General features: G+C 41.7%; 131 protein-coding genes, 1 riboswitch and 1 other annotated feature (2 of these 133 cut by a window edge). Of the genes, 20 read left to right on the forward strand and 111 right to left on the reverse strand.

Features of this window, described 5'->3' with window-relative positions:
* The 11 genes from NST59_RS10495 to NST59_RS10545 form a co-directional block, all read right to left on the reverse strand.
* On the reverse strand, positions 1–4 hold the 5' portion of the coding sequence (locus tag NST59_RS10495; RefSeq protein ID WP_003215596.1) for a response regulator transcription factor. 719 nt of this gene lie to the left of the window's left edge; 4 of the gene's 723 nt are visible here — the first part of the coding sequence; the start codon lies at positions 2–4; its stop codon lies off the left edge, out of view.
* Positions 5–90: 86 nt separating this feature from the next.
* Positions 91–1269 carry a c-type cytochrome biogenesis protein CcsB gene (gene ccsB, locus NST59_RS10500; protein WP_047204112.1) on the reverse strand — a complete coding sequence of 393 codons (1179 nt, stop codon included), beginning with the start codon at positions 1267–1269 and terminating at the stop codon, positions 91–93.
* The gene (gene resB / locus NST59_RS10505; protein WP_126681635.1) at positions 1253–2932 is read right to left on the reverse strand and encodes a cytochrome c biogenesis protein ResB; all 1680 of its coding nucleotides are present in this window, start codon (positions 2930–2932) and stop codon (positions 1253–1255) included. Before resB ends, ccsB begins: the two co-directional genes overlap by 17 nt.
* Before the next feature lies 1 nt (position 2933).
* Positions 2934–3464 (reverse strand): thiol-disulfide oxidoreductase ResA, encoded by a 531-nt coding sequence (gene resA / locus NST59_RS10510; protein ID WP_047204114.1) that lies wholly within the window; start codon positions 3462–3464, stop codon positions 2934–2936.
* 90 nt (positions 3465–3554) lie between these two features.
* Positions 3555–4289: a 23S rRNA pseudouridine(2605) synthase RluB gene (rluB, locus tag NST59_RS10515; RefSeq protein WP_024422842.1), complete on the reverse strand. Its 735-nt coding sequence runs from the start codon at positions 4287–4289 to the stop codon at positions 3555–3557.
* A gap of 135 nt (positions 4290–4424) precedes the next feature.
* On the reverse strand, positions 4425–4961 hold the full coding sequence (locus NST59_RS10520; protein WP_024422843.1) for a spore maturation protein: 537 nt from the start codon (positions 4959–4961) through the stop codon (positions 4425–4427).
* Positions 4962–4965: 4 nt separating this feature from the next.
* Positions 4966–5553 (reverse strand): nucleoside recognition domain-containing protein, encoded by a 588-nt coding sequence (locus NST59_RS10525; RefSeq protein ID WP_126681634.1) that lies wholly within the window; start codon positions 5551–5553, stop codon positions 4966–4968.
* A complete protein-coding gene (locus tag NST59_RS10530) occupies positions 5541–6692 on the reverse strand; it encodes a D-alanyl-D-alanine carboxypeptidase family protein (RefSeq protein WP_126681633.1) in 1152 nt (383 codons plus the stop codon). The genes NST59_RS10525 and NST59_RS10530 overlap by 13 nt, the downstream gene beginning before the upstream one ends.
* Positions 6693–6805: 113 nt before the next feature.
* Positions 6806–7285, reverse strand: a complete 480-nt coding sequence (locus NST59_RS10535; protein WP_039179631.1) for a YpuI family protein — start codon at positions 7283–7285, stop codon at positions 6806–6808.
* Between the two features lie 113 nt (positions 7286–7398).
* Positions 7399–7992, reverse strand: coding sequence for an SMC-Scp complex subunit ScpB (gene scpB / locus NST59_RS10540; RefSeq protein ID WP_024422847.1), 594 nt, complete (start codon positions 7990–7992; stop codon positions 7399–7401).
* Complete coding sequence (locus NST59_RS10545) at positions 7982–8740, reverse strand: segregation/condensation protein A (RefSeq protein WP_024422848.1); 759 nt, start codon at positions 8738–8740, stop codon at positions 7982–7984. Before NST59_RS10545 ends, scpB begins: the two co-directional genes overlap by 11 nt.
* A gap of 209 nt (positions 8741–8949) precedes the next feature.
* Here NST59_RS10545 and NST59_RS10550 point away from each other — a divergent pair, with 209 nt between their 5' ends.
* Positions 8950–9042, forward strand: a complete 93-nt coding sequence (locus NST59_RS10550; protein ID WP_012010430.1) for a YjcZ family sporulation protein — start codon at positions 8950–8952, stop codon at positions 9040–9042.
* A gap of 90 nt (positions 9043–9132) precedes the next feature.
* Positions 9133–9657, forward strand: a complete 525-nt coding sequence (locus tag NST59_RS10555) for a DUF309 domain-containing protein (RefSeq protein ID WP_058837976.1) — start codon at positions 9133–9135, stop codon at positions 9655–9657.
* Positions 9658–9681: 24 nt separating this feature from the next.
* Here NST59_RS10555 and NST59_RS10560 read toward each other — a convergent pair whose 3' ends face one another.
* From NST59_RS10560 to NST59_RS10590, 7 genes are all read right to left on the reverse strand, one after another.
* Positions 9682–10035: a GNAT family N-acetyltransferase gene (locus tag NST59_RS10560; protein ID WP_039179637.1), complete on the reverse strand. Its 354-nt coding sequence runs from the start codon at positions 10033–10035 to the stop codon at positions 9682–9684.
* A gap of 113 nt (positions 10036–10148) precedes the next feature.
* Positions 10149–10613: a 6,7-dimethyl-8-ribityllumazine synthase gene (gene ribH, locus NST59_RS10565; protein WP_029706184.1), complete on the reverse strand. Its 465-nt coding sequence runs from the start codon at positions 10611–10613 to the stop codon at positions 10149–10151.
* A gap of 26 nt (positions 10614–10639) precedes the next feature.
* Positions 10640–11266: a 3,4-dihydroxy-2-butanone-4-phosphate synthase gene (gene ribB / locus NST59_RS10570; protein ID WP_144490290.1), complete on the reverse strand. Its 627-nt coding sequence runs from the start codon at positions 11264–11266 to the stop codon at positions 10640–10642.
* A gap of 11 nt (positions 11267–11277) precedes the next feature.
* A complete protein-coding gene (ribE, locus tag NST59_RS10575) occupies positions 11278–11928 on the reverse strand; it encodes a riboflavin synthase (protein WP_144490291.1) in 651 nt (216 codons plus the stop codon).
* 251 nt (positions 11929–12179) lie between these two features.
* Positions 12180–12321, reverse strand: a riboswitch (FMN riboswitch).
* A 106-nt stretch (positions 12322–12427) separates the two neighbouring features.
* On the reverse strand, positions 12428–12772 hold the full coding sequence (locus NST59_RS10580) for a hypothetical protein (protein ID WP_034623431.1): 345 nt from the start codon (positions 12770–12772) through the stop codon (positions 12428–12430).
* Positions 12773–13002: 230 nt separating this feature from the next.
* Complete coding sequence (locus NST59_RS10585) at positions 13003–13239, reverse strand: DUF2164 domain-containing protein (protein ID WP_039179646.1); 237 nt, start codon at positions 13237–13239, stop codon at positions 13003–13005.
* A 209-nt stretch (positions 13240–13448) separates the two neighbouring features.
* A complete protein-coding gene (locus NST59_RS10590) occupies positions 13449–14030 on the reverse strand; it encodes a TetR/AcrR family transcriptional regulator (RefSeq protein ID WP_106025038.1) in 582 nt (193 codons plus the stop codon).
* Positions 14031–14297: 267 nt separating this feature from the next.
* On the opposite strand from NST59_RS10590, the gene NST59_RS10595 reads away from it, so the two are divergent.
* Positions 14298–15497, forward strand: coding sequence for an MFS transporter (locus tag NST59_RS10595; RefSeq protein ID WP_059377128.1), 1200 nt, complete (start codon positions 14298–14300; stop codon positions 15495–15497).
* 30 nt (positions 15498–15527) lie between these two features.
* Here NST59_RS10595 and NST59_RS10600 read toward each other — a convergent pair whose 3' ends face one another.
* Positions 15528–15965, reverse strand: a complete 438-nt coding sequence (locus tag NST59_RS10600) for a peptidylprolyl isomerase (RefSeq protein ID WP_008359679.1) — start codon at positions 15963–15965, stop codon at positions 15528–15530.
* Between the two features lie 321 nt (positions 15966–16286).
* Between NST59_RS10600 and NST59_RS10605 the strand changes: the two genes are divergently transcribed.
* Positions 16287–17171 carry a DUF1002 domain-containing protein gene (locus tag NST59_RS10605; protein ID WP_024422856.1) on the forward strand — a complete coding sequence of 295 codons (885 nt, stop codon included), beginning with the start codon at positions 16287–16289 and terminating at the stop codon, positions 17169–17171.
* A gap of 38 nt (positions 17172–17209) precedes the next feature.
* Here the strand turns inward: NST59_RS10605 and lysA are convergent, their stop codons facing one another.
* From lysA to NST59_RS10720, 23 genes are all read right to left on the reverse strand, one after another.
* Positions 17210–18535, reverse strand: coding sequence for a diaminopimelate decarboxylase (gene lysA / locus NST59_RS10610; RefSeq protein ID WP_058837980.1), 1326 nt, complete (start codon positions 18533–18535; stop codon positions 17210–17212).
* Positions 18536–18650: 115 nt separating this feature from the next.
* Positions 18651–20123: a spore germination protein gene (locus tag NST59_RS10615; protein ID WP_047204120.1), complete on the reverse strand. Its 1473-nt coding sequence runs from the start codon at positions 20121–20123 to the stop codon at positions 18651–18653.
* Positions 20077–20685 (reverse strand): stage V sporulation protein AE, encoded by a 609-nt coding sequence (locus NST59_RS10620; protein ID WP_048239298.1) that lies wholly within the window; start codon positions 20683–20685, stop codon positions 20077–20079. The genes NST59_RS10615 and NST59_RS10620 overlap by 47 nt, the downstream gene beginning before the upstream one ends.
* A gap of 6 nt (positions 20686–20691) precedes the next feature.
* Positions 20692–21042: a stage V sporulation protein AE gene (spoVAE, locus tag NST59_RS10625; RefSeq protein ID WP_007501045.1), complete on the reverse strand. Its 351-nt coding sequence runs from the start codon at positions 21040–21042 to the stop codon at positions 20692–20694.
* On the reverse strand, positions 21042–22058 hold the full coding sequence (spoVAD, locus tag NST59_RS10630; RefSeq protein ID WP_039179664.1) for a stage V sporulation protein AD: 1017 nt from the start codon (positions 22056–22058) through the stop codon (positions 21042–21044). Before spoVAD ends, spoVAE begins: the two co-directional genes overlap by 1 nt.
* Before the next feature lie 12 nt (positions 22059–22070).
* On the reverse strand, positions 22071–22523 hold the full coding sequence (gene spoVAC, locus NST59_RS10635; protein ID WP_039179667.1) for a stage V sporulation protein AC: 453 nt from the start codon (positions 22521–22523) through the stop codon (positions 22071–22073).
* A gap of 20 nt (positions 22524–22543) precedes the next feature.
* Complete coding sequence (locus tag NST59_RS10640) at positions 22544–22960, reverse strand: stage V sporulation protein AB (protein WP_034280358.1); 417 nt, start codon at positions 22958–22960, stop codon at positions 22544–22546.
* Positions 22950–23570: a stage V sporulation protein AA gene (locus tag NST59_RS10645; protein WP_059377134.1), complete on the reverse strand. Its 621-nt coding sequence runs from the start codon at positions 23568–23570 to the stop codon at positions 22950–22952. Before NST59_RS10645 ends, NST59_RS10640 begins: the two co-directional genes overlap by 11 nt.
* A 114-nt stretch (positions 23571–23684) precedes the next feature.
* Complete coding sequence (sigF, locus tag NST59_RS10650) at positions 23685–24452, reverse strand: RNA polymerase sporulation sigma factor SigF (RefSeq protein WP_024422864.1); 768 nt, start codon at positions 24450–24452, stop codon at positions 23685–23687.
* 13 nt (positions 24453–24465) lie between these two features.
* Positions 24466–24906, reverse strand: a complete 441-nt coding sequence (gene spoIIAB, locus NST59_RS10655) for an anti-sigma F factor (protein WP_024422865.1) — start codon at positions 24904–24906, stop codon at positions 24466–24468.
* Positions 24903–25256 (reverse strand): anti-sigma F factor antagonist, encoded by a 354-nt coding sequence (gene spoIIAA, locus NST59_RS10660; protein ID WP_024422866.1) that lies wholly within the window; start codon positions 25254–25256, stop codon positions 24903–24905. The genes spoIIAB and spoIIAA overlap by 4 nt, the downstream gene beginning before the upstream one ends.
* Positions 25257–25417: 161 nt before the next feature.
* Positions 25418–26572 (reverse strand): D-alanyl-D-alanine carboxypeptidase family protein, encoded by a 1155-nt coding sequence (locus tag NST59_RS10665; protein ID WP_369880173.1) that lies wholly within the window; start codon positions 26570–26572, stop codon positions 25418–25420.
* Positions 26573–26731: 159 nt separating this feature from the next.
* Positions 26732–27544 carry a purine-nucleoside phosphorylase gene (locus tag NST59_RS10670; protein WP_047204125.1) on the reverse strand — a complete coding sequence of 271 codons (813 nt, stop codon included), beginning with the start codon at positions 27542–27544 and terminating at the stop codon, positions 26732–26734.
* 11 nt (positions 27545–27555) lie between these two features.
* Positions 27556–28740, reverse strand: coding sequence for a phosphopentomutase (gene deoB / locus NST59_RS10675; protein ID WP_144490292.1), 1185 nt, complete (start codon positions 28738–28740; stop codon positions 27556–27558).
* A 153-nt stretch (positions 28741–28893) separates the two neighbouring features.
* Positions 28894–29784: a site-specific tyrosine recombinase XerD gene (gene xerD / locus NST59_RS10680; RefSeq protein WP_039179686.1), complete on the reverse strand. Its 891-nt coding sequence runs from the start codon at positions 29782–29784 to the stop codon at positions 28894–28896.
* A gap of 6 nt (positions 29785–29790) precedes the next feature.
* On the reverse strand, positions 29791–30018 hold the full coding sequence (locus NST59_RS10685) for a YqzK family protein (protein WP_064497643.1): 228 nt from the start codon (positions 30016–30018) through the stop codon (positions 29791–29793).
* A 117-nt stretch (positions 30019–30135) separates the two neighbouring features.
* Entirely contained in the window at positions 30136–30588 is a 453-nt protein-coding gene (gene fur / locus NST59_RS10690) for a ferric iron uptake transcriptional regulator (protein ID WP_003215577.1), read from the reverse strand.
* Positions 30589–30698: 110 nt separating this feature from the next.
* Complete coding sequence (gene spoIIM, locus NST59_RS10695; protein WP_039179689.1) at positions 30699–31343, reverse strand: stage II sporulation protein M; 645 nt, start codon at positions 31341–31343, stop codon at positions 30699–30701.
* 116 nt (positions 31344–31459) lie between these two features.
* A complete protein-coding gene (locus NST59_RS10700; RefSeq protein ID WP_341040593.1) occupies positions 31460–32590 on the reverse strand; it encodes a S8 family peptidase in 1131 nt (376 codons plus the stop codon).
* A gap of 111 nt (positions 32591–32701) precedes the next feature.
* Positions 32702–32923, reverse strand: coding sequence for a hypothetical protein (locus tag NST59_RS10705; protein WP_039179694.1), 222 nt, complete (start codon positions 32921–32923; stop codon positions 32702–32704).
* 68 nt (positions 32924–32991) lie between these two features.
* Complete coding sequence (locus NST59_RS10710; protein WP_039179697.1) at positions 32992–33444, reverse strand: GNAT family N-acetyltransferase; 453 nt, start codon at positions 33442–33444, stop codon at positions 32992–32994.
* Positions 33431–34612 carry a TIGR00375 family protein gene (locus tag NST59_RS10715; protein WP_047202232.1) on the reverse strand — a complete coding sequence of 394 codons (1182 nt, stop codon included), beginning with the start codon at positions 34610–34612 and terminating at the stop codon, positions 33431–33433. The genes NST59_RS10710 and NST59_RS10715 overlap by 14 nt, the downstream gene beginning before the upstream one ends.
* The gene (locus tag NST59_RS10720; RefSeq protein WP_247544538.1) at positions 34609–35166 is read right to left on the reverse strand and encodes an NUDIX hydrolase; all 558 of its coding nucleotides are present in this window, start codon (positions 35164–35166) and stop codon (positions 34609–34611) included. The genes NST59_RS10715 and NST59_RS10720 overlap by 4 nt, the downstream gene beginning before the upstream one ends.
* 168 nt (positions 35167–35334) lie before the next feature.
* Between NST59_RS10720 and NST59_RS10725 the strand changes: the two genes are divergently transcribed.
* Positions 35335–36255, forward strand: coding sequence for an aldo/keto reductase (locus tag NST59_RS10725; protein ID WP_126681630.1), 921 nt, complete (start codon positions 35335–35337; stop codon positions 36253–36255).
* Positions 36256–36367: 112 nt separating this feature from the next.
* Here NST59_RS10725 and NST59_RS10730 read toward each other — a convergent pair whose 3' ends face one another.
* Positions 36368–36772, reverse strand: coding sequence for an antimicrobial peptide LCI (locus tag NST59_RS10730; protein WP_247544537.1), 405 nt, complete (start codon positions 36770–36772; stop codon positions 36368–36370).
* Positions 36773–36944: 172 nt separating this feature from the next.
* Entirely contained in the window at positions 36945–37169 is a 225-nt protein-coding gene (locus NST59_RS10735) for a YqkE family protein (protein WP_047202235.1), read from the reverse strand.
* 123 nt (positions 37170–37292) lie between these two features.
* On the opposite strand from NST59_RS10735, the gene NST59_RS10740 reads away from it, so the two are divergent.
* Complete coding sequence (locus NST59_RS10740) at positions 37293–38219, forward strand: alpha/beta hydrolase (protein WP_126681629.1); 927 nt, start codon at positions 37293–37295, stop codon at positions 38217–38219.
* 26 nt (positions 38220–38245) lie between these two features.
* Here the strand turns inward: NST59_RS10740 and NST59_RS10745 are convergent, their stop codons facing one another.
* From NST59_RS10745 to NST59_RS10765, 5 genes are all read right to left on the reverse strand, one after another.
* Positions 38246–39508, reverse strand: coding sequence for a response regulator aspartate phosphatase (locus NST59_RS10745; RefSeq protein ID WP_024428051.1), 1263 nt, complete (start codon positions 39506–39508; stop codon positions 38246–38248).
* A gap of 301 nt (positions 39509–39809) precedes the next feature.
* Entirely contained in the window at positions 39810–40049 is a 240-nt protein-coding gene (locus NST59_RS10750; protein ID WP_024422884.1) for a YqkC family protein, read from the reverse strand.
* 12 nt (positions 40050–40061) lie between these two features.
* Positions 40062–40388, reverse strand: a complete 327-nt coding sequence (locus tag NST59_RS10755; protein ID WP_039179713.1) for an iron-sulfur cluster biosynthesis family protein — start codon at positions 40386–40388, stop codon at positions 40062–40064.
* A 79-nt stretch (positions 40389–40467) separates the two neighbouring features.
* Complete coding sequence (locus NST59_RS10760; protein ID WP_126681628.1) at positions 40468–41442, reverse strand: GNAT family N-acetyltransferase; 975 nt, start codon at positions 41440–41442, stop codon at positions 40468–40470.
* A complete protein-coding gene (locus tag NST59_RS10765) occupies positions 41439–41918 on the reverse strand; it encodes a GNAT family N-acetyltransferase (RefSeq protein WP_024428048.1) in 480 nt (159 codons plus the stop codon). Before NST59_RS10765 ends, NST59_RS10760 begins: the two co-directional genes overlap by 4 nt.
* 272 nt (positions 41919–42190) lie before the next feature.
* Here NST59_RS10765 and NST59_RS10770 point away from each other — a divergent pair, with 272 nt between their 5' ends.
* The 4 genes from NST59_RS10770 (at position 42191) to NST59_RS10785 (ending at position 45815) form a co-directional block, all read left to right on the forward strand.
* Positions 42191–42640 carry a YfmQ family protein gene (locus NST59_RS10770; protein ID WP_024422888.1) on the forward strand — a complete coding sequence of 150 codons (450 nt, stop codon included), beginning with the start codon at positions 42191–42193 and terminating at the stop codon, positions 42638–42640.
* Between the two features lie 152 nt (positions 42641–42792).
* A complete protein-coding gene (locus NST59_RS10775; protein ID WP_039179722.1) occupies positions 42793–44025 on the forward strand; it encodes a DNA polymerase IV in 1233 nt (410 codons plus the stop codon).
* Positions 44026–44040: 15 nt separating this feature from the next.
* Positions 44041–44385, forward strand: a complete 345-nt coding sequence (locus NST59_RS10780; RefSeq protein ID WP_099663352.1) for a YolD-like family protein — start codon at positions 44041–44043, stop codon at positions 44383–44385.
* Positions 44386–44579: 194 nt separating this feature from the next.
* Positions 44580–45815 carry an MDR family MFS transporter gene (locus NST59_RS10785; protein WP_039179728.1) on the forward strand — a complete coding sequence of 412 codons (1236 nt, stop codon included), beginning with the start codon at positions 44580–44582 and terminating at the stop codon, positions 45813–45815.
* A 33-nt stretch (positions 45816–45848) separates the two neighbouring features.
* On the opposite strand, the gene coaA is transcribed toward NST59_RS10785, so the two are convergent.
* On the reverse strand, positions 45849–46808 hold the full coding sequence (coaA, locus tag NST59_RS10790; protein WP_039179731.1) for a type I pantothenate kinase: 960 nt from the start codon (positions 46806–46808) through the stop codon (positions 45849–45851).
* 188 nt (positions 46809–46996) lie between these two features.
* On the opposite strand from coaA, the gene NST59_RS10795 reads away from it, so the two are divergent.
* The gene (locus NST59_RS10795) at positions 46997–48325 is read left to right on the forward strand and encodes a CoA-disulfide reductase (protein ID WP_144490295.1); all 1329 of its coding nucleotides are present in this window, start codon (positions 46997–46999) and stop codon (positions 48323–48325) included.
* Positions 48326–48386: 61 nt separating this feature from the next.
* On the opposite strand, the gene NST59_RS10800 is transcribed toward NST59_RS10795, so the two are convergent.
* Together NST59_RS10800 and NST59_RS10805 are read right to left on the reverse strand one after the other, a co-directional pair.
* A complete protein-coding gene (locus NST59_RS10800; protein ID WP_039179737.1) occupies positions 48387–49163 on the reverse strand; it encodes an SDR family NAD(P)-dependent oxidoreductase in 777 nt (258 codons plus the stop codon).
* Between the two features lie 12 nt (positions 49164–49175).
* A complete protein-coding gene (locus tag NST59_RS10805) occupies positions 49176–50126 on the reverse strand; it encodes an MBL fold metallo-hydrolase (RefSeq protein ID WP_106025032.1) in 951 nt (316 codons plus the stop codon).
* Positions 50127–50292: 166 nt separating this feature from the next.
* Positions 50293–50504 (forward strand) — a binding site (T-box leader).
* A gap of 41 nt (positions 50505–50545) precedes the next feature.
* On the opposite strand from NST59_RS10805, the gene proC reads away from it, so the two are divergent.
* Complete coding sequence (gene proC / locus NST59_RS10810) at positions 50546–51373, forward strand: pyrroline-5-carboxylate reductase (protein ID WP_106025031.1); 828 nt, start codon at positions 50546–50548, stop codon at positions 51371–51373.
* Positions 51374–51422: 49 nt separating this feature from the next.
* Here proC and NST59_RS10815 read toward each other — a convergent pair whose 3' ends face one another.
* The 5 genes from NST59_RS10815 to NST59_RS10835 form a co-directional block, all read right to left on the reverse strand.
* On the reverse strand, positions 51423–51566 hold the full coding sequence (locus tag NST59_RS10815; protein ID WP_185847114.1) for a hypothetical protein: 144 nt from the start codon (positions 51564–51566) through the stop codon (positions 51423–51425).
* Positions 51567–51579: 13 nt separating this feature from the next.
* Positions 51580–52068, reverse strand: coding sequence for a DinB family protein (locus tag NST59_RS10820; RefSeq protein ID WP_126681624.1), 489 nt, complete (start codon positions 52066–52068; stop codon positions 51580–51582).
* Positions 52069–52087: 19 nt separating this feature from the next.
* The gene (locus NST59_RS10825; RefSeq protein WP_126681623.1) at positions 52088–53344 is read right to left on the reverse strand and encodes an MFS transporter; all 1257 of its coding nucleotides are present in this window, start codon (positions 53342–53344) and stop codon (positions 52088–52090) included.
* On the reverse strand, positions 53344–54693 hold the full coding sequence (locus NST59_RS10830) for a coproporphyrinogen-III oxidase family protein (RefSeq protein ID WP_126681710.1): 1350 nt from the start codon (positions 54691–54693) through the stop codon (positions 53344–53346). The genes NST59_RS10825 and NST59_RS10830 overlap by 1 nt, the downstream gene beginning before the upstream one ends.
* Before the next feature lie 367 nt (positions 54694–55060).
* Positions 55061–56674 (reverse strand): M20/M25/M40 family metallo-hydrolase, encoded by a 1614-nt coding sequence (locus NST59_RS10835; protein WP_144490296.1) that lies wholly within the window; start codon positions 56672–56674, stop codon positions 55061–55063.
* Positions 56675–56814: 140 nt separating this feature from the next.
* On the opposite strand from NST59_RS10835, the gene namA reads away from it, so the two are divergent.
* Positions 56815–57831: an NADPH dehydrogenase NamA gene (namA, locus tag NST59_RS10840; protein WP_082672219.1), complete on the forward strand. Its 1017-nt coding sequence runs from the start codon at positions 56815–56817 to the stop codon at positions 57829–57831.
* Positions 57832–57951: 120 nt separating this feature from the next.
* Positions 57952–58716 (forward strand): alpha/beta fold hydrolase, encoded by a 765-nt coding sequence (locus tag NST59_RS10845; RefSeq protein ID WP_058838002.1) that lies wholly within the window; start codon positions 57952–57954, stop codon positions 58714–58716.
* A gap of 46 nt (positions 58717–58762) precedes the next feature.
* On the opposite strand, the gene NST59_RS10850 is transcribed toward NST59_RS10845, so the two are convergent.
* Positions 58763–60070 carry an aminotransferase class I/II-fold pyridoxal phosphate-dependent enzyme gene (locus NST59_RS10850; protein WP_058838003.1) on the reverse strand — a complete coding sequence of 436 codons (1308 nt, stop codon included), beginning with the start codon at positions 60068–60070 and terminating at the stop codon, positions 58763–58765.
* Between the two features lie 139 nt (positions 60071–60209).
* Positions 60210–61139 carry a ribonuclease Z gene (gene rnz / locus NST59_RS10855; RefSeq protein ID WP_059377176.1) on the reverse strand — a complete coding sequence of 310 codons (930 nt, stop codon included), beginning with the start codon at positions 61137–61139 and terminating at the stop codon, positions 60210–60212.
* 221 nt (positions 61140–61360) lie between these two features.
* Here rnz and zwf point away from each other — a divergent pair, with 221 nt between their 5' ends.
* Positions 61361–62836 carry a glucose-6-phosphate dehydrogenase gene (gene zwf, locus NST59_RS10860; protein WP_144490298.1) on the forward strand — a complete coding sequence of 492 codons (1476 nt, stop codon included), beginning with the start codon at positions 61361–61363 and terminating at the stop codon, positions 62834–62836.
* 47 nt (positions 62837–62883) lie between these two features.
* Here the strand turns inward: zwf and NST59_RS10865 are convergent, their stop codons facing one another.
* The 10 genes from NST59_RS10865 to NST59_RS10910 all read right to left on the reverse strand — a co-directional run bounded on the left by NST59_RS10865 (position 62884) and on the right by NST59_RS10910 (position 72962).
* Positions 62884–63606 (reverse strand): GntR family transcriptional regulator, encoded by a 723-nt coding sequence (locus tag NST59_RS10865; RefSeq protein ID WP_024428032.1) that lies wholly within the window; start codon positions 63604–63606, stop codon positions 62884–62886.
* Positions 63607–63795: 189 nt separating this feature from the next.
* A complete protein-coding gene (locus NST59_RS10870) occupies positions 63796–65202 on the reverse strand; it encodes a glycoside hydrolase family 1 protein (protein ID WP_039179761.1) in 1407 nt (468 codons plus the stop codon).
* A complete protein-coding gene (gene celB / locus NST59_RS10875) occupies positions 65186–66532 on the reverse strand; it encodes a PTS cellobiose transporter subunit IIC (RefSeq protein WP_039179764.1) in 1347 nt (448 codons plus the stop codon). The genes NST59_RS10870 and celB overlap by 17 nt, the downstream gene beginning before the upstream one ends.
* A 25-nt stretch (positions 66533–66557) precedes the next feature.
* Complete coding sequence (locus NST59_RS10880) at positions 66558–66890, reverse strand: PTS lactose/cellobiose transporter subunit IIA (protein ID WP_039179767.1); 333 nt, start codon at positions 66888–66890, stop codon at positions 66558–66560.
* 3 nt (positions 66891–66893) lie between these two features.
* Positions 66894–67205 carry a PTS sugar transporter subunit IIB gene (locus NST59_RS10885; protein WP_039179770.1) on the reverse strand — a complete coding sequence of 104 codons (312 nt, stop codon included), beginning with the start codon at positions 67203–67205 and terminating at the stop codon, positions 66894–66896.
* A gap of 136 nt (positions 67206–67341) precedes the next feature.
* Positions 67342–68127, reverse strand: coding sequence for an SDR family oxidoreductase (locus tag NST59_RS10890; RefSeq protein WP_039179773.1), 786 nt, complete (start codon positions 68125–68127; stop codon positions 67342–67344).
* A 12-nt stretch (positions 68128–68139) separates the two neighbouring features.
* Positions 68140–68988 (reverse strand): GRP family sugar transporter, encoded by an 849-nt coding sequence (locus NST59_RS10895; protein ID WP_186319801.1) that lies wholly within the window; start codon positions 68986–68988, stop codon positions 68140–68142.
* A 114-nt stretch (positions 68989–69102) separates the two neighbouring features.
* Positions 69103–70512 (reverse strand): NADP-dependent phosphogluconate dehydrogenase, encoded by a 1410-nt coding sequence (gene gndA, locus NST59_RS10900; protein WP_041086071.1) that lies wholly within the window; start codon positions 70510–70512, stop codon positions 69103–69105.
* A 98-nt stretch (positions 70513–70610) separates the two neighbouring features.
* Positions 70611–71855 (reverse strand): DNA polymerase IV, encoded by a 1245-nt coding sequence (locus NST59_RS10905; RefSeq protein ID WP_039179779.1) that lies wholly within the window; start codon positions 71853–71855, stop codon positions 70611–70613.
* Between the two features lie 114 nt (positions 71856–71969).
* Positions 71970–72962 (reverse strand): carbon-nitrogen hydrolase family protein, encoded by a 993-nt coding sequence (locus NST59_RS10910; RefSeq protein ID WP_126681615.1) that lies wholly within the window; start codon positions 72960–72962, stop codon positions 71970–71972.
* Between the two features lie 180 nt (positions 72963–73142).
* Between NST59_RS10910 and NST59_RS10915 the strand changes: the two genes are divergently transcribed.
* The gene (locus tag NST59_RS10915; RefSeq protein ID WP_058838009.1) at positions 73143–73424 is read left to right on the forward strand and encodes a hypothetical protein; all 282 of its coding nucleotides are present in this window, start codon (positions 73143–73145) and stop codon (positions 73422–73424) included.
* A 28-nt stretch (positions 73425–73452) separates the two neighbouring features.
* Complete coding sequence (locus tag NST59_RS10920) at positions 73453–74271, forward strand: membrane protein insertase YidC (protein WP_039179784.1); 819 nt, start codon at positions 73453–73455, stop codon at positions 74269–74271.
* Positions 74272–74307: 36 nt separating this feature from the next.
* Here the strand turns inward: NST59_RS10920 and NST59_RS10925 are convergent, their stop codons facing one another.
* Genes NST59_RS10925 through mce form a run of 4 tightly spaced genes read right to left on the reverse strand, consistent with a single transcriptional unit; the run spans position 74308 to position 77803 of the window.
* Positions 74308–74772: a chemotaxis protein CheW gene (locus NST59_RS10925; protein WP_039179788.1), complete on the reverse strand. Its 465-nt coding sequence runs from the start codon at positions 74770–74772 to the stop codon at positions 74308–74310.
* Between the two features lie 14 nt (positions 74773–74786).
* A complete protein-coding gene (locus tag NST59_RS10930) occupies positions 74787–75908 on the reverse strand; it encodes a tripeptidase T (protein ID WP_073979640.1) in 1122 nt (373 codons plus the stop codon).
* Positions 75909–75924: 16 nt separating this feature from the next.
* Positions 75925–77388, reverse strand: a complete 1464-nt coding sequence (locus NST59_RS10935) for an acyl-CoA carboxylase subunit beta (RefSeq protein WP_341040594.1) — start codon at positions 77386–77388, stop codon at positions 75925–75927.
* Positions 77381–77803: a methylmalonyl-CoA epimerase gene (gene mce / locus NST59_RS10940; RefSeq protein ID WP_144494405.1), complete on the reverse strand. Its 423-nt coding sequence runs from the start codon at positions 77801–77803 to the stop codon at positions 77381–77383. The genes NST59_RS10935 and mce overlap by 8 nt, the downstream gene beginning before the upstream one ends.
* Before the next feature lie 101 nt (positions 77804–77904).
* Here mce and prli42 point away from each other — a divergent pair, with 101 nt between their 5' ends.
* Positions 77905–77997, forward strand: coding sequence for a stressosome-associated protein Prli42 (gene prli42, locus NST59_RS10945; protein WP_149126490.1), 93 nt, complete (start codon positions 77905–77907; stop codon positions 77995–77997).
* Between the two features lie 38 nt (positions 77998–78035).
* On the opposite strand, the gene NST59_RS10950 is transcribed toward prli42, so the two are convergent.
* The 6 genes from NST59_RS10950 to NST59_RS10975 all read right to left on the reverse strand — a co-directional run bounded on the left by NST59_RS10950 (position 78036) and on the right by NST59_RS10975 (position 82555).
* The gene (locus NST59_RS10950) at positions 78036–78545 is read right to left on the reverse strand and encodes a L,D-transpeptidase (RefSeq protein ID WP_041106809.1); all 510 of its coding nucleotides are present in this window, start codon (positions 78543–78545) and stop codon (positions 78036–78038) included.
* Between the two features lie 52 nt (positions 78546–78597).
* Positions 78598–79551, reverse strand: coding sequence for an aromatic acid exporter family protein (locus NST59_RS10955; RefSeq protein WP_024422917.1), 954 nt, complete (start codon positions 79549–79551; stop codon positions 78598–78600).
* Between the two features lie 120 nt (positions 79552–79671).
* Positions 79672–80394, reverse strand: a complete 723-nt coding sequence (locus NST59_RS10960; RefSeq protein WP_144491427.1) for an amino acid ABC transporter ATP-binding protein — start codon at positions 80392–80394, stop codon at positions 79672–79674.
* Positions 80387–81043: an amino acid ABC transporter permease gene (locus tag NST59_RS10965; RefSeq protein WP_039179807.1), complete on the reverse strand. Its 657-nt coding sequence runs from the start codon at positions 81041–81043 to the stop codon at positions 80387–80389. Before NST59_RS10965 ends, NST59_RS10960 begins: the two co-directional genes overlap by 8 nt.
* A gap of 114 nt (positions 81044–81157) precedes the next feature.
* On the reverse strand, positions 81158–81922 hold the full coding sequence (locus NST59_RS10970; RefSeq protein ID WP_024422920.1) for a transporter substrate-binding domain-containing protein: 765 nt from the start codon (positions 81920–81922) through the stop codon (positions 81158–81160).
* A 195-nt stretch (positions 81923–82117) separates the two neighbouring features.
* Entirely contained in the window at positions 82118–82555 is a 438-nt protein-coding gene (locus tag NST59_RS10975; protein ID WP_024428021.1) for a BrxA/BrxB family bacilliredoxin, read from the reverse strand.
* Between the two features lie 169 nt (positions 82556–82724).
* On the opposite strand from NST59_RS10975, the gene NST59_RS10980 reads away from it, so the two are divergent.
* Positions 82725–83618 (forward strand): YegS/Rv2252/BmrU family lipid kinase, encoded by an 894-nt coding sequence (locus tag NST59_RS10980; protein ID WP_058838015.1) that lies wholly within the window; start codon positions 82725–82727, stop codon positions 83616–83618.
* 13 nt (positions 83619–83631) lie between these two features.
* Here the strand turns inward: NST59_RS10980 and NST59_RS10985 are convergent, their stop codons facing one another.
* From NST59_RS10985 to NST59_RS11025, 9 genes are all read right to left on the reverse strand, one after another.
* Positions 83632–83925, reverse strand: a complete 294-nt coding sequence (locus tag NST59_RS10985; RefSeq protein WP_039179818.1) for a YesK family protein — start codon at positions 83923–83925, stop codon at positions 83632–83634.
* 66 nt (positions 83926–83991) lie between these two features.
* Complete coding sequence (locus NST59_RS10990; protein ID WP_144491426.1) at positions 83992–85245, reverse strand: dihydrolipoamide acetyltransferase family protein; 1254 nt, start codon at positions 85243–85245, stop codon at positions 83992–83994.
* A gap of 19 nt (positions 85246–85264) precedes the next feature.
* Positions 85265–86248: an alpha-ketoacid dehydrogenase subunit beta gene (locus tag NST59_RS10995; protein WP_024422925.1), complete on the reverse strand. Its 984-nt coding sequence runs from the start codon at positions 86246–86248 to the stop codon at positions 85265–85267.
* A 12-nt stretch (positions 86249–86260) separates the two neighbouring features.
* Positions 86261–87253, reverse strand: a complete 993-nt coding sequence (locus tag NST59_RS11000; RefSeq protein ID WP_039179824.1) for a thiamine pyrophosphate-dependent dehydrogenase E1 component subunit alpha — start codon at positions 87251–87253, stop codon at positions 86261–86263.
* A gap of 17 nt (positions 87254–87270) precedes the next feature.
* Positions 87271–88695, reverse strand: a complete 1425-nt coding sequence (lpdA, locus tag NST59_RS11005; RefSeq protein WP_144491425.1) for a dihydrolipoyl dehydrogenase — start codon at positions 88693–88695, stop codon at positions 87271–87273.
* Complete coding sequence (gene buk / locus NST59_RS11010; RefSeq protein WP_395941848.1) at positions 88685–89806, reverse strand: butyrate kinase; 1122 nt, start codon at positions 89804–89806, stop codon at positions 88685–88687. Before buk ends, lpdA begins: the two co-directional genes overlap by 11 nt.
* Before the next feature lie 33 nt (positions 89807–89839).
* Positions 89840–90934: a branched-chain amino acid dehydrogenase gene (gene bcd, locus NST59_RS11015; protein ID WP_144516067.1), complete on the reverse strand. Its 1095-nt coding sequence runs from the start codon at positions 90932–90934 to the stop codon at positions 89840–89842.
* A 26-nt stretch (positions 90935–90960) separates the two neighbouring features.
* Positions 90961–91854, reverse strand: coding sequence for a phosphate butyryltransferase (gene yqiS / locus NST59_RS11020; protein WP_047202267.1), 894 nt, complete (start codon positions 91852–91854; stop codon positions 90961–90963).
* A 123-nt stretch (positions 91855–91977) separates the two neighbouring features.
* The gene (locus tag NST59_RS11025) at positions 91978–94050 is read right to left on the reverse strand and encodes a sigma-54 interaction domain-containing protein (protein ID WP_039179835.1); all 2073 of its coding nucleotides are present in this window, start codon (positions 94048–94050) and stop codon (positions 91978–91980) included.
* A gap of 149 nt (positions 94051–94199) precedes the next feature.
* On the opposite strand from NST59_RS11025, the gene NST59_RS11030 reads away from it, so the two are divergent.
* Complete coding sequence (locus NST59_RS11030) at positions 94200–94436, forward strand: DUF2627 domain-containing protein (protein WP_144516069.1); 237 nt, start codon at positions 94200–94202, stop codon at positions 94434–94436.
* 33 nt (positions 94437–94469) lie between these two features.
* Here the strand turns inward: NST59_RS11030 and NST59_RS11035 are convergent, their stop codons facing one another.
* The 23 genes from NST59_RS11035 to spoIIIAB form a co-directional block, all read right to left on the reverse strand.
* Positions 94470–95207, reverse strand: a complete 738-nt coding sequence (locus NST59_RS11035; protein ID WP_048239245.1) for a glycerophosphodiester phosphodiesterase — start codon at positions 95205–95207, stop codon at positions 94470–94472.
* A gap of 228 nt (positions 95208–95435) precedes the next feature.
* Positions 95436–96536 carry a Rap family tetratricopeptide repeat protein gene (locus NST59_RS11040; RefSeq protein WP_039179845.1) on the reverse strand — a complete coding sequence of 367 codons (1101 nt, stop codon included), beginning with the start codon at positions 96534–96536 and terminating at the stop codon, positions 95436–95438.
* Between the two features lie 456 nt (positions 96537–96992).
* Positions 96993–97796, reverse strand: coding sequence for a sporulation transcription factor Spo0A (gene spo0A / locus NST59_RS11045; RefSeq protein WP_024422935.1), 804 nt, complete (start codon positions 97794–97796; stop codon positions 96993–96995).
* Positions 97797–98081: 285 nt separating this feature from the next.
* The gene (spoIVB, locus tag NST59_RS11050; protein ID WP_144491422.1) at positions 98082–99359 is read right to left on the reverse strand and encodes a SpoIVB peptidase; all 1278 of its coding nucleotides are present in this window, start codon (positions 99357–99359) and stop codon (positions 98082–98084) included.
* 199 nt (positions 99360–99558) lie between these two features.
* Entirely contained in the window at positions 99559–101292 is a 1734-nt protein-coding gene (gene recN / locus NST59_RS11055) for a DNA repair protein RecN (protein ID WP_126681610.1), read from the reverse strand.
* Between the two features lie 33 nt (positions 101293–101325).
* Positions 101326–101775 carry a transcriptional regulator AhrC/ArgR gene (gene ahrC / locus NST59_RS11060; RefSeq protein ID WP_024422938.1) on the reverse strand — a complete coding sequence of 150 codons (450 nt, stop codon included), beginning with the start codon at positions 101773–101775 and terminating at the stop codon, positions 101326–101328.
* 163 nt (positions 101776–101938) lie between these two features.
* On the reverse strand, positions 101939–102793 hold the full coding sequence (locus tag NST59_RS11065) for a TlyA family RNA methyltransferase (protein ID WP_341040596.1): 855 nt from the start codon (positions 102791–102793) through the stop codon (positions 101939–101941).
* The gene (dxs, locus tag NST59_RS11070) at positions 102790–104691 is read right to left on the reverse strand and encodes a 1-deoxy-D-xylulose-5-phosphate synthase (protein ID WP_144491421.1); all 1902 of its coding nucleotides are present in this window, start codon (positions 104689–104691) and stop codon (positions 102790–102792) included. The genes NST59_RS11065 and dxs overlap by 4 nt, the downstream gene beginning before the upstream one ends.
* A 150-nt stretch (positions 104692–104841) precedes the next feature.
* Positions 104842–105738, reverse strand: coding sequence for a polyprenyl synthetase family protein (locus tag NST59_RS11075; RefSeq protein ID WP_249116555.1), 897 nt, complete (start codon positions 105736–105738; stop codon positions 104842–104844).
* Positions 105722–105982, reverse strand: coding sequence for an exodeoxyribonuclease VII small subunit (locus tag NST59_RS11080; RefSeq protein ID WP_003215880.1), 261 nt, complete (start codon positions 105980–105982; stop codon positions 105722–105724). Before NST59_RS11080 ends, NST59_RS11075 begins: the two co-directional genes overlap by 17 nt.
* The gene (gene xseA / locus NST59_RS11085; protein WP_341040597.1) at positions 105979–107325 is read right to left on the reverse strand and encodes an exodeoxyribonuclease VII large subunit; all 1347 of its coding nucleotides are present in this window, start codon (positions 107323–107325) and stop codon (positions 105979–105981) included. Before xseA ends, NST59_RS11080 begins: the two co-directional genes overlap by 4 nt.
* 70 nt (positions 107326–107395) lie before the next feature.
* Positions 107396–108247 carry a bifunctional methylenetetrahydrofolate dehydrogenase/methenyltetrahydrofolate cyclohydrolase FolD gene (gene folD, locus NST59_RS11090; protein ID WP_039179869.1) on the reverse strand — a complete coding sequence of 284 codons (852 nt, stop codon included), beginning with the start codon at positions 108245–108247 and terminating at the stop codon, positions 107396–107398.
* Between the two features lie 11 nt (positions 108248–108258).
* Positions 108259–108654 (reverse strand): transcription antitermination factor NusB, encoded by a 396-nt coding sequence (nusB, locus tag NST59_RS11095; protein ID WP_012010530.1) that lies wholly within the window; start codon positions 108652–108654, stop codon positions 108259–108261.
* Between the two features lie 210 nt (positions 108655–108864).
* Complete coding sequence (locus NST59_RS11100) at positions 108865–109272, reverse strand: Asp23/Gls24 family envelope stress response protein (protein WP_034280262.1); 408 nt, start codon at positions 109270–109272, stop codon at positions 108865–108867.
* A 25-nt stretch (positions 109273–109297) separates the two neighbouring features.
* A complete protein-coding gene (gene accC, locus NST59_RS11105) occupies positions 109298–110647 on the reverse strand; it encodes an acetyl-CoA carboxylase biotin carboxylase subunit (RefSeq protein WP_039179872.1) in 1350 nt (449 codons plus the stop codon).
* Positions 110648–110658: 11 nt separating this feature from the next.
* Complete coding sequence (accB, locus tag NST59_RS11110) at positions 110659–111141, reverse strand: acetyl-CoA carboxylase biotin carboxyl carrier protein (RefSeq protein WP_039179875.1); 483 nt, start codon at positions 111139–111141, stop codon at positions 110659–110661.
* A gap of 195 nt (positions 111142–111336) precedes the next feature.
* On the reverse strand, positions 111337–111969 hold the full coding sequence (locus NST59_RS11115; RefSeq protein ID WP_185847121.1) for a SpoIIIAH-like family protein: 633 nt from the start codon (positions 111967–111969) through the stop codon (positions 111337–111339).
* Positions 111969–112640 (reverse strand): stage III sporulation protein AG, encoded by a 672-nt coding sequence (spoIIIAG, locus tag NST59_RS11120; protein ID WP_039179881.1) that lies wholly within the window; start codon positions 112638–112640, stop codon positions 111969–111971. Before spoIIIAG ends, NST59_RS11115 begins: the two co-directional genes overlap by 1 nt.
* Positions 112633–113265: a stage III sporulation protein AF gene (gene spoIIIAF / locus NST59_RS11125; RefSeq protein ID WP_041086144.1), complete on the reverse strand. Its 633-nt coding sequence runs from the start codon at positions 113263–113265 to the stop codon at positions 112633–112635. Before spoIIIAF ends, spoIIIAG begins: the two co-directional genes overlap by 8 nt.
* 14 nt (positions 113266–113279) lie before the next feature.
* Positions 113280–114473, reverse strand: a complete 1194-nt coding sequence (spoIIIAE, locus tag NST59_RS11130) for a stage III sporulation protein AE (protein WP_039179887.1) — start codon at positions 114471–114473, stop codon at positions 113280–113282.
* 19 nt (positions 114474–114492) lie between these two features.
* Complete coding sequence (gene spoIIIAD / locus NST59_RS11135; protein WP_087978339.1) at positions 114493–114906, reverse strand: stage III sporulation protein AD; 414 nt, start codon at positions 114904–114906, stop codon at positions 114493–114495.
* Positions 114903–115109, reverse strand: coding sequence for a stage III sporulation protein AC (gene spoIIIAC / locus NST59_RS11140; RefSeq protein ID WP_003153142.1), 207 nt, complete (start codon positions 115107–115109; stop codon positions 114903–114905). Before spoIIIAC ends, spoIIIAD begins: the two co-directional genes overlap by 4 nt.
* A gap of 19 nt (positions 115110–115128) precedes the next feature.
* Positions 115129–115343, reverse strand: partial view of a stage III sporulation protein SpoIIIAB gene (gene spoIIIAB, locus NST59_RS11145; protein ID WP_064497591.1) — the 3' portion only. 301 nt of this gene lie beyond the right edge of the window; only the last 215 of its 516 coding nucleotides appear in the window; its start codon lies beyond the right edge, outside the window — the gene reads right to left on this strand; it ends in the stop codon at positions 115129–115131.

The raw sequence follows: 115343 nt of genomic DNA on the forward strand, positions 1-115343 counted from the left end.
CCATTAGACAGTCCTCCTGCTTTCTCCGTTGTTACATTCATTTTAACAAAAAGCCGAATTGAATCATAAAAGTTGGCCTTTTCCTTGTAATTATGCGTAGGAATGAAGCCCCGCAATGACAAGATTGACAAAGATGAGATTAAACATAATAATGGCGAAGCCGATCACAGCAAGCCAAGCGGACTTTTCACCATGCCAGCCTCGCGACAAGCGAAGATGAAGATAGGCTGCATAAAAGAGAAACGTAATCAATGCCCATACTTCCTTCGGATCCCAGCCCCAAAACCTAGTCCATGCTATTTGCGCCCAGATCATGGCAAAGATCAGCCCGCCTAATGCAAATACAGGGAAACCAATCGAAACAGCCCTATACCCAATTTCATCGACTAAATCTAGGTTCACCTGTTTCACTAGCGGTTGAAGCAGTGCGCTCAGTCGTTTGCGAATGATCAATCGAATGAGTCCGTATATAATCAGCCCTACGCTAAATGACCATAATACTGTATTGACCTTTCTGCCTGAAAAAACAGGCGGCAGCTCAACAAACGGCTCCAAACGATCTTCCGACACAAGCTCCCCTTTATGAGGTCCGACAAGAGCTGGCAGCTCATAGACCATCACACTTTTTTCTTTATTTTTATCGATCCAATTAAATGTCGCTTCATATCCTGTCATTCTAAAGATAGACGTGACAGCGATAAATGCAAGTGTCACCACAATCATAAACATGACAAGCTCTAAACCAAACGTCTTCTTTCCTGGCTTTGTTTGATCCACATGCTTTAATAGAAAGATGACGCCTGCCACAAAGCTGATGGCTAAAATGGCTTGACCAAGTGCTGCTGTTGTCACGTGAATATAAAGCCAATTACTTTGAAGTGAAGGGATCAGTGGTGAAATATCTGATGGGAACATACTTGCATAGGCAATAATCAATAAAGCGATTGGAAGTGTGAATAAACCAAGTACAGACACTTGATACACAAAATATAAAATGATGAATGCAAGCACCAGCATCATGCCAAAAGCCGTAGTGAACTCAAACAAATTACTGACTGGTGCATGACCAGATGCAATCCATCTTGAAATAAAATAGCCCAACTGGCTCAAAAAACCGATGATAGTAAGCGTAATGCCAATGAGTGCCGCCTTATTCCTGCGCGGTCCATCTTCTTTCTTTTTTCCTTTAATGGCACCACCAAAAAAAGGAACTGCCGCTAAATAAAATAGAAAAGCTGCAAATAACAGATTTTCACTGACTGCCGCCATCTAATCCTTCCCCCTTGCTTTTGCTGATACTTGTTGTATCAGGCAGCTCTTTTTGATCAACTGGCTGTTTGATGCCACTGCCGCTCAGTAACACGTTAAGATCGGACTTTAAGCCGAACCAGTTTTTGTTTGTATGTCCTGCCACCAATACTTTTCCATCCTTTGCCGACAGCCAGATTCTTCTATGCTGCCAATACATCCCCTGCACGACACCAATCATGAAAATGATTCCGCCTACAATAAGCACCCCTAGTGTTAAATCTTTTCTAACAGTTAACCCTGTGACGTTTTTCGTTTCAACCCGATCAAACTTCATTTTATATAGATTGTTATCAGAACCCTCTACTGTTTCTTGAATGGCGACAAAGCTTTTTTCACCTTTAGGTTTTTCAGGAGAAATCATTTCAAACACGAAAGCAGGATTATTCGGATTCCTTGTTTTCGTACTTGGCGTTCCATCATCATCAAAATAAAAATCAGGCAGATAGCTCATCACTTTGACTTTGTAACCGCTACCAAGATCATATTCTGACTTAGGCTCCAGCAGATTAATCTTCACTGTACCGTAAGATTTTTCTGTATCTTTACGAATCAGCTGAAAGACCATTTGATCGAGTTCATTTTGTTTAAAATCCACTTGATATAATGAGAAATTGTCAAACTTAAGCGGTTCATTCACTTTAATATCGTGTTCTGTGACCTGCTTCAGCTTGGGCTTTTCACCAAATACAACTTCTCCTTCACGTTTGTATAAGATGGCATCCGTTTTATAGCTTTTCACCACTTGACCGTCGCCAGCTTTTTCAATGGCATTCTCAAACACTTCTTTTTCATTTCCAGTTTCATAACGATCAATTGAAAACGCATTATTTTTCAAGAAATATTGACCATCCGTACCTGGAATCGGTGCAGTTTCACCTTCTCTGACCCACAGCGTTTCATCCACGTACATGCCCGGGACGAACCGGAGCATCGATCCAATGAGAAAGATGATTAATCCAATGTGATTGACGTAAGGTCCCCAGCGTGAAAAACGTCCTTTTTCGGCTAAAATATACCCATTTTCTTCTCGCACGCGGTAACGCTTTTGTTTCATTGCTCTGATGATGCCTTCATATGTATGCTGATCTAATGTTTTGTCTGTCTCACTGAACAGACGCTGTCTTCTCATAAAGCCTTCTTTTTTGATAACCCCTTGGTTTTTGAGTGCTCGATAAAGAGGCATAACGCGGTCGAGACTACAAATGACAAGAGAGATTCCGATTGATGCGATAAGAGCTAAAAACCACCAAGAATTATAAAGGTCATGGAATCCAAGTGTATAATACAGCTTGCCAAACGATCCATATTGCTCTTCATAATACGTGGAAGCAGATGCTCCTGGCGGAATAAATCGCTCCTGCGGAAAAATCGTCCCAAGCGAAGAAGCAAGCAGTGTAATGACAATCAGCCACACACCTACTTTAACGGAAGAAAAAAAGTTCCATACTTTATCAACAATCGTTTTGTTATATGTTTGCGAGCGTCTTGCACTGCCGTCATATCTCATATCAAGCAGCTTTGAAGAGTTCTTCTCTTTAGCCGCAATGGGATTCCCGCATGATTCACATAGAACAGTACCGATTGGATTAATATGTCCACACTCGCACTTTACCTCTTTCATTCTATGACCCCTTTGGTTTAATCAAATTCATATACTCATAGATTTGACGTTCTGTCATTGTTCCCTTTATGACTTTGATTACCTTGCCTTCAGGATTAAGTAAAAGCGTAGTTGGCAGCTGCCCAATATCATACGCCTCTGTTACTTGACGATCTTTGTCCATGGCAACAGGAAAATTCACGCCATAGGATTCCATAAAATTTTTCACGGCAATCTTGGACTCCGCAACATTGACTGCGACAATTTCCACACCGCGATCCTTGAACACTTCATATTGATTCGCCATATAAGGAAATTCTTGTTTACACGGACCACACCATGTACCCCAAAAATTAAGAAAGACACCTTTGCCTTTTAAGTCCTTTAACTCAATCCGATCCCCATCCACAGATTGAAGGACAAAGTTTGGCGCAATAGATCCTTCTTTGACTCGATCCTGTTTGGCAAATACTGAGTTATACATTGTATAACAAAGTGCAGCAAGCATCACGAGGAGAATGCCCGTCCGTATGAAAAACCGTCTTTTTTTCATCTGAAGTACCCCTTCCCCATAGACATTCAGGTAAATTATAGCATTCTCCTTCTTTTGATGCTTCTTCATTTTTTGAAGTTTATGTGAAAATTAAAAAGCGCTTTTCCCATGATCGGCAATTGCTCTCAGGCGCTTTACTTCATGTGGAGACAATTCTCTGCGGTCTCCTGGTCTCATACCTTCAATATGAAGGAACGAATATTGCTCCCTTTTTAGCTTTAACACATCATGGCCAATCGCTTCAAACATGCGGCGCACTTGTCTGTTTCTGCCTTCATGAATGGTTAATTGGACAATACAAGTTTGCTTTCGTTTATCAATAGAAAGCATTTTCGCACGAGCAGGTGCTGTTTTTTTATGATCTAACATGATCCCTTTTTCTAGCTTTCTAAGCAGTTCCTTTGATGGAATGCCTTTTAGCTTCGCTGCATACGTTTTATCAATTTCGTATTTCGGGTGCATGAGCTTATGGGCAAATTCCCCATCATTTGTAATCAAAATCAAACCGCTCGTATCATAATCTAACCGGCCGATTGGATAAAGGCGCTGCGGGACATCATCAAAGAAGTCTGTGACGACCTTACGTCCTTTATCATCCTCGGCAGCAGAAATGACGCCGCGCGGTTTATAAAGCATAAAGTAAACCGGTTCTTCTCTTTCAAGCTTTAAGCCATTGACTTCAATTTTATCTGAAGAGCCCACCTTCACTCCGAGCTCTGTCACTGTTTGACCATTAACGGTAACTCGTCCTTCTTTAATTAATTCTTCAGCCTTTCGTCTTGAAGCGACGCCGGCATGTGCAATTACTTTCTGTAAACGTTCCATTTGTCTTTCACCTCATGTACTATCTTACTTGCTTGACCTAAAACAAACAAGCATTCGTGGAAAAATAAGCGTTTCGTCTGTCTAATTTCAGCTAAAAAGCGATTTTCCATCCATGAAATACAAAAAAGCGCCTGATTAGGCGCCGCTAAATAACAAACTGACGATAATCACAGATGCAATGACACCAATGAGATCTGCTAACAAACCTACTTTTAGCGCATCTCCCATTTTTTTAATACCGACTGCTCCAAAATAAACCGTCAAAATGTAAAGGGTGGTGTCTGTTGACCCTTGCATGACTGCCGCGAGCTGGCCAATAAAAGAATCTGGACCATACGTCGCTATCAAGTCTGATGTCATCCCAAGTGCAGCCGTTCCTGATATCGGACGAATAAACGCAAGTGGAACGACTTCGGGAGGGAAACCAATCGCTGTAAAGACTGGTTTTAAAAGTCCCATAACAAAATCAAGCGCACCTGACGCACGGAATATCGTAATAGCTACAAGCATGCCGACTAAATAGGGAATGATGGAAAAGGCAATTTGAATGCCCTCTTTCCCTCCCTCCACAAATGTTTCATAGGTTGGTACCTTTTTAATGGTTCCAGCAATCAAAATCCCTGCGATGATCAGTGGAATCAAAGCAAGAGACAGCCAGTTAATAAATGCCACAAGATCACCCCCGCCTGCTTCTGCGATAGTGGAAATAACGATCGATGAGAATTGCTCCGATTCCTGAAATGAGTGTTGCTAAAATGGTTGGTCCTACAATGTCTGTTGGCTGATCTGCCCCATAGGTCATTCTTATAGCAATGACGGTTGTTGGCACAAGTGTGATAGAGGACGTGTTGACCGCTAGAAATGTAATCATAGAACGGCTTGCCTCATTTTTTCCGCCGTTTAATGCTTTCATCTGCTCCATCGCCTTAATCCCAAGCGGTGTAGCGGCATTCCCAAGACCAAAGAAATTCGCCATGAGATTGGACAAAATATACCCCATTGCAGGATGATTAGGCGGAATATCCGGGAATAGCTTTGAAATAAAGGGCCGGCACAATTTACTAAAGAAATTTAACAGCCCTGCCTCTTCGGCAATCTTCATGAGCCCGAGCCAAAAAACGAGGACACTAATCAGACCAATTGAAATAGTAACCGCTTCTTTTGAGCCCTTAAATACAGCCTCATTCACTTCCTGCATCGTTCCATTAAACATCGCATAGACAAGACCGATGACAGTGAGAAACACCCAAATTAGATTGACCATGAAGATCCGCCTATAGATGTCTGAAAGACAGACTTAAACATTTCTTGAAAGCTTTTCTGAGGCATGCGGTTTCGTTTATTTTCATAAAAAATCGGTAATTGCTCGATCACCTGTCCATCTAATAAAATTGTCATTTTCCCTACAACATCCGGGATGGCTTCGGCGTTTTTTTTCCATTTCTTTTTAGGGGTGAGCATTTCTGTTTCAATTTTGACAAGTTTTTTCTCATCTTCATTTAAAAAATAGTCCACATCACGCTTGATAAACGCTTTTTTTTCGTAAAAGCTCCCTTTTAACGAAGCAAGTCTTCCTTTTTCAGCAAGCACATACGTTTTGTAGTGATCAAATGCATATTCAAACATAGAGATATGATCCTTCCAGTCGTCCGGCGCATTAATGGTCACAGCGATCAGCTCAGCATCCCCTTTTGCAGCGGTGGAGACGAGTGTACGTTTTGCAAGTTTTGTATATCCTGTTTTCCCTCCAGTTGAATATTCGTATAAACCGGTGAGCAGCTTGTTTTTATTTTTCCAATAGCCTTCCATTGTTTTTGCTTTATAGAAAGTCGTACCAGCAATTTTTTGATATTGTTTATGTTTCATCGCGTATTTTGTTAGGATCGCCATGTCATAGGCTGATGAATAATGATTTTTATGATCATCGAGTCCGTGCGGATTTTGAAAGTTCGTATTCTCCATTCCTAGTTCAGCCGCCTTTTGATTCATCATAAAAATAAAGCCTTCTAAGCTGCCGCCAACATGCTCTGCAATGGCAACAGCTGCATCATTTCCAGAACGCAGCATGAGCCCGTATATCAAATCTTCTAAGCTCACCTTCTGCCCTTCCTTTAAATAAATGGATGAGCCCTCCGCTTGAATCGCACGTTTTGATACTTTGACGGTATCTTTCATTTTTCCTGATTCAATAGCTAATACAGCCGTCATGATTTTTGTAATACTGGCGATTCTTCTTTTTTCGTGCTCGTCCTTTCCAAATAGGACTCTGCCTGACTGTCCATCTATTAAAATGGCACTTCTTGCACTCACTGATAACGAAATGTCTGCTTTGGCATGTGAGGAAAAAGGCAGTAAGAGTGTAAATAGAAGAAGGACTGCTGTTCCAATTTTTAAATAGGGCATGTTCATTCACGTCCTTGTCCGTTTTGTACAAGTGTATGCTCAGCTGAAAAAGTTATGATGCCTCGTCCATAAAAAAAAGCGCCTCTACATGTAGAGACGCTTCTTCGACTTACTTATACCATTTTCACTTGTTGATGAGAAGTCGTATATTCCAGCTCTTCTCTCATCGCTAAAAAGTCTTTTTCTAATGAAGAAAATAATTGTTTCATATCAGCGGATACTTCATGATGAAAAACAATGCTGCTTTTTCCTGTATAGGCCGAACGGCTGTCTTCATACCATGTATCCTTTTTCGGCGTGAAAAATTCTTCAATACATTGATGATAAATACGGTGAAGCATCTGCTGTGCGGCTTGCTGCGGAAATGTCTGCTGCTGCCCCATTTTCCTGCAAACTGCTGCTGCATCCTCGCTGTACACTGCAAGCTTCCGTAATGTACTCAATATGTCACAATAATAGGCTTCCGCTTCGGGGTTTAATTGTTTCAAGCTTGATAAGGTGGCTTCGTTCAGAAAACCATTCATTTCAATTGCAACCTTTGATAAAAAGACGCCTGCTTGATCAACTTGAGCCTTTACATTCATATGTGCCATTTGTTTCTTGTTTACCTTCCCCTCATGGCTTTGTCACCATTTTATCTGTCATCAAAAGATTTTAGACCTAAAATCTTTTTTATATTTTATCATACATTTTTCCTTCGTTTGAACTATTTTATATCTTCAAATGTTTGATTGAAGTTTTCAAAAAATAGATCAGCTTCTTCTTGCACACCATCTGCTTCCACATTCTCTGGAAGCGGTGGTAATTCATCTAACGCTTTTAAGCCAAATTGCTCTAAAAAGGTCGGGGTTGTCCCATAAAGAATTGCTCGTCCCGGGCCATCGGCACGTCCTACTTCACAGAGCAATGCTTTGGCTACTAAGCTATGAAGCACACGCTCTGATTTGACGCCTCTAATCTCCTCTACCTCACTGCGTGTAATCGGCTGTTTATAAGAAACAATGGCAAGCACCTCCAGCGCTGCCTGCGATAAACCTTTGGATGGTGTCTCAACTAATTTTTTTAAATACATGCTGTATTCTTTTTTCGTCAGCAGCATATATGAATCTGCATATTCAATGAGCTCAATCCCTCGTTCTTGTTTTTGATATTCTTCCTTTACGGAAGACATAATGTCGAGTAATACCGACTCATCTACTTCAAGAACAGACATGAGCTGTTTTCTTGTTAAGCCTTCGTCACCTGCTGCATACAGCAGCGCTTCTAAGATGGCTTTCCAATTCACGATATCAAGCGTCATGAATCGTTTCACTCCCTATGATATAAATGTCTTCAAAGTTCCCTTCCTGCTCTAGCATGATTTGATGACTTTTCATCAATTCGAGAACAGCAAGAAACGTCACGACAAGGTGTTCCTTTTGATCATGTTGAAATAGAGTCATGAAATTGGTCCGCTTTTTTGTTTTTCTTAAATGGTTCATAATCTCATTCATTTTGTCTTCAATCGGGATTTCTTGTCTTGTAATCTTTGATGGTGCTGGTTTCGTTATTTTCTTTCTGTTTAATACCTTTTGGAACGCACCTAACATATCATACACCGTTACGTGTAAATTTGTGTCCTTCGCTTCTGATTCTTTTGCAAATTCGCTTAAATCACTCGGTGGTTTTGTAAAGGCATTTTGCCTTTCTTCTTCGCGTTCCTTTAGTTCTTGCGCTGCATTTTTATACTTGCGGTATTCAATCAATTTGCCAATCAGCTCTTCTCGAGGATCCTCTTCCTCTTCGAGCAGGTCTTCATCAAACAGCTCTTCCTCTTGTTTCGGAAGAAGCATTCTGCTTTTAATACTCAGGAGGGTTGCAGCCATGACCAAATATTCACTCGCAACATCGAGCTCAAGCTCCCTCATCGTGTGGACATATAATAAATACTGCTCCGTAATTTTAGCGACGGGAATATCATAAATATCAATTTCCAACCGGTTAATTAAATGTAAAAGCAAGTCCAAAGGACCCTCGAACGAATCTATTTTCACCTGATATTCCAGCATCTTTTTCTCACCATTTCTACTGTCTTCTAAGTACCGTTTCACCGGCTAACCTTTAGTATAAGACAGGATAAAGCTCTCGTCCAATATAATTTCGGCCATGATGCCTTGGGCAAATCAAGAAAAACAGTGGATCCGCCCAAACCAATAAGGGCATTTATACATAGAATACCATTGTAATCAGAACTGATGAAAAAGGAGGCCGTATCATTATGGGAGATGGCTATAACTTCGGCGGAGGATTCGCGCTTATTGTCGTGCTTTTCATCTTGCTGATCATCGTTGGCGCGGCTTGGGTTTATTAAAGAAACAGAGCGTCCTTTTCACAAAAGGGACGCTCTTTCTTCTTTTCTTTTCAATATGTTAGACTGAAAGTGGAAAAGGAGATGACCGCTGTGTATCCTGAAGCGTACGTGGCTTTTTTACACGAATTTCATACAACAAGAGATTATTTTGAGTGTCATGAAATTCTAGAGGAATATTGGAAGGAAGATCCCCCTGAGCAGCGCAAAGAATATTGGGTCGGGCTCATTCAGCTCGCTGTTGCCTTGTATCATCAAAGACGGGGAAATGGAAAAGGAGCAAAAAGGCTCATTTCTAACAGTCTTCATTTGTTAGAAGCAAACCGTTCAGTATTATCGAATCTCGGTCTGGATGATGAGGCATTTCTGTTGCTTTTGCGAACGCTGAAAAAGAAGATGGATGAAGACATGCCCTATGAGAGTGTGATGCTGCCGATCAAAGATGAAGCACTTCTTTCTTTATGCCAAGAAATGGCCCAAAAAGAAGGACTGCTTTTTGGACAGGAAAGCAACTTATCCCATACATTTTTAATCGAAAAACATAGACTCCGTGACCGGACAGATGTATTGCTGGAGCGAAAAAAGCAGATTGAACGTAAAAAAAGCAGAGGACTGTAGCCTCTGCTTTTACATGTGTGATATTTAATTTGATTCGCTGTGACACTTATGAAAGAAGCCTTGCGTTAATTCATTTGGAATGAGTGTTTTGGTTTTAAATATGTCTTCCACGGCTAAAACCATTTCCTTGCCGATTCCTTGATCACGATGGGATGGATTCACACTAATATGTTCGATTTGTACTTGGTCGTCTGTTTTCAACACACCAATAGCACCTACAATATCCTCGCCATCTTTCCATAGGAACAGCTGCCGATCTTCATCCATTTCATATGACTTCATCGTCTGCTGAAGCTGTTTGACGTCTTTCTCACCCGGCATAAAGGACAGGAGTCCCATGGCAATTTTTTCAAAAGACCTCTTGTAACGAATTAACATATATACCCCTCAATATTCAAATTATCCTAATTTCCAGCAAATGTCTTATGATTCATTTGCTCATCACACATTATAAACATTTTTATACCGTTTTTAAACTCTTTTTCACTAAATTAAGAGAACGTTCGATTGAGATTCGCCATTTCAATAGCAGCTGCAGCCGATTCGCTGCCTTTATTTCCAGCTTTTGTACCAGCTCTTTCAATGGCTTGTTCAATCGATTCTGTTGTCAGTACACCAAAGATAATCGGTACCCCTGTTGACATTGCACTTTGAGCAATTCCTTTAGCAGCTTCATTACAAACGTAATCATAGTGAGTCGTTGCGCCTCTGATCACGGTTCCAAGTGTGATGACTGCATCATATTTTTTGGTTTCAGCTAATTTTTTTGCCATGTACGGGATTTCAAAAGCGCCTGGTACCCACACAACATCGATATCATCACCATTTGCTCCGTGTCTGAGCAATGTGTCTTCTGCTCCATCTAACAGTTTACTTGTAATAAAATCATTGAATCTCGCTACAACGATTGCAAATTTTAGTCCTTCTGCTACTACATGACCTTGTATTGTATTCATATGTTAATCATCCTTTTTTGTGATTTTTATTTTGTTTTGATAGTCGCTGTTTGATTATTGTTTAAATATATCTGTAATGCTTCTATTGTCAGCATCTTTAAATCATGCTGTTTTTGGATCTCCTTTAGTTCAGAGACGCGAGCCATTGATCCATCTGCATTCATAATTTCACATATGACACCCGCTGGCTCTGAGCCTGCCAGTTTAGCAAGATCAACCGCCGCCTCTGTATGACCTGGTCTTTCTAGTACGCCGCCTTCTTTTGCAATAAGCGGAAAAACATGGCCTGGACGGGCAAATTCGTCTGGTTTTGCGTCTTTATTTAACATGGCCAGCATGGTCGTGGAGCGCTCAAAAGCACTGATACCAGTCGTCGTTGTCACATGGTCGATGCTTACTGTAAATGCTGTATGGTGTGCATCTGTATTATGTTCAACCATTGGATGCAGATTCAGGTGTTTGGCGATCGACGCATCGACTGGCGTACAAATGAGGCCTCTTCCATGTAAAGCCATGAAGTTAATCACTTCAGGTGTGGCATGCTCAGCAAGTGCCACAAAGTCTCCTTCATTTTCTCTGTCTTCATCATCCACTACGATAATGATTTCTCCTTGTTTAAGGGCATTTACTGCCTCATCAACAGAATGATACATACAATCGCCTCCTAGAATCCGTGCTCTTTTAGAAATGATGGGGTCAATCGAGATGGCTGTTTATCGCCTTGCTCTTTTGTTAAAAAACGATAAATGTATTTACCGATCATGTCACACTCTATATTCACAATATCCCCCATAGATTTAGTCGGGAAAATAGTTCCTTCAAGCGTATGAGGAATAATAGAGACTGTGACTTGTGAATCTCGCAAATCGAAAATGGTCAAGCTGACACCATCTATTGCGATCGAACCCTTTTGGGTGAGCATATCTGTGAGGGTCTTGTCCATCTTTAAATCATAGTAAATGGCATTACTCTTCTTTTCTATTCGGGTAATGACTGCCGTTCCATCAACATGGCCTGAGACAAAATGGCCGCCAAATCGTCCATTTGAGGACATGGCTCGCTCTAAATTCACTGGACTGTCTTTTGTCAGCTGATCCAGTGATGTCGATTTGACCGTCTCTGGCATCACATCTGCGGCGAACTGTCCTTTTGTGAAGCTTGTGACTGTCAGACATACTCCATTAATGGCGATACTGTCTCCGAGGTGAACATCTTCTAGCACACGGCTGCATGTAATGACAATTTCCATGGCATCTGCTGACTTTTTACTTAATGACTGAACGGTGCCAACTTCTTCAATAATCCCCGTAAACATGTGATCCTCCCTTTCTTTTCATTTGTATTTCTCACTTTTTAAAAAAGCGATGTTAGGGACATGTGATCGATTGAGCACCTTCGTCGCTTTTTATGGTCCATACAAGGTAGATGAGGGATCACCTAATAAACACTGCATGCATCTATTAACAACAAAAACATACAGAAAGCCCCGGAAAAAATTCCGGGGCTGTGGTTTTTTGCATCAGAAATAAGACTATGATCAACAAATATTTTTCGTTCATAGCTTTCTTTATCCTTCTCCCATCCAGACTTTCACTGTCGGCTTCAGCTTTTCACTGAATCAACCGTTAATAAATTAACGGGTCACGGGCTGTAAAGCATTTGCTTTATTACCGTCGGTCGGGATTTTCACCCTGCCCCGAAGGATACAATCGATATTTAGCTGTCCTTAGGGGCTATTATAGCGATCCTTGTTGTCAAATGCAACAATCAAGATTTCTTCAAAAAAAAAGCCTCCTTATAGGAAAGGAGACATGTTAATTTACGACTTTTACTACTTTTATCAGTCCATCTATTCTTTTTTCATTACTAAAGTAGGCTTTAATACGATCGCCTTTTTTCAGATCGGCCACATCATCTTCAAATTTCTTACCATTAAAAATGATTTTGGTGCCATTCTTTGCTTGACCGTAATATTCATCTCCATCAATTTTCGTAATGGTATATTCATAGATGGTGTAATCTTTATCATTATTTGTTAGGCTCTCGCCAATGGCTGTTGGCACATCTTCAATTTTCATGCCATTCATGTATAAATAACCTGCGCCTAAACAAAGCAGTAAAACAAATAAGATTGCCATTTTTAATTTAATTTTCCCCATATTTAGAACCTCCATCATCTGCACTTCGCCTATTTGTATGTTTTATTCCTTCTTTTATTGAAATAAAACCAAAAAAGCTGATTTTCATTAATGGTTACTTATATAACGATTCAGATGGCCCTTTGGTTCCACCTCTTAATCATTACATATGATACGAATATGCGTTCTTTATTAAGGGGGTCTTTTTCCTATTTATCAGTTCGTCCCACACGATACTACAGGCTTTTCGATTATATTCTTTTTTCGAGTGCGAATAAGTCTTCCTCTAACAATTGTGACCGCTGAACAGCGATGCTGCGGCTGTCGCGAACCCCTTGATTATAATAGTAGCTTCCAAGGTTTTTTGTGATAAATTCTAGTATATTAATGGCTGCTAATTCACCAATCTCTTCTTCTCGTTCTTCGGCAAAGTAACGCTGAATGGCCATCATCATTTGATTTTTTTCTTCTTTAGTGAGTGGTTTCAAAGTCTCCCCTTCTTTCTATTTTCTTCATTTGCAGCTGGATGTGCTTGCATTTCACAAATACGAATGTTTGTTCTCTTATCATATCATAAAAAAAGATTTTGTGCATGACTGCCCTAAAAGAAAAAGCGTATTTTGATGTAATGGATCAAAATACGCTTCACTATTTTGTATGATTTTTTCACAGAAGCTTTCATAGCGTGTTATCCATTTTATTTTAAAATGGATAGGATCGTCGCTACAGAATGATCTACAAATGAACGCTCTGGACGTGACTTCATGAGGACGGTAAGCCCGATGAAAGAAACGACCAGTGTCTGCGCTAAGGCTTTAGCATTCAAGCCGCTTTCGAGCTCACCTGAGCGAATACCTTGCACGATCTTTTCTTCAAAAATAACCGAAAGATACATCTGATGCTCTCTTGTCAGAATTTCAAATTTCTCTTCGTGTGGAGCAAGCTCCACTATTGTATTAATGCAAAAACAGCCTTTACTTGGGCCATCTCCATATTCCTCTTCCACTACATCTGTCAATAATAGATGAAATGCTTCCTTTACAGATCGATTGTTTTGAAGTTTTGTTCGAATACGGGCTGCATGCTGCTTTGTATATGTGCGTAATGCAGCCTCAAATAATTCCTCTTTATCTCCAAAGGCTGCGTATAAACTTGGCCGCTGTATTCCCATTTTTGCAGTCAAATCGCTTAACGTTGTAGCTCTATACCCCTTTTCCCAAAAAAGCATCATTGCATCATTCAACGCTTTTTCCTCATCAAACTCACGCTGTCGAACCATCATCAATTCCTCTTTTCAACAATAAATTCCTTTCACGATAACAACCATCTATTTCTTTGTTTGTAAGTTTTCATTACCAATCGGTATATAATGATTGTATTTTATTCATGTAACATTGTCAATTTGTCTTTCTGATCTCCAAATCAACATAGAATAACCAAAATAAAATCTTGACTTTAAAACGTTTTGTTGGTTATTCTTAATCATAATCATTTTGTACCGATCAGTATATTATATTAAAAAGCTCAAAAAGAGGGGATGCAATGAATGGTTAAAGATAAAATGACTCACTATATGGCACTACTTTTTGCAGCAGCCTGCGGGATGGCTGTTGCAAACATATACTTCGCACAACCGTTACTAGATTCACTGGCAGCCGAGTTCGATATCACGTATTCATCCATCGGTATTGTCATTACGATTACTCAGCTTTGTTATGCGGCGGGGCTGCTACTGATCGTACCACTTGGTGATCTGTTGAATCGACGCCGGCTCATCATTGGTCAGATGCTTTTATCTGTGCTTGCCCTCATTCTAGTCGGCATCGCTCCTATCGTCACCGTCCTATTTATAGGATTAGCATTGGTCGGACTGCTCGCTGTAGTCACTCAGGTACTCGTTGCGTTTGCAGCAAGTTGGGCTGCTCCAGAAGAGCGCGGCCGTATCGTCGGCTTGGTGCAAAGTGGAATCGTCATCGGTATTCTTCTCGCCCGAACCTTTGCTGGTGTATTAACCGATTTTGCTGGCTGGAGGTCTGTATATCTTGTTTCTGCCGTCATCATGCTGATCCTAACTGGCGTATTGTTCCGAGTGCTCCCGCGTGATGACAGCAAAAGAGAGTCATTATCTTATGCTCATCTGCTTCGTTCAATGTTTGTATTGTTCATACAAGAACGAATCCTGCGCATCCGCGGGATTCTAGCTCTTCTGATTTTTATCGTCTTTGGTACGTTATGGACTTCACTCGTGCTGCCTCTCAGTACTGCGCCACACTCTCTTTCACATACTGCTATTGGCGCATTTGGTCTTGCTGGAGCAGCCGGAGCATTAGGGGCTGCTCGGGCTGGCAGCCTTGCTGATCGAGGTTTTGGACAGTTCACAAGCGGTATAGCCCTTGTCCTATTATTCATTTCATGGTTTTTCATCAGTTTGACTGAACATTCACTTATTGCCTTAGTCATTGGCATTATCATTCTTGACCTATCTGTGCAGGCAGTACACGTAACGAATCAGACTATGATTTTCACAGTGCGGCCTGAGGCGAGAAGCCGGCTTACGGCTGCTTACATGATTTTTTACTCCATCGGCAGTGCGACCGGTTCAATTGTTTCAACCAGCATATACGCAGCCTATGGCTGGAGCGGAGTATGTCTTTTTGGTGCCTCTATCAGCGCTTTAGCCATTTTGTATTGGATCATCACCTATCGCCTAACGAAACAAATCACATTTGACTCAGAAACAAAATAAAAAAACACCGCGATTAAGCGGTGTTTTGGATTACGCATCCACAACTTCAACTTTTTCCATGCCTTGGCCTTGCTCCATATCAAGTACAGCCTCGATACCAGATGTTACCTTGCCAAAAACAGTGTGAACACCGTTTAAGTGCGGCTGCGGGTCATGTACGATAAAGAATTGGCTGCCGCCTGTGTCTTTACCAGCATGTGCCATTGATAATGAACCTCTTTCGTGCTGATGTGGATTTCCTTCTGTTTCACATTTAATTGTGTAACCAGGACCACCCGTTCCATTGCCGTTTGGGTCCCCGCCTTGGCTGACGAAGCCTGGAATCACGCGGTGGAACTTCAATCCATCGTAGAAGCCTTCATTCGCTAATTTTTCAAAGTTTGCTACTGTACCTGGAGCAGCCTCTGGGTAAAGTTCAAACTCAATTTTCTTTCCATTCGTTAATTGTATGTATCCTTTTTTCGCCATTTTTCACATTCTCCTTTCAGGTTAAACAACGCTCATTATAGCACATTTTCGGTGATGTTAAACATCCCCTGCTCTTCGATTGTCATTTACCTCTTAACTGATGATTGATAAAATAGGATTGCTTGATTCTTTTTTCCTCATAAAATGATATGTGACGAAATGACATGTCTTCATTTATTGGAAAAGGAACACATCTTAAAAAGAAAATTGAAACGTCGAGTCAATTTGTTACGTCTATATGATGGAGTGCATTTCTGTACGTGTACTCAAAAGCTGAGTTTCTCTTGAAAGAGGAACGCTTTCGACTTGAAGGAGGTCAACATGTTTAAAAAAATGATGCTTGGTATGATGGCAGCGCTCCTTTTCCTAATTGGTGCGCCAAAAGTCAGCTTAGCGGATGCAGCTGTCGGCGATGTCATCGTCACACTCGGGCAAGACTTAACACCAGCTGATCGACAAAAGGTGCTTGACGAGTTGAATCCACCTGAAAATGCGACAAAAATTGAAGTAACCAATAAAGAAGAGCACGAATATTTAGGAAAGTATATCCCTCGTTCTTCTATCGGGACGAGAGCATTATCATCTTCATCTATCACCATTGAGAAATCAGGTACTGGTCTGACTGTGGATACACACAACATCAAGACCATTACAGATGAGATGTATTTAAATGCTTTAATGACAGCAGGTGTCAAGGATGCCAAGGTTGTCGTCACTGCTCCATTTGAAGTATCTGGTACAGCCGCACTGACGGGCTTACTTAAAGCGTATGAAGTGTCAAGCGACAAAGCCATTCCAGAAGATGTGAAGCAGGTGGCGAACGAAGAGCTTGTGACAACTTCTAAATTGGGTGACTCCATCGGGAAAGACAACGCTTCTGCCCTTATTGCAAAAATCAAAGATGACATTGCAAAAAACGGTGTCCCTAAAACCACAAAAGAAGTAGAAGAAAAAGTCGATCAGGCGGCTTCTGATTTGAACTTAAATCTGACGCAGGATCAAAAAGATCAGCTTGTCTCGTTATTTGATAAAATGAAAAACATCAATATTGATTGGAATCAAGTAGGGTCTCAAATTGATAAAGCAAAAGACAAGATTACAAAATTCATAGAATCAGATGAAGGGAAAAACCTTCTTCAAAAGATTTGGGATTTCTTTGTCTCCATCTGGAACGCGATCGTCTCTGTATTCACTGGAGGAAAATAATCCATGAAAAAAAGCTGCCTGTACCCCAGGCAGCTTTTTTAATTAGATGATTTCACTTTTGATTGATACGGTAAATCAAGTTTGACAATGTCCTCATAGGTTTCACGCTCAACCACAAGCTGCGCTTCCCCGTCCTCTACAAACACAACCGCTGGGCGCGGAATGCGGTTATAGTTGTTTGACATACTATAGCCGTAAGCTCCGGTACAAAAGACAGCCAATAAATCCCCTTGTGATAACTCTGGCAGATCGATATCCCAAATGAGCATATCTCCGCTTTCACAGCATTTACCGGCAATTGAAACGGTTTGATCATGCGTTTGACTCATTTTATTGGCACTTGCCGCTTCATATTTCGCTTGATATAAAGCCGGACGAATGTTGTCACTCATTCCGCCATCTACCGCAACATAATCGCGGATGCCAGGTACGTGTTTTGATGATCCGATCGTATAAAGAGTCGTCCCTGCATCTCCAACGAGAGAACGGCCTGGTTCTATCCAAATCTCCGGCATATCAAACTCATAGCGGGCCACGTTCTTTTTCACAGCTTGGATTATTTTCTCGACATATTCTGTCGCAGGAAGTGGTTCATCCTCTTCTGTATAACGAATCCCAAAGCCGCCGCCTAAGTTTAACACTGTAGAAATAAAACCAAATGATTCTCTCCATTCATCCAGCTTCAAAAAGATTTTATCTGCCGCAAGGACAAAACCAGCCGTATCAAAAATTTGTGAACCGATATGACAATGAACACCTAAAAGCTCAATCACTTCTGAACGAAGCACTTGTTTCACCGCTTCATCTGCTTGTCCATTGTGAAGATCAAAGCCAAATTTTGAATCCTCTTGACCTGTCGTAATGTAATCATGCGTATGCGCTTCGACACCAGGCGTGATGCGGAGCAATACTTTCACTTTTTTTGACAGCTCTTGACCAAGCTGTTCAATGAGCTTCATTTCATAGAAATTATCCACAACTATACAGCCGATCCCATGCTCTAAAGCCATTTTTAATTCTTCTCTGCTTTTATTATTGCCATGGAAATGAATTTTTTCTACTGGGAATCCAGCGCAAATGGCTGTGTGAAGCTCACCGCCTGAGACAACATCAAGAGATAATCCTTCTTCTTTAGCAAGCTGAAACATGGCGATGGAAGAAAATGCTTTACTCGCGTATGCTACCTGCGCTGTTAATTCTTCCTCTATAAATGCTTTTTGAAAGCTTTTTGCGCGCTCCCGTATTAAAGCCACATCATATACATAAAGTGGTGTCCCATACGTTTCAGCTAAAGAAACGGCATCAACACCACCGATTTCTAAATGACCGAGTTCATTTTGTCTGCAAGTGCCGTGTAAATACAATGTCATTCCCTCTTTCTCCGCTTCGGCTGAAAAAAGGCAGCTGCGTGAGCTGCCTTTTGCCTTGTCTCAAAGTTAAAAATACAATATCACAATCTTCAGCCACTTTCAATGAGCCTTAAGAATTTGGCGGAATTTTTGATCTGTTTTGAGGGTGAACGATGCTCGGTCTTACTTTTGAGCCAGGAACAGACGTCCGAATCAGCACTTGCCACAAAGCCTTCCCATTAAATGGGAGGAACGGCCACATATAAGGCGTCTGCAATGAACGAATGGAAGTTAAATAAATGAGTAACAACGTAAAACCAATGATGAGTCCATTCAGCTTGAAGATCGCCACTAGTGCTAGGATGATGAGCCTGACAATCTTATTGGCGACACTCAGCTCATAGCTTGGCGTTGTAAAGGTACCGATCGCCGCCAGTGAAACGTATAAGATGACCTCTGGTGTAAACAAACCGACATCAATAGCGATTTGTCCAATTAAAACAGCCGCGATCAGTCCCATGGCGGTCGACAATGCGGTTGGCGTATGAATTGCTGCCATCCTTAAAAATTCCACCCCGAAATCAGCAAGGAACACTTGGAGAATCACAGGGATATGAGAAGGTTTGTTAAACCCAATATAGCTTAAATTGTCAGGCAAAAGATTCGGTTCAAGGATAAAAAGAAACCAAATCGGCAAAAGAAAGGTAGAACATAAAATGCCTAAAAAGCGTACCCATCTTAGGAATGTACCAACGGCAGGTGCCTGGCGATATTCTTCTGCATGCTGAACGTGGTGAAAAATAGTGGTTGGTGTAATGATGACACTAGGGGATGTATCCGTAATGATGATGACATGCCCTTCTAATATGTGGTTAGCGGCGACATCTGGACGCTCGGTATAACGCACTAGCGGAAAGGGATTATATCCTTGCTTAATAATAAATTCTTCAATCGTTTTATCAGACATCGTCAGCCCATCGACCTTAATTCCTGATACTTCTTTTTCTATAATATCTACAAGATCTGGGTCTGCAATATCTTCAATATAGCAAACACAAACATCGGCTTTGGAACGTTCGCCTACTTTGAGCATTTTGTATCGCAGCTTTTCATCCCGCACTCTTCTTCGAATAAGCGCTGTATTTACAATAATGTTTTCAACAAAACCGTCTCTTGCTCCCCTGACAACCTTTTCTGTATCCGGCTCCTCAGGCATTCTGCCAGGATAACTTCTAACATCAATGATAAAGGCGTAGTTTTCACCTTCTACAACAACTGCTACAAGCCCGGACAGCACTTGATCCACCGCTTCATCCAGCGTTTCTACCTTGGAGACCTGCTGATTGACAAGGCGGTTCTCGACTACATGTGCAAGATCATCTGATTCTGGTTCGTTGTCATTGATTTCGATTAGTTCTTTTAATAAGTAGATGACATACTGTGTATCACACAATCCGTTTACATAGTAAAGCTGGATTTCCTGATCGTGTATATAAATTTTCCGAACACCAAGGTCAAAGCTGAGACCCATTCCGACATTTTCTTTGAAGTAATCTTCATTTTTCTTCGGATCTCGGTACACGTTTACCTTGTCTTTCTTCATGGAAGCCACTCCTTTCTAATATTAATTCCACTGCTTTCATCGTGATTGGAGATCCCTTGCTCAGATCATCTTTCCGTCCCATCTTGCCAATATCTCCAATCCCGACAACGAACGGGAGATTGAGGGAGTCAAGACAATACACTGTATCCCCGCTCATTTTATGGGGCTCCATTTCGGGAAGACCGTGTTTGTCGACACCGTATTCTGTCAGTTCACCTTCCCGGTCAATGGAGACATGGACCTTTGTCCATTCGGCTTGGTGCGTCTTAGATGCAACTGCAATCGCGCCAATGACTTCGATTTCAGGGTGGCGTGCTACATGTTTCATCGCCGTCTCGCCTGTTCCTTCACCGGTCAGTCCAGAATCATCAAACATCACAAAGACTGGATCATACGGTGTTTTTAAAATCATCTGAACAAGTTCAGGTCCTGTCCGTTTGCTTGGATTTCCTTTTGAGCTGGAAATACATCGTCCGCCGACGTTTTTAGCGGCGAGCTCAATGGTTTTGGCAGCATATATATCTCCGTCTGTCACTAAAATGACTTTCCGTCTTTGCCCCATATTCGGTTATCCTTTCGGTTTAAAGATCAGTGCGATAATAAATGAGAATAAAATCGCAGCTGATATTCCAGCAGAGGTTAATTCAAAAATACCGATACCGATGCCGATGAATCCATGTACATCTGCCTGGTGCATTGCCCCATGAAGCAAGCTATGACCAAAGCTGACGATTGGTACGGTTGCGCCCGCACCTGCAAATTCAATAAATTTATCATAAATACCGAATCCGTCTAAAATGGTACCTGCCACAACAAAAGTAGTCATGACATGTGCCGGCGTGAGTTTGAGTACATCTAGCAAAAGCTGGCCAATGACACAAATAAGTCCGCCTGCCACAAAAGCGATAAGATAATCCATTAGCTCTCTCCTCCTGCACGCTCAAATACGACACCGTGCGCAATGGTCGGAATGGTCTCTTTTTGCTGAACCATCATTGGGCTGAGTAGCGCCCCGGTTGCGACAACGAGTACTCTTTGCAGATTCCCTGCTTTCATTTCTTGAAAAATATGACTAAATGTCACAACAGCTGAACAAGCACAGCCGCTGCCTCCAGCGAATACGTTTTGATCGGGTGTATAGATGATTAAACCGCAATCATCGTGTTTTCGCCCAAGCTGGATGCCTTCTTCTTTCAGGAGATCCTTTAAAATCGGTGAACCAATGCCTGATAAATCTCCAGTTAAAATCAAATCGTAATCATCTACTGTTCTTCCTAAGTCTTCTAAATGCTGCTTGATGGTGTCTGCCGCGGCCGGTGCCATGGCCGATCCCATATCAAATGGATCTGTAATGCCGAGATCCATGACCCTGCCTACCGTTGCACTTGTAATTTGAATTTGTGAGGGCTCTTGGCTGATAATAACGGCTCCGCTCCCTGTTACGGTACTTGTTGCTGTATCTGGCTTTTGTCCGCCGTATTCGGTCGGGTTTCGAAATTGGCGTTCTGCGGTCGCATTGTGACTGCTTGTTGCTGCGATGGCTCTATTTGCAAAGCCACCATCAATGAGTGCTGACGCAATGGCGACCGATTCCATTGAGGTCGAGCATGCTCCAAATAAGCAGAGAAACGGGATCTTCAGCTCTCTTGCCACATAGTTTGCTGTGACGTTCTGGTTGAGTAAATCTCCAGCTAGCAACAGATCAATATCGCTTTTTTGCAAATTTGCTTTCGATAAAGCGGTTGATATCGCATCATCCATGAGCTTCCTTTCAGCCATTTCCCAGTTCTTTTGATCACAGTGCATTTCATCGTATGTTTTATCAATTAAATGTCCAATTGGACCTTCTTTTTCCTTAGGTCCTGCAGCAGTTCCTTCTGCATTGACATAAAGCTTGTGCTCAAATACCCAAGATTGTTTACCTGTTAGTTTCACCTTTCATTCCTCCTACGAAAACATCTTTTCGAAGATGTATCGAATGATCCCTACGATATATGCCGAGACGACACCGAACACAATGACGTTCCCAGCGAGCTTAAACATATTTGTGGCAACACCTAAAACAAGCCCTTCACTTTTATGCTCAAGGGCAGCACTTGTCATACTGTTAGCAAAGCCTGTTACCGGTACGGCCGATCCCGCTCCAGCAAACTGGCCGATTCTATCGTAAATACCGATACCCGTTAATAGAGAAGAAATTAAAATGAGGGTTGCCACTGTCGGGTTCCCTGCTGTCTTTTCATTAAAATCAAAAAAGTGGATATAGAAATTTTGCAGCCCCTCACCTATTAGACAGATTAAGCCGCCAACTAAAAACGCCTTGATGCAGTTGAGGACATAAGGAGGTTTGGGCTGATATGTTTTCACCTTAGATGGATAGTTTTCTTTTAAACTCGACACGTGTTGTTCCCTCCAATTTCTTAAATATAAATAAGCCAATGAAATAGTGAACCAAATACCTTTCCTAAGACGATGGCCATGAGCAGCAAAACTATTTTCCCGTCCATTCCAATTCTTTTCGTTAATATAGGAAGTACATTTAATACTTCAGTGAGTGCAGCTGCAAGCATACCGACGAAGATGCCTGATAAAAGACCGACCGGCAGCGCCAGCCATTTGGTTAAATGCAGATGTATTTGACTTAAGGTGGCCCAGCCGCCAACAACCGCCCCGCTAATGACTGCCGCCTCGTACCCTTGTATGAAGCGCTGCGTTTTGGTTAATTGCATTAAGCGGGGAATGATACCAAGCACTGTAAGAAATGCCACAAATCCTGCTCCGACTGTTAAACCGCCGCCAAGTCCAACGAGTACGACAAAAAGCCATTTACCGATCATGGATATCCTTCAATGTTTCTTTATTTTCATTGAGTGCGACATAATGATCGAGATCGAGCTGATATTTAAACATTTCCACTTCGAGCGGACTTGGTTCTTCATTTAAACGCTTTTTAAATACATGATTGAAAAACAAAATCATCCCAAGGCCGAGTCCAAAGCTATATGGAATTTGTAATAAATACGGATGCTCAACCGTTTTCCCTGTGATCATTTCATATAGGCGGATATGAACGAGCCGCATACTGACATCCTCGTGGAAATTCATAATGGCAAGCGCCGCTCCGACAAATAATAGAAGCCATACAAACACAAATAAAACGGGAGAAAGCTGGCGTTTGCCTGTATCAATTTCAACAATGGCCTCAGAGCCGCCAACGGTTTGAATGTCGATATCCGGCCACGTTTTTTTGATCGTTTTGACGACATGCATGATATCAAGAACGGCGATGTGACGATCCTTTTTGCTGACATGATACACCGGCATTTTGCTAAGCTTTTGCACAGCAAACTCATCACCAGTGATTTGGGCGACATCCTCTAAATAAATGAGCTGATCTATTCCGGTCTTGATTCGATGGCGCAGCCGAATAAAGATTTGTCCGTCCATCCAAGTCACTTCCTATACGAGGGGTTAAAAATAGTATGTGGTGAAAAATGGTTCTCATACTGATAGAACTTGATTTACCGGTAATTACCACACAAAAAAAGCCAGCCGAATTGGCTAGCTGTCTTTTTGATCCATTTGCATTTGGATTTGCTTTAAAATTTTCTTTTCAAGCCGTGAGACTTGCACCTGTGAAATGCCAAGTCTTTCTGCAACCTCAGATTGTGTCTGGTCTTTATAATACCTTAAATACACAATGAGTTTTTCCCTTTCTTCTAATTCCTTGATCGCTTCTTTCAGAGCAATTTTGTCAAACCATCTTTCTTCAGAATGATCGGCAATTTGATCAAGCAATGTTATCGGATCCCCATCATTTTCATACACTGTTTCATGAATGGATGATGGTGAGCGGACCGCTTCTTGGGCGAGGACGACATCCTCTGGTGTGATATCAAGGTATTCGGCAATTTCTTGAACGGTCGGCATTCTTCCATGAGACTTAGACAACTCATCCCTTGCCCGCCGGATTTTATTTCCGAGTTCCTTTAATGACCGGCTCACTTTGACCGTCCCATCATCCCGAATGAATCGCTGAATTTCCCCGATGATCATTGGGACGGCGTAAGTTGAAAACTTTACATCATATGACAAATCAAATTTATCCACAGATTTCAGCAGTCCAATACAGCCAATCTGAAACAGATCATCTGGTTCATATCCCCTATTTAAAAAGCGCTGAACAACGGACCAAACAAGACGCATGTTTTTTTCTACGAGGAGGTCTCTTGCTTGCTGATCACCGTCTTGGCTTTTTTTGATGAGCTCTTTGACTTCATCATTTGACAGCTGGGCTTTTTTAGCTTGCTTTTTTACCTCCACATCCATATGAGCAGCTCCTTTAATTACAAAGCGCTTTGCTTTTTGATAGATGCTTTGTTAAACGGATGGTCGTGCCCATTTCTGGAGATGAATCCACCATGACATCATCCATAAAATTCTCCATGATGGTAAAGCCCATTCCAGAGCGCTCTAAGTCTGGTTTTGTTGTAAAAAGCGGCTGTCTTGCTTCCTCAAGATCGGTAATACCCATGCCTTCGTCACGGATGGTGAGGTAGACGACATGGTCATCTAATGTGACATGGATATGCACCTTGCCATCTGGATTCCCATCATAGCCATGGATGATGGAGTTTGTCACTGCCTCTGATACGACGGTCTTGATTTCTGTTAATTCATCTAAAGTCGGATCAAGCTGAGCGATAAACGCCGCGACTGTCACCCTCGCAAACGATTCATTTTGGCTTAATGCCGAAAAAGTCAGATTCATTTCATTTCTCATGACGCCACCCCCAATGTTTGCAAAGCCGTTTGCTCTGAAGGCTCCATACGAATGATTTTAAACAAACCAGACATATCAAATAACCGATTCACTGCTGGCGAGATGGCACAGACGACCATTTCTCCGCCAAGCTGCTTAATCTCTTTATATCTTCCTAAAATCACTCCGAGTCCAGAGCTGTCCATAAATGATAAATCAGCCAGATTCAGCACAATGTGGCGAATGTCCTCTGTTTCCAAATAATTCGTCACCTTTTGTCTCAATGTTTCTGCGGAGTGATGATCGAGCTCTCCTGTTAACCGAATGCAAAGTACGCTCTCTTTTACTTGAAAATCAATACCAAGGCTCATCTTTTTATTCCTCCTTGCTCTATTTCGGATAAAGAGTGTTTCTCTTTTATATGAAGTAAATCCTTCACCATGACAAAACTAGTGACCATTCGTCACATTTAGATGTTCTTTTCTTTTTCCTCATAGCAAAAAGACTGCCCATTTCAGCAGCCTTTCGCCTTTTATTTCCATTTCACAAAATCAGCCATTGCTCGTTTGAAGAAAGTCCAAATGCCTGCCTTTTCCATTCCTTCTTTTGCTTCTACAGGACTTTCATGCAGCACTTTTCCGTCTTTTTTCAAGACGATCGTACCAAGTTCCGTTCCTTTTGAAAATGGAGCCTTGACATCATGAGACAATTTGATTTCTTTTTTGATCTGATCCACATTTTCGCCTTTTTTCGTTAGAAGGGAGATCGGTTCAGAAGTAACGAGCTGAATATTTTTCTTTTTCCCTTTGCTTACTTTGACCTCCGCCACATCTTGCCCTCGTTTGTAAAGCGGATGAGTCGTATATTGACTAAATGCGTAGTCCAGCATTTTGACTACCTGAGCGTTTCTGTCTTTCGGGGTACTTGCGCCGAAGACAACCGCAATGACGCGCATGTTGCCTTTTTTAGCAGATGCAGTTAAACAGTATTTCGCTTCACCTGTAAAACCGGTTTTCACCCCATCGACACCTGGATAAAATTTAATCAGACGGTTTGTGTTTACAAGCCAGAATTTTTTATCTGTGTTTTGCCGTAGATAGTCTTCGTAGACACCTGTGAATTTTGTGATTTGTTCATATTTCAACAGCTCTTTTGCCATTATTGCCATATCGTGAGCTGTGCTGTAGTGGTCTTTTTCAGGGAGCCCTGTTGGGTTTTGAAAGACTGTTGAGGTGAGGCCAAGCTCTTTCGCCCTTTTGTTCATCTGCTCTACGAACTGTTCTTCAGATCCTGCAATATGCTCTGCCATGGCAACTGAAGCATCATTTCCTGACGCAATCGCAATGCCTTTCAGCATTTCTTTCACGGTCATTTCTTCTCCTGGTTCAAGGAAGATTTGCGACCCTCCCATGGACGCTGCATAGTCGCTCGTTCTGACCTTGTCTGTCATTTTCAGTTTACCGTGATCTATAGCTTCCATGATGAGAAGCATCGTCATGATTTTGGTCATACTTGCGGGTGCAAGCTTTTCATCGCTGTTTTTGTTGTAAAGCACCTTTCCCGTGTCACGTTCTATTAAGATCGCTGATTTGGCTTCGTGTGCCAATTCTGATGTTTGTTTTTCTCCTGGTTTTTCAATCTTTTCTTTTGCTGTCGCAGATGGTGAAACCATTGAGATAAGGATCATTAAAATAAACAATGCACATATATGACGTTTCAAGTGGCAGACCTCCATTATCGTAATCCTTTCTATTTTTTCCTCATACAGGCTGTTTTATTCAGAGATCGTATGATTGCAAATAAAAAAAGCCTTCTGCTTGGGTAGCAGAAGGCTTCTGGACACATGCTATGAAAGTTGTTTGACAATGTCTTTTACTAAATCAAGAAAACTTGCTTTCACTTTTTCCGTTACTTCGATCACTTCATCATGTGACAGCGGCTGATCCAAAATACCAGATGCCGCATTGGAAATGCATGAAATGCCAAGTACTTTGATTCCTGCATGACGCGCAACAATGACTTCTGGAACAGTCGACATTCCTACCGCATCTGCTCCAAGCGTTCTAAGGAAACGAACTTCAGCAGGTGTTTCATATGAAGGGCCTGTCATCCCTGCATAAACCCCTTGCTGTACAGATATACCTAAACGCTGGGCTGTTTCTGCTGCAAGTGCCAGCAATTCTTTATCGTACGGTGCAGACATATCAGGGAAACGAACGCCTTGACTGTCATTTGGGCCAATTAATGGATTGGTTCCCATCATATTGATATGATCTGTGATCAGCATGAGGTCTCCTGGACGGAATGAAGTATTCACTCCGCCGGCTGCATTTGTGACAATGCATGTTTCAATACCAATTTCTTTCATCACACGGACAGGAAACGTCACTTGCTTCATATCATACCCTTCATAGAAATGAAAACGTCCTTGCATCGCGCAAACGACAGTGCCTTTCAGCGTTCCGATCACGAGCTGCCCTGCATGTCCCTCTACTGTTGAAACAGGGAATCCGGGAATATCTTCATATTTTATTTTGATTGGATTTTCAATCTCATCTGCTAAAATGCCAAGCCCTGATCCTAAAATCAATCCAACTGTTGGTACATATGTCGATGCTTGTTTAATATATGCCGCCGCTTCTGAAAACTGTGCTCCCACGAGATTTCCCCCTATTTGAGTTTAGATAAAAAGCTTGTTCCGTATTTTGGCATCGCTATCTTGAAATTATCGGCAACGGTTGCCCCAAGATCAGCAAATGTTTTTGCTGTTGGCAGTTTATTTGCTTCCTGATGCTTTTTGCTGTAAGCAATGAGCGGAACGTATTCTCTTGTATGATCTGTTCCGTGATGAACCGGGTCATTTCCATGATCTGCTGTGATCACAAGAAGATCATCCTCTTTCAACAGGTCAAACACTTCAGGAAGACGTGCGTCAAATTCCTCTAATGCTTTTCCATAACCCTCTGGATCTCTTCTATGTCCGTAAAGAGCGTCAAAATCAACAAGGTTCAAAAAGCTGAGTCCTGTAAAGTCTGTTTTAAGTGTATCGACCAGCTTGTCCATTCCATCCATGTTCGATTTTGTTCTAAGAGATGATGTGATTCCTTCGCCGTCATAAATATCAGAGATTTTTCCGATCGCAATGACATCGAGCCCATCATCTTTGAGTTCATTCATGACTGTACGGTCAAATGGTTTTAACGCATAATCATGACGGTTTGGTGTTCTAACAAAAGCATCAGGCTCTCCGACAAACGGACGAGCGATAATCCGTCCAACCATATATTTTTCATCTAATGTGAGTTCACGGGCAATTTCACAAATACGGTAAAGCTCATCTAATGGCACAACTTCTTCGTGCGCAGCAATTTGCAGCACAGAGTCCGCAGATGTATAAACGATTAAATCGCCTGTTTTCATGTGCTCTTCGCCAAGCTCATCTAAAATTTCCGTACCAGACGCAGGTTTATTTCCAATAATACCTCGGCCAGTTTTTTCTTTTAATTCATTTAATAGTTCATCTGGGAATCCGTCTGGAAAGACTTTGAACGGTGTGTCTATGTAAAGACCCATGATTTCCCAATGCCCTGTCATTGTGTCTTTACCATTTGATGCTTCTTGCATTTTTCCATAATACGCAAGCGGTTTTTCATCCGCTGGAATTCCTTTGATTTCTTTAATATGACTCAGCCCAAGCTTCGCCATATTCGGCATATGAAGCCCGTTCATTTTTTCAGCAATATGTCCAAGTGTATCTGCACCTACATCATTAAAATCAGCAGCATCTGGTGCTTCCCCAATCCCTACTGAATCCATTACGACGAGGAAAATGCGTTTATACTGATAATCAGGCATTAAAAAGCGCCTCCTTCAATATTCTTGTCTTTTGACCTTACAAACAGTAAGAGGTCAGACATCTCAAGTATAAACCGTTTACAAGCCAGTTGACAACCATAAACGGTGTAAAGATGAAAAAGCATGACACCCGTTCATCGTGTCATGCTTTACTTATGCCCTTGGATGGAATTTGTGATACACATCTTTCAGTCTTGTTTTCGTCACATGTGTATAAATTTGTGTTGTTGAGATATCGGCATGTCCCAGCATCTCCTGTACAGCTCTTAAGTCCGCACCGTTTTCAAGCAGGTGTGTAGCAAATGAATGTCTGAGCGTATGAGGCGTCAGTTCCTTTTGAATTCCTGCTTCAATGGCTCGTTTTTTTAAGTTCTTCCAAAAGCCCTGGCGCGACATTTTTTTCCCGTGATGATTGAGAAACAAGGCATCGGACGGCTGTTTTTTTAACAGCTTGCTTCTTCCCTTTTCGATATATTCTTCAATTGCGCTTGCAGCAGCTTCACCGATTGGCACAATTCGCTCTTTTCTTCCTTTTCCAAAACAGCGAATAAAGCCCATTGTGAGGTGAACATCGGCAAGGGTCAGATCCAGCATTTCACTGACGCGAATGCCGGTTGCATATAAGAGTTCAAGCATTGCTTTGTCTCGGTAGTCAAAGGGAGTGTGCTGATTTGGTGTATCAAGCAGCTTTTCGACCTCCCCTAATGATAGAACTTTCGGTAATGTCCGTTCTGTTTTTTGCGTTTCAATGTTCCATGACGGGTCATCCGTTGTCACTTTTTCCCGAAGCAGAAATTGATGAAAGGAACGGATCGATGATAGATGCCGTACAGACGTTTTACTCGATTTCCCTTCCTCTTTTAGCTGCTTTAAATAATGAATGATATGCAGGCGCGTGACATCGCTAATATCCGTCAGCTGTTCATGTGTCATTAAAAAAGACAAGTAGTTCTGCAAATCTCTTTTATAAGAAACAATGGTATTTTCAGAGAGTCCTCTCTCTACGGTCATAAAATGAATAAAGTCGGATAATTGATCGTTCAATGATTTCTACTCCCCGTTTTGATAAAAATAAATCAATCGGTCTTGCCATTTGTCTTGATTCGGCTGATCCATTTCCATCACTTTAATTGCTGCACCCTCTGGTTTATCATAACGATGGTAGCTTTCATATTCTGAATTTATCCATATCATAGCATAATAGAACAGGACGGTAAAACCTGTGAACAAGATAAATACTTTGATCACTTCACCTGTTGTTTTGAGCCATTTTCGCATGATCTTCAAGTCCTTTCTCACCTTCTCATTACTTCAGCATATGCCAGGTAGGACAAGGAATATACAGCGAAAATGCAAAAAACCTCTTCATCTTAAATGAAAAGGTTCCAATTCGGATTATTTGCCGGATTCATCATCATGACACCGGTGGCAAATACCATGGAATGTCAATCTATGATCCTTAATTTTAAATTTCCAGTCACGTTCAATAATCTCTTCGACATCTTCTAATAAATCATCTTCTATCTCATCGACTGTTCCGCATTCCATGCAGACAAGATGGTGATGGAAGTGAGCGGCTCCTTCTTTGCGAAGATCATATCGCGAAACGCCGTCTCCAAAGTTAATTTTATCAACAACTTTCAGTTCAGTGAGCAATTCTAACGTCCGATAAACAGTAGCAAGACCAATTTCAGGAGACTTCTCTTTTACGAGGAGGTATACATCTTCTGCACTTAAATGGTCTTCTTCATTCTCAAGCAGTACTCTTACTGTGGCTTCACGCTGTGGCGTGAGCTTGTAGCTGGAAGAATGAAGCTGTTTCTTAATTCGATCAATCCTATTTTCCATTGACTTTCCCTCCTACGCCACATTACTTGATCATTATATCAAATGATGTGCTGAGAGCCAACTATAATCATTTTAAATTGATAAATAAATTGATTATTAATTAATAACAATTATAAAAGAATACCTGCCAGCTTTTTCATCAGCATGAATGATATGTACGATTCAAAAAAAGATGAAAGTGCAGCAAGCGCTAAAATCATCAGCAGAACCGATGCATACCGGCCAAACCACTGGACGGGTGCTTGACTGATGGTTTTTTTCATGAAGAGCTGTCCAATGAGACGGATGGAAAACGCAATCGCACAGGTGCCAATCACTAAATAGGCTGGAATAAGCAGAATGTTTTGCGGAAGCACCGATACAAACGAGAGAAAAAATCCACTCAGCCCCATTTGATTCACGAGAAAACCAACAGTAAATCCAACAACAATTCCTTTTAAAAAGATCATGAGAAAGATGAGCGGCAGACCAATAATGGATATTCCCAGGATCCACATAAGGCCTAAATATTTCATATGATGCAGGAAGCTTTGTAAAAACATTTCTTTTGATTCTGCTGCCTTCTCATTCGTCAGCTGACCAAAAAATTGATTTAAATAATAGAATAAATCCTCTTTCTGGCTGAATGTCATGCTATTGACAATGATGGCACCGAAGATCACACCCATTAAAAAGAGTACAGAGACAAATAAATAAATCGAGAGATGATCTTTTACGTGCTGAAGAAGATGCTCCTTCCAAGACTTTTTCCGCATGTGTCTTCCTCCCAAATCGTAAGGTTACTAGATTCTATGAGAGAGATTACGAAACATGACAGTTTTATTGAAAGAAAAAAGAGAAATCAGCCTGCTCACTGCTTTCTCTTTTTCATTTATCGTGCGGCTTTTTGTACGTTCACAAGCCCGGCACCGTAATAAAAAGGTTCTCCAAGTTTTGTCGCCGTTTTTGACAGTCTCTCACGCACTTCATCGTTAGTCAGATTCGGATGTTTTGATAGAATGACAGCCGCAGCGCCCGTTACATGCGGTGATGCCATTGACGTTCCGCTCATGTAGCCATATTCGTTATGAGGAATGGTGCTCAGCGTTGAAACGCCTGGTGCTGAGACTTCCAGTTCTTCGCCAACAGATGAATCAAAAGCTCTTTGCTTTTTTTGGTCAACAGAGGCAACAGCCATCACGGAGCTGTATTTAGCCGGATAGTCAATCGTATTGAGAGAGCCATAACTTCCTTCATTCCCTGCAGAAGCCACAATGAGAATCCCTTTATCATACGCTCGATCTACCGCTTCTTTCAGCGCCTCAGATTCACTTGCTCCCCCCATACTAATATTGATGACATCCATGTCATTCTCAATGGCCCATTCAATCCCTTTTATGATCCAGCTATAGTAACCGTCACCATTTTCATCTGCCACCTTGACAGCATAGATAGAGGCTTTTGGCGCAACACCAACGACACCTACCTTATTATCTAAAGCGGCAATTGTCCCTGCCACATGCGTCCCATGTTTATGCGGATCTACAAGCGGATCGGACTCTGTCGGTACAAAGCTCACCCCGCCGGTGATCTGTAAATCCTCATGTTTGCCGTCGATACCGCTGTCAAGAACTGCTACTTTGACATTCTGTCCAGCGTATCCTTGTTTATGTACCTTTTGTGCTTTGATGCTTTTGATGCCATATGGAACAGTTTGACTGCTTGTTTTTGCTTTTTGGTCTTCCTCAATGAAGGTCACTTCTTTTGCTTCATTCAGTTTCTTTTTTGATGTCTCATTCAACGACACTTTCATCATATCTATTTGCTCTATGGATTCTTTCACATGCCCGCCAGCTTCTTCTACAAGCTGTTTTTGTATTTTGTCTTGAACGGAAGAAGAAAAGCCGATCATGTACTCTTTTTTTGCTTGTTCCTTTGCAGAAATATCTGACGCGCCAAACATGACCGATGCCACAAGCACACTTGCCATACAAAGCCCTGCTCCAAATGACTTGACGTTCACAATACTCACTCTCCCTTTCGTTTCTTTTTGTCATTTAACTACATTTTTAGACAAAAAGAAACGACCGTTTGTCCTATTTTTAAAAATTTTTCCATTTATTTGATCTAGTTGTCACAAAAAAGCAAAATAAAAATGCTTATGATCCTCTTGATAGTGATCATAAGCATTTCGTCCTTTATGTTTTTTCATCATGTGCTGCAAGACTTCTTGTTTTGTTTTTGTCTTCCTTTCGTGTGTGCTAAAATGCGGCATGTTTCCTCTCGACAGTTCTGGATTACGGCTGTGCTGTCTTTGGATATGCTCTCGTTTTTTCTTTGCTTTGCTTTTTCCCATTTGGCAAAACCCCTTTCGTTGACGTTATGATACACGATGTTACATAAAAAAGATAGACGTAAATACGTCTATCTTTCTGTTTTTATCATATCAAAATGCGGAATCCCATCTTCATCATAAACATCTGAGACGACCTTGAAACCAAATGATTCGTAAAATGACTTCAGGTAGGCTTGCGCCTGTATTTTGACACTTGTTTCACCTAGTTCATTAAGCTTTTCCAAAGCCTTGATGAGCAGCATCTTTCCATACCCTTTTTTCCGGCCGGCCTGCGTCACAAGAACACGGCCGATGGACGCCTCTTTGTACACGATCCCGTTTTGAAAAATTCGGCAATAAGCCACAATGGTACCATTCTCTTTTGCGATGAGATGAATTGCTTCTTGATCCCTGTGATCAATTTCAGGGTAAGGACATGTTTGTTCTACAACAAACACGTTAACTCTTTCCATAAGAATCAAGTAAAGATCCTCTTTTGACAATTGTTCAAACGTTTGACATGTCCATTTAATGTGACTCATGATTGATATCCACCTTACCGTACACTCCGCCTCCACCAGCGATTAGTCCGACTTCGCCCTTTCTTGCTTTGATGATGTAGCCCGCTGTCTTTTCTGGCAAAACGGCTTTTAGTTCTTGTTCTGTTGCTTGATGCAGAATATTCATCTCTGTGTGAAACACGGCTTTTAGCTTCTCCAGCGTTTTAGGTCCAACACCCGGAATAAACTGGAGCGGGAGCTGATGAACATAAGGAGGTCTCATTCTTTTTTCACTTTCTTGGTCAGCAAGCTCTTTTAAACGCTCACTTACTCCTTTTGTCATCCGGGTATGTCCGCATTCGTGGCACTCTTCCTGATCTGATGCGTGAGGTCTTACCCCGCATTTCTCGCAGGTCGTATGATAATACTTCCCAAGCCGCGGAGCAAGTCCATAATTTCCTGTGACAGCTCTACCATCTTTTTCTTCAAGGGCTAGCTTGAATTCGGCAAAAGAGGCATGATCCATTTTGATTTTTGTATATTCTCGCGCGATTTTCCCTAAAGAATGAGCATCTGAATTCGTTAAAAAGGGATACCGGTTCAGCTCACTCAGCCGGGAAGCCATTGACGTATCACAGCTAAGACCAAGCTCAACAGCATCAATAAGATCAGGGTCAAATACTTCCGTTAAAGAAGTGTTCACCCCTTTGCCGTATAGACTTTTATGCGGCGTAAAAATATGAGCAGGAATAAACAATCCTCCTAGCTCCTTTACTTTGCGCTGAAGTGTTTTCCCATCAACATAGAGGCGCTGTGAACTCAAATGCACATTTTTCATATGAAGCGAAAGCCATGCGGAGAACTCAGACATTTTGTGTAGTGTGGGCATAAATGCCAGCACATGAATCGGACCTTTTGAATGGTCATCATTGATCTCTAATTCACTGCCTAAAAGCAGCACTGTCGGTCCAAATGATAGACCGCCGTCATTTAGTTCCGTGTACCGGCCTTCCTCTACACCCTCTATTAACTCTTCTAAGACTTCTGGAGATTGTGCATCTATCACACCAATCATCCCCATCCCTTTACTTTCTGCTGCTTCAATGAGAATTTGGTCAATTGTCAATGACCTTGCACCTGTAATTTTGACAGCTCTGCCTGTTCTTGTTCTGCCAATATGAATATGGATGTCTGCAAAAAATTCCTTCATTTTGTTGACTCAAGTACCTCTTGCAGTTGTAAGTATTGAATGGCATAGGCTGTTTTTGCATCGTAAATATGCTGCTGTTCAATGAGGTGCAAGGCTTCTTCTAATGAAACTTCCATTACTTCGACAAATTCATCTTCATCCAGCTCTCTTTTTTCTTCAAGCGGAACTAGCTGATCTGCTAGATAAATGTGAACAATTTCATCTGCAAAACCAGGTGATGTATAAAAGGCCGTCAGCTTTTGAAGCTGCTGAGTTGTATATCCTGTTTCTTCTTCTAATTCTCTTAATGCTGTATGTGCCGGCTCTTCCCCTTTTTCTAGTTTTCCAGCCGGAATTTCAACGATGGCTCTCTCTAGTGCTTTACGGTATTGTTTGACCAAGATGATTTTATTTTCGTCTGTACGTGCAACGACAGCTACTGCACCAGGATGTTTAATGATTTCGCGTTTGCCTTGTTTTCCGTTAGGCAATTCTACATCTTCAAGTACCAAATCAATGATTTTTCCGTTGTATAATTCTTTCGACGATAATGTTTTTTCTTCAAAGTCCTTCAATTTTGTCAGCTCCTCGTTCTACTTTCACTTTTTACTTCATTTATTTTAACATAGATGATTTAAGAGAAGCGAAAAGCGAAACGCTTGCTTCAATGCGCCATTTGAAATCACCTAGCTTGAATTCCTGATTTTTTTCACTTAATGTGAAAGGATAGGAGTGTGATGGAATTGAAAAAAAGACGAATTGGCACCTCAGATCTTTTAGTGAGCGAGGCGGCACTAGGATGCATGTCTCTTGGGACTGATAAAGAAAAAGCGCTCTCTTTATTAGATGAGGCCATTGATCTCGGAATTAACTATTTGGATACAGCCGATTTATATGATTTTGGGACAAATGAGGAAATTGTTGGGGAAGCCATCAAAAATAGACGGCAAGATTTGATTTTGGCGACAAAAGGCGGCAACCGTTTTGAAAAAGGCAAACCAGGCTGGGACTGGGACCCTTCAAAGGTGTACATAAAGGAAGCAGTAAAACAAAGCCTCAAGCGGCTTCAAACAGATTATATTGATTTATATCAATTGCACGGAGGCACGATTGATGACCCCATTGATGAAACCATTGAGGCTTTTGAAGAATTAGTAGAGGAAGGCGTTATTCGCTATTATGGCATTTCATCTATCCGCCCAAATGTCATTAAAGAATATGCCAAAAAGTCCAATATCGTAAGCGTGATGATGCAATATAGCTTACTCGACCGCCGCCCGGAAGAATGGTTCTCTCTTCTTGAAGAACAAAGCATTAGCGTCGTCGCAAGAGGTCCTTTAGCGAAAGGATTATTAACTGAAAAACCACTTTCTCAAGCAAGTGCAGCGATTCAAAAAAACGGCTATCTTCAATATTCATTTGAAGAGCTTCAGCAGATCATTCCTTCTTTAAAGAAAGTCGCTTATGACCTATCACTCACTGAACTGTCCATTCAGTATATACTGAAACATTCTGCGGTCAGTTCCGTTGTATTTGGCGCGAGCTCGGTGGATCAGTTAAAAGAAAACATAGCAGCAGCAAATGCACGTTCTTTAAGTGACCAAGAAGTCAAAGCAGTAACTTACTATACAAAACCATTTGTGTATGAAGCGCACCGATCCTAATAAGAAAAAATCACATCATTTATCTCGTCAGAATGTAGAAAAACTCATGTTTTTCTACATTTTTTTATGTTTTCTCTATATAAAATAAGGAGGGGCTAAAAGCCCCGTTGTCTTATCTTGCACTTTCGTAATATGCATAATTTCCAGATTTGCCTTTAAGATAAAATGTGGTACCAAAACGACTGAAACTATTTGCAAAAGAACCATTATCTGAATGCATACATAATCGATTACTTGCACCTTTAAAAGGAGTTACAGAACAATCTACAATTGAAGTAGCCTTTGTACTCACATCTGCATTCGTTAACTCATTTGTTGCAAGAGCTTGTCCAGAAACAGGTAAAAGCAATCCTAAAGATAAAGCGACTCCAGCCATTGTTTTTCTCAATTTCATGTGAATCATCTCCATTCCCAAATTTTGTAACACATCTTCATTATAAGAAGAACGACCTTCTACCAAAAGGGTCTTAATGACCATATTTTCAATAAAAAGGAATTTAAATAAATCAATACTCACCTTTTCACTTCTGTTTCAAACATAAGTTATGGGATTTCGTTTAAAAAATCATACTGTCGCGATTCTGAAATGAAGTGATGTGAAGGAGGCAAAAATGCTTTTCTCTTTATGGACTCTGTGGATCTATCTCAAGGATGATGACATAAAAAAAGGAAGCATCATTGCTCCCTTTTTAGCTTTTATACTTTCTCCAGTCTAAATGGCTTTCATCTAGCAGCTCTGAAAAGCTTTTGTTTTTTTCTTTTTCTTTCTGCTGCCGAAGGAGGTCTTGTCGTTTTTGTTCTTCTCTTTTTTCTGTTTCGACGGCGAGGTTCTGTTTCATTTGAAGAAGCTGCTGTTTGACATCGTCCTTTATGCCGTCCTTTAATTTCGCTTGATCCTGATTGGTCTTTTTCATTGTGCCTCTCTCCTTTTGACTTAGTGTATCATCCGTTTTATTTTCTGAGCAAGAGGCACGCCAATCTACCAAGATGTGGTATGATCGTCATAGAAAAAACTCCGGAAAGGAAGAATTGGCTAGATGAAGAAATGGATTGCTATATTTGCCTTCATATTATGTCCACTCGCTGTAATCGGCATTTTTTTCACCAATAAAATGATGTATATTCGAAAATTAACGGATGAAGAGCTCATCAAACGAGAATCAGATGGAGGCCATTATCATCACGAGGAATTTCAGCAGCTTAAGAAAGAGAAAGTGTGTATTCCTTCAGCATTTGGTTATAATCTACATGGCTATTTTGTGCCGCATCCTCATACAACACGCACAATCGTACTTTGCCACGGTGTGACAGTCAGTTTGATTAATTCCGTTAAGTATATGAAATTATTCCAAAAGCTCGGATGGAATGTGCTGCTTTATGATCATAGAAGACACGGGATGAGCGGCGGGAAAACCACGAGTTATGGATATTATGAAAAAGAAGATCTAGCAAAGATCGTAAAGTGGCTCAGACAAAGACTCGGAGAAAGTGCCATCATTGGGATACACGGAGAATCAATGGGTGCAGTCACGACCTTGTTATATGCTGCGAAGCCGGAAGCAACCGCCAATTTTTACATAGCAGACTGCCCTTTTGCTTCTTTTGAGGACCAGCTTCTGTATCGGTTAAAAACAGATTTTCGCCTTTCAGGGCAATGGATTCTTCCACTAAGTGATCAAGTGTTAAAATGGCGGGACGGATACCGCATCCGGCAAGTTTCCCCTCTTGATGTGATCGATCATGTGAAAGTACCTGTACTTTTTATTCATAGCCGCCATGACGACTATATCCCCTGTGAGCAAAGTCAGCAGTTATATGCACGTAAAAAGGGTGACAAACAGTTGTTTATTGCGCCACACGGTGCGCATGCAATGTCTTTTAGCGAAAATAAGGAAGCTTATGAGCAAGAAATTCAAGCATTTCTTCAAAGATTTGAATTGAATGAAAATAAAAGAGGAGAATGAACAGCAGTTCGTCCCCTCTTTTTGAGCTAACTTATGCGATAGTCACCACTGTTGTATGGTGTCTGCCCGCAAGCTCCATATGGCTCTCTTCCGATTGCTGCTGACTCATGACCGATAATCCTGCAGTTGCTGCCAATAAAAGAACTATCAAACTCGTTTTCATATAAATGACCCCCATTTTGAATTTTTGATATGGCTTGAATTTTCCTTTCGTAAAACCGGGTAGATACTTCAAACAGTCCAAGCTCATTGTAATAATGAGCCGCATCAAGTGCCAATTCCTCAATATCTGGGTATAAGCGCTTGTCCTCGAGCAGGTCTAATGTATCGTCTATGATTGTTATGTCTGCATCAACGTACAATGCTTTTAAGAACTGAAATTTGCAGATGTAAATTTCATCTTCTAATTCACAGGCCTTCATAATACCTTGTTGATAGAGGGTTAACGACTCTTCTATTTGTTTTTGTTTAAACAGGATTTGTGTCAGCATAAATAGTGGGTCTAGAGAGCGATTAAGATGGGTTAAATTCTCCTTTTCAAACACTTCAATAGAGTCTTTCAGATAACGGCTTGCTTCCGCAAGATCGTTCATTTGATAATAACAGTTACCTAAGTTGAAAAGGGCCGAACCTATGACTCGAGGGTTTCCAATTGAGCGTGCTCGCTTTAGAGCATTTTTAAAGTAGGGCAATGCATGTTCATAGCATTTCAAATCATCATAGTTTGCACCAATGACAAATTCACAGTGGATGATTCTCAGCGTGTACGTTCTGTAGGCAGAATACGTATCTAACGCTTGCAAGGCATAGTGCATCGAAAAGTGGGTTTGTTTCATGTGGTAGTAAATTTCTGCTAATTTAAAGTAAAATTCTGCTCTTTCTATATCATCTGATATGAGATTGAGCTTTTTTTCTGCTGAGCGGTAATAAGCAATGGCACTTAAGTAGTTTCTCTGTTCAAATTCAAACATTCCTGTGAAAAAATGAACATAGTATTCAAGCATATCCGTTAATTTCGTTTGTGAATGTTCGATCGTTTCTAGCAAATTCTTAATCTCTTCATCATTCGAGGCTTTCTTTGCCGGTTCAAAATATTCAAGCATTACCTTGTGGCGAAAATCCATCAGCTGGTAAAACAATAACAAGTTTTGATCCTGCTCCATTTCGAGGATTTCCTGCTCGATCTCCGCCTTCAGCTTCTCTGCTTTCATCACATGAAATCCGCAAATCTGCCTATACCATTCGTTTATTTTGATTCCAACCTGAGGCGATGACAGCTTGAGCTTCAATTCACTTTAGCACCTCCCTTCTCATATACGATACATGTTGTATTCTATCACATTTCCTCGAATGGAAGAAATATGAAATGTCATTTTTCGCAAAGTTTTCGGTATCCCGCAATAAACGCTGCGAATGCCTATTTTTCGGCATTTACAGCCATTATTTTTTTATTTCCAGCTTGCTCATTTTGTCGAATTGTTTGTTGAAAAACTGCTTTTTTTGCTTCAAAAGATCATTTTTCAGATTAGACAACCGTGCCGTTTGATGAGATGATGAACGCACGAAAAAAACCCTTTCGAAAAAGGGCTTTTATAATACATCTGTTACTTGGTCCATATTCTCTTTGATCCAATTGACAGCTAATTCGAGCGTTGGAAATTCTTCCGTTTCAAATGTGACTTCATCTTGAAGAAGCCAAACGTCCTTTTTCACCGAATCCATTCCACCTATTGACCAGTGCAAAAGGCTATAGGGATGATTGTTATTTAAAAACGACACCCATGTTTTATTTTGTGCCGTATTTTGTATCACTTTTAGCTTTTGATCCACTACATTTCCACCTTACTTTACAAGTATACCCATTCTCGGGCTGAGTATTTGTTGAGGACTTTTCAACATGAGTGTGTTGGCTTTTTCATTAAAATCAATCGTCATTTCCTCGTCAAAAAAGACCTTTTGTGCTGTGTGTATGTACAGCTTAAAGAGCTGATTATGCTTGAGCTCTTCCCATTCGCCTGTTCTTTCACCTGTGAGCCAAATCATTGGGACACCGCTTACCGCACAGCCGCACCCATCTGAATCATATCGAAGGAGCAGTTCTTTTGTTTCATGCCCTGCTTGTTGTTTTGTAAGGTACGCTGCTGCTGGTTCTGTTATATGAATATACATGCCGAACATCCTTTTTCCGTTGATTGTTACATTGTAACATATCAGTCATCAATTAAACATGTTCACGTCCTGCCAGCTCTTATGTCTGATCGTTTTTCTTTAACTGGTCTGACCAATTGTACGCTTCTTGTTCAATTTCTTTAATGAGCCCATCTTTTCCTTTCATATAACTTGCCATATCTTCAGGATATGCTTTTGCCAATTGACGCTTTTTATCGGCATAGGCTTTGGCACGATCAGGTGCAGCTTTTAAATAATCTCGGAACACCAAATGCCTTTTTACATCATCATGTCCAGCTTCATAGGCGTGAACGTGATGTGTTCGATTCAAGCCGCCTTTTCTAAAAAAACGTCTTCCCTTGAGTCCATTTTCTCCGAGCGGTTCATATCCAAGCTGACGAAACAGGTGGTTACATTCATCTAAGCGACTGATATGCTTCACCTCTAGCAATATATCAATAATTGGCTTAGCCGCCATTCCTATGACTGACGTACTGCCAATATGATGGCCATATACCCAGTTGTCGCCAACTATCTTTTTCAGCTTATCATGCTCATCTTGAAATTGTTTTGGCCAGCTCGCTTGGTATTCAATCACTTCCACTTTTCGAAGCATCAAACGTTCCATCTTTATTAACATCAGATTGTTTTCCACCTGCAAACGATCCTTCTGTTTAAACCCTAGTTTTTCATAAAGCTTGATTGCTGGTATATTTGCTTCCGCTGTTGTGAGCTCAATTGTTTTTTGATGCTGGATGATGGATTGCAGGAGCGCTGTCCCGATGCCTTGTTTGACATGATGAGGGTGCACAGCTAACCGGCTGAGGATGATCCGGTCGTCATGCAGTTCATATGAAGCGATCCCTAACAAATGCCCCTCTTTTTCAAATCCTATGAAAATCTCATTTGTTTCTATTATGTCTTTAACCGTTTCTTTTAAGGGCGGTAAATCTTGATAGCCTATTTGTTCTGCCTCCCGCTGATATGCGGCCAATTGGATATGTAACAGCTCTTTTGCTTGTTCTTTATTTTTTTGATCCAGTCTAATGATCATGCTTTCGCCTCCAGCTTTTTCACAAATAGCACCCTGTCTTCATGAATGCCGTCGTAATCTGAAAAAACTGAAATGCCATCGACCGTTTTATCTCCCTTTTCTATCTGAAAACCGAGCTTTGTATGGTAAGCAATTGAGACTTTATTGACAGGAGCTGTGATGGCCTTAATCGTTGTTCTTCCTTCCTTTTCAGCCGCTTCATAAAACGCTTGATAGAGAATTTTGCCAATCTTCAATTTTCGGTGGTCTGGATGTACCCCCACAAAGTGAATATACGCTTCATCTGAATGCGATTGCGATAAAAAACCGACTAAAAAGCCGATCAGTTCACCTTTTTCAACAACGACAAAACTTGTTTGCTGAAAATGTTCGAAAAATAGCTTTGGCAATTTTGCGCGCAAATCTCTGCCTCCCCACCAGCTTTGAATGACGGATGTGACCGCATAAAAATCTGACGGCTTCACTTGACGTATCATGATGGCCTCGCCCCTTTTCATTTTTAGCTGTACCGTTTCACAAAAAATCAACTGTTTCAATAGTCTACCTGTCTGATCAATTGTTTGTAAAGGTGATGTATCAGCCTTTTTTCCTTCAGCTTTGTTGGTTCTTCGTCTTTTCGCCGTCATCTCCTTTTAAATCTTCACACTTATTTCAAAAAGTTCACTTTTTGTGCGAAAGATCCATTCTTTTGTTATGTTAAAATTGTTCATATAAGAAATGGAACAAAAGTTTATTGGAGATGATGATATTGGTTTGGATTGTTACTTCACTTGTTGTGTTTAGTCTTTTAAAGTTGCTTGTCACTTCGCTGCCTTCTGGTGTTGTTGAACGCCTTTTTAGTCGTTATGCGGTGCATGCAAAAGTAACAAGTGATCAAACAACGATGACGTTTCAAGGACGTCCACTTGATGATCAGCAAACATCTGAAATTATTCAACATTTTAATGATGCGATCTTTATTGAACGTTATTATATTTATCCTGGTGACGAAGAGCGTTTTCTTCATCCGCAGGAAGGACCAGCGCCGCTTACCATGCAAACAAAGCTTGGCAAGCATGATGTGACCCTTTATCTGTATCATTACGATGACCACGTGGATGTGGTGCGGCAGTTTACCCATAAGCCTAAGAAAAAACTAACGGCCTATCGTTTGCGTTCTGAGCCGCTCCAAACATCCAATAACTTGGCACATGCTTAAAATGACTCATTTTACAAAGATGAGACGAAGTGGAGACACTTCGTCTTTTTTGTATGGATTTACACTCTTCTCTTTGAATGATTTACCAGTATCAATTTCACCTTCTGGCGGTTAAAATATATACAGAACATACGTTCTAAGAGGTGAAAATGATGAATGAACGAGCCATTCTGCTTGTGGATATGCAGTCATTTTATGCGTCGGTCGAAAAAGTGGAGGCTCCTCATTTGAAGGATGTGCCGCTCATCGTCTCAGGAGATCCTGAGCGGCGGAGCGGGGTCGTACTTGCCGCCTGCCCGCTCGCTAAAAAACGGGGCGTACAAAATGCATCAAGATTATGGGAAGCACAGGAGAAATGCCCTGAAGCCGTCGTCGTACGTCCACGTATGCAGCGCTACCTTGATGTTTCTGTCATGATGACAGAACTGCTTGAACAATACACAGATCTTGTCGAACCCTATTCAATTGATGAACAGTTTCTCGATATTACGGGGAGTGTGACACTACTCGGTTCACCCCGCGAGATCGCCCAAAATATACAAACGACTATTATGAACCAGACGGGCATTTACGCACGCGTTGGCATTGGTCCTAATAAAGTGCTCGCTAAAATGGCCTGTGACCATTTTGCTAAAAAAAACACATCTGGCATCTATGAGCTTCGTGCAGACCGGGTGGCGGCTGATTTATGGCCGCTTCCGGTTGGAAAACTATTTGGCGTCGGCAAACGAATGGAGCACCATTTAAAACGAATGGGCATCAGTACCATTGGGACGCTTGCTACTTATCCGTTAGACCGGCTAAAAAAGCGCTGGGGAATCAACGGGGAGCTTCTGCAGCGAACTGCTTTAGGACACGACCCTTCCCCGGTCACTCTTCACACACATGATCAGCAAAAGGCGGTTGGGCATCATATGACCCTTCCCCATGATTATGCGTCCTTTGAGGACATCAAAGTCGCCCTTCTTGAATTGAGTGAAGAAGTGGCAAGACGTGCGCGCTTTAAGCATTATGTTGGGCAAACGGTGTCTGTTGGCGTAAGAGGCGCTGATTTTTCTCATCCGACTGGATTTCATAGACAAATCAAGCTCCATTCACCCACACAATACGGGACAGATATTGCAGACGCAGCCATTCAGCTATGTCAGCAGCACTGGGACGGCCAGCCCATTCGCAGTGTAGGTATTACTCTCTCGCAGCTGCAGCCTGACAGCCAATATCAGCTGAGTTTATTTGATCACCATTTAAAAAAAGACAGACTCAGCAAAGTATTTGATGCCATCCATATGAAGTATGGACCTGCTGCGCTCTTGCACGCTTCGTCACTAACAAGCGCAGGGCAGGCGTATCACCGCGCCGAAAAAATTGGTGGACATTACAAATAACGGAGGCGAACAGCCATGAATCCCAATAAATTAACACCTGGATACAACATCATGTGGGAATCAAGCCGAATGATGCTACCAGAGCACCGTGAACAGCTGCTTGCTCAAAAACGGAAGAAAAAAGAATACACGCCTCCTCCGCTGAGCACTGATCGGCTAGAGGAAATGAATTTTTTGATCACACAGTCGATTACAGAGGACCAAGCGATTTGCGTGACATATGCTGCAGCAGGTATGAAACAGCAGTTTTGGGGCTGGGTGAAAGCCATTCATTATGAAACGCAGCGCATCAAAATCGTCAATGATGAAGATGTTCTCCACCTGTCCTTGCAGCAAATTGCCGCGATTGATCTGGATTAAATGGTCTTTAAGTGATCGTACGAATCAGCAAAAAAACATAGAAGCATCGGCAGAAAAAACATGCTCTCCAAATTTGCGGGCTATTCGGAGCTCCTCTGTCATATGGTGGATGTCTCCTCCATCAAATTGTGTATTTAATTTGCACAATTTTTCATGTATGATTGGAACATCTTAACACTCAGGGGAGAAACAGCATGAAAAATAATTTACGTACTTTACATCCACTTAGTTGGACGATCATCATCGGCACCATATTCGGCCGAATGGCGACGTCCATGAGCATTCCTTTTTTGGCCGTTTATTTGACACAAGTCAAAGGGGCTTCAGCTTCTTCAGCTGGGTTAATCATTGCCGTCAGCTCCCTTATTGGGATCGTTGCGAGTTTTTACGGCGGCTATGTTTCTGACCGAATCGGCAGAAAAAAAGTCATGCTTCTATCCATCTTTGGCTGGTCATTTGTCTTTGTTGGCTTTGCATTTGCAGATGCCATTTGGGTCTTCTTCCTCATGAATGCTTTAAATGGACTGTGCCGGGCACTGTTTGAACCGACGTCTAAGGCACTCTTATCTGATGTCACCCCATCAAGTATTCGGTTATTTGTTTTTAATTTACGGTATACGGCCATTAATATTGGTGTGATCTTCGGCCCGCTGCTTGGCTTATATCTCGGGTCATCGAAAACAACGTTTCCATTTCTTGTCGCTGCCTTCATTTATTTGTTATACGGATTAACACTGGCCTGGCAATTTCAGAAACATCCAGTTGCTGCTCCAGAAAGCACAAAACAAATCAGCGTCAAAAAAGCCCTTTCCATTATTCAAAAAGATACGGTCTTTAGCATCATCCTCATCGGCGTTACCTTATGTTCGTTCGGGTATTCGCATTTAAGCTCAACACTGCCTCAATACTTATCAGCGTCACCTATGATTGAGGATGGTCCTAAACTGTTTGGCTATCTTTTGTCTTTAAATGCAGTGGTTGTCATTGTCGTACAATACCCGCTCATCATGATTGCGAAGCGCTACTCCACCATTTTGTCGCTGACCACTGGGAATATTCTCCTTGCCGGCAGTTTGTTTGCCATTGCTTTTTCACAGAGTCTCGGCATGCTTGCTTTCATCATTGTCGTGTTTACGATTGGCGAGGTTCTGCTGTTTGCGATGATGGATCTTTTTGTAGACAATATTGCAAAGCCTGAAGTGAAGGGATCTTACTTTGGTGCGATGGGATTTTCTCAGCTCGGCAGCGTCATCGGACCATTTGTCGGCGGACTGTGCATTGACTATTTTGGCGCAGCCCATCCCCTCTCCATTTTTACGGTCTTATCGATGATCACCATTGCAGGCGTTCCATTCTTACTCATAGGATATTACCGTTTAAAAAAGCGATCGGCGGCGGCCGTAGCTGTTAAAGTAAGTGGAGATCATTAAAAAAACCGCTCTCTCGTTTGAGCGGTTTTTTCTTTATACCCGGCGGATGGCGATCTCTTCCACCTTGTGCTGATCACCTTTTTTCAAAATGAGATCAGCTCGATATTTTGTCGGCAAAATATTTTGATATAAATTAGGCCGATTCACGGTATTCCAAATCGTGCTTGCCATCTGATCTGCCTCTTCATCCGTCAAATCTTTATATTGATGAAAGAAGGATTCAGGGTCTTGGAAGGCTGTTTCCCTTAGTAAACGAAACCGTTCTTTATACCATAATTGAATTTGCGTTTCAGCGGCGTCTACATAAATCGAAAAATCAAAGAAATCTGATACAAACACACGCGGTTCATCCTTCAAATCATCCAGCGCTGGTGATTGGAGCACATTGATTCCTTCAATAATGACAATATCTGCATCCTCTACTGTTTCATACACTCCTTCTAGCCGGTCATAGGTCAGATGCGAATATACCGGGGCATGCACAGTTTGTTTACCTGATTTTAATTCATTTAAAAAAGACAGCAGGGCTTTGACATCGTAGCTTTCTGGAAATCCCTTCTTTTCCATCAGCCCTCGATCCTTTAATTCTTTTTGAGGATATAAAAAGCCATCTGTTGTCACAAGACTTACCTTCAGCCCATCTCCAAGCCTCGATAAAAGCGTTTCAATGATACGAGCCGTTGTGCTTTTCCCGACAGCTACACTTCCAGCAATCCCAATTAAAAAGGGAATTTTGGCATGATGCGGGTAGTTTAAAAAGGCATTCACATGCTGGTTTTTTTGTTTTTCTGCAAAGACATGTAATGTCAGAAAACGAATAAGCGGTATGTAAATATCTCGAACTTCTTCAAGCGATAAATAGTCATTTAATCCTTGCAGCGCTCTCGCTTCCTCTTCTGAAACAGATACCGGCATATATTCTCCAAGAGCGGCCCAGGCCTCTCTCGTATGGCGCGTGTATAGCGTATTAAAATCTAGTCGCGTGTCACTCAAAGTCTTTCCCACCAATCTTCACTAAACTCGTAACCCAAAAAGACGATAATCCGATTGTAGCTTAAAATGAAGGCGCTGTCTTTATTTTTCAGCGAAAGTTTGCTTGTTTTGCGAAAAAAAGCATTAAAAAAAGGAATATGAGGGTAAATAAGAGTATTCAGTACGATAGATAGAAGGGAGCACACCAAATGAAATATGTGATGATTGGCGGAGATGCAGCTGGAATGAGCTGCGCTATGCAAATATATAGAGAGGATCCAGATGCGCACATTGTCGCTTTTGAAAAAGGAGAGATTTTCTCATATGGACAGTGCGGACTCCCCTACTTGATCGGCGGTCTCATTGATGATCACAGAAAGCTGATCGCACGCAGTGCTGAAACCTTTCGTGAGAAATATGGAATTGACGCCAGATGCTTACACGAAGTGACCTCCATTGACCCAGAGCAAAAAACAGTGTCGGGTCATCATACGAAAACAAAAGAACCCTTTACAGAAAGCTACGACCGCCTCTTAATTGCGACAGGAGCAAGCCCTGTCACACTGGATTTAGACACTCAGCCATTAGAAGGCGTACACGTATTAAAAACCATCCCGCATGCGCTGTCCATTTTAGAACATTTAGAAAAGGACATCACACATATCACGATCATTGGCGGTGGATATATCGGCCTTGAAATGGCTGAAAATTTAAAAGCGCTCGGAAAAAACGTACATATCATTCAGCGGGGAGCAGCACTCGGCCCAGGCTTTGACTCCGATATGGCAAAATACCTTAAAGAAGAGGCTGACGCCAAGGGCATTCACGTATCGCTTGGAGAAACAGTGCAGCAATTAGAAGGCAAGTCACATGTCACAGCTGTTATCACAGACAAACAAACCATTCAAACAGATATGGTCATCATGGCCATCGGTGTCACTCCGCAAACCTCCTTTTTACATCATACCGGTATCAAGCGTCTTCAAAATGGCGCTATTGCAGTAAATCAATACATGCAAACCAATATAAAAGACATTTATGCTGCTGGTGATTGCGCGGCGACCTATCACCGCATCAAAAAATCACTGGATTATATTCCGCTTGGCACAACTGCGAATAAACAAGGGAGAATCGCAGGCTTTCATATGACAGGAACAAACCGGGCGTTTCAAGGCGTGACTGGAACAGCCATCATGAAATTTATGGACGTGACAGCGGGAAGAACAGGCTTATCAGAAAAAGAAGCAAAAGAAGCGGACATTCCTTTCTCCGTGATCACCATTGATAGTACAGATCACGCGAAGTATTACCCAGAAGCGCAGAAAATGAAAGTGAAACTAATCTACAGAAGCGATGACCATACCTTGCTTGGTGCCCAAATCATCGGCAGAAACGGTGTAGATAAACGGATCGATATCGTGGCGGCTGCCCTTTACCAAGAGCTGACCATAACAGATCTTGAAGATTTAGATATTAGCTATGCACCGCCCTTTAACAGTGTATGGGACCCGCTTCAGCAAGCGGCAAGACGGATATAGAAAGTGGCGCAATGAAGCCTGATCAAAAAAAGAAACCAGTTCAAAACCGGTTTCTTTTTTGTTACTTTTTCATCAACGCTTTACGTGCTGCTTTTTCAAATAAAAATGGGAATAACTGATACAATTTGCTGCCAGCGTTCATCCACCCGGGCAGATTAATCTCTCTCTTTTTCGTCATCATGGCAGATACGACTTTGCCTGCCACCTTGTCCGCACTCAGCATCATAAAGTCAACGTTCTTCACATATTCACCGCTGCGGTCAGCGATGGTAAAGAAATCTGTTGCAATCGGTCCTGGATTGACTGTTGTTACGTGAATGCCTGAGTCTGCCAGCTCCATTCTAAGGCTGTTTGAAAATCCAAGAACGGCATGCTTTGATGCGGAATAAATGGCTGATTTGGGCGTCGCAACCTTTCCTGCCTGGGATGCGATATTGATAATATGTCCCTGCCCTCTTTGCTTCATCTCAGGGATGACCTTTTTCGTGCAAGCGATTAAGCCAAACACATTCACCTCAAACATCGACACCATTTCTTCGATGGACGCATCTTCGACGAGATCGAATACACCAAAGCCGGCATTGTTTACCAAAATATCGACCGGCCCCACTTCTTCATACGCGCGATCAATATCCTCAAGCTGGCTGACATCAAGCTGAGCGATGTGACACACACCGCCAGCGCTCACAATTTTTTCTTTCACATCTGTAAGCTTTTCTGTTCGTCTTGCTGAAATTATGATTTCTGCGCCTTCTTCTGCTGCCAAGTACGCCATTTTTTCACCAATGCCCCCAGATGCGCCTGTAATCCAAATTCTTTTTCCTGTCAATCGCCCCATGCGTTTCACTCCTTAGTTTGCCCTGTAATAGACGATTCCGTCTTTTTCTGCTTCTTCAATTTGCCCAGCCGCTAAGAGCACATCAAGCTGACCGACTGTCTCTGACATCGTTAAAAATAAGGCCTCTTCATATAACACTGGAAATAGCTTACGGCAAAGATGAAAGGCCGTCATTTCTTTTTGTTTGAGCAGCTGATACATTGTGTTTGCCCGTTTTTCTTGTTTCTTAAATCTTTCTTCGATCAATTCATGGTGAGCCGTGATGAGCTGACCGTGTCCCGGATAAATCGTTTTGATTGGCAGACGCAATAACCGATTAAGTGATGCTTTATATTGAAGCAGTGATTTTTGACGTTCCTCACCTTCATACGGTGCTTCCATTAACGGATTTGAGGAAATGGTCGTCAAAAGCAGGTCGCCGCCAATAAAATTCCCCGTTCTTTCGTCTAGAAAGGAAAGGTGAGACTGTGCGTGTCCGGGTGTTTCCATCACAAAGAAGTGTTCATGCCCGCTTAAACGATCACCTTCTTTTATGACCTCATCTACATGTGAAGTACAAGAATATGTATAAGATTGCTTCACCATTTTTTCACACTCATTTTGTCGAAGCGGCACACCTAACTGCTGAAAAAAAGGAACCATAAAGTCCACTTGGCGCTGCTTAAACACTGGATCCTGACTAATATACGGCTCATTTAGCTGGTGCCCGATCACACGGACATGAGGTTTCATCAAATTCAATAGACCGACATGATCTGCATGATGATGGGTCAGCACCACTTGATCAATATCGTCTATCGATAAACGATGTTCCTTTAGTTGCGTGACAAAGGCATGCTCTGCCTCTTCTGTCATCGGCCCGCAATCTACTAAGGTTACGGCCTCTCCTTTTAATACATATGCATGCACATCCCCAACGGCAAACGGCGTCGGGATGGATAATTGAATGATGTCTTCTTTCACTTTTTTATGTCATCTCCTGCTTTTTGACTCATGATTGTGGGACTCAGTCTTCTTACTTCATTGTATCTTGCAAAAGGCAGACTGTCATGCGGTTTAGATGGGCAATTTTTTAACTCCCCCTATTGACATAAACTTGTCCATCGTTGCATAATGAACAACAAATATATGATGCGCGATGACAAGGATTAGTAAGCAAAATAATGATGCAAGAGAGTGAGGTCCGCCGGCTGTAAGACTTCACCATCCTCTTATTTGCTGAACCTGCCCTTTGAGCTGTTAGGCAAACCTAAACGTTTCCCGCGTTAAGGGACTAGAGCTGAGTATGCATGTTTGCATGCTAATTGAGGGTGGTACCGCGAAAAACCTTTCGTCCTTTTCAGGCGAGAGGTTTTTTTATTTTCTACAAGGAGGAGCAGCTTATGAGTAAAATTGGATTTATCGGTGCAGGCTCGATGGCAGAGTCTATGATCAAAGGTTTATTAAAAAGCGGCATGATGTCGAATGAAGATATCATTGTCACAAACAAAACGAATGAAAAACGATTAGAGGAATTACAGGCGCGATATGGGGTCAAAACGGATTTCGCTCGCTCCTTTATTTATGAAGAAGCGGATATTCTCGTTTTTGCCTTAAAACCGAAGGATGCAGAAAGCGGAATTTTTGAAGTCCAGCCCCATTTACATGGACAGCTGATCATTTCGATTTTAGCGGGTATTTCCATTGAAACGATTCAACACTATGCTGGCGGCAAGAGTGCAGTCGTTCGTGCGATGCCAAATACATCAGCGGCGATTCAGCAGTCAGCAACAGGTATTGCCGTAAGTCAAGAAGTGACTGAGGAGCAAAAGAAAAAGGCTGTCGAGCTGTTTGAAACAATCGGGCATGTCACCGTATTAGATGAATCACAGCTAAATGCGGTGACAGCCATCGCAGGCAGCGGCCCTGCCTTCATTTATCATTTGATTGAAGGAATGGAGCGAGGTGCTTCGGAACTTGGAATGGACCAAGCAACTGCGAAATTACTCATTTGCCAAATGATTGCAGGCGCCGCCAATATGCTTCAAGACAGCGGAAAAGAACCTGCCGAACTGCGCAAAGAAATCACTAGTGAAGGCGGAACAACAGAAGCCGGTCTGAACACACTGGCTGCCTATCAATTTGAAGAAGCTGTTGTCGATTGTGTCAAAACAGCCACTAAACGCGCAGCAGAATTAAACGAAATGTTTTCAGCAAGCACGTATAAATGAATTTGAAAAGCACCTGTTTTGATGCAGGTGCTTTTTCACATATACCCCTCTATTTTTTTTCGTTGGCTACTGGGTGTGAATTTCGTGATTCACACTTCGGTTCTTTCTGTTCTTTACTAGAAATGGCTTGTTCTAATAAAGAATCACGTGCCTGATAAAAATTCACATCAACTAACAATTCTTGATGCTTCACTATTAGCACCTCCTCATGTAGATGATTCACTCATTGACATGATGGCTTTGATTTGATCCAGATGATGTTGTTCATGTAAAGCGATGGTTTCAGCTAATATTTGAACGGTCATCAGTCCTTCTTCCGGATGCAGGCCTGATTGTTCCCATATATCTTTTTCTAATAGCCGAAGCGTGTTGTATCTTCTCTCTTTCATCCGTTTGATCAATGCTTTGATCTCCTCTGCGTTATACCATTCATACGCTCTATCTTTCACATACATTTCAGGATCATACGATTGAAAGGGCGTTTGATCATCTGATATCGCCTGCTCTATCCGCTCTGACCAGACTTCTTCTGTGTCATACAAATGCCCGGCGAGCTGCTTGATTGACCACTTCCCCTCCACCAAAGATTGATCCAGTGTGTAATCATCACAAGCCTTCACTAGCTTCTCTAGTTCACTCATACTTTCCTGAAGCGATGTGATGATGTCTGTTTTTGTTAATTTCCCAGTTTCCATTACGCAATCAACGTCCCCTTTACAGTGAATGCATTTCTACTTTTGATTTATCTTGATGCTTTCCTTTTAGTAGCAGGAAGCTGTTCATTAAACCTGCTACTATCACAAGCCCGGCCATCCCTATAGCTATGATATGTATAGGAATCAAATCTCCGATAAATGCCATGAGGATAAACCCACTAATATAAAATATGCGTGATAATGCAAGACCTACTGAAAAAACACGGGCTCTTAAATGACTGCTTGCATAGGTCATAATATTAGTAGAATACAAAACTTCGACTGGACTATATAATAGATTGGCTAATAAAACAACAATCAAAAATCCAATAAAAGTCGTTTGTTGATACGACAATGCATGTAATATCGCAAGCAATATAACCGCTAACGTGGACCACCTTTTATAAAATTGAAAGGAGAATTTCGCTTTTTTGAAGTACGCTGCAAGTGTAAGTCCACCGATAATTTGCCCTAGTCCACTAATTGTATGACCAAGGCCCAAGCCAAAATTCCCTTCTCTGGCCACTTCTAAAATATACAGACTAAATAAAACATAAACGATGCTTAAAGCAAACTCTCTTGACATCAATATCCATATGGCGCTTTGAATTTTGGGTGATCCTTTGATTTCTTTAATCCCTTCTTTAAAACTTTGAACATATGACACATACTCTTTTTTTTCAGATGCTTCTTTCGCTTTAATAGGAATTAACAGCATAGCTGATAATAAAAATGTCAGCGCATCTACTAAATAAATTGTAGAAATTGACCAAATTTCTGTCACCAACCCGCCTAATCCTGTCGCGATGAGCATCGATGCGCTAAAAGATGTGGCCAGTATACTATTCCCCTTAGAAAGCTGCTCCTTATCAATGATTTCAGGTATCATAGATGAACGAGCTGGCAGATATATACCAGAGAAAGCACCATTTAACGCCAATAATAAATAAAGGATAAACGGTGTAACATTCATTGTGACAACTAAAACAAACCCCAGTCCAATGATAAAACGTGCCACATCTGCGAATATCACAACTTTTTTGTAAGAAAACTTATCTATAATTGGGCTCAAAAGCATAGATGTTAAAATAAGAGGGAGCATGGAACAAATAAATAGAATGCTTAGATGAGTCGCTTTCCCAGTAAGTTCATAAATTAAACCAATTGTCGCTATCGTTCTAAACCAATCTCCAAAAGCTGATAAGTTTTGCCCAATAAAGAAACAGACAAAATTTTGATCTTTGAATAGCGATGTCGTTTCTTTCTTTGAAACCATTAGAGGAGCACCTCAGTCGACTCGTACCAACCTAACTCTTTTTGCATAAACTCCACGGCTTGATCATAATTTTCTCTCTCTTTTTCTGGTATAAGATCAACTAAGATCGCCGGATACCATGGCTTCGCTTCTTCTTTGATTAAAAAATATTGCTCCGCTTCTTCAACTACTCCTTTCATTATGAGCAGGTGTAGTTTACGATAGATTTCTTCACGTTTTGGCATTCGATTCAGATGCGTTTTTTCTATTTTCATTGTTTTAGGGAAGAAGACGAGTCTTCTATCAAAAGCATGATATTCTCTAGATTTAACAATAGGTAATTCTTGATTCGTTAGGCTTTCGATATACTTTTGCGTATTTCCTTCATTTGACCATATCATGCCTTGCATATAGGAGATCGCTCCTGTTCCCAAACCAATATATTGATCTTCATATCCTCCGTAAATCACTTCGCCATATTGAAAACGTTTATTCTGATGCTCTGGAGCCATAAACGTATACACATAATTTTGATGCCAGCCATTCGTTTTTAAATGAAGATATAATGTATCACTAAACTCAAATTTTTCTTTAGGATTTGGCGGCATTGGCACCTTGCCTTTGTTAATTTTTGATAACCATCCCTTTGAACAAGCAATATATTCTAGTGGATACGTATCAATACTTGTGCTTCCTAATGCCATCACTCCATTTATGTCCTCAATCATCTCTTCTTTCGTTTGTCCAGGCAGCTGATAAAGCAAATCAATATTATAAGATTGGAAATGACGTTTCATTAAGTCCACAGTCTGAGAGATTTGATCAAAACTAGCCGTTAAGTTGAACATTTTCCGATAGTGTTCATTTAATGTTTGGACACCAAAGCTCCCTCTGTTGGCTCCACCTTCAGCCATAGCAGCCACTCTTTCTGGCGTAGCTGTTTTTGCTTCACATTCAAATGTCCATTCATAATCAGCAGATAATGAGAAATTTTCTTTTATAGCGGTCGAAAGTCGATAGATTAGCTCTGGGGGCATTATGGAAGGAGTCCCTCCACCAACGAACACCACATCAAACGTCATTTTTTGGATATTAGGGGATTGGGATAAGATACGCATCTCATTGATTAAAGCATCTATATATTTTCCGATAATGGGCTCATATTTCGTAGATTTAATAAAAGGACAAAACGAACAAATCGTATCGCAGAAAGGGATATGTAAATATAAAGCGTTTTTCCCTTTTTGAAATGTTCGCTCTTTCTGAATGAATTCTGTCACACGAGATTGTGCTCCTTCTTGGCTCGCTTGGCCAAAAAACGGATAAAGAAAATTCCACAAAGACGGATGCTCATCATAATAACTTTTCATATTTGACAATTATCTCACCCAACTCTCGTCTATTTTTATCCTACATACAAATTCACAGAGAAGCTAAATAAAGCACTTCTCTGCGAAAAACTCTTTTCAGTAAGTATTGATTCTATTCATTAGATTGCAATCCACTCGTTACGCTTCATTTTTATCACCTCCTTTTAATTAGAATAAATGTAACTTAATTACATAATTGATTATAATAGACTTTTCTGAATATTTCAATCATTTTCACTACTTTTTGTAAGGACTATTGTTTTATATACAATTTACGTATGAAACTTTTGGTATAACCATGAAAATATAGACTGAACATTCACAACCAAAAGCCCTATCATCAAGATAGAGCTCTTCACACATCTACTTACTTTTTCTCTAATAAAGCATGAATGGTTGATTCTAGTAATTCTGGCAAAATGCCAAAAGAGAACGGGACGTGCAGCCGCTCTGTCCATTTGTGCGGGTCCTTTCCTAATGGACCCACGTTGATGACTGGAACATAAAGGGCTTCCTTTTCTCCTTGCGGTAAAGAATAGCCTTTTTGGTAAAGCGGCATATTGGTCGTGTAATGACCTACCTCCTGCTTTTCGAGCTGTAAGTAACTTAAATCAGACAATCCCGGGAAATATTTCACTTCCTCTACTTCAAGTCCGTACACCTCTTTTGCCTCTTCTTGAATCTTCTTGAATGTCTTCTGAATATGCGGATCTTCTGTTGAGGACACAGAAGGGTAAAATGGCGGACTATAAAATAGAACAATCAGCGGTCCTTCTTCTTTACAAAGCGTCGTCAGCTCCGAGACAATTTTCGTTGAAAAATCACGATCTCCAAGCTCACCCCGGTTGGCAAAGGCATAGTTGACAATGCGCTCAACCTCCTGTTCACCAGAGCGTTCTGCGGCCTTTTGATACAGCTCGTGATACGTGAGTACCGTAACCCGAGTGTCAATTGGTGTAAAGTGTTTGAAGCGCTGAAAGTCAGCTGTTTTTTGCTGAAGATTGGCCTCGATTTGGTCTGCTGCTTGTTTCGCAGTATCATAGAGAAGGCCGTGCAGTTCTTCACTTGAACGTTTCATCATGAGCACATTAAATAAAGATACGGCTGTGTGAGGTGTTTGAACGGAATAGGCTTCTTTCAAGTCCTTTTGCATTAAGTTCGTTGGGGGCGGAGTTACTTCACCATCTACTTCCTCACAATAATCACTATTGAGCTCTAACAGCCGGTTTAGTTCAGATACCATAAAATTCGCATTTAAACCTGAGAATGGCTCTCCTACATGCGTTTCAATCCCTTTACAGAAAAATCCGGCTAATACCTTTCCTATACTGCCTGTATACATATAATGATGTTCATCCCCTGGATACTTTTCAAACATGGGCTCACTGTTCAAACACGCGGTATAGTCAAGGTCATGCTTTTCTTTAAGCTCCTTTAGTTTCGGGACAGCCTCAAGCATTCCTTGTGAATTCACTTCTTCATCAGGGACTGTGACGAGCAGGACATTTCCATCAAATGTTTCTGTCATCGCTCTTTCCAGCATAGAAAGCTGCACGGTGAGACCTGCTTTCATATCCATGGCCCCTCTCCCAAACAGCCAGTCACCTGAAGCAAGGTCCTCTCTTGCCCTCGTTGGAAGAAGCGCACTTTTTTGCGAAAAGGATGCCATTAACTCTTCAGGCTTGCATGCCATGTTTTGAAATTCGCCGTAATCTTCTGTATCAACTACATCAAAGTGACTAAGAAGCAGCACGGTACGCCGCAGCGTACTGCGCTTCACAAGTGCCGTTAAATAATACCGGCCATCTTTCATCGGATGCAAAGCCAAATGATCAGGGTTCTGCTCAAAATAAGGCCGTTCCCTTAGCAAATAATATAAGTACTCCGCTAACGCGACTTCTCCTGTTGTACCTGATATGCTTTCATACTGCATAAGAGCTGTCAGGAGCTCCCTTAGTTCACTCTCTGTTTGCCATTTCATCCGTTCTCCCCCTTTGATGTCTCTATCTCTCCATTATACAAAAACGTGTATAAAAGCTATATTCTTTGAGCACCTTTTATGACGAAAGTTTGAATGGCTGTTATAATCGGCTATACAATTCCATGAGGAGGCGAAGGTATTTGGAAACAAAACTCTTTTCACCTTGGACATTAAAAGGTGTTACACTGAAAAACCGCATCGTGATGTCCCCGATGTGTATGTATTCATCTTATGACCGTGATGGGAAATTACAGCCTTTCCACTTCACACATTATATTTCCCGGGCACAAGGTCAGGCTGGCCTCATCATGGTGGAAGCAAGTGCTGTATCTCCTGAGGGAAGAATTAGTGATCAAGACCTCGGTATTTGGAGCGATGAGCACATTGAAGGATTTGCTTCATTAAACGAACAAATCAAAGCATATGGAACGAAGACAGCCATCCAGCTAGCCCATGCAGGACGTAAAGCTGAACTTGATGGGGACATCCTTGCACCATCAAGCATTCCATTTGATGAAACATCTAAAACCCCTATCGAGATGTCTGTTGATCAAATCAAAGATACCGTTCAGGCGTTTCAGGATGCAGCTGTACGGGCAAAAAAAGCGGGCTTTGACATCATTGAAATTCATGGTGCACATGGCTATTTGATCAATGAATTTCTTTCACCGCTTGCGAACCACCGATCAGACGACTATGGCGGTTCACCAGAAAACCGCTATCGTTTCTTAAGAGAAGTCGTAGACGCAGTCAACGCCGTATGGGACGGACCTTTATTTGTACGTGTGTCGGCTTCTGATTACACAACAAAAGGACTTGATATTGCAGATTATATTGGGATTGCCACTTGGCTCAAAGAGCAAGGAGTCGACTTAATTGATGTCAGCTCAGGTGCTGTCGTACAGGCGAAAATCAACACATTCCCCGGCTACCAAGTAACATTCGCTGAGAAAATAAAAGAAGGTGCCGGCATTCAAACAGCTGCTGTCGGTCTGATCACATCTGGTGTACAGGCAGAGGAGATTTTACGAAATCAGCGTGCAGATTTGATCTTTATTGGCAGAGAATTTTTACGCGATCCATACTTTCCAAAAACAGCTGCTCAAGAGCTCCGCACATCCATTGAAAGCCCGCGTCAATATGATCGTGCTTGGTAAAAGCTTTTAGGAAAAAAGGTGTCTATTTTTCGAAATAGGCATCTTTTTTGTTTTTAAGAGAAACATATCTGCCTTTTGTGCCGTCTTTTAGCTAAAGAACCACTTAGAGGAGATGGAAGAATGAATTCGGCAATGATTGAAAAAATGTATCATATAGATGGACACCATTTTTATACAAAACATCGTCAAGGCAAAAGGCAAGCCACGATTATCTTTGAAGCTGGCTACGGCATTTCTAGTGATACGTGGTCGAATATGGCCCGTGATATTGACCCAGAGCTTGGGGTTTTCTTATACGACCGTTTAGGAAATGGAAAGAGCAGTAAGAGCGGTGAAGGAAGAACCTTGCATGACCTCGCTGATGATTTAGATGCGCTGCTGAAAGAAGCCAATATTCAGCCGCCATTTCTCATCGTCGCTCACTCATTCGGCTCTCTTGTCAGCCGGCTATGGGCAAGCCGAAGAGGAGATGATGTCATCGGCATGGTGCTGCTAGACCCAGCAAGTGAGGAACAAGAGCAGGTGATCCTGCCGCTTTTATCAAAGGAAGAACGCACTTCATATATGGCGCAATTTACAGCAGAATGTACGCATGAGGACTTTCAGCAAATGTTAAGCACAATCAAAGAGGAGCAAACCCATTATGGGATGATGCCGCTTCTTGTCATTTCATCAGGTAAGAGCCGATTGTTTCATCCAGCGCATGAAGCTTGGCTCAGACTGCATAAACGCATGCTGTCTTTGTCATCCCAAAGCGGATGGATTCAAGCGCAGAACAGCTCGCACTATATTCATCATGATGAACCGCATATTGTACAGCTTGCCATCTATGATGTATGGTGCGCAGCCAAACAACCTGTCTCCTATTATCAAACTGCTAATTAAAACGAAAAACTCCTTGACCCATTATGAGTCAAGGAGTTTCTTTTATTTATGCCGTTGGAGCAGATTGACTTTTTTCTGAAAGCAGCTTTTCAATGCTGACAAGCTGAACACATAATGTAAAGATGTCAATCGCTTGCTCTAGTTCTTCAAGAGCCGGGAATGTTGGTGCAATGCGAATGTTACGATCAAGCGGATCTTTTCCATATGGATATGTTGCACCTGCACCTGTCATTGTGACACCTGCTTCTTTAGCTTTTTGCACAACCGCTTTTGCACAATGATCAAGTGTATTTAAACTAATGAAATATCCGCCATTTGGCTTGTGCCATTCAGCGATATCTTTTCCGCCAAGTTTTTCGTCAAGAATGGAAAGAACGAGGTCAAATTTTGGCTTAATGATCGCTGCATGCTTTTTCATATGTTCCTTCAAACCTTCTGGATTCTGGAAGAAACGAAGATGTCTTAGTTGATTGATTTTGTCCGGTCCGATCGTTTGAATCGATAATTGCTTTTGAGTAAAGCTCACATTGTCCGGGCTAGATGCCATCAGTGCAACACCTGAGCCTGGGAATGTAATTTTAGACGTAGACGCAAACATAAACACACGGTTCGGGTATCCTGCCTCTTCAACTGCTTGAAAAATATCTTTTAACCTATCAGGTGTATCCGTTAGATGGTGGACTGCATATGCATCATCCCAAAAAATGCGGAAGTCGTCTGCTTTTGTTTTCATTGAGGCTAAGCGGTCAACGACTTCATCTGAATACGTAATGCCGTCTGGATTGCTATATTTCGGTACACACCAAATGCCTTTAATTGCTTCATCTTCTGCGACCAATTTTTCTACCTGATCCATATCAGGTCCATCAGCCTTCATATCGACCGTGATCATCTCTATGTTAAATAGCTCACAAATGGCAAAATGACGGTCATACCCTGGGCTTGGTGCAAGGAATTTTACCTTTGGCAGCTCTCCCCAAGGTGTTTTGCTGTCACATACGCCGTGAGTCATCGCACGTGCAATGGTATCATGCATCATATTCAGGCTTGAGTTACCGCCGATGATGATTTGTTCTGGCTTTAAATTAAGAACATCTGCAAAAAATTTCTTCGTTTCAGGAAGGCCTGTCAAGCCGCCATAGTTTCGCACATCTGTGCCATCTTCAGCTGTCATTGCATCCTTTGATGTCACAACATCGAGCATGCCCATAGACAAATCGAGCTGTTTTGGTGAAGGCTTCCCTCTAGACATGTCTAAGTGCAAGTTTTTACTTTTGTAAGTTTCATACTCATTTTGTAGTGCCACATATAGGTCATTCAATTCTGCTTCACTTAATGCTGTAAAACCGCTCATCTTTGATTGTGCCTCCCGTATTCTTCATAGTTTGATTCGTCATTTGTTTTTTCTTCACCATTTTACCACTACCTGAAAAAGAGCGTCATCATAAATATCAAAAAAATCACACAACTTTTTTTGACGATTCATCCAATTTTTACAGGGTGCGTTCAATGGGGAAAGAAGAGAAATCATGTGCAGCTTCTGTCAGCGGGAATATATCGCGGGCTTCTTTCAACAGTTGTTTCAGTGCCTCTTCTCCTTGGTAACGTGCACTTATATGGGTCAAAATGAGCCTTTTTGCGCCTGCTTCCTCTGCTGTTTTCGCTGCTTGTTCTGTTGTGCTGTGATAATAATTGTAGGCTAAATCTGCATCTTCTTTACCGAATGTTGCTTCATGGACTAACACATCCGCATTTTTGGCAAGCCTTGTTATATTCTCGCACAAACGGGTATCTCCTGAAAATGCAACGATTCTCCCTTTTTTAGGGGGTTCCAAATAATCGGTTCCATCGATGGTTCTTCCATCTTCGAGTGTCACGGTTTCCCCATTTTTCAACTTCTGATACAAAGGTCCAGGTTTTACACCGATTTCTTTTAGGTCTTCGGCTTTTAATGAACCAGGCAGATCTTTTTCCACAACCCGGTAGCCGAAAGCTGGAATTCCGTGAGAGACTCTTCTTGCTTCTACTCGAAAGGTATCATCTTCAAATACGATCCCTTCTTCTATTTCTATGATATGCAGCGGATATGTCAAATGCGTTTGCGAGGCTGAAAGTGATGCGTTTACAAAGGCCTTGATGCCCTTTGGTCCATAGATCGTCAATTCATCCTCCCCGCCTTGAAAGGATCTGCTGCCAAGAAGTCCCGGAAGGCCATATACGTGATCTCCGTGCATATGTGTGATAAATATTTTCTCGATCTTTCTCGGTTTAATCGTTGTATGTAAGATTTGGTGCTGCGTTGCTTCTCCGCAATCAAAAAGCCACACTGCATTTCGTTCTTCTAAAAGCTTTAGCGCTGTGCAAGTGACGTTTCTTGTTTTTGCAGGAATGCCTGCACCTGTTCCTAAAAAGAGCAGTTCCATTACTTTTCCTCCTAAAGCCGGTATACAATATCTTCATTCATATAGAATACATGAAGACAAGGTAAATGTGAATTCAGCGGAATTTTTGAAAAAAGTGAAACGAGAGCAGAAAAAGTCGAATCAAATGTTTGCTTTACGAACAATGAACCTTTAAAATAAAGAAAATGTACATACATTCTCGGTTTTTACAACAATGCTACGAATAAAGTGAGGTACTTCTCGTGAATACAGAAACTAACAACCCTAAAGCAGTCATTGTCATTTTTGGCGCAACAGGAGACCTTGCCAAACGCAAGCTCTACCCTTCTATACATAGACTTTATCATAGCGGAAAGCTCGGTGATCAATTCGCTGTTGTTGGAGTTGGACGCCGTCCGTGGTCTCATGAGGACCTCAGATCTGTGGTAAAGGAATCTGTTTCTTCTGATGATGCAGAAGCGAAAACAGAAGAGTTCATTTCACATTTCTATTATCACGATTTTGACGTATCAAGCCCTGCTTCCTATCAATCACTTAACACGCTTCTAACAGGCCTTGAAGATACGTACAGTATTCCAAATAACCGCATGTTCTATTTAGCTATGGCACCGGAATTTTTCGGAACGATTGCGAAGTTCCTAAAGAGTGAGGGCGTATCAGAAACAACCGGCTGGTCACGACTTGTCATTGAAAAGCCATTTGGGCATGATCTGCCAAGTGCGAAAACATTAAATGAAGAAATTCGTGATGCATTCACAGAAGATCAAATTTATCGTATTGACCACTATCTTGGTAAACAAATGGTTCAAAACATAGAGGTTATCCGTTTTGCGAATGCCATCTTTGAACCGCTTTGGACAAACCGCTATATCTCAAACATTCAAATTACATCCAGTGAATCATTGGGGGTTGAAGACCGGGCTCGATATTACGAAAATTCTGGTGCACTAAGAGATATGGTCCAAAACCATATGCTTCAAATGGTTGCCCTTTTAGCAATGGAGCCGCCAATTAAACTGAATACAGAGGAAATCCGCAGCGAAAAACGGAAAGTATTGCGCGCTCTTCGTCCTTTCTCTAAAGATGAGGTCGATCAATTCTTTGTCCGCGGACAGTATGATACTGGTACGATTGATGGCAGGGTGGTTCCTTCTTATCTGAAAGAGCAAAATGTTGACCCGAACTCAAACACAGAAACATTTGTTGCTGGGAAGCTGCTGATTGATAACTTTAGATGGGCCGGGGTGCCATTTTACATTCGTACAGGAAAACGGTTAGAAAAGAAATCTACTCAAATCGTGGTTCAATTTAAAGACATTCCAATGAACCTGTACTATGGTAACGGAAATGCCATGCATCCAAACCTACTTGTCATTCATATTCAGCCAGATGAAGGCATCACCCTTCACCTGAATGCTCGCAAGCTGGATGGCGGCACGTATGCGAAACCGATTAAACTCGACTACCAAACAAACTATAACGACATCATGAATACACCAGAAGCATATGAAAAACTGATTCATGACTGCTTACTAGGCGATGCAACAAACTTTGCTCACTGGGATGAAGTAGCACTTTCTTGGAACTTCGTTGATCCGATTTCTGAGAAATGGGCAGAAAACAAAACATTAAAACCAAACTATCCTGCTGGTTCTATGGGACCGAAAGAAGCGGATGAGCTTCTAGAAAAAGATGGATATCATTGGTGGAATATATAAAATCAAATAAAAAAAGAGCAGTCTCCCTCGGGGGTTCTGCTCTTTTTTTAACGTCCTGTTTTCGTGATTTCAACCGTTGAAAAGTCAAATTTATCATAGCGATGATGGCTAAACGAATATTCAAATGGCTGCCCTGCGTTTAAATAAGCAACCTGCTCGACTTCAAGCACAGGATCTGTTGGGTCACACCCTAAATACTGCTGATCCAGCTGATCTGATTTAGCCGCTCTAATTTTCTTGTGCGCTCCTGCTATTTTTAAATGAAGCTCATTTGAAATATAGCCATAGATAGAACCCAGTAGAACTTCTTCATCTATGCCCTTAATGAGATTGACAGGCATAAACGTTTTTTCTAATACATAAGGCTCTTCATCCACAAGACGGAGCCGGATGATATCATAAACAGGTGTGGTTGAGTCAATAGATAGATGGGCTGCCACCTCTTCGCTTGGAAAATGGACATCAAAGTGAATGATTTGAGTCGTGACGTTTTTATCCGCCATGACTTTTGTGAACCCTTTATTTTCATGGCCTGATACATTGATGGCCCCTTGATTGAGCGCCGCCTTCACAATAAATGTACCGTGGCCTCTTTTTCTAAAGAGCAGACCTTCTGCAACGAGAAGATCAAGCGCACGCTTCATCGTCATTCTGCTGCATTGAAATTCAGCGGCAAGCGAGTTTTCATCTGGAATGGGTTGATCTTCTGGATAATATGCTGTTCCTATTCGTTTTCTGATTTCTTCTGAAATGAGTTCGTACTTCTTCATCTCACACCACCAACTGACTTGTTTTTTCATAGCGCCTTATTTCAAGAAGGAATATGGCGTTTTTTAGCCTTCTTCTCATTCTACACTAAGGGATGTGAGCTTAAAAGGTGCCAGCCATTTTTGTTTCATCCACTTACCGTCACATAAGAAAAATACTTGCCCTTTTCAAGGAAAGAGCAAGTATTTTGATTAAAAACCGTTATTCTTTGAAACTGATTGAAACCAGTATCCACTCTTCTTAATCGTTCGTTTCCCGTCTTTTTGAAGATCAACTGAGACAAATCCATAACGATTTTTATATGCATTCGACCAGGACCAGTTGTCCATAAATGTCCACAGATGATAACCTTTCACATTGCTTCCTTCTTGAATGGCTTGATGCACCCATTTGAGGTGCTCAGATATAAAATCAATACGGTAATCGTCATGAATCATTCCTTCTTCATCCTTAAATCGCTCTTCTCCTTCGACACCCATACCATTTTCAGAAATAAAGCATTCGATATTATCATAGTCTGTCTGGACTTTTTTCAATATATCGTAAATACCCTTTTCATAGATTTCCCAGCCTCGATACACATTCATTTTTCTTCCCGGCATTTCAAAAGAATCAAAGTAATGGTTCGGCATAAAGGGCGCTTGAGGATGCGGCATATGCTCTTTCGCTTTCACTCTTCTTGGCTGATAATAATTGATGCCAAGAAGATCAATCGTATTCTCTTGAATCAGCTCAAGGTCCCCTTCTTCCATACTTGGCATAAAGCCTTCTTTCTTTAAGACTTCTACTAGTTTTTCCGGGAAGTGTCCTTTCACCGCAGGATCTAAGAAGGAGCGGTTAAAGAAAGCATCGGCCATCTCAGCTGCTTCTACATCGCGCGGATTCTGGCTTCGCGGATACGAAGGGGTCAGGTTTAAGATGATGCCAATCTTACCCCCTTGCTGCATCTCTTTATAAGCCGCAATCGCCTTCGCATTTGATAAAAGTTCATGAAAACCGACCTGCACAGCCTTTTGGAAATCGACTTCGTTTGGATAATGAAAGCTATACATATATCCGCCCTCTACAGGAACAATCGGTTCGTTATGGGTAAACCATTTTTTCACCCGGTCACCAAATAATTGGAAGCATAATGTCGCATAGCTGACATAATCGTCGACCACCTGTCTGTTCACCCAGCCGCCTTTCTCCTGCAGCGCCATTGGCATATCGAAATGGTATAGGTTCACAAATGGCTCGATATCATGTGCAATCAGTTCATTGATTACATCATTATAAAAGGACACCGCTTCTTCATTGACGGCACCTGTTCCTTCAGGTAAAAGGCGTGACCATGAAATCGACAGCCGAAATGAATTGTGGCCAATTTCTTTCATTAGACGGATATCTTCTTTATATTTTCGATAAAATTGAGATGTCACGTTCGGCCCTACGCCATCAAAAAAACGAGTCGGCTCTTGTTCAAACCAATGATCCCAAATGTTCGGTCCCTTTCCATCACCAGGGACGCTCCCTTCCGTTTGCGTCGCAGAAGCAGAAGATCCCCACCAGAAACCTTCTGGAAATGTATATGATTGCTTGTTAGTTTCCATCGACATGTATTGAGTCTCCTTCACCTTTGATGTTTGCTGCCTTCGTATTTTCTGTTGTCGTTATTTTTTCATTTTTCACATTCATCCGGTCAATAAATTTCAGGAACGGGAACCAAATGACAAACACAATCATCAGGTTAAACAACTGAAGCAGACCGCCAGCTAGTGAATTAGTCGCCATCATTCCGCTAATAAAGATCGGTACTGTCCACGGGATATTCACGCCTGTAGGCGGCGGTACAATGCCTGATGCCATCGCAAAATAAGTAATACATGTAATGACCATTGGCGCCAAAATCCACGGAATCAGAATAAGCGGATTCATGACAATTGGTAAACCGAAGATAATCGGTTCATTGACGTTAAATAATCCTGGTCCTAAGCCGAGCTTGGCTACTTGTTTTAATTGCTTACTTTTCAGGAAAATTAATATGGTAAACACAACAGCAAGCGTCATACCGGTTCCACCCATTCCAACCGTATAGATTTCAATAAACTGCTTGCTGATGATATTAGGAACCTCACCTGTTTTTGTATAGCTCTCTAGGTTTTGAATGGATAATGTATTCCAAATCGGATCCATGACAGAGTTGATAATAATTTGGCCGTGAAGCCCAAAGAACCAAAGAATTTGTATAAAGAAAACAGCGATCAACGTCGGAATGATACCGCTTCCAAGACCGACAAGCGGCGCCTGAATTGCATGATAAATCAGATCATGCATATTTGTTTTGAAGCCTTGTGTAATGATGATGTTAATTAATAAAAAGGTTGTAAGTGTCAAAGTAGCCGGGATCAGTGCAGCAAAAGACTTGGAAACAGCTGGCGGAACCCCTTGCGGCATATTGATCACAAATTTCTTCTGGACAAAATAACGATAAATTTCAGCAGATAAAAAGCCTGTGATCATTCCTAGAAACATCCCCTTAGCACCTAAACGATCGACTGGGATAACGCCTGCAATCGTTGCACCGCCTTCTTGTTCTAGTAAAAACGGAGTTAGAAGCAAGAAAGAGGCTAAAGCAATCACGCCGCCAAAGACAGCTTCTACATCATAGCTTTTTGATAAATAGTAGCCGATCCCAAATACAACAAACACACTCATAATGCTGATGGTCGCACTCGGTGCGATATTCAGTGCAGACTGGACGCCTTCCAGTACGGTTTTACTCATGATTTTATCTAAAAATGGCAAATTCATCAGCACAACCATAATGGAACCAAAGATGGTGAGCGGGAACGCAAGCATAAAGGCATCCCTTAATACGCCTAAATAGCGGTTGTTGTTCAATCTCCCAGCAATCGGAACCAAAATGGCACTTATTTTATCAAACATTGGTTTCCCCCCTTGTTTACACCCTTTATTGTTTAAGCGATTGGAATATCGGCAGGAGCTCTCCCACAAGCTCCTTGATGGTAATAGTCGACATTAAGTGATCTTCGGCGTGCATGAGCAGTAAAGAAAAGGATGTTGTTTCTCCTCCTGCCTCCTTCTGCACGAGTTGAAAATGGATGTCATGTGCATGCCGTAAATCTTCTTCCGCTTCTTTCATGAGACCAAAAGCCTTTTCTTCTAGACCTTCTCGATATTGTTTCAGAGCCTCGAGCAATTTACTGCGTGCATTCCCGCTGTGTAAGATCAATTGAAAGCTGACTTGTTCCTCCGTGAGCCCTTCGAGTGTTTTCTTTTCCATCCTTTAAGATTCCCCCATCAGTGCAAGTGCCTGTTCATACGCTTTTTGTCCATCGGCAAGCCCGTATGCCTGCATATCAATGACTTCTACCTCAATCCCGTATTTTTTTGCTTCTTTTTGCAGATCTCCTTTTAAAAAGCTCATTTGCGGTCCAATTAACACAACATCCGCATTCGCCATTTCTTTTCTCGCTTGATCTTGCCCAACTGCCCAAATTTCTGCTTCGTCCCCAATTGAATCGGCATGTGCTTTCATTTTTGTCACTAGTAAACTCGTAGACATTCCTGAACTGCATGCTAATAAAATACGTTTCATTTCTCTCACCCCATCGTTGTAATAAAAGCGCTTCCAATTAATATTATATATTTTTATTTTTAAATGTCTAGACATTTAATTTTATTTGTCTGTATTTAATATAAAAAAAGAGCGTATTGCACGCTCTTTTTTTATATTATCCTTTTCCTGCCTGAAAACCTGGATACTTTGTCATGCCGCCGTCTACATATAACGTTAGGCCCGTAACATAGCTTGCTTCTTTTGATGCCAGCCAGACAGCGCATGCTGCCACTTCTTCCGGCTTTCCAATATAGCCAATTGGAATCAGCTCAATCACGCCTTTTTTCAAGGCTGGATCATCGAATTTCTCCGCATTAATCGGGGTATCAATGGCGCCTGGTGCAATACTGTTTACACGAATTTTTTTAGGGGCATATTCAAGCGCCAATGTTTCTGTCAAAAGCTTGGCGCCTCCTTTACTAGCTGCATAATGGACAAAATGAGGCCAAGGAATTTGCTGATGAACAGACGACATATTAATGATCGAGCCTTCTATCCCATGATCCGTCATATACTTTAGTGCATCACGGCATCCTAGAAACATACCTGTTAAATTGGTAGACATCACTTTGTTCCAATTATCCAGCGTCATTTCGGTGGAAGGCACTTCATTTTCAATGCCTGCGTTATTGATCATCACATCAAGGCTGCCGAATGTATCAACAGCTTTATTAATCATTGCTTGCATATCCTCTTCCTTTGATACATCTCCTTTGATTTTCACAGCCTGTCCGCCATGTTTTTGAATTTCTGCAATGGTGTCATCCGGATTTTCTTTATCAGAAAAGTAATTGATCACCACATTGGCTTTTTCTTGTCCAAATCGGCGTGCCATCGCTTGACCAATTCCTGTACCTGCACCTGTAATCAGAACTGTTTTTCCTTCTAAATCTGGATACATTCGTGTTACCTCCTATTTTGTAAAGCCTAGCAGCACACCGCCTGCAATAATCATCAAGCAGCCTGCAATGACAAAGCTTGTTCTAGATGCTTTCTCTTTTAATAAGTAAATGCCGCCTAGTGTTGAGATGACAATCCCTGTTTGTGACATTGAAAAGCTTACGGCTACGCCAATTAATGGAATGGCCAAAAGAAGCCCAAGATTTCCTGTTGACCAAACAAGACCGGAAATGATATTTCTAAACGTATATTTACTAAATGGATCCTGCTTTAAACTAATCGCTAAGGATGAAAGCAGCATGCCGACAGATTGCGGGACGAGTGCAGACCAGCCATCAATATCAAACCATCTTAAAATGACAACATATCCGACGTAGCCGACGGTGGATATGAGTAGAATAATGATCCCTTTTTTAAAATTGCCTCTGCCATTCTCGCCGCCATTCTTTTTTTGACCGAGCGATGTCATGACAACACCTGCAATGATCAGTAAAATGGCGCAGGAACCAATGAGTATGACCGTCATTGTCTGCCATTCTTTGAAGACCATGACGCCAAATAGGGTCGTGCTCACAAGCTGCATGCCCGTTGATAAAGGAACCGCTTTAGACACGCCAAGAAAAGCGACACTTGAAAGCTGATTCATTTGTCCAATACTCCAAAAGATGCCTGAAATGACGGAAACCGCAAATATAAGCGGTGTCAGCTCTGGCATTTTGATGAAAAAAGCTACAATCGAAAATAAAAACGCGCCGAGCGTAATGCCGAGAGTTTGCTGATACGCATTTCCGCCTAGTTTGACACTGATGAGAACAATACTTCCCCAAAATATCGCTGGGAGAAGTGCATATAAGATGCCCACTTCTATCCCTACTTTCTTGTCTTTTTTACATAGCATCCCTCTTTTTCTCATTTTTAGCCGAAAAGATGCAAACAAAAAAACCTTACCAAAGGTAAGGTTTTTCAGTCGTTCTGTTTATTTCATCCATTCAGTATGGAATACGCCTTCTTTATCTGTGCGCTCATACGTATGTGCACCGAAATAGTCACGCTGTGCTTGAATTAAATTCGCTGGAAGGACAGCTGTGCGATAGCTATCAAAGTAAGCAAGTGCACTTGAGAATGAAGGAACAGGAACTCCTTGTTCCACTGCAAGTGAAATGACTTTACGAAGTGATGATTGATAGTTTTGAGCAATATCCTTAAAGTATGGATCAAGCAATAAGTTTTTCAGTTCAGGATTACGGTCATATGCTTCTTTAATTTGTTGTAAGAAGGCTGCACGAATGATACATCCACCACGGAAGATCATCGCAATTTCACCGTATTTTAAATCCCAGTTATATTCATCAGACGCTGCTTTCATTTGCGCAAAGCCTTGTGCGTAAGAACAGATTTTACTCATGAATAGGGCTTTTCTAACCGCTTCGATCAGCTCTTGTTTATTCTCAGCTGATTGCGCAGGCTCAGGACCTTGGATCAATTGACTTGCTTCCACACGCTCATCTTTCATAGCTGAAATGTAGCGCGCAAAAACAGATTCAGTAATGATTGGAAGCGGGACACCTAGATCAAGTGAGCTTTTGCTTGTCCATTTTCCAGTTCCTTTTTGACCAGCTTTATCTAAGATCACATCCACAAGCGGCTGGTTTGTCTCTTCATCCACTTTTGTGAAAATGTCAGCTGTAATTTCGATTAAATAGCTGTCAAGCTCGCCTTTATTCCACTCTGAGAATACTTCATGAAGCTCCCCTGCTGACAATCCAGCAACATGCTTCAAGATAAAGTATGATTCAGAGATCAATTGCATATCTCCGTACTCGATACCGTTATGAACCATTTTGACATAATGTCCTGCTCCATCTGGGCCGATATACGTTGTACAAGGCTCGCCATCTACTTTCGCAGAGATCGCTTCTAAAATTGGTTTCACTAGCTCATGCGCTTCTTTTTGACCGCCTGGCATGATGGAAGGACCTTTTAGCGCGCCTTCTTCACCGCCGGAAACACCTGTACCAATAAAGTGAATGCCACTTTCTGCAAGCTCTTGATTACGTCTTTGTGTATCCTTGTAATATGTATTTCCACCATCAATTAAAATGTCACCTTTCTCTAGGTGAGGAAGTAATGATTGAATGGTTGCATCTGTTGCTGCACCAGCTTTTACCATTAAAAGAATTTTACGCGGTGTTTCAAGCGACTGAACAAATTCTTCGATGCTGTATGTGCCAACAACGTTTTTTCCTTCTGCTTCTTGAAGAAACTCTTCTGTTTTGCTGCTAGATCTGTTATAAACGGATACGGAGAAACCGCGGCTTTCAATATTGAGGGCAAGGTTTTTCCCCATAACGGCTAGTCCAACCACACCGATTTGTTGTTTTGACATAATTCTGACGTCCCTTCTAACACACTATATTGATTACTGCTGAAATGATGTACCCTTTGAAATTACCACAACATCACCTCTTTTATCAAGTTTTCAGGCTAGTCATTTCCTCTTTCGTCCTGAAAAAAATCTTTATTAAAACTTGTCCCGCTTGTTTTACTCTCTTTTTCCTTAATGGTGATTCCTCTTTGCACCAACGGTTTTCCATATTTTTCTTTCAGTCCATCTAAAATGGTTTGGAGGGGCTCTTCTTTTGCATCTTCTGTATATGAAAATAAATCAAGCTGTTTAACGGCTGCTTTTCGTTCGACTAGGTCTGTCCCCGTTACACCTAAGAGCCTCACTGGCTGATCATTCCAATGTTTCAGGAATAACTGTTTTGCCGCTTCAAATATGTCTTCCTTTCGATCCGTTGGATTTGTGAGCATGATACTTCGCGTGATATTTTTCCAGCTTGCATACCGAATCATGATGAGCAGCCGATTCGCCATCACTTCTTTTCTCTTTAACCTTGCACTCACAGATTGTGACAGCTTATCAATTAACGTGACAAGTTCATCTGAATCATCCGAATCATGAGGCAGAGTGGATGAATTGCCTACGGATTTAAATTCGTATATTCTTTCTGGGTCCACGATGCCGTCATGTTCACCATTCGCCTTTTGCTTTAATCTCGGTCCATTAATGCCAAGCAATTCTTTTAGCGTATACTCATTCGCTTTCGCTAAGTCTTCTATAGTATGAATTCCGATGGTTTTCAATTTATCTGCCGTTTTTTGTCCAACCCCGTGCATGTCACCAGCAGGTAGCGGCCAAAGCATGTTCGGAACATCTCGTTTACGCAATATGGTGATTCCCATTGGCTTTTTCCAATTAGACGCCATTTTCGCTAAAAATTTATTCGGTGCAATGCCGATACTTGAAGGAAGCATCAGCTCCTCTACTAGCCTTGTTTGAATATCATGAGCCGTTTTTACCGCATGTTCGGCATATGGCGTATGCGTTAAATCAATGTAGCCCTCATCAATCGATACAGGTTCGACTAAATCACTGTATTCTCTTAGTATTGTAAACATCTCTTGTGAGGAGCTGCGGTACCGGTCAAAGTTCGGTGTGCGGACAATGAGTCCCGGACATAGCCGCTTCGCCTCCCACAAGGGCATCGGGGGCTTCACACCTAATGCTCTCGCCTCGTAGCTGCACGTCACAACAATCCCTTTACGCTCTTTTGCATTTCCGCTGATAGCTAAAGGTTTCCCTCGCAAAGAAGGATCATACGCCATTTCTACATTGGCATAAAAAGCATTCATGTCTATATGAAAAATAATATTTGACATTGGCATAACCCCATTTTCTTATCTACCTGAATTTTGATCAGCTATTTTTGATTATACATTGATTTATTTCATCTTTCCTCAAAAAAACCTTCTCTAAAAAAGAGAAGGTTTCACGTTCATTTACACTTTTTCTTCAAGTATACCATGTTGATATTGAATGTCCTCATATGTGAATACTTCATTTTTTTGAGGATATAATTGTTTCACAACCGGAGTAGGCTGTTGATTAAAATTCATACTCAAACTTTGATTGGAGTAGTGTCCAGCCGGATCAATATAATACTTGTAATCAATGACTCTTTCTACATCAATGTCAGCGTAAGCAATTCCCTCTGTTTCAGCTGGAACCATATCACTGATCGGCTCCCCATCCGGCCCGTAAATGCACGTATGCCCGCTCTTAAATGTTTCAAAGTAATCTCTTTGCTCCTGCGTTAAACAAATCATCTCTTTCATTTCTTCCGTATATATAGATGATGTCATCAGCACAAATGTCTGTGTCGCGATGGCATAATATCTGCTTGATATTTCATCATCAAAATAACCTGGCCAAGAGGCTACATGTACCTGCTCATTTTGGGCATTCATCGCCATAAGATCTAGCGGGACTTGATGCTCCCAGCACATCAATCCGCCCAGGTTTCCAATTTCAGTTTGAAACACTGGCATCATACTGCCACTTCCATCCCCCCAAATGAGTCTTTCTGCTACAGAAGCTCTCATTTTCCGATGTTTTCCTATTAAATCCCCATTTGGATTAAACCAAAGCTGAGCTAAATAGAGAGAGCCGCCATCTTTTTCACTACATGATATACAAACGTACGTTTCATTTCTTTTTGCTGCTTCACTGAGTTTTTGAATGGCTAAGCTAGGGATTTCAACTGCATTTTTATATAATTCATGATAGAACTTTCTTGTATATTCTGGATGACCAATAAAAGCAAACCAAGGGTAACCAGGTAAAAATGCTTCTGGGAATGCCACAAGCTTTGCACCATTTGAAGCTGCCTCGTCAATCAGGTCGCATGATTTCTCAACGGTTGCTTCCAAATTTAAGTAGACCGGTGCTGCTTGTACCGCAGCTGCTCGAAACTTTGGGTAAATACTTGTCATATTCAAAACCTCCATTTCTTTTCATCCCCCTCATTATAGGATAGGAAATATGAAGTTTGGATGACATTTACTATTTTATACAGAATAAGGGATTTTATTTAATGGAGAAAACACGCGGTTCTGTTAGACATTTAACCATGTGTATAGTACACTGTGAGTAATGAAATGGATGTGATAATCATGATTATTGATACATTCAATGAAGTCTTTTTCCTTGTTGAATTCTTTACGATTATTCTTCCAGCGCTGACGGCCATCGGCATTGCTTTTTTACTAAAAGACTGCCGTATGAACGAACACCTTGGTGGGCATCGTTTGGAAGAGTTGGACGCATCTTGCTTGAATCGAACAGACTTTCTGTTTATCATATATGATCGCATTACAACTTGGATTAGTAAAGTCATTCGAATGAAAAGATCATCTAATGATGATGAAGACCATTCGCTTCCTCTCGCTTATTAAATTTTTTTAATCATGAGGAGGAAACGAATTGAAACGTTTATTGACTGTTTTTACGACTTTATGTTTGATGATGATTGCGTCACCTGCATTTGCAGCGAGTGCGCAAACGAATACGAGCTCTGATGGGTTTTTCCATCATTATTTTGTTCAGCCTTTTTCTGAGCTGATCATTTGGCTTGCGAACTTCTTTCATGATGATTATGGTTTATCGATTATGTTCGTCACCTTGATTGTCCGCCTGCTGATTTTCCCACTTTTTGCGAATCAATTTAAGAAGCAAAGAGTCATGCAGGAAAAAATGGCATTGGTGAAGCCTCAGATTGACCAAATACAAAACAAATTGAAGAAAACGAAAGAACCTGAAAAACAAAAAGAACTGCAAATGGAAATGATGAAAGTATATAAAGAGAACAATGTGAATCCGCTTGCCATGGGCTGTCTGCCGATGCTGATTCAAATTCCAATTGTTCTTGGCTTTTACTCAGCAATCCGCTCAACACCTGAGATCGCAACTCATACGTTCTTATGGTTTAACTTAGGACAAACCGATTTATTGGTGGCGATTTTTGCAGGGGCTATGTATTTCTTACAATTTTATGTCACGCAAAAATATGCGAAGCAATCAGGCACCCAGACAGAGGCTGCGCTGAAGCAGGCGAAAGTAATGGGCATGATTTTCCCAATCATGATGCTGTTTCTTTCAATTAATGCACCCGCTGCTCTTCCTTTATACTGGATGACAAGCGGACTACTACTCACGATTCAAACGATTATTTTAAATGTCATGTACCAAAAATCAAAAACGAAAGCTGCGGCTAACGAACAAGCCAAACCAGCTGCTGAATAAAAATAAACCCCTTATCTAAAGATAAGGGGCTTTTCATTATGCCAATTCTTCTTTCAACCGGTCTGGCAATTGATCGAGGTCCTCAATTTTCCCAAGGAACTTATTTGGGTCCACTTGTAAAATCATTTTGTTTTCTCTCTCAACAACGCCGAAGAAATATTCAGAGGCCTTCGTGTTCATATGAAATGGCTTGATCTCGCTTTGCTCGATATCGATAATATCTTTTGCATCTGAGACAAGACAGCCAATCATTTGATCGTTTACTTCAAATAGCAGCACCTTTGACTGCTCGTTTACATCAAGAGGCTTTCCGTGAAGCATCACACCTGTGTCACTGACAGGAATGACCTCTCCTCTTAATGACATCAGCCCTTTAATTTCTTTTGGAAGGTTCGATACTTCTTGTAAGTAAGGGACCTTTTCAATCGAACGAATATGCTCTACACTGATGCCAAACTCCTCTTGCCCCACCTGAAAAATAATAATCTTTTGCGCGCTCACAGAGTCTCCTGCCTTTACGATGGATTTGTCGTTTCTTCGATAATGGCGAGAACCATTTCAGCTGTTTTGACTAATTCTTCAATCGGCATTTTCTCATTTTTCGTATGAATATCTTCATATCCAACAGCTAGGTTGACAGTTGGGACGCCGTTGCCTGCAATGACGTTTGCATCACTGCCTCCGCCGCTCGTCTGCAGTTCTGAAGGACGGCCAATTTTTGCTGCCGCTTTTTTCGCCACTTCTACGACTTGATCGCCGTGTGAGAATTTGAAGCCTGGATACATGATGTCAATTTGTACATCGGCACTTCCGCCCATTTCTTTAGCGGTTTTTTCAAAGGCTTCTTTCATCTTCGCTACTTGAGCTTCCATTTTTGCTGGCTCTAAAGAGCGTGCTTCCGCCAAAATATCGACTTGATCGCACACAATATTCGTTTGTGTTCCGCCTTCAAAACGGCCGATATTCGCCGTAGTTTCTTCATCAATTCGGCCAAGTGGCATGCTGGCAATTGCTTTAGATGCAATAGTAATCGCAGACACACCTTTTTCAGGCGCGACACCTGCGTGAGCGGTTTTTCCGTAAATCGTTGCGCGTACTTTTGCCTGTGTTGGTGCAGCTACGATAATCGTACCAACCTTGCCATCTGAATCAAGGGCATAGCCGTATTTCGCTGTCATCAAATTTGGGTCTAAAGCTTTTGCTCCAACAAGTCCTGATTCCTCGCCTGCTGTGATCACAAATTCAATCTTCCCGTGCGGTAAATTTTTCTCTTTCAGCACACGGATCGCTTCAAACATAGCAGCAAGTCCAGTTTTATCGTCAGCACCAAGAATGGTTGTTCCATCTGTTTTCACATAGCCGTCCTCAATGACTGGTTTTACGCCATTTCCCGGTACCACTGTATCCATATGAGAAGTGAAATAAATCGTATCTGCCTCTTGGTTCCCTTCTAATGTGCAGACAAGGTTGCCTGCACCGTGGCCTGTTGCCGCTTTTGAATCGTCTTCAACCACTTTAAGACCAAGCTGCGAGAATTTTTCTTTTAATACTTCAACAATTTTCTCTTCGTGTTTTGTTTCTGAATCAACCTGAACTAATTCTAAAAATTCGTCTAGTAAGCGTTTTTCATTGATCATGATGATGCTCCTCCTCTTATAGCGGCATGTTGCCATGCTTTTTTAACGGTCTATCTTCTTCCTTACTGCGAAGCAAATCAAATGAGCGGATCAATCGCTCTCTCGTTTCAGCTGGCATAAAAATATCGTCTATCAGACCTGCCTGGGCCGCTTTCCATACACTTGGTTTGTTTTCAGACTCGCGCGAAGCAGGATGAACAATTTCGTCTGCGAACGTTTTCCCCATGACATCAATTTCGGCCTCTGGCCATGCATAAACAAAGTCAGCGCCTAAGCCCTTGCTATTCATCGCGACATAAGCACCGCCAAACGCCTTTCTTAAAATCACAGTGATTTTGGGAACGGTTGCTTCAGCATACGCATATAAAAGCTTTGCACCGTGGCGGATAATTCCTGCATGCTCAGCTTTCTCCCCTGGTAAAAAACCAGGAACGTCCACAAGGGTTAAGATCGGAATATGAAACGCATCACAAAATCGAATAAACCTGGCCGCTTTATCGGCAGCATCAAGATCAAGGCTGCCTGCCAGCACCTTTGGCTGATTGGCAACTACACCAATGGAGGCTCCTTGTAATCTGGCAAAACCTGTGACAATATTTTTTGAGAAACAAGGCTGCGTTTCAAAGAATGAGTCTGGATCGGTTATTGCTGTCACCACTTGTTTGACATCATAGGTGCGTGATGGATTCTTTGGCAGAATTCTGCCTGGATCGGCGGAATCGTGCTTTCGTGCCCCAGCGCGTGTGACAGCCTGTTGTTTCGTTTGTATGTACGTTAAAAGAGTTCGAACCGCTTTTAACACGTCCTTCTCATCTTTCCCAGTATAGTGCACATTCCCGCTTGTCTGATGCTGAACACTTGCACCGCCAAGACGGTCAGGACAGACCGTTTCTCCTGTTGCTTTTTCTATTACTTTCGGACCAGTTAAAAACATATGAGCTGTTTGCTCTGTCATGAAGACAAAATCAGTCAATGCAGGAGAATAGACTGCACCTCCAGCACATGAACCTAAAATAACAGATATTTGCGGGATTCGACCAGAGTACAGCACATTCCGTTTAAAAATCTGTCCGTATCCTTCTAATGATACCACACCCTCTTGAATTCTCGCACCACCTGAGTCTTTTAGACCGATGACCGGCATCTGATTTTTAGCGGCCAGATCCATTAAAGCGGCAATTTTCTTCGCATGCATTTCGCCTAATGAGCCCCCATATACTGTTGCATCTTGTGCATAAACACATACTGGTTTTCCATGAATGAGTCCCGTTCCAATGACGACACCGTCTCCAACATGCTCTGACAGATCGCCTGTTGCAAATGACTGAATTTCCATCAAGCTGCCCTCGTCAAGAAGTTCATGAAGCCGCTCTCGAGCCATCAGCTTTCCTTTGTTCTTGTGAACCGCTGCTCGTTTTTCGCCGCCACCCATTAACGCTTTCTTCCGCCATTCAGACAAGTCATTGAACGATTCATTCATCACTATGTTTCTCTCCTTTCAAGGACTCGCACAATTCAAATAACACACCTGACGTTTCTTTAGGTGAAATAAATGCAATTTGCTTTCCGCTGGCGCCCATCTGTGCTGTTTTTTGGAGAAGCTGCACGCCAAGGTGATCGAGACGGCTAAGATCAGCCTGAATGTCACCCGACTTTAGCGCAATATGATGAAGCCCCTCTCCTCTTTTTGTTAAGAAATTATGTAGTTTACTGCGGGCTGAGATTGGCTCAATTAATTCAATGTGCAGATCATCAAGTGAAGCGAAGGACGCTTTAATCTCCTGCTCAGGAATCTCCTGTATGTCTGAAAAATGCCAATTAAATAGCTGATGAAGCGTTTGAGATGTTTCTTTAATAGAAAAGACGGCAATGGCAATATGATCGATTTGTGTCATCCGTTCACTTCCTTTGCTGATCACTTGTCGCATATGAAAAAACCAGATAAAATAAAGACAACTGCGCTTGTCGCAAAAATCTTCGGTTATAGGGGTGCGATATGTCTCAAAAATTCATGAAATTTATGGTATTGCTTATGATTAGCCTGCTGTTAGTTTCTTCACTTTTAGCAGGAGCAGCAGCCTTTTTATAAGGATTGAATAAAAGCAGACAAGCAGGTGATTCGGGATATCAACGAATGGCCTGTTTGTCTTTGGCAAGCGTTTCAAAGGAAGCACTTGATTTTGTAATCCATACCTTTGTTCCAATTGGAAGCTGATCAAACAGCAGCTCTACATCTTGATTATGAAGTCTCACACAGCCTGCCGTGATAAATTTCCCAATCGAAGTTTCATCACTTGTTCCATGAATTCCATAGGTTCTGCCATCTGTTCCTCGTGCATCAAATCCAATCCATCTTCGTCCAAGAGGATTATTCTTCGCACCGCCTTCAATATTTTTTCTTCTGTAATAGGGATCTTTCGCTTTGATCATAATGGTAAATTCACCTTCTGGCGTTAAATCTGCTGTTTTTCCTGTAGAGGCAGGATATACTTTTTGAATTTTCCCTTGATCAATAAAGGCAAGTTCATTTGTTTGTTTATTAATAATGACAAATGGGTCACCTGGCAGCGGGTTTTGCCCAAGCGGCCAGATAGGTGAAAGGGACATGGTCAGTACGGTATAAAATAAAAGACGCATAGGCTCCTCCTTTTTCATTAGATTGACCAATGAAGGAGGAACTCATGCGTCTCTATTCTTTCATCCCTTTAAAATAGCTTTTCAGTACTAAATATTGTTCCATTTCACCGAGGAAATGAAAGAGTGCCGCTCTTGCCTCAAATTCTTCTCGTGTTTGCGGGAGCGGAAGTGCGTCGAATTCTTCTTTCATATCAATGAGACGTCTTAAAAACTTATGCGCTGTGTTCCCTGGGTGAATATGTTCGCGTAAGTCTCTAATGTATTCTGCAATGATTTGTCCATGCTCCGTTGTGACGGAAATCGACGTAATTTTGGGCAGCACACGCTCAATGATTTCAAATTGCTTTTGTCTCATGTTGAAATAATGATAATACAGGTTTTCATGTCTTAATACATGGTTTTCAACATCACGATATGCGAGAGCTTTTGCTTCTTTAATCAATTGATGTGTCTCTGGTATTTCTTTTCCTGTCCAGTCTTGCTTCCCTGTCATTAAGTATTGCTCGATTTCCTCAAAAATTTTAGCAAAGTTGGCTTCAATTTGTTCGCTGTAGCGTTTGAGCTTTTTATCAACACTAGGCATATATAGGTTCATAATCAGCGCTACCCCAACACCAATGGTAATCAGCAGCAGTTCATTCCAAATGAGATGCAGGGTAATCCCGCCAGACATGTATAAATGGAGAATGATGACTGAACTTGTGACAATTCCTTCTTTAATTCGAAGCAGAACCGTTGTTGGAATAAAGACAAGCAGCATCAAACCGATCACAAAAGGATGATACCCGATCAGATCGAAAAATAAATAAGAAAATAAAATAGCGAGACTGCATGCTGCAAAGCGGGCTCCCGATGCTAAGAGGGATCTTTTCTTTGTGACCTGAATACACAGGATCGTAATAATCCCGGCAGCTGAATAATTTTGCAAGCCAAGCAATTGTGCAATATAAATAGCGATCGCTGTTCCTAATGCTGTTTTCAGCGTTCGGTAGCCGATTTTAAACATGATGTGATTCACTCTTTTCTGTCTTGTTTCCATTCACTTTTGTGAAATGATGAACTTTTTTTACTTTCCCCATTATAATCAAAAAAAGAAGGAGATGTTAAGTCTCCTTCCCTTTTTTCTTTATAATATTTTTTGTAAGAAGTCTTGCGCACGCTGTGAAGACGGTGATTCAAAAAATTGTACAGGGTTTGCATCCTCTACAATTTTCCCGTCATCCATAAAGATCACACGGTCAGCCACTTCTTTTGCAAAGCCCATTTCATGTGTGACGATGACGAGTGTCATTCCAGATTGAGCCAGCTCTTTCATGACCTCTAATACTTCCTTGACCATTTCTGGATCTAGGGCAGACGTTGGTTCGTCAAACAGCATAATGTCTGGTGTCATTGCAAGCGCACGTGCAATCGCCACACGCTGCTTTTGACCGCCGGACAAACGGTTCGGGAAATCATCTTTTTTCTCTAGAAGCCCTACCTTTTTGAGCAGGTCTTCAGCTTGCTTGATGCTGTCTGCCTTCGATTGATTCTTCACATTCATTGGCGCATACGTAATATTTTCCAGCACGGTTTTATGCGGGAACAGATGGAAATGCTGAAATACCATTCCGATGTTCTCACGCACTTTTAGTGCATTCGTTTTTGGATTGGTGATTTCGGTGTCCTTAATTGTTATTACACCGGAAGTCGGCTTTTCAAGTAAGTTGATGCAGCGGAGGAAGGTCGATTTTCCTGAACCAGATGGTCCAATAACCGCAACAACTTCCCCTTCTTTAATGGTCGTGTCGATCCCCTTTAAAACTTCGTTTTTACCAAAAGATTTTGTGAGTTTCTCTATTTTAATCATTTGATTTTAACTTCCTTTCCACCGATTTGCCGACAAAGGTGAGAACAAGCACGATGACATAATAGATAAGACCCGCAAAAATAAGCGGTTCAAGATAATTATACGTGACGGCCCCAGCTTGATAGGCTCGTCTCATGACATCACCCAGTCCGATGACTGTTACAATCGCTGATTCTTTTGTCAGTGTAATCGTTTCATTCACAAGTGCAGGTGAAATATTTTTAAACGCCTGCGGAAGCAATAAGTCCTTCATCATTTTAGCATAAGGGATGCCTAAAGCAACGGCTGCTTCTTTTTGACCTTTATCGATGGCATTAATACCCGCACGAATAATTTCAGATACGTATGCCGCCGAGTTGAGTGAAAATGCCGCTACAGCAGCCCAGTATTGATCGATTTGGAACCCAAGAAGCTGAGGCAAACCAAAATAAATAATGAGCAATTGAAGCACAAGCGGTGTGCCTCGGAAAATTGACGTATAAAAGTCTGCAATCCAAATGAGCGGTTTAAACACACTAATTTTACAAAGCGTTAATAAAATTCCTAAGATAAATCCAAGGAAAAGGGATACCACTACAATAGAAAGCGTGACCTTAAGCCCTTCTAAAATAAAGGGCATCTGAGGTATTACATCTTTAAAATCAAACATGACATTCTCCTTTTTTTTGCCTTCATACAAAACAGGAAAAAAGTTCAACACGAGTTGAACTTTTCAGCGCTTTTCTACTTGATTTTCTTGAATGACGCTGATCCTTTTCCTGACTTACTTTTCATCAGCAAACCATTTTTTAATTAATTTATCAAGTTCACCATTATCTTTCATTTCTTTTAATGATTTATTAAACTTCGCTGTTAAGTCGCTATTTTTCTTGAATGCAATGGCTGAACCTTCGTTTGAGCTGTTCAATCCAAATGCTTGGAAGTCTTTTTCCTTTTTCAAGTAACCAGCAGCTACTTTATCTTCAATAATTGCTGCATCAAAACGGCCTGCTTTGATCTCTTGAATGATATCAGAAATTTTATTACGGTCTTCAACTGTAAGGTTATATTTCTTTTGCAATCCATTTGCTTCATCTTGTTGAATAGAACCTAATTGAACGCCGACTGTTTTATCTTTTAAATCTTTCTCTGCTTTAATACCGCTAGATTTCTTTGATACAACCAAGTTTTTAGCATTGTAATAAACATCAGAGAAATCAACTTGTTTTTTACGTTTTTCTGTAGGTGTCATTCCTGCAAGGACAATATCAGCTTTGTTTGTTTTAAGGGCTGATACAAGGCTAGCAAAGTCCATATCTTGAATTTCTAGCTTGTAGCCGTTCTTTTTCGCTAGTGCTGTTGCAAGATCTACATCAAAACCGACAATTTTATCTCCGTCTTTTGATTCAAATGGCGGATAATCTGCTGATGTCGCCATCACGAGTGTTTTGTCATCTCCTGATGCGTTTGAATTATTAGAAGAAGTTCCGCATGCTGCGAGTGCAGCTGCAAGACCAGCTGTCATAAGTAATAATAACCACTTTTTCATATGATGATGCCTCCCAGTATTTAAAATCATGTATTGATTTGAATATTTATTCACTATAATGTATTTTAAACACTTTCTTTTTAAGATGCAATAGTATTTTGCTAAAATTATTTTGATTCTATTGTCTTATAAAAAAAAAAGCAGACCGATCTAAAGACCGGACTGCTTTATATTTATTCATTCAAAAGTCATATGTTAGATTTCTTCGCAATGCTCATCAAAAGCAGCTTGTAGTTTTGACACGACTTCCATTGGCTCGTGCCCTTCAATTTCATGACGCTCGACCATTTTGATGATTTTTCCATCTTTTAATAAGGCAAAAGATGGTGAAGATGGCGGGAAGCCTTCAAAGTATTCACGAGCTCTTGCTGTTGCCTCTTTGTCTTGCCCAGCAAACACTGTCAGCAATTGATCTGGACGCTTATCGTAATGAACAGAATAGCCAGCAGCTGGTCTTGCAATACCGCCTGCACAGCCGCATACTGAATTCACCATGACAAGTGCCGTTCCTTTTTTAGTCAGTGCTTCGTCTACTTCTTCAGCTGACGTGAGCTCAGTGTAGCCTGCCTGCTTAATTTCTTCTCTCGCTTGTTTTACAATATCATTCATAAATAAATTAAAATCAATATTCATGTCCGTCCACTCCTTTTGCGTACCAAAACCATTTTAAATCCATCATATCAAGGAAAACGCCTGCGGGCAAATGTGTTGTCTTATCCATCGCCTCTTTTTCCGAACATCGTTTATGAGCTGTCAAATTGGGGAAAAGTGATGATAAAGAGATGAAAGGGAGAACTGCGTGATGGCACAATTCAAAAAAGCGATGCTCATTTATAATGGAAATGCTGGACAAAAAAACATGGAAAAAACACTCGGTCAAACAGTGCCTCTTCTTTCTCTACATATTGATGAACTCATTCTTAAACCAACAAAGCAGCCAAATGATGCTTATAATTTCTGCCGTCATATTGATGAGACGGTGGAATTGCTCATCATATTAGGCGGAGATGGTACCGTGCATGAATGTATGAACGGTATTGGCGGCTTAGAAAAAAGGCCCGCTGTAGCGATATTACCAGGCGGGACATGCAATGATTTTTCTAGAACACTTGGTATTCCTCAACAGATGCAAAAAGCCGCTCAAATGATTGTAGACGGCAAAGAGAAAAAGGTCGACTTAATCAAAGCAGAAGATCGATACGTGTTAAACTTTTGGGGAATTGGGCTGATCGCAGACACGTCCAACAACATTAACGATAAGGAAAAAGCCGTACTCGGTAAAATCAGCTACTTCACAAGTGCCCTGCGCACACTGCAGCAAACAGATCCTTTTCACGTACGGATTGAGACCGAAGAGGAAAGCTGGGAAGAGGAAGCAGTCATCGTTCTTGTCATGAATGGACATTTTATCGGTACAAATAAAATTGATTTGCCTAATGCATCCATTGATGATGGAAAAGCTGAAATCTTAATTTGCAGAAATACAAGTTTCTCTGCTTTAAAAGAAATTTTCTCAATGAACCGGGAAGAGCTGGAGGATTTCACCGGCGATCTGTCTCTCATTCAAGCGTCCAGTATTCGTATCCACACAAAAGAGGAAATGGATGCTGATACGGATGGTGAGGTTTATATGAAGGCTCCCTCATCTTTAGAAGTGTTAAAACAGCATTTGACCTTTATTGTTCCAGCAGAATAAAAAAAGCCCGACATCATTTTGATTCGGGCTTTTTTTTGATATAGCGTCTGTATAAATATTCAAGTGCATATCCGAGAAGTGTACCGGCGAGAAGTGATATTCCTAAAAAGCTATTGGCTGCTCCTTTGAAGCCACCGACAATCAGCAGACAGTACACGATTTGAATGATTGAAACGATCGATATGATAAGCAGTAATCGTTCAGGATGATTGCGTGATTTAGAAATGTACCGCAGAAAAGCGAAGGCAATCGCTGTGATAAACATGAGACCAATCGTTAGAAAAGCAAAAAAATCTAGTCCAGACATATCATCGCTCCTTTCTCCTAGATGTGGAAATCCCCCTCTCATGCCGGGAGGGGGAAAATGATTGTTTTAATAAACAGATGTCTGCTCGTCGATGCCTTCAAGGATTTGTTTAATTCGCTGAAGGAATCTGCCGCATACAAGACCATCTAGTACTCTGTGATCTAATGAAAGACAAAGATTGACCATGTCTCTTGCCGCAATCATTCCGTTTACTATCATTGGACGCTTCACGATCGATTCTACTTGTAAAATCGCCGCTTGCGGATAATTAATGATTCCCATTGATTGTACTGAACCAAATGATCCCGTGTTGTTGACAGTGAATGTACCGCCTTCCATATCACTTTGCTTGAGCGTTCCTTGTCTCACCTTAGACGCCAGCTCATGAATTTCTTTGGCGATGCCCTTAATGGTCTTTTCATCCGCATCCTTAATGACTGGAACAAAAAGCGCGTCATCTGTAGCGACAGCAATCGAAACATTGATCGCTTTCTTCTGCACAATTTTATCTCCAGCCCACATACTGTTCATTTCAGGGAATTCCTTTAAGGCCTGAGCCACTGCTTTGACAAAGAACGCAAAGAACGTCAAGTTAAAGCCTTCTTTTGCTTTAAACTGATCCTTCAGCTGATTTCTTCTTGTCACTAGATTTGTCACATCGACTTCCATCATCGTCCATGCATGCGGAATTTCATGTTTGCTTCTCAGCATATTGGCCGCAATTGCCTGCCGGATCGGCGTGACTGGCAGCTCAACATCACCAGGCATGGAAGGGATGGCAGGAGCCGCTTTTGCTTGAGTCGGCTGCGCAGGCTCCGGTTGAACAGCACGTTCATTGACAGGTGCTGTCTTCTCTTTGACGCCGCCGTTTTCAATAAGCTGCAGCAAATCTTTTCTAGTAATTCGGCCGCCTGCTCCCGTACCTTGAACAGCTGCTAAATCAATGCCATTCTCATCTGCTAAACGAAGAACGGCTGGAGAGTAACGTTTCTTTTGACTTTGATTCTCATTTGTTTGATCTGCTTCAGGCGCTTTGCTTTGCTCAGGTGCTGCTTCTTTCTCGCTCTGCTGCTCGCTTCCTTCAACTTCAATTTCACAGAACACTTCTCCTACTTGCAGCGTTTCGCCTTCCTCAGCCGATAGTTTTGTAATTGTTCCTGTAAAAGAAGACGGGACTTCTGCGTTCACTTTATCCGTCATGACTTCCGCAATCGGATCGTATTTATTCACATGATCGCCAGGTGAAACGAGCCATTTGCTAATAGTTCCTTCTGTTACACTTTCACCTAGCTGAGGCATTTTCATTTGTTCAATTGCCACTTTGAAACCCTCCTCTTTCTTAAAACGCTGCTAGCTCTCTCATTTCAGCTTCTACCTTATCCGGGTTGACCATGAAGAATTTCTCCATTGTCGGCGCATAAGGCATTGCCGGAATATCTGGTCCTGCCAGGCGTTTGATTGGTGCGTCTAAATCAAATAAGCAATGCTCCGAAATGATTGCCGCAACCTCACTCATGATGCTGCCTTCTTTTGTATCTTCCGTTAACAGAAGCACTTTCCCTGTTTTAGAAGCCGCTTCTATAATCGCTTCCTGATCAAGCGGGTACACTGTTCTCAAATCGAGAATATGAGCGGAAATACCGTCTTTTGCAAGGCGGTCTGCTGCTTGCAGCGCAAAATGCACACAAAGGCCATATGTAATGACCGTGATATCATCGCCTTCACGTTTCACATCTGCTTTTCCAATCGGAAGAGTGTAATCCTCTTCAGGCACTTCTCCCTTAATAAGGCGGTATGCACGTTTATGTTCAAAGAACAATACAGGATCTGGATCACGCACTGCAGCCTTTAAAAGACCTTTGACATCATAAGGTGTAGAAGGCATCACAATCTTCAAACCAGGCTGGTTAGCAAAAATCGCTTCGACCGATTGTGAATGATAAAGTGCCCCGTGTACTCCGCCTCCGTATGGTGCGCGGATGACCATTGGACAGCTCCAATCATTATTTGATCGGTATCTAATTTTTGCAGCCTCTGAAATGATTTGGTTGATTGCAGGCATAATGAAATCCGCAAATTGCATTTCTGCAATTGGGCGCATTCCATACATCGCTGCCCCAATACCTACACCAGCAATGGCTGATTCTGCAAGAGGTGTATCCATGACGCGCGCTTCTCCAAATTGCTCGTAAAGACCCGCTGTCGCTTTAAATACGCCGCCTTTTTTCCCGACATCCTCTCCGAGCACAAACACTTTCGGATCTCGTTCCATTTCTTCTTTCATCGCCAGTGTAATGGCGTCTATATATGACATAACAGGCATTTTTCTTCCCCCTTACTCCGCATACACGTAACGAAGTGCGCTTTCTGCCTCAGCATAAGCTGCGTTTTCCGCTTCATCAGTGGCTTCGTTTACGATTTGCATGATTTCTTTTGTCATCTCTTCTTTCATTTCAGAAGTCATGACGTTTCCTTCGATTAAATACGTTTCATATTGGATGAGCGGATCTTTCTTTCTTGCTTCGAGCACTTCTTCTTTTTCTCGATAGCTTGAGTCATCGTCATCACTTGAATGCGCAGTTAAACGGTAAGAGATTGTTTCAATCAATGTCGGGCCTTCGCCTCTAGCCGCACGGTCTCTCGCTTCTTTGACAGCAGCATATACTTCAAGCGGATCATTTCCATCTACAGTTACGCCAGGCATCCCATATCCAATCGCACGATCTGAAATGCGTTCACAAGCCACTTGTTTGTCATATGGCACGGAAATCGCGTACTTATTGTTTTCACACATGAAAATAACAGGCAGTTTATGCACAGCAGCGAAGTTAGCGCCTTCGTGAAAATCTCCTTGGTTTGATGAGCCTTCACCGAACGTGACAAAGCTGACAAAGTTTTTCTGCTCTAATCGTCCAGCAAGGGCAATTCCCACCGCGTGAGGAACCTGCGTTGTGACAGGTGAAGATCCGGTCACAATTCGATTTGCTTTTTGTCCAAAATGCCCCGGCATTTGTCTTCCGCCTGAGTTTGGATCGTCTTGTTTTGCGAAACCAGACATCATTAAATCTTTTGCTGTCATCCCAAAAGCAAGGACAACCCCCATATCACGATAGTAAGGTAAGACGTAATCTTCTTCTCTATTAAGGGCAAATGCAGCACCGACTTGCTGCGCTTCTTGCCCTTGACAAGAAATGACGAATGGAATTTTCCCTGAACGGTTTAAAAGCCACATCCGTTCATCGATTTTTCTTGCTAGAAGCATTGTTCTATATATATCAATTGCTTGTTCATCTGATAATCCTAATTCCTGATGACGCATGTTACTCATCATGTTTCCCTCCTTGATTAAAAATGGATCGCCTTCCCGTCAACAGCAAGGGCTGCCTCGCCAATCGCCTCTGATAAGGTCGGATGCGGGTGTATCGTCTGTCCCACTTCCCATGGGGTTGCATCAAGTACTTTGGCTAATCCAGCTTCAGATATCATATCTGTTACATGAGGACCAATCATATGAATTCCTAAAATATCATCTGTCTTTTGATCGGCAATGATTTTGACGAATCCATCAGACTCCCCGTACACAAGCGCTTTTCCAATCGCCATAAATGGGAATTTCCCTATTTTGACTTCAAAGCCCTGCTCTTTTGCCGCCTGTTCAGTGAGTCCAACACTAGCGGTTTCTGGGTGAGAGTAAACACATTTAGATACGAGCGTTTCATCGAGCGGCTTTGGATCTTTCCCAGCCATATGTTCAACAGCAATCATACCTTCGTGGGAAGCGACATGTGCCAGCTGAAGCCCGCCAATGACATCTCCTATTGCGTAAATATGCGATTCTTTCGTTTGATAATGTTCATTCACGACAATGCCTTGTTTTTCGGTTTGGATGTCCGTGTTTTCAAGACCTATGCCCTCGATATTAGGTACTCTGCCGACTGAAAGAAGGAGTTTTTCCGCTTCAAACGTCTGAATGTCTCCATCCTTTTCCGCTTGAATTGTCACGAGATTTTCCTGCTTTTCTACGCTCTCTGGCAGTACCTTCGCATTTGTAACAAAGGTGATGCCTTTTTTAGATAATAGATTTTCCATTTCTTTAGAAATGTCATGATCCTCTGTTGGCAAAATGCGGTCTGCAAACTCAATCACAGTGACGTTCACACCAAAATCATTGAGCATAGACGCCCACTCGATTCCGATCACTCCACCTCCGACAATGAGCATCGACTGCGGAAGCTCTGGCAGTTCAAGTGCATCATCTGATGTGAGGATGTGAGTTCCATCTGCTTCAAGCCCTGGCAGCACCCGCGGTCTTGATCCTGTTGCAATAATGACCTGCTTTGGAATGAGCATTTCATTTTCCTCTCCATTTGCCATTTCTACGGAGATCGTTCCTGGCATTGGCGAAAAGATAGATGGGCCAAGAATACGGCCAATTCCTTCATATACATCAATTTTCCCTTGTTTCATTAAGTGTTTGACGCCGCCTGCTAGTTTTTCGACAATCTCTGTTTTTCTTTTCTGCACACTCGCAAATTGCAAGGCAATGCCGCCTGCCTCAACACCAAAATCAGCTGCGCGTTTGACGGTTTGATATACTTCTGCACTTCTGAGCAGCGCTTTAGACGGAATGCAGCCTTTATGAAGACATGTTCCGCCGAGCTTTTCTTTTTCTACAACTGCTGTTTTCAATCCAAGCTGTGAGGCACGGATGGCTGCTACATAGCCGCCTGTGCCTCCACCAAGAATGACGAGGTCATATTCAGTTGCCATGACTTGTCACTCCTTTCTTTTCCTGTTGATCATTTGGGTATTCTTTCGGTGATTCTTCTTCTTTTAAAATACGAAGCGCACCTTCCGCTAACGATTGCAGCTCATTTTCACCTGGATACACGACAACATCTGAAATCCAGTCAATATAGCCGCGAATACTTGATGTAATTTGTTTGCTGTACGCAAGTCCGCCTGTTAATACAATGACGTCAACTGCTCCTTTTAAAACAGTGCTAGCCGCACCAATTTCCTTGGCAATCTGATAGCACATTGCTTCATAAATGAGCGCCGCACGCTCATCACCTGCTTCAATCATGCGTTCCACTTTTACAGCGTCTGTCGTGCCAAGATAGCCCGCTAGCCCGCCTTCACCAATAATGCGTTTGAGCATTTCCTCTTGGGTATACTCACCCGAAAAACAAAGATTTACAAGATCACCTGTCGGCAAGGTTCCCGCACGCTCAGGACTGAAAGGACCTTCGCCATGCAGACCGTTATTGACATCGATGACTTTCCCTTTTTCATGAACACCAATGGTGATACCGCCGCCCATATGAGTAATAATCATGTTTAAATCTTCGTAACTTTTTCCAAAAGAAGCCGCTGTTTTTCTTGCGACCGCTTTTTGATTTAATGCATGAAAGATGCTTTTTCTTTCGATCGTTGGCAGCCCTGAAATACGAGCAATTGGCTTTAGTTCATCCACCACAACTGGATCGACAATAAAAGCTGGGATATTCAGGCCAAGTGCAATTTCTCTCGCGATGATTCCGCCGAGATTGGATGCGTGCTGGCCGGCATATCCTTCTTTTAGATCTTTCACCATTTGCTCATTGACTTCATATGTGCCTCCTTCAATCGGACGAAGGAGACCGCCGCGCGCGCAAACTGCATCAAACTTTGAGATATTCATCCCCTGTTCATGCAGTGTTTTCAAAATGGTTTCTTTGCGGAAAGAAAATTGATCAATGATATGAGGAAACGACTTTAATTCCTCATCTGTATGTCTAAGTGTCGTTTCAAAAATAGAACGTTCATTATGAAACACACCAATTTTTGTTGAAGTAGAGCCAGGATTAATCGTGAGAATACGCCATTCTTTTGTCAGCAAAAACAAAACCTCCGTTTCAACTCATTCTTCCAATTAGCGACGACTTAAAATATGTTGACCATTTTGCAAGAATTGACTTCTTGATTTGCGCATTCTTTCAATTCGCTCTTCAGCCAATCGGTCTGCCGCTTTATAAGTTGGAATGGCATCACGGTTTGAAATTTCAATCACACGTTCAATATTTTGATAAATGCCTTCGACTTTTTTCATCGCACGATCTGCATTATAGCCATAAAGCTCATCAGCCACGTTAATCACACCGCCTGCATTAATCACATAGTCAGGAGCATATACAATCCCCATTTCATGGATAAGGTCTCCGTGATGCGTTTCTCTTAGCTGGTTATTTGCAGCACCTGCAATCACTTTTGCTTTTAACTTAGGAATGGTTACATCGTTAATGGTTGCACCAAGTGCGCACGGTGCATAAATATCACATGCTTGATCATAAATATCGTCAGGATCGACTGCTTTTGCGCCGAAGTCTTCAACAGCTCGCTTGACAGATTCTTTGTTGATATCTGTGACAATAAGCTGTGCGCCTTCTTCGTGCAGATGTTTACACAGATTGTAGGCCACATTTCCAACACCTTGGACAGCAATTGTTTTTCCTTCTAATGAATCTGTACCGAAAGCAGCTTTGGCAGCGGCTTTCATCCCTTTATATACACCGTAAGCAGTGACTGGAGACGGATTTCCGGATGAACCAAATGCAGGAGAGATCCCTGTGACAAAATCGGTTTCTTCATGAATGAGGTCCATGTCTTCTACCGTTGTACCGACATCTTCCGCTGTAATATAGCGGCCATTCAGCCCTTGAATGTAACGTCCAAAGGCACGGAACATTTCTTCGTTTTTGTCTTTTCTCGGGTCACCGATGATCACTGTTTTTCCGCCGCCAAGATTAAGTCCTGCTGCCGCGTTTTTATAAGTCATTCCTCTTGCTAGACGCAGTGCATCCTCAATAGCTGCTTCTTCGTTTTCATACGTCCACATTCTCGTTCCGCCTAGTGCAGGTCCAAGTGTTGTATCATGAATCGCAATAATCGCTTTTAAGCCAGACTGCTCATCCTGACAAAATACAAGCTGTTCATAATCGTATCGTTCCATATATTTAAAAAGTTCCATTGTGTTATTCCTCCTATTACTTCCGCTTAATTTGATGTACAGATGGCAAGCGCAATTGAATAAAGCTTACTTTCAGCTGAATCAGACCGGCTTGTTAAAGCAATCGGCGCCTTGGCTCCTGCCACCACAGCTCCCACCTTCGCATGTGCAAAGTAGATGAGAGATTTATAAAGAATGTTTCCTGCCTCAATTGTTGGCACAAGCAAAATATCTGCATGGCCGGCTACATCACTCGTAATATTTTTATGAGAAGCTGCCGTTTGAGAGATGGCATTATCTAAAGCAAGAGGCCCATCAATCAGGCATCCAGAAATTTGCCCCCGCCGATTCATTTGCGCAAGACTTGCCGCAGTTAAAGTTGAATCCATTGCCGGATTCACGACCTCGACCGCAGAGAGCACTGCAACCTTTGGCATGTCGTTTCCTACAGCTTGTGCTACTTGAACAGAATTGATCGTAATCTCTTTCAGCATATTTAAATCGGGCGCGATGTTCATCGCAGAATCCGTGACATAAATAAAGCGGTCAAAGCCCGGTACTTCGAATGCTGCGACATGTGATAGGACACTTGCTGTCCTGAGCCCATATTCTTTATTCAGTACCGCTTTTAAAAGAACGGCTGTCGGGACATGCCCCTTCATCAAAATATCTGCATGCTTCTCGCTCACTGCCTGCACGGCTATTTTGGCAGATTCTTCGGGAGAATCTGAATGAATAATATCTATCCAGTCCTCATCGATTTCATGCTGTTTCACTAGCTCCTTCAGGTTGCGTTTGTTCCCAACCAGGAGAAAGCGAGCGACCTTTCGCTTAATTGCCATCTTGATGGCATGAAGCACTTCTTCGTCTTCTGCATGAGCCACAGCCGCCGTTTTATTCTGCAGCTGGGCGGCTTTCATAATCAGATCGTCAAGCTTCATATATGCCCACCTTTCCTTGTGCTCGGTTCATGTTTTATATGCAAGTTCCGTGCCAGTTTGAAATGCAGTAAAATGAGGCAGTTTGCATGACATTCGTGCAACCTTTTGCAGTTTACATGCATTTTATTGCATGCTATCTTTTGCAAGTTGATATTTATCCATTTTATAGTAAAGGTTCCGTATGCTGATCCCTAACGTTTTCGCTGTTTTCGTGCGATTGAATTGATGCTTTTCAAGGGTTTGTTTAATCAGCTGCGCTTCAAATGCCTCAACAGCATCCGAAAGCGTCTCTCCCTCAAATTGACTGACAGCCAGTTCCTGGTGCTCTTTTTCTTCCTGATCTTCAGACTCCATGAAAGAAATATGCCCCTCATCAATCCATTCTTCTTGTGGGTTTAAAAAGATCATGGCTCGTCCAAGTACATTTTCAAGCTCTCTTACGTTTCCAGGCCACTTATATGATCGCAGTCTATGAAGCGCCTGTTCTGTTAACCCGCGCACGTTCCGTCCATAGTCTAAATTGATCTTTTGGATGAGACGTTTGCTTAACGAATCAATATCCTCAAGGCGCTGCCTTAGCGGCGGGATAGAGATCGGGTATCTGTTCATGCGATAATATAAGTCCTCTCTGAACTTTCCTTCCGCCATCGCTTTTTCAATATTGACATTTGTCGCCGTGATGACACGAACATCGACTGGTATGGCCTTTGTTCCGCCTACTCTTACAATTTCTTTCTCCTGCATGACGCGCAGCAGCTTCGCCTGTGTACTTGGCGTCATCTCACCAATTTCATCTAAAAAAATGCTGCCTTGATTCGCCTCTTCAAACAGTCCTTTTTTCCCGCCGCGCCTTGCACCAGAGAACGCTCCTTCTTCATAGCCAAAAAGCTCTGACTCTAAAAGGGTCTCAGATAAGGCTGCACAGTTGACCCGTACAAAGCGATTATATTTTCGGTCACTTTCATTGTGAATGGCGTGCGCAAACAGCTCTTTTCCAGTACCTGATTCTCCCCGGAGTAAAATGGTGGCTGGCGTTTTTGCGCCTAGCTTTGCCTGCTCAAGTGCCACAAGCATTTGCTCACTTTCTCCAATGATGTCTTCAAATGTGTACTTTGCTTCAAGTGTCCGGATAAGCTGCCTTGCTTTATTTAATTCATTCGTGAGTGATTGAATTTCTGATACGTCATGAATGACGCCGACACTGCCTTTTAAGATGCCATCAACGATGACTGGCGCTACGTTGACGATCACATCTTTTTTATTCGGCCCGACTTTCATTCTGACGCCTCGAACCGGTCTTCTTGTTTCAAGCACCTTCAAATGCATGCTTTCTCCTTCAGAAATATCTGCACCCGCTGGTTTCCCCACAACTTCTTTATCTGTTAATCCAGTCATTTTCGTATAAGCTCGGTTGATCAAGATCCCTTTTCCCTGCTCATCAACAACCGATATGGCTTCATCCGACGATTGAATGATCGCCTCCAGCATGGTTCGCACTTCTTTAAGGTTGGTTACTTCCTCCGCAAGCTCAACGGCATCTGTAATATCTTTAAAGATCGATAAAGCACCTAGCATTCTCCCCGCGTCATCAATAATTGGCAAACGCGTTGTGACAATTTGTATTTGCTGGTTCAGAAATTGTTTTTGATTAAATTCTGGCTCTCTCGATCTTAAAATGTCGGGAAGTTTTGTGTTTGGGATCACTTCTCGTATGTCGCGGCCAATCGCATCTTTTTGCGAACATCCAACCATTTTGGCCGCTGATCGATTAAACAGGACGACTTCTTCGTCCATGTTTATAAAAATCATCCCATCGTTCGTTGCATTAAAAATGCGGTCATGCTTATAGGTTTGTTCCTTTAATATTTGAATTAGCTGTTGTTTTTCTGACATTAATTCTGATATGACGTAAGCCATTGAACTTGGAACAATGACAGCATGCTCCGGCTTTTCTTCCATCAGCTCTTTCAGCACTGCTGAACTGCCCGTTGTTTCAATGATGATATCAATGTCATCTTTTATGTATTCTTTCCAATCCGTTGTCGTATCAATTCCATTCTTTTTCGCTTCTGCCATCCCCGGTGCCTCAAGATCAAGGTCGGCGATCGCAATGATTTGAATCATATTTGTTTTCAGCAATGTTTCTAGCAATGCTGATCCACCCTGTCCCGCACCGACAATCAAGACTCTCTGCATCCCGTTACCCCTTTATATGAAAAAATTTGCACACCATATTTTTCCGTTGCAAAAAATTGCACAACTCTTATATTACCACGTTTTCCTTTCTTGACAAAATATTTTTTGAATTAGACAATGGAAGTAAATGACGTTTAAGGGGACATTTGATGGGGAGAATACTTGCACTAGTGATTATTTTAATACCTGGCGCGCTTGCTGCAATTGGGATTAAGCTGCTGCGTGACACTGTTTTCGGCATCATCATTGCACCATTTCCATTTTTATGGCTGCAAGGAATTGCAGGGTTGTTATTTTTAGGGGGAGGTCTTTATGTAGTGGCTGGCTTTATTTTATATAGAGACCGTAAACAAAATAAAGTGACTGCTCGCTTTAAGCAGAGATAAAACGTGAAAAAAAGACCCGCTGATAGCAGGTCTTTATTTCATTTCTTCTCTTATTTTCACGGCCCGGTCAGGAAAATCAGTGAAAATGCCATCAACACCTAAGGAAAACATGTTTTTCATTTGCTTTTCACTGTTTACTGTAAACGGCCTGATCACTTGCTGAGATGCATGGAGAGCTGACACAACCTCTTTGGTCACGCCTGCACCCTTAATATTTGGATGATAGCCTCTTGCTGGTACTGTTTTTATATACATCTCCGGCTGATGAATCACATCCATTGTGAGAACAGCAAGTTCAACATGCGGCATCAGTTTGTGAAAAAGAGCTAAACTGCCGTGATGAAACGATGAAACAAGTACACGGTCTTCTATTTGAAAATGCTCGATTTGCTTTTTTACTTTCTCCTCGATACCTGGATATCGATAAATGGAGTTTTTCAGTTCAATATTAATGATCAATGATGATTGCTGCGTCACTAGCTCTAATACTTCCTCTAAAAGAGGAATGGATACAGCACCGGTTTCTTCATAAAAAGAATGACTCGCATCTCCCGCTTTTAATTCTTCATATGTATGGTCTTTCACTAAACCTTTCATATTCGTTGTCCTGTTCAGTTTCTCATCGTGAATGACAGCAAGTCTGCCGTCTTTCGTCAGCTGAACATCCAGCTCAATTCCGTCAGCTCCCGAATGGAGTGCATGTTCGAAGGCTATCATGGTGTTTTCAGGATAAATGCCTTTAAAGCCTCTGTGTGCAAAAATTTTCGTCATAGGTCACCTCTAAATATGATGCTTCCTTTCATTATGACGTGTCTTTTTTCGTTTTTCCAGTTTTGAGCACATAAAAAAAACCTCTTCTGATTCGCATGAAGAGGTTGACAGATAAATTCGATCACGTAATCGCTCTGATGGCTTGCTCTGTCGTCTCTGCGTCAAGAGCAAAAAGGGAAGAAACAACTGCGACTGCTGTAACAACGGTTACACCTAACAACAACTTTTTCATAAGATAACCTCCACTTTCTTTTGAAGTATTTGTGCATCGAATTTCTTTTCAAGAAAACGAATGGCATTTTGATAATCATTTCGTTCCTTGAAGTATTTCGATATTTGTTCAGACAAATCCTCAAGCTCCACATATAATCTATTTTTTTCTATGTAGTCTAATTTTTCAGAGAATACGTCTGCTGCCCCACTATTCTCGCACATCAAATCCAAAATTTCAAATTTTACTATATATTCATTATTTTGGATATCGCAGCTATACAAAATACCCTCTTTAATATATTCCCTCGCCTCTTGATCTCCTAGATGCACTAAGGCGTTTGCCAGAACATATAAAGATTGGATGTAATAATGACTATTGTCACGGTGAATTTGAATGCCCATTCCTTTTTTTGCATAATGTGCGCTTTTTTCATAATCATGCTTTGCATAATAAAGAACAGCTAAATTGTGATAGCATTTCCCAATCAGCACTTCATTGTTAATGCGCTTACTTTTCTCAAGTGCTTCTTGATACTTCTCCTCTGCTTCATCGAATTGGAACAAATCAATACAATTACTTGCATGTAAAATCAAGCTGTCAATTGCCTGCGCTGTATACTCTTCATGTGCTTTGAATGTATCGATGGCTTTTTTAATATGATTAATGGATATGAAGTTTTGTTTCAGTTCGTAATAAATTGAAGCAACCTTATGGTGAAAAGTTCCTACTTCAAGGTCTTCATTCACACGTTTTAGCCGCTGTTCTGCAATTTTGTAAAAACTAATAGCTTCATCATACTTTTTCACATATGCAGCATATTGGCCTTTGTAAAAGTAAAAATAAAAATTAATAATGTCATCTGCCTTCTCATCGAGCGTTCCGACACTTTTCATAATTTGATTGGCTTTTTCAATATTTCCAAGTAACATTTCATGTCTGCCGTCAACAAGCTGATAATAAAGGAGAACTTCACGGTCTTCATCTGTATTTTTTAGCAAATTCTGAATTTTCTCTTTATAGATAGCAGATTTTTCTAAGTCATTCTGAGAAATGACCCTCGTCCACTTGCTAATTTCGTTCGCTACCTCAGCAGAGTGGATTTTCAGCTTTCCCATAACCTCACCCTCTTCTTTTCATTATTATAGCATAGTAAAAGAATGTGAAAATTATTAAATTCGACAATGGGAATATTCAGTTCAAATGGCACAATCTCTAAGAAGCCAGTGACTTTAAAACGCCAATCAATCAGGTCAATAGAAATAGAACTTTCGATCTCGTTTGCTTTAATTACCATTTCCATAAGACCTTTTCCTCTCATCCTTTTTCTTACGAATGAGCGTTTTCTTCTTCTATTTTGAAGACTTCATGATCGATTGGCGCAGCTGATTACCACTACTTTATGTCTTTTTTATTTTTTTCATGCTTTATTTTTCATTTTATTCTGAAAATAAAGCAGCCCGTTTGTCCAATTTAAACATTAAGATGATTTTATCAACCTAACCAATTTTTGACAACATGTTTCAAAATAAAAAAACGTCTCAATGAAGAAACGTTTTTTCATGAAAAATAAACTAGCTAGCTCTATGCTCTAATCGCAAACGATCAGCTACCATGGCAATAAATTCTGAATTGGTTGGTTTCGCTTTTGACATGCTGACAGTATAACCAAAGAGTGAGGAAATGGAATCAATGTTCCCTCTGCTCCAAGCGACTTCAATGGCATGACGAATCGCCCGTTCCACCCTGCTGGCGGTCGTGTTAAATTTCTTTGCAATGTCTGGGTACAACACTTTAGTAATGCTTCCGAGAAGCTCAATGTCATTGTACACCATAGAAATCGCTTCTCTTAAGTATAAATACCCTTTAATATGAGCGGGCACGCCAATCTCATGAATAATGGTCGTAATGCTCGCATCTAAGTTTTTACGTTTCGGTTCAGGTTTGTTGCGAAGAACACTGTTTTGGATTGATGAAGAGCGATGGGTAACTTGTGTGCCGTTTCCACTGACTTGACGAATATGACCTACTAGGTTTTCCATATCAAATGGCTTTAAAATGAAATAAGATGCGCCCAAATCAACTGCTTTTTTCGTGACATCTTCTTGTCCAAAGGCCGTTAGCATAATCACACTTGGCTGTTTTGTCATTTCATTGTTTTCACGGAGGCGTTCTAGTACAGCAAGACCGTCTAAATGAGGCATAATAATATCTAAGAGGAGAACGTCGGGCTCTTTATCTTTAAATAATGTCAGGCATTCCTGACCATTATACGCCACGCCAAGTACTTCCATATCTTCCTGTCCCTCAATGTACTCTGTCAAAAGGCCAACAAGCTCTCGATTGTCATCAGCTACACACACTTTAATTTTCTCCACGTTCTTTCCTCCCCAATGTCGATTCCTTTAGTCTTTTGCATTTCTCTTCTGAGTGTTCAATTCGACAAAACCATGCTATCCCCTTTAAAAAACTTTAATTTTCCGAATAATAGAGCATTATCTAGCTTTTTCTATGTTTTTCTTAAAGAATCGACGATTATTGCAATTTGACAACATGCTTTTTTCCATTTTGTCGAAAAATCTCTTTTTCCTTATTTTATAACATGATGGAAGAGAAAGAAAGGGTAGAAAAAAACTGCCGGAAGATTCGCGGCAGTTAAATGATCAACTTGCTTTTTTGTTTTTTTGATAAAGGTCGATTCCTGCTTCGGACAGCATCCATTCAATGTGTACGCCGTACCCGCTAGTCGGATCATTGACGAATACGTGTGTGACAGCTCCAATGACTTTGCCATTTTGAATGATGGGGCTTCCGCTCATTCCTTGGACGATTCCGCCCGTTTTACTTAAGAGCCGCTCATCTGTTACCTTCAATACCATTCCTTTAGTTGCTGGGAATTTCTGCGGTGTTGTGCTGACGATTTTAATATCAAACTTCTCCACTTTATCATGATCCACAACGGTTAAAATTTCTGCTGGGCCTTCTTTTACTTCATTTGATAAAGCGACTGGAAGTGGTTTATCTGCTACATGATTTTCAAGCTTTTCGGTTAACGTACCAAAGATACCAAAAGGACTGTTGCGAGAGATATCTCCTATTGTTTTTCTTTCGGAAGAAAATCTCGCCAATTTTTCTCCAGGATTGCCTCCTGTGCCTTTTTCAATCGATGTCACGGTTGATCTAACAATTTCACCATTGTCGACAACAATTGGTTTTTTTGTATCCATGTCAGAAATCACATGCCCAAGGGCACCATATTTTTTAGATGAAGGTTCAAAAAAGGTCATCGTGCCGATTCCTGCTGCAGAATCACGAATGTAAAGACCAATTCGATAGATGCCTTCACTTGCATCTTTTGCGGGTGTTAATGTTGTTTGAAAGGTTTTATGATCTCTCTTTATGAGCAAACGAAGCGTTTCACCCGTTTTCCCTGCTTTCTGAATAAATGGGGTGAGGTCATTCATTTTTTCCATTTTTTGACCATTGATTTCAATGATCATATCCCCTGATTGAATGCCTGCGGCTTCACCTGGTGATTTTTTGCCGTCTGCTGTTGTGATTTGATGAAAACCTACAACGAGAACTCCTACAGAGTGGAGCTTGACGCCAATGGATTGTCCTCCAGGAACGACTTTTAATTCAGGGAGAACATCAACTTTTGTTTTCTTAATAGGAAATCCTTTAAAATCATAAACAATTTCGGCTTTTCCCGCCTTTTGTCCTGTAATATCCAGCTGATTCTCTTTCTCTGAAAGGCTAAAGGCTGGCGAAGAAGCATTGGCTGACGCTTCAATCGATGTGTCAATTGAGTGCTTCTGTTTTTCAAATACAGCAACATTTGTTGGAATGCTGATGTATTCCTTCACTATGCTCATAAACCCTGTACTTATTAAAGAAACAAGGAGAATCACACCAATGGCTTTTCTCATATTTTCGGGCATTCATTTTTCACTCTCCTCGCTCCTTACCCACACCAGAACACTCATGTTTTGGCTACATCTTTACTTTTGCCTTCTTCGAGAGGATTTATAACCGGCAGCTTTAGAAAATGATTGGATAAATTGATAAAAGAAAAAGACGATTTTATGGGTATATACGCCGTCTTTTACACAACATAAAAAAAGGCAGCTGATGATTCAGCTACCCTGTTGTTTTGACATCATTTGCTTGGTGCAATAGTTCTTTTGCGTGCTGTTTTGTCAGCTCTGTGACTTCCACACCGGCAATCATCCGGCCAATTTCACTCACTTTTTCTTCATGACTTAATGGTTTGACACTCGTCAGTGTTCTGCCCGCTTTTGAGCGTTTCGAAATGAAGAGATGTGTGTCAGCCATTGCGGCTACTTGAGGCAGATGTGTAATGCAGAGCACTTGTGATCCAGATGCTACTTTGTAAATTTTTTCAGCAATGGCTTGTGCGACTCTGCCGCTGACGCCTGTATCAACTTCATCGAAGATAATGGATGCGACGTCTTGTTTGGCTGAGAAAATACTCTTCACAGCGAGCATGACACGTGAAATTTCTCCACCTGAGGCTACTTTCGATAAAGATTTCATCGGTTCGCCTGTATTTGTAGAAATGACAAATTGCGCTTGGTCGATTCCATTTTTCCCGAGCTGGACAGGTTTTCCGTCTAATAGCGGACAATCGGTGCTTCCAAAAGGCGCATATCGAATAGAAAAAGCTGTATCAAATGATGACTTCTCCATATACAAATCCTTGAGCTCCGTTTGAATTTGCTTCGCTAGCTTTTTGGCCCATTTTTTACGCAGCTCCGAAACGTTAAGTGCTTCCAGCAGGGCATCACGGCTCATCGCATCCAGTTTATTCTTGAGCGTCTGCAGATGGCTGTCTCGATTTTGAATTTGATCGATTTCTTCTTCAATCTTCGCCGCATACTCCAAAATTTCCTCAACGGTTGTGCCGTATTTTCGTTTTAACTGCTTCATTTCATTCAGCCTGGATTCAATAAAATCAAGACGAGCCGGATCGAATTCTAATTGATCCAGCATGCTTCGCATTTGGAAAGTTGAATCCTCTAATAAGTAGTAGGAATTCGATACTTGTTCAGATAGCTTTTTCAAATCATCATTGATCTCAGACACTTGCTCAAGCTCGCTTGAGGACATGCCAACCCAATCTAGTCCTCCTTGCTCATTACGCAAGGCGTTATACGCGTTTTGAAGTGAGGAATAGATTTTTTCGTAGTTGCTGATTTGATGACGCTCTTCCTGAAGCCGCTCATCTTCTCCCGGCTCTAACTGCGCTGCCTCAATCTCCTCTAGCTGAAATTGCAGTAAATCTAAGCGGTGCACCATTTCCTGCTCATTCTCGGACAGCTGTCTTAGCTTTTGAGCCGTTTTCATATATTGATCATATGCTTCTTGATACTGCAAGAGAGCCGGTGCAATTTCTTCTGCTCCAAATTGATCGAGCAAATGCAGATGATTTTCATCTTCCATAAGCAGCTGGTTATCGTGCTGACCATGTATATCAAGCAAAAGCCGTCCTACTTCACGTAAAAGTGAGATGGTGACAAGCTTTCCATTAATCCGGCAAATGCTTTTCCCGCTGTTGTTAATATCACGGCGGAGGATCATCATTTCATCTGATGCGTCAATTCCCTGCTCTTCGCATAGAGCAAATACAGGATGATCGGCTGGTACAAGAAAAAGCCCTTCCAGCTCTGCTTTTTTTTCACCGTAGCGGACAAATTCAGAGGACCCTCTTCCTCCCACGAGAAGTGAGACAGCATCAATCATGATGGATTTTCCGGCACCTGTTTCCCCTGTTAGGACTGTGAGTCCTTTTTCAAATGAAACCGTTAACTCTTCAATGATTGCAAAGTTTTTAATGGTTAGTTCTGCTAACACTCATTTGACACCTCTTTTAGTAAACCTGATTCTTTATAGAAGCTCTAAAATTTTGCTCGAAACTGTCTCTGTATCATCTGGAGTGCGGCAAATGATTAAAATGGTATCATCTCCGCAAATCGTTCCCATAATTTCTTCCCAATCTAAATTGTCCATTAAAGCACCAATCGCCTGAGCATTACCCGGCATTGTTTTCAGAACAATTAAATGACTGGCAGCATCCATTTTGATAAATGCATCCATTAGGGATCGCTTCAGCTTTGACAGCGGGTTAAACCGCTGATCCGCAGGAAGACTGTATTTATATGTTCCATTGTTCGTCGGAACTTTCACTAAATGTAATTCTTTAATATCTCTAGAAACGGTCGCTTGTGTGATGTTATATCCATCGGCTTTCAAAATATCGACCAATTCATCTTGTGTTTCAATTTCTTGGCTTGCAATGATTTCTCTAATTTTAATATGCCTTTGACCTTTATTCATATTTGACCCCCCTAGGCGTTTTATTCTCAGTTTGTCTTTACGTTCTATGTTATATGATGCACACTTCAAAAAACAAGCATTACGTGAGATCCAGCCGATTCTCGTCTTTTGACCATGTAAAAAGGAATAATAGCGAGCTATTATTCCTTTTGTATCAATCATCTCATGTGTCAGCCGGCTCAGGGCTGTTTTTCTTTTCTTTCAATACAGAATGGGCTTCGTTCACGACCTTCTCAAGTTCTGAAGCAGGAAGTGCCGCATTTTCTTCTTGATCAGGATGAAGCACTAAATGAAGCAGAAATTCAATATTTCCGTCTCCACCAGTGATAGGCGAAAATGAAACATCCTTTACATCATAGCCTTCTTTAGCAGCAAATTGATTCATTTCTTCTAGTACACCGAGGTGGACAGACGGCTCGCGCACGATGCCTTTTTTCCCAACAAGCTCTCTGCCCGCTTCAAATTGAGGCTTGACAAGTGCAATACAGTCACCACCCGGAACAAGAATATGCTTTAAAGCTGGCAGAATGAGTTTAAGTGAAATAAAAGATACATCAATTGAAGCCACTTCTGGCAATCCTTCAGTAAAATCAGCTGGGACGGAATGGCGGAAATTGGTGCGCTCCATGACGATCACCCTGTCATCCTGCCTTAATTTCCACGCGAGCTGATTGTAGCCAACGTCTACAGCATATGATTTGACCGCTCCATTTTGAAGAGCACAATCCGTAAATCCGCCTGTAGATGAGCCAATATCAATCAACAATTTCCCTTCAACTGTCAGGTCAAATTCTTTGAGCGCTTTTTCGAGCTTTAACCCGCCTCGGCTTACGTATTTGAGAGGATTCCCCTTCACTGTGAGCGGAGTATCACGAGCAATTTTCTCTCCTGGTTTATCCAAACGGTTTTCATTTGAGTAAACGATTCCTGCCATGATGGCACGCTTTGCTTTCTCTCTTGTTTCCATTAGTCCTTGTTCGACTAATAAAACGTCAAGTCGTTCTTTCTTTGATGTCATGATCCAATTCCTTTTCTTGGTGCTGCGGGAAGCAGGCTACGTAAAGTCTCAGCAACCTGTGCTTTCGTCAGACCAATTTCTTCAAGCAGGGCATCAACACTTCCATGCTCAATAAATTGATCTGGGATACCCATCCGTTCTACTTTGATATGTGATGCTTTCTTGTCGTGTACATATTCTAATACACTGCTTCCAAATCCGCCTTGGAGCACAGCTTCTTCAATCGTTAAAATCGGAATCCCTTCAGAAAGAATGTCATTTAGCATCGCTTCATCAAGCGGCTTTATAAACCGGGCGTTGACAACACGAATTGATTTTCCTTCTTTTTGAAGTTCCTCAGCTGCTTGCAACGCCATTTTAATCGTCGTACCGAATGTTAAGATGACGGCATCCTTCCCTGGACGAAGAACCTCCCAAGACCCAATCGGAATGGTTTTCAGCTGTTCATCCATTTTCACGCCAAGACCATTTCCGCGCGGGAAACGCATGGCAATAGGACCTTCATCATACTGAATGGCTGTATTGACCATGTGCTGACCTTCATTTTCATCCTTCGGCATCATGAGCACCATATTCGGCATATGACGCATGAAGGCAATATCAAACACACCTTGATGCGTTTCTCCATCTGCACCGACAAGACCCGCACGGTCAATCCCGATAAATACATTGAGGTTCTGGCGGCAAATATCATGCAGCACTTGATCATAAGCTCTTTGCAGGAACGTTGAATAGATCGCTAAAAATGGCTTCATATCCTGCGTCGCAAGCCCAGCTGCCATTGTAGCTGCATGCTGCTCAGCAATTCCTACATCAAACATTCGCTCTGGAAATTCCTTTGCAAAGCCTTCAAGTTTTGAGCCAACAGGCATCGCAGGTGTGATGGCCACAATTCGCTCATCTTTACGCGCAAGCTTTCTGACTGTTTCACTGACAAGACCACTCCATGACGGGGCAGCTGCTGCTGGTTTTACAAAGTCACCTGTATCAATTTTGTATGGACCTGTACCATGCCAAGTCCCAATTTTATCGGATTCTGCCGGCTGATAGCCTTTTCCTTTTTTCGTGATGACATGCAGCAGGACAGGACCTTTTGTTTTCTTTGCATATTCAAGGTTTTCAAAAAGATCTTCATAAGAATGTCCATCGACAGGACCTAAGTAAGTGAATCCCATTTCCTCAAAGAACATACCAGACACAAGTAAATACTTGAGGCTGTCTTTAATACGCTCTGCTGTGGCAGCAACCTTTCCACCTACAGCTGGGATCCGCTTGAATAAATATTCGAGCTCGTCCTTTACCCATTGGTATTTGCCTGCTGTGCGCAGTCTGCCAAGCATTGTGTGAATCGCACCGACGTTTGGTGCAATACTCATTTCATTATCGTTTAAGATGACGATCATATCTTTCTTTTCATCACCGATATGATTCAGAGCTTCCAGCGCCATACCTCCGGTTAATGCACCATCTCCGATAATTGGCAGGATATATTCATCTGTTCCTTTAATATCACGCGCCGCCGCCATACCCATCGCGCCAGATAATGACGTTGAGCTGTGACCTGTTTCCCATACATCATGCTCGCTTTCGTTTCGTTTAGGAAATCCGCAAAGTCCTTTATATTGACGAAGTGTATCAAACTCCGCCCCTCTCCCAGTTAACAGCTTGTGAACATAAGACTGATGTCCAACATCCCAAAGGAATTTGTCTTTCGGGCTGTCAAATACTTTATGAAGGGCAACCGTAAGTTCAACGACACCCAGATTCGGACCGATATGCCCGCCAGAGTTAGCCAAGGACTCAATTAAAAACATGCGAATGTCAGCACTAAGCTCCTCTAATTCTGCTATTGACATTCCTTTTAGAAACGTTGGATTTTTTATTGATAAAAGATCCAATCAGGATCAACTCGCTTTCAACAAAATTTCTATCTACATATATAATGCCTTATTCCTATGAAAACCAAGCGGGAATAAGAGTTGTCTCATCATGATAAACTGTTTACAGTTTACCACAATTGCTCGAAGACCCTCAAATCTAGGCTGTTTTTAATGATCTCTTGAGGCGATCAGATCACATAACTCATGCAGCAATTGCTGCTCTAATTCAAGATTTGAGACAATTTCTTTTGCACGTGTGATATGCTCGTGCAGTTTTTCTTTTGCTCCTGAAAGCGTTAATAAAGAAGGATATGTCGACTTTTCATTCGCTGTATCAGAGCCGACCCGTTTTCCTATTTTTTCTTCGCTTCCTTCGAGATCTAAAATGTCATCACGGATTTGAAAAGCAATACCGATATGATAGCTGAATTCTCTTAGTTTTTCGATTTCGTCATCTGATGCACCTGCCAGCATGGCACCTGCTGTGACGCTGAATGTGAGAAGCTTTCCTGTTTTCCGGGCGTGAATGGATTCTAGTTCTGCAAGCGGGACTTGTTTTTGCTCTGCTTCCATGTCATCAAATTGACCGCCAACCATTCCTAACGCACCTGCTGACTTCACAAGTTCATCTACGATTTTGAGTTTTTGGTCAGGAGAGACACTGCTAGATAGCTGAGATGTAATCAGACGGAAGCTTTCTGTTAAAAGAGCATCGCCAGCGAGAACCGCTGTTGCTTCCCCGTATACTTTATGGTTGGTCGGCTTTCCTCTGCGAAGGTCATCATCGTCCATGCAAGGAAGGTCGTCGTGTATCAATGAATACGTATGAATCATCTCTACAGCACAGCCAACCGGTATGCCATCTTCTTCTTTTTTGCCGTAGGCATGTAATAAAGCAAGAACGAGAACAGGACGAAGTCTTTTCCCTCCAGCTTTAAGAGAGTAAAGCATCGAAGATTTTAGGTCTTCTGGAATCTTCAATTCCTGAACATATGTAAATAAATAATCTTCAATGGCCTGTTTTCGTGTTGTTAAAAAATCCTGCAAATTACTTGTCACCAGCATCTGCCTCCTTCACTGAGAAAGGAGCCAGCTCACCGTCCTCTTTTAAAATGAAATCCATCTGCTTTTCAACGTGCTGTAATTTTTCATGACAAAGCTTTGAAAGTGTCATGCCTTCTTGGAAATAATGAATGGCTTGCTCAAGTGGTACATCCCCTTCTTCGAGCTTCCCAACGATCTCCTCAAGACCTTTCATCGCTTCTTCAAATGTCATTTGTTCTTCTTTTTGTTTATTTGATTCTGTCATGATGATTGCCCCTCCTTCTCAATAACCTCACAAATCAGACGTCCATCCTTCATGGTGATAGCCAGCTGATCCTTCGTATCGACTTGGTTCACACTTTTAATCAGTTCATCGTCTTTATAGGCTAAACTGTAGCCTCTTTCCATCACTTGAAGTGGATTTAATGCATTTAGTTTACCAAGAACAGATTGGAACTGCGAATGAATTGTTTTCATTTGCACATTCATACTGCGGATGAGCTGTTCTGTTTCATTGGCATGGCGTTTTTTCGCTTGAAGCAGCTGCTCTTTTGGATGAAGCGGCTTCAACCTGTATGTCTGGCGGTCTAGTTGACTGCGTTTTTGTTCAATTTGTCTCGTCAGCTGTTTTTGAAAACGGTCAAATACCAAATCGAATTGCTGCTCTTTTTGCTCCTGCAATCGTTTTGGAAAACGGAAAGCATAAGAGGATTGCAGCGCCACAAGACGGTCTTTCGCTTGTGATGTTCGATTCTTCACGGCCCTTGTCAGCCGAATGTCGATGGATTTGATTCGTTCTATTAAATCGGCTGTGCTTGGAACAGCGAGCTCGGCTGCTCCTGTTGGTGTGGGTGCTCTCATGTCTGCGGTGAAATCACTGATTGTAAAGTCCGTTTCGTGCCCCACTGCAGAAATGATTGGAATGTCTGATGCGAAGATTGCTCTTGCGACAGCTTCTTCATTAAAGGCCCAAAGTTCTTCGATCGAACCGCCTCCTCTTCCGACAATCAAGACATCACAGAGCTGTTTTCCATTTGCTTCCTTGATCCTCTCTACGATTGAACGAGTGGCATTTTCACCTTGGACAAGCGCCGGAAGCACAATGATTTTCGCCTGCTGATAGCGCCGGTTAATCGTTGTAATGACATCCCGGACAGCCGCTCCTGTTGGGGATGTAATGACACCAACAACCTCTGGATATTCAGGGATTGGTTTTTTATAGCGCGCATCAAATAAGCCTTCACTTGCCAGCTTTTTCTTCAGCTCTTCATAAGCGAGATGAAGAGCACCAACACCATCAGGCTGCATTTCTTTTGCATATAATTGATAGTTTCCGCTTGGTTCATATACTTGAATTCCGCCGCGTACAAACACTTTCATTCCGCTCTTTGGTGAAAAAGGCAGCTTTGCTGCGGAACGCTGGAACATGACAGCTTGCATGCGTGCGTTTTCGTCTTTTAAGGTGAAGTACACATGACCTCTTGAATGAATCTTCACATTGGATAACTCACCTTTGATCCAAATATCTTCTAAATGCGGATCAACATCAAATTTTCTTTTTATGTATTTTGTAAGGGCTGTGACCGTCACAAAGGCTTTTTCACTCATGACGTATTCCTCCTCTTCAAAAACGCACATTCATCCACCGGCAGCATGCAGGTGGATGAATGGATAAAGCTTATGCTAATGTACGTTTTGCTGATTTAACCGTATTGTGTGCAAGCATCGTAATCGTCATTGGACCGACTCCGCCAGGGACTGGTGTGATGTAAGAAGCTTTTTCTTTTGCTCCTTCAAAATCAACATCCCCAACAAGCTTCCCAGTATCCAAACGATTGACTCCTACATCGATGACAATTGCGCCTTCTTTGATTTGGTCAGCTTTAATAAAGTTTGCTCGACCGACGGCAACAACTAAAATGTCCGCTTTTAACGTGTGTTCTGAAATATTTGCCGTTCTTGAATGGCAGTAAGTAACCGTTGCGTTTTCATTTAACAGCAATTGTCCAACTGGTTTGCCGACAATATTGCTGCGCCCCACAACAACCACTTCTTTTCCAGAAAGATCGACACCCGTTTTGTTCAATAATTCAACAATACCTGCTGGTGTACAAGGAAGGAATGTATCTTCCCCAAGCAGCATTTTCCCGATATTTAATGGATGGAAACCATCTACATCTTTCTCAGGTGAAATACGTTCAATAACGGCTTTTTCAGAAATGTGTTTAGGCAGTGGAAGTTGAACAAGAATCCCGTGGAATTGATCGTTCGCATTGTACTGATCAATCAGCTGAAGCAATTCTTCTTCTGTTAAAGAAGCATCTAAATGATCAAGCTGGAAATGCATGCCCATTGCTTCTGCTGCTTTTTTCTTCCCGCGTACGTAAGAAAGTGAAGCCGGATCATCACCGATTAGAATAACGGCAAGACCAGGTGTGACTCCTTTTTGTTTTAGCTCTTCTACTTCTTTTGCTAATTGTTCACGCTTTTCTTTTGCTGTTTCTTTCCCATCGATGATTGTTGCTGTCATGTCGAATCCTCCTATTGCTGCTTTAGGTCGTTTTTAATGTTCGAAAGTACACCATTTACAAATTTCGGTGCTTTATCATCGCCGAATAATTTGGCAAGTTCAATCGCTTCATTCATTGAGACACTAACTGGGATGTCTTCTTGATACACCATCTCGTACACAGACAGCCTTAAAATGGCTCTGTCTACGTTTGCAATACGATCGAGTTTCCAATTCACTAGATGCTGTGAGATCATGTCATCAAGCTTGTCCTTTTGTTCAAGCACACCGAAAACCAGTTCCTCGAAAAAAGGATCTGATTCTTGTTCATCCAGCGCATGTGTAATGGCCTCTTTCGGATCAATATTGCTCACATCAATTTGAAATAATGTTTGTAACGCCTTTTCTCTTGCAGTTCTTCTTTTCATTATTTACTCCTTTAACCACTTTATCCGCTTGTCGTTAAGCCATACAGAGATCATAACATATTTTGACCGTGGTCGCACCAAGATCCATGCGAGCTGTGACGAAAAACGAATCAATCAACGCGTGACGTTATCAATATTCGGAAATCACCCAAAAATGGGCTTTAAAAAACCAAAGAGGCAATGCCTCCTTGGTTTCACTTGAACCCTTCTTTACATTTCTTGATCTACTTCAGCCTCAGGTGCTTTTGTATCAAATTGAATGCCAACGACATGAATGTTAATTTCATTAATCGTTAAGGCAGTCATGTTTAAAAGGGTTTGACGGATATTTTCTTGTACAGCAGTGGATACCTTTGGAATGGATAGGCCAAATTCAACCACACAATACACATCGATTGTAATGCCTTCATCAGAGACATCTACTTTTACACCTTTACGGTGATTTTTCTTACCAAAGCGTTCTGCTACATCAGCAGCGAAATTGCCGCGCATTTCGGCAATGCCTTCGACTTCTGAAGCGGCGATCCCAGCAATGACTTCAATCACTTCTGGTGCAATTTGCACTTTTCCCAATTGATCTTCATCAAGGTTCATTTCAAGCAAATTGTTTTCTGACACGATCATTCACCTCCGAAAGCTGTGATTATTTCATGATTTGGTATGTTTCTAAAAACTTCGTATTAAAATTACCACTCACAAATGTTTCATGCTCGAGCAATCTAAGGTGGAATGGAATCGTTGTGTAGACTCCTTCAATGACGAATTCTTGAAGCGCACGTTTCATTTTCGCAATCGCTTCTTCTCTCGTCTTACCATATGTGATCACTTTTGCAATCATGCTGTCATAATATGGCGGAATCACATAGCCCGGATAAGCGGCAGAATCAACACGTACTCCTAAACCGCCTGGCGGAAGATACATTTTAATTTCACCAGCTGAAGGCATGAAGTTTTTCTCTGGGTTCTCTGCATTGATACGGCATTCGATCGCCCAGCCTTCATATACGACATCCTCTTGTGTAAGAGAAAGCTTCTCACCTGATGCAACCTTGATCTGTTCTTTGATCAAGTCTACACCTGTGACCATTTCTGTCACAGGATGCTCTACTTGAATACGAGTATTCATTTCCATGAAGTAGAACTTCTCTTCATTATAATCATAAATGAATTCAACTGTTCCAGCACCAGTATATTCAACAGCTTCTGCTGCTTTTACGGCTGCTTCACCCATTTGCTCACGGATGTCTGCATTCAGTGCTGGTGATGGCGTTTCTTCAAGAAGCTTTTGCATTCTTCTTTGGATCGAGCAGTCACGCTCTCCTAAATGAATCGTATTGCCATGCTGATCTGCAAGCACTTGGATTTCCACATGTCTAAAGTCTTCAATGAACTTTTCTAAATAGACACCAGGGTTCCCAAAGTTTTGCGCCGCTTCCTGCTGCGTGATGGTGACTCCGTTAATAAGCTCTTCTTCTGTACGAGCCACACGGATTCCTTTACCGCCTCCGCCTGCAGTTGCTTTAATAATGACAGGATACCCAATACTAGCTGCTGTTGAAACAGCATCATCAAGATCTTTTACAATTCCTTGAGAACCAGGAACGATCGGGACGCCTGCACTCTTCATTGTTTCTCGCGCGACATCTTTCGTTCCCATTTTGGAAATCGCTGACGCGGTTGGTCCAACAAAGATTACATTACATTCCTCGCAAAGCTCTGCAAAGTCTGCATTTTCTGCTAAAAAGCCGTATCCTGGATGGATGGCATCTGTTCCTGTTAATTTTGCTACGCTGACGATATTCGTGACATTTAAATAACTATCTTTAGAAGCAGTTGGTCCGATGCAATATGCTTCATCAGCCATTTGTACATGCAGCGCATCGCGATCCGCTTCAGAAAATACCGCAACAGTTTCAATTCCAAGCTCTTTACAAGCGCGGATAATTCTAACTGCGATTTCTCCTCTGTTTGCAATTAATAGCTTTTTAATCATGATCGTACTCCTTACTCTGCTTTCACTAGAAAGAGGGGTTGTCCGAATTCTACAAGCTGACCGTTTTCAGCTAATACTTCGACGATTTCACCTTTTACTTCTGCTTCGATTTCATTAAACAGTTTCATCGCTTCAACGATACATACAACTGAATTTTCCTTCACCTTAGAACCTGTTGTCACGTATGGATCTGCTTCTGGTGAAGAGGAAGCATAAAATGTGCCAACCATTGGGGATGTGATTTTATGCAGATTTTCAGACGCAGTTGCCTCTTGTGCAGGGGCTTCAGTCTGAGCTGGAGCTTGTGCTGTAGGAGCTTGTTGAGCTGGAGCTGCTTGGACAGGAGCCACTGGTGCTTGTGCCGCAACTTGCTGAACGACTTCTTTATTTTTCTTCAGTTTGATTTTCGCACCTTCGTTTTCGTACGTAAATTCGTCGATTGTAGAGTCGTCAATTAATTTAATCAGTTCATGAATTTCTTCAATTTTTAACATGGATTTGCACCCCTATGTATGGATTTATCTTTTAATTATAGGCTAGTACTAAAAGTACGTACTATACACATCTTACAGGAGGATTTCAATGAATTCAACTACTATTGTGGCGAAGCGTCTCGCGAAAGCACCTTGGAAGGGGCGTCAAGCCGCATCAAAAAACGCCCTTTTCGGCAAAGGGCGCCAGTTCATTTTTTATTGATTAGTGGGCTCAAAAGTGACAGCTACGTTATCAAGACCTCTCATTTCTTTTGTGACCATATCAATAATATCGGCCGCTTGAGACTTTGATTTTTTATCAGAACGAACCGTGATGCTCACTTTATCTCCTTCAGCACTTACGAGCGCATCTTTATAGCCTTTTGTTTTGATCAAGGTCTCGAGCTGACGCTCAGTTCCTTCTGCTTCACTAAGCGCTGTCATTTGATCATATGCTTCACTTTTTTCTTGTGCCGTTGCATCGTCACTGGAGACGATTTCGTTGTATTCTTCGCGCTGCTTGCTTCGTTTATCTTCAAGCTCTAGTCTGTATGTTGTAAAAAGCTCATCGTCTGTCTGCTCTGACACAGCCTTTCCTTCTTCACCGCTTGTTTCGATACCCTCTTGTTTGCCGTTTGTTTCTTTGTCAGTGGATTTCTTATCAGCGCCTTTTTCCATTCCTTTGTCCGTTCCTTTTTCTGTTTCAACCTTTTTCTCTTCAGTCCCTTTTGATTTCGTATCTTCTACTGTCACTGCATTTTCACCCTGTGGAGACATGATATAGTACACACTTAATACGACAACTAAACTTAGCATCGTTAATAGCCAAACCGTTTGTTTTTTTAACATCATTCCGAATCCTCCTTGATTTTTTTAGGGGCAACAGCCACTCTATGGCTCGGTACATCAAGCACTCGTGTAACCGCTTCAATGATGGTTTTCTTTATTTGAACGTTGTCTACTCCTTGAGCAACAACGAGGACACCTCGAATTTCTGGCTTTTTCGTTTGAACAACGACTGGTGTTTCTTCATTCCCATTTTTGATGATGACGACTTCTTCTTCTTTTGTTTGATCGGTGACACTTCGTACACCGCCTTCTTTATCTGTTTCCTCGGTCGTTGTACTTTTATTAGATTTGTTTTTTTCAAACACTTTTAAAGACGTTGCATCTACATTGACCACAATGGATACATCCTCAACGCCGATGATGGTCTCTAAAATTTCTTTCAGCTGGTTTTCGTATTCTTGCTCCACGTCCTCAATTGAATTCTTTGGTTTACCTGAGGATGCCGGTTTGAATACTTCCTGCTCTTCTGAGGATGTTTTTTTAGCAGCAGGAACCGCAGCTTGTTGTTTGCTTGATGGCGGTGACAAGATCTGACTGACTAACATGAAAGATACGCCGATAATGAATACAAGCAGCAAGTAATGGTGCTTCGTTAATTTGGGTTTCCCTTCACCTTTTTCAGGCGGCTGGAAGAATGATTTCAGCTTTTGTTTCCAGTCCTTGTTATTCATGATCTGCTGCGTCACCTCCCTCAATGTTCAGCGCGATGTGCTCAGGACTCGTATTCCAAACATCAGCCAGCGTCTCTTTCACCCTCGTGATCTCTTTGCTAGAAGATTCAGCGCTTTCCTCCTTTTGCCTGGAGAGATCAATGTCCACCTTTGCCACCGTTTCTACAGCATCACCTGTGAGCGGGGAAAGAACTGCTTTGATGCGAAATTGATCCGCCTCCATATTCTGATCCAGATGCTCCTCATCAGCCAGCACTTCTACGTGTTTCATTTCATAGCTCTCCTTCTCCAGTGGCTCCTTTGCGCTTTTTTCTAGTTGGACAGCCATTTGCTTTAAAATATATGCACGCTGAGAGGCTTGTATTTCTTTTTTTTCTAAATTCATCTGATTTTTTATTTCTTCTGACTGCGCTTCTTCCTTCCCTTTCATCAATTCTGAAAAAATTTGGTCAGGATCTGCTCGAAATAAAGCAAAAATCGGATTGAGCATTACGACGATGAGCAGCAGACTGACGACCATTTTTGCATACTTTTGCATGCTCGAATTGGGAAGCAGAAGATCAATGACAATCGCAAATAAGATAAAGAGAATAATACTTGTGATCCATTCCGTGAGAAAGCTCAAAAGGTGTCCCCTCCTTACTTCATCATCATGGTCAGGTTACCCGCAGTGATGATGACGGTAATGCTTAAAAAGAACATGAGCGACACAACTGCAAGTGCGGCAAATATATACAGCACACTTTTTGAAATGACATCAAGACAGCTGATGATGGGTCCGCCCCCTAACGGCTGAAGGATCGCGGCAGCAAGCTTATATATAAGGGCTAACGAAAGTACTTTAATCGCCGGGAAGGCGGCAATTGAAATCAAAATGGCGACCCCAACTAGTCCAACTGTATTTTTAAGTAAAACAGAGGCGCTGATCACGGTATCCGTCGCATCTGTAAACATTCTGCCTAGGACAGGGATGAAGTTTCCGGTAATGAATTTGGCTGTACGAAGAGCGATTCCATCAGTAACCGCCGCAGATGCCCCCTGAACGGAAATGACGCCGAGAAAAACGGTCAAAAAAACGGCAAGCCCGCCAATTGCCACATTTCTTAATAGCTGCGCAAGCTGGGTGACCTTGTATTGTTCGGTCAGCGTACTGACAATGCTCAATATCGCTGATAAAAAGATGAGCGGAAGAACGACATATTGAATGAAAACACCGCTCGTGTTCATTAAAAATAAAATAACAGGATGAAAGAATCCGGCTGAGACAAGCCCGCCTGATGAAGCAATAAGCGCTAGTAAAAGAGGAATAAGAGCAAGAATAAAACTGGTCATCGTTTGAATGGCTTCTGTGGCATAGGAAATCGCCACATGAAAGCTGTTGAGTGCAATAATAATCAGTACCATATAAACAAGAGCATATGCGACTTTGCTGACAGTGCTTTGTTCAAAAGCATTTTGCAAAAGCTGCAAAAGCGAACAAAAGATGGTGAGTAAAATGAGAGTACCTAGGAGCTTTCCGTTTGCAATGACCTCGTGAAATAGATAATGTACAAAGGCTTTCAGCCATGTTTGGGGAGACAGCTCTTTATCGCCGTCAATCATTTCCTTCACTGTGCCCTTTTGGCTTTCTGGCAAAAAGCCGCCATACTCGTCCAAAATGGTTTCCCAAAAGTCACTGATGGAATGAAGCTCAAGTGCATCAGCCTGTCCATTCGCCACTTCCTCTGCTGCTGGCTGTTCATTAGATAAAGGTTCTTTTTCTTCTGCCTCTGCATGCGGAGCAAACAGCCAAAAGAAAAGCATTAATCCCATTACAGCGGTCACCCGTTTCATTGTCGTCACCTCTTTTCATTTACGTCATGGACGGGATCATCCCTAAGATCGTCTCAATGATGACTGTTAAAATCGGGACTGCCATAACCAAGATGAGAATCTTACCGCCTAGCTCTATTTTTGATGCAATGGCGCCTTGCCCAGCATCCTTCGTCAGCTGAGCGCCAAATTCTGCAATATAGGCAATGCCAATGATCTTCAATATGGTTTCAACATACTTCATATTGACGCCGGCACTTGCTGCAATTTTTTCAATCATTGAGATAATGGCATAGATTTGATCAATTAAATAAAGGAAAATCACACATCCAGTAAAAACGACAAGCATAAAGGCGAAGGTTGGCTTTTGTTCTTTGACGATTAATGCTAAAAAAGTAGCGATTAAACCAAGTCCAACAATTTGTATGATTTCGATTTGTAAGCCCTCCCCTATCCTTGAAATAGAAATACGGCTTTAATCTTTTTAAACAAATCATCTACAATGGTTGCCACCATAAACAAAATGTAGATAAACCCAAGCAGCGTCACCCACTGAGCGTACTCTTTCTTCCCCATTTGGTCTAAAATCGTATGGAGAAAGGCCACGACGATGCCTACTCCGGCAATTTGAAAAATGACGTTTACATCAACGCCCATGCTCTCGACTCCCTTCCTCTCACATCAATAAAAGAATCAGTAACAATCCGCTTAAAAATCCAAGGCTTCTGACCATTTTTTCATTTTTCGCTTGGGCGATTTCTGCTTCTTTCTCCTCTGATTCCAAATGGCCTAAAGCAAGCTTGATGTACTTTTGCTGAGAAGTGACATCATGCTGGCCAAGAGTTTCCCCAAAGTGCTTCAGCGCCTCATATTCGCCTTTTTTCAAGACAG

It is taken from the genome of Bacillus sp. FSL R5-0439 (genome assembly GCF_038008805.1).
GTDB classification, from domain to species: domain Bacteria; phylum Bacillota; class Bacilli; order Bacillales; family Bacillaceae; genus Bacillus; species Bacillus safensis.

What these genes read in the sequence shown, in the direction of transcription:
- ccsB (WP_047204112.1), bottom strand. Translation starts at nt 1,269, where the DNA reads ATGGCGGCAGTCAGTGAAAATCTGTTATTTGCAGCTTTTCTATTTTAT.
- resB (WP_126681635.1), bottom strand. Translation starts at nt 2,932, where the DNA reads ATGAAAGAGGTAAAGTGCGAGTGTGGACATATTAATCCAATCGGTACT.
- resA (WP_047204114.1), bottom strand. Translation starts at nt 3,464, where the DNA reads ATGAAAAAAAGACGGTTTTTCATACGGACGGGCATTCTCCTCGTGATG.
- rluB (WP_024422842.1), bottom strand. Translation starts at nt 4,289, where the DNA reads ATGGAACGTTTACAGAAAGTAATTGCACATGCCGGCGTCGCTTCAAGA.
- NST59_RS10525 (WP_126681634.1), bottom strand. Translation starts at nt 5,553, where the DNA reads ATGGTCAATCTAATTTGGGTGTTTCTCACTGTCATCGGTCTTGTCTAT.
- NST59_RS10530 (WP_126681633.1), bottom strand. Translation starts at nt 6,692, where the DNA reads ATGCCCTATTTAAAAATTGGAACAGCAGTCCTTCTTCTATTTACACTC.
- NST59_RS10535 (WP_039179631.1), bottom strand. Translation starts at nt 7,285, where the DNA reads ATGGCACATATGAATGTAAAGGCTCAAGTTGATCAAGCAGGCGTCTTT.
- scpB (WP_024422847.1), bottom strand. Translation starts at nt 7,992, where the DNA reads ATGACGCTTGATATCGTGAATTGGAAAGCCATCTTAGAAGCGCTGCTG.
- NST59_RS10545 (WP_024422848.1), bottom strand. Translation starts at nt 8,740, where the DNA reads ATGCTGGAATATCAGGTGAAAATAGATTCGTTCGAGGGTCCTTTGGAC.
- NST59_RS10550 (WP_012010430.1), top strand. Translation starts at nt 8,950, where the DNA reads ATGGGAGATGGCTATAACTTCGGCGGAGGATTCGCGCTTATTGTCGTG.
- NST59_RS10560 (WP_039179637.1), bottom strand. Translation starts at nt 10,035, where the DNA reads ATGTTAATTCGTTACAAGAGGTCTTTTGAAAAAATTGCCATGGGACTC.
- ribH (WP_029706184.1), bottom strand. Translation starts at nt 10,613, where the DNA reads ATGAATACAATACAAGGTCATGTAGTAGCAGAAGGACTAAAATTTGCA.
- ribB (WP_144490290.1), bottom strand. Translation starts at nt 11,266, where the DNA reads ATGTATCATTCTGTTGATGAGGCAGTAAATGCCCTTAAACAAGGAGAA.
- ribE (WP_144490291.1), bottom strand. Translation starts at nt 11,928, where the DNA reads ATGTTTACGGGGATTATTGAAGAAGTTGGCACCGTTCAGTCATTAAGT.
- NST59_RS10580 (WP_034623431.1), bottom strand. Translation starts at nt 12,772, where the DNA reads ATGGGGAAAATTAAATTAAAAATGGCAATCTTATTTGTTTTACTGCTT.
- NST59_RS10590 (WP_106025038.1), bottom strand. Translation starts at nt 14,030, where the DNA reads ATGGTTCGACAGCGTGAGTTTGATGAGGAAAAAGCGTTGAATGATGCA.
- NST59_RS10595 (WP_059377128.1), top strand. Translation starts at nt 14,298, where the DNA reads ATGGTTAAAGATAAAATGACTCACTATATGGCACTACTTTTTGCAGCA.
- NST59_RS10600 (WP_008359679.1), bottom strand. Translation starts at nt 15,965, where the DNA reads ATGGCGAAAAAAGGATACATACAATTAACGAATGGAAAGAAAATTGAG.
- NST59_RS10605 (WP_024422856.1), top strand. Translation starts at nt 16,287, where the DNA reads ATGTTTAAAAAAATGATGCTTGGTATGATGGCAGCGCTCCTTTTCCTA.
- NST59_RS10615 (WP_047204120.1), bottom strand. Translation starts at nt 20,123, where the DNA reads ATGAAGAAAGACAAGGTAAACGTGTACCGAGATCCGAAGAAAAATGAA.
- NST59_RS10620 (WP_048239298.1), bottom strand. Translation starts at nt 20,685, where the DNA reads ATGGGGCAAAGACGGAAAGTCATTTTAGTGACAGACGGAGATATATAT.
- spoVAE (WP_007501045.1), bottom strand. Translation starts at nt 21,042, where the DNA reads ATGGATTATCTTATCGCTTTTGTGGCAGGCGGACTTATTTGTGTCATT.
- NST59_RS10640 (WP_034280358.1), bottom strand. Translation starts at nt 22,960, where the DNA reads ATGATCGGTAAATGGCTTTTTGTCGTACTCGTTGGACTTGGCGGCGGT.
- NST59_RS10645 (WP_059377134.1), bottom strand. Translation starts at nt 23,570, where the DNA reads ATGGACGGACAAATCTTTATTCGGCTGCGCCATCGAATCAAGACCGGA.
- sigF (WP_024422864.1), bottom strand. Translation starts at nt 24,452, where the DNA reads ATGGATGTGGAGGTAAAAAAGCAAGCTAAAAAAGCCCAGCTGTCAAAT.
- spoIIAB (WP_024422865.1), bottom strand. Translation starts at nt 24,906, where the DNA reads ATGAGAAATGAAATGAATCTGACTTTTTCGGCATTAAGCCAAAATGAA.
- spoIIAA (WP_024422866.1), bottom strand. Translation starts at nt 25,256, where the DNA reads ATGAGCCTTGGTATTGATTTTCAAGTAAAAGAGAGCGTACTTTGCATT.
- NST59_RS10665 (WP_369880173.1), bottom strand. Translation starts at nt 26,572, where the DNA reads ATGATCCTTATCTCAATGGTTTCACCATCTGCGACAGCAAAAGAAAAG.
- deoB (WP_144490292.1), bottom strand. Translation starts at nt 28,740, where the DNA reads ATGCCTGATTATCAGTATAAACGCATTTTCCTCGTCGTAATGGATTCA.
- NST59_RS10685 (WP_064497643.1), bottom strand. Translation starts at nt 30,018, where the DNA reads ATGCGAAAATGGCTCAAAACAACAGGTGAAGTGATCAAAGTATTTATC.
- fur (WP_003215577.1), bottom strand. Translation starts at nt 30,588, where the DNA reads ATGGAAAATAGGATTGATCGAATTAAGAAACAGCTTCATTCTTCCAGC.
- spoIIM (WP_039179689.1), bottom strand. Translation starts at nt 31,343, where the DNA reads ATGCGGAAAAAGTCTTGGAAGGAGCATCTTCTTCAGCACGTAAAAGAT.
- NST59_RS10705 (WP_039179694.1), bottom strand. Translation starts at nt 32,923, where the DNA reads ATGGGAAAAAGCAAAGCAAAGAAAAAACGAGAGCATATCCAAAGACAG.
- NST59_RS10710 (WP_039179697.1), bottom strand. Translation starts at nt 33,444, where the DNA reads ATGAGTCACATTAAATGGACATGTCAAACGTTTGAACAATTGTCAAAA.
- NST59_RS10715 (WP_047202232.1), bottom strand. Translation starts at nt 34,612, where the DNA reads ATGAAGGAATTTTTTGCAGACATCCATATTCATATTGGCAGAACAAGA.
- NST59_RS10735 (WP_047202235.1), bottom strand. Translation starts at nt 37,169, where the DNA reads ATGAAAAAGACCAATCAGGATCAAGCGAAATTAAAGGACGGCATAAAG.
- NST59_RS10740 (WP_126681629.1), top strand. Translation starts at nt 37,293, where the DNA reads ATGAAGAAATGGATTGCTATATTTGCCTTCATATTATGTCCACTCGCT.
- NST59_RS10755 (WP_039179713.1), bottom strand. Translation starts at nt 40,388, where the DNA reads ATGTATATTCATATAACAGAACCAGCAGCAGCGTACCTTACAAAACAA.
- NST59_RS10760 (WP_126681628.1), bottom strand. Translation starts at nt 41,442, where the DNA reads ATGATCATTAGACTGGATCAAAAAAATAAAGAACAAGCAAAAGAGCTG.
- NST59_RS10765 (WP_024428048.1), bottom strand. Translation starts at nt 41,918, where the DNA reads ATGATACGTCAAGTGAAGCCGTCAGATTTTTATGCGGTCACATCCGTC.
- NST59_RS10775 (WP_039179722.1), top strand. Translation starts at nt 42,793, where the DNA reads ATGAATGAACGAGCCATTCTGCTTGTGGATATGCAGTCATTTTATGCG.
- NST59_RS10780 (WP_099663352.1), top strand. Translation starts at nt 44,041, where the DNA reads ATGAATCCCAATAAATTAACACCTGGATACAACATCATGTGGGAATCA.
- NST59_RS10785 (WP_039179728.1), top strand. Translation starts at nt 44,580, where the DNA reads ATGAAAAATAATTTACGTACTTTACATCCACTTAGTTGGACGATCATC.
- NST59_RS10795 (WP_144490295.1), top strand. Translation starts at nt 46,997, where the DNA reads ATGAAATATGTGATGATTGGCGGAGATGCAGCTGGAATGAGCTGCGCT.
- NST59_RS10800 (WP_039179737.1), bottom strand. Translation starts at nt 49,163, where the DNA reads ATGGGGCGATTGACAGGAAAAAGAATTTGGATTACAGGCGCATCTGGG.
- proC (WP_106025031.1), top strand. Translation starts at nt 50,546, where the DNA reads ATGAGTAAAATTGGATTTATCGGTGCAGGCTCGATGGCAGAGTCTATG.
- NST59_RS10820 (WP_126681624.1), bottom strand. Translation starts at nt 52,068, where the DNA reads ATGGAAACTGGGAAATTAACAAAAACAGACATCATCACATCGCTTCAG.
- NST59_RS10825 (WP_126681623.1), bottom strand. Translation starts at nt 53,344, where the DNA reads ATGGTTTCAAAGAAAGAAACGACATCGCTATTCAAAGATCAAAATTTT.
- NST59_RS10830 (WP_126681710.1), bottom strand. Translation starts at nt 54,693, where the DNA reads ATGAAAAGTTATTATGATGAGCATCCGTCTTTGTGGAATTTTCTTTAT.
- NST59_RS10835 (WP_144490296.1), bottom strand. Translation starts at nt 56,674, where the DNA reads ATGAAATGGCAAACAGAGAGTGAACTAAGGGAGCTCCTGACAGCTCTT.
- NST59_RS10845 (WP_058838002.1), top strand. Translation starts at nt 57,952, where the DNA reads ATGAATTCGGCAATGATTGAAAAAATGTATCATATAGATGGACACCAT.
- NST59_RS10850 (WP_058838003.1), bottom strand. Translation starts at nt 60,070, where the DNA reads ATGAGCGGTTTTACAGCATTAAGTGAAGCAGAATTGAATGACCTATAT.
- rnz (WP_059377176.1), bottom strand. Translation starts at nt 61,139, where the DNA reads ATGGAACTGCTCTTTTTAGGAACAGGTGCAGGCATTCCTGCAAAAACA.
- NST59_RS10865 (WP_024428032.1), bottom strand. Translation starts at nt 63,606, where the DNA reads ATGAAGAAGTACGAACTCATTTCAGAAGAAATCAGAAAACGAATAGGA.
- NST59_RS10870 (WP_039179761.1), bottom strand. Translation starts at nt 65,202, where the DNA reads ATGTCGATGGAAACTAACAAGCAATCATATACATTTCCAGAAGGTTTC.
- celB (WP_039179764.1), bottom strand. Translation starts at nt 66,532, where the DNA reads ATGTTTGATAAAATAAGTGCCATTTTGGTTCCGATTGCTGGGAGATTG.
- NST59_RS10880 (WP_039179767.1), bottom strand. Translation starts at nt 66,890, where the DNA reads ATGGAAAAGAAAACACTCGAAGGGCTCACGGAGGAACAAGTCAGCTTT.
- NST59_RS10885 (WP_039179770.1), bottom strand. Translation starts at nt 67,205, where the DNA reads ATGAAACGTATTTTATTAGCATGCAGTTCAGGAATGTCTACGAGTTTA.
- NST59_RS10890 (WP_039179773.1), bottom strand. Translation starts at nt 68,127, where the DNA reads ATGTATCCAGATTTAGAAGGAAAAACAGTTCTGATTACAGGTGCAGGT.
- gndA (WP_041086071.1), bottom strand. Translation starts at nt 70,512, where the DNA reads ATGTCAAAACAACAAATCGGTGTGGTTGGACTAGCCGTTATGGGGAAA.
- NST59_RS10905 (WP_039179779.1), bottom strand. Translation starts at nt 71,855, where the DNA reads ATGCCAATGTCAAATATTATTTTTCATATAGACATGAATGCTTTTTAT.
- NST59_RS10910 (WP_126681615.1), bottom strand. Translation starts at nt 72,962, where the DNA reads ATGACAAGTATTTACCCAAAGTTTCGAGCAGCTGCGGTACAAGCAGCA.
- NST59_RS10915 (WP_058838009.1), top strand. Translation starts at nt 73,143, where the DNA reads ATGATTATTGATACATTCAATGAAGTCTTTTTCCTTGTTGAATTCTTT.
- NST59_RS10930 (WP_073979640.1), bottom strand. Translation starts at nt 75,908, where the DNA reads ATGATCAATGAAAAACGCTTACTAGACGAATTTTTAGAATTAGTTCAG.
- NST59_RS10935 (WP_341040594.1), bottom strand. Translation starts at nt 77,388, where the DNA reads ATGAATGAATCGTTCAATGACTTGTCTGAATGGCGGAAGAAAGCGTTA.
- mce (WP_144494405.1), bottom strand. Translation starts at nt 77,803, where the DNA reads ATGACACAAATCGATCATATTGCCATTGCCGTCTTTTCTATTAAAGAA.
- prli42 (WP_149126490.1), top strand. Translation starts at nt 77,905, where the DNA reads ATGTCTCAAAAATTCATGAAATTTATGGTATTGCTTATGATTAGCCTG.
- NST59_RS10950 (WP_041106809.1), bottom strand. Translation starts at nt 78,545, where the DNA reads ATGCGTCTTTTATTTTATACCGTACTGACCATGTCCCTTTCACCTATC.
- NST59_RS10955 (WP_024422917.1), bottom strand. Translation starts at nt 79,551, where the DNA reads ATGTTTAAAATCGGCTACCGAACGCTGAAAACAGCATTAGGAACAGCG.
- NST59_RS10960 (WP_144491427.1), bottom strand. Translation starts at nt 80,394, where the DNA reads ATGATTAAAATAGAGAAACTCACAAAATCTTTTGGTAAAAACGAAGTT.
- NST59_RS10965 (WP_039179807.1), bottom strand. Translation starts at nt 81,043, where the DNA reads ATGTTTGATTTTAAAGATGTAATACCTCAGATGCCCTTTATTTTAGAA.
- NST59_RS10970 (WP_024422920.1), bottom strand. Translation starts at nt 81,922, where the DNA reads ATGAAAAAGTGGTTATTATTACTTATGACAGCTGGTCTTGCAGCTGCA.
- NST59_RS10975 (WP_024428021.1), bottom strand. Translation starts at nt 82,555, where the DNA reads ATGAATATTGATTTTAATTTATTTATGAATGATATTGTAAAACAAGCG.
- NST59_RS10980 (WP_058838015.1), top strand. Translation starts at nt 82,725, where the DNA reads ATGGCACAATTCAAAAAAGCGATGCTCATTTATAATGGAAATGCTGGA.
- NST59_RS10985 (WP_039179818.1), bottom strand. Translation starts at nt 83,925, where the DNA reads ATGTCTGGACTAGATTTTTTTGCTTTTCTAACGATTGGTCTCATGTTT.
- NST59_RS10995 (WP_024422925.1), bottom strand. Translation starts at nt 86,248, where the DNA reads ATGCCTGTTATGTCATATATAGACGCCATTACACTGGCGATGAAAGAA.
- NST59_RS11000 (WP_039179824.1), bottom strand. Translation starts at nt 87,253, where the DNA reads ATGAGTAACATGCGTCATCAGGAATTAGGATTATCAGATGAACAAGCA.
- lpdA (WP_144491425.1), bottom strand. Translation starts at nt 88,695, where the DNA reads ATGGCAACTGAATATGACCTCGTCATTCTTGGTGGAGGCACAGGCGGC.
- bcd (WP_144516067.1), bottom strand. Translation starts at nt 90,934, where the DNA reads ATGGAACTTTTTAAATATATGGAACGATACGATTATGAACAGCTTGTA.
- yqiS (WP_047202267.1), bottom strand. Translation starts at nt 91,854, where the DNA reads ATGAAGCTTGACGATCTGATTATGAAAGCCGCCCAGCTGCAGAATAAA.
- NST59_RS11025 (WP_039179835.1), bottom strand. Translation starts at nt 94,050, where the DNA reads ATGCAGAGAGTCTTGATTGTCGGTGCGGGACAGGGTGGATCAGCATTG.
- NST59_RS11030 (WP_144516069.1), top strand. Translation starts at nt 94,200, where the DNA reads ATGGGGAGAATACTTGCACTAGTGATTATTTTAATACCTGGCGCGCTT.
- NST59_RS11035 (WP_048239245.1), bottom strand. Translation starts at nt 95,207, where the DNA reads ATGACGAAAATTTTTGCACACAGAGGCTTTAAAGGCATTTATCCTGAA.
- NST59_RS11040 (WP_039179845.1), bottom strand. Translation starts at nt 96,536, where the DNA reads ATGGGAAAGCTGAAAATCCACTCTGCTGAGGTAGCGAACGAAATTAGC.
- spoIVB (WP_144491422.1), bottom strand. Translation starts at nt 99,359, where the DNA reads ATGCCCGAAAATATGAGAAAAGCCATTGGTGTGATTCTCCTTGTTTCT.
- ahrC (WP_024422938.1), bottom strand. Translation starts at nt 101,775, where the DNA reads ATGAATAAAGGTCAAAGGCATATTAAAATTAGAGAAATCATTGCAAGC.
- NST59_RS11065 (WP_341040596.1), bottom strand. Translation starts at nt 102,793, where the DNA reads ATGACATCAAAGAAAGAACGACTTGACGTTTTATTAGTCGAACAAGGA.
- NST59_RS11075 (WP_249116555.1), bottom strand. Translation starts at nt 105,738, where the DNA reads ATGCTGGTGACAAGTAATTTGCAGGATTTTTTAACAACACGAAAACAG.
- NST59_RS11080 (WP_003215880.1), bottom strand. Translation starts at nt 105,982, where the DNA reads ATGACAGAATCAAATAAACAAAAAGAAGAACAAATGACATTTGAAGAA.
- xseA (WP_341040597.1), bottom strand. Translation starts at nt 107,325, where the DNA reads ATGAGTGAAAAAGCCTTTGTGACGGTCACAGCCCTTACAAAATACATA.
- folD (WP_039179869.1), bottom strand. Translation starts at nt 108,247, where the DNA reads ATGACAGCAACAATCATCGATGGGAAAGAAACAGCAAAAGAAAAGCGT.
- nusB (WP_012010530.1), bottom strand. Translation starts at nt 108,654, where the DNA reads ATGAAAAGAAGAACTGCAAGAGAAAAGGCGTTACAAACATTATTTCAA.
- accC (WP_039179872.1), bottom strand. Translation starts at nt 110,647, where the DNA reads ATGATTAAAAAGCTATTAATTGCAAACAGAGGAGAAATCGCAGTTAGA.
- accB (WP_039179875.1), bottom strand. Translation starts at nt 111,141, where the DNA reads ATGTTAAAAATTGAAGAAATTCATGAACTGATTAAATTAATTGACGAC.
- NST59_RS11115 (WP_185847121.1), bottom strand. Translation starts at nt 111,969, where the DNA reads ATGTTAAAAAAACAAACGGTTTGGCTATTAACGATGCTAAGTTTAGTT.
- spoIIIAG (WP_039179881.1), bottom strand. Translation starts at nt 112,640, where the DNA reads ATGAATAACAAGGACTGGAAACAAAAGCTGAAATCATTCTTCCAGCCG.
- spoIIIAE (WP_039179887.1), bottom strand. Translation starts at nt 114,473, where the DNA reads ATGAAACGGGTGACCGCTGTAATGGGATTAATGCTTTTCTTTTGGCTG.
- spoIIIAC (WP_003153142.1), bottom strand. Translation starts at nt 115,109, where the DNA reads ATGGGCGTTGATGTAAACGTCATTTTTCAAATTGCCGGAGTAGGCATC.